The organism is Salinicola socius (assembly GCF_001937195.1).
Taxonomy (GTDB): Bacteria; Pseudomonadota; Gammaproteobacteria; order Pseudomonadales; family Halomonadaceae; genus Salinicola; species Salinicola socius.
In genome coordinates this window covers 57,166-172,508 of record NZ_MSDO01000017.1, presented here as the reverse complement: position 1 = coordinate 172,508, position 115,343 = coordinate 57,166, and the positions used below count along the sequence as shown (strand labels likewise).

Annotated in this window: 93 protein-coding genes and 4 tRNA genes (2 of these 97 only partly in view); 42 read left to right on the top strand and 55 right to left on the bottom strand. The window is 63.5% G+C overall.

The features are described 5' to 3' along the window. The 4 genes from BTW07_RS11870 to BTW07_RS11855 form a co-directional block, all read left to right on the top strand. Positions 1-462, top strand: partial view of a sarcosine oxidase subunit alpha family protein gene (locus tag BTW07_RS11870; protein WP_075570380.1) — the 3' end only. The gene continues 2,628 nt to the left of window position 1, outside the view; the window shows 462 of its 3,090 coding nt (coding positions 2,629-3,090); the start codon falls outside the window, past its left edge; the stop codon is at positions 460-462. Between the two features lie 13 nt (positions 463-475). Next, positions 476-1,150: a sarcosine oxidase subunit gamma gene (locus BTW07_RS11865; protein WP_075570379.1), complete on the top strand. Its 675-nt coding sequence runs from the start codon at positions 476-478 to the stop codon at positions 1,148-1,150. After that, on the top strand, positions 1,147-2,013 hold the full coding sequence (purU, locus tag BTW07_RS11860) for a formyltetrahydrofolate deformylase (protein WP_075570378.1): 867 nt from the start codon (positions 1,147-1,149) through the stop codon (positions 2,011-2,013). Before BTW07_RS11865 ends, purU begins: the two co-directional genes overlap by 4 nt. A gap of 261 nt (positions 2,014-2,274) precedes the next feature. Next, positions 2,275-3,276 carry a TerC family protein gene (locus BTW07_RS11855; protein ID WP_075570377.1) on the top strand — a complete coding sequence of 334 codons (1,002 nt, stop codon included), beginning with the start codon at positions 2,275-2,277 and terminating at the stop codon, positions 3,274-3,276. Here the strand turns inward: BTW07_RS11855 and BTW07_RS11850 are convergent. Further along, positions 3,233-4,984: an LTA synthase family protein gene (locus tag BTW07_RS11850; RefSeq protein WP_075570376.1), complete on the bottom strand. Its 1,752-nt coding sequence runs from the start codon at positions 4,982-4,984 to the stop codon at positions 3,233-3,235. The genes BTW07_RS11855 and BTW07_RS11850 overlap by 44 nt on opposite strands. Before the next feature lie 198 nt (positions 4,985-5,182). Between BTW07_RS11850 and BTW07_RS11845 the strand changes: the two genes are divergently transcribed. The 3 genes from BTW07_RS11845 (at position 5,183) to BTW07_RS11835 (ending at position 6,884) form a co-directional block, all read left to right on the top strand. After that, positions 5,183-5,848 (top strand): alpha/beta hydrolase, encoded by a 666-nt coding sequence (locus tag BTW07_RS11845; protein ID WP_075570375.1) that lies wholly within the window; start codon positions 5,183-5,185, stop codon positions 5,846-5,848. Positions 5,849-5,860: 12 nt separating this feature from the next. Next, a complete protein-coding gene (locus BTW07_RS11840; RefSeq protein WP_075570374.1) occupies positions 5,861-6,490 on the top strand; it encodes a DUF938 domain-containing protein in 630 nt (209 codons plus the stop codon). Between the two features lie 151 nt (positions 6,491-6,641). Then, positions 6,642-6,884 carry a hypothetical protein gene (locus BTW07_RS11835; protein WP_075570373.1) on the top strand — a complete coding sequence of 81 codons (243 nt, stop codon included), beginning with the start codon at positions 6,642-6,644 and terminating at the stop codon, positions 6,882-6,884. A 76-nt stretch (positions 6,885-6,960) separates the two neighbouring features. On the opposite strand, the gene BTW07_RS11830 is transcribed toward BTW07_RS11835, so the two are convergent. Together BTW07_RS11830 and BTW07_RS11825 are read right to left on the bottom strand one after the other, a co-directional pair. Continuing rightward, positions 6,961-8,376, bottom strand: coding sequence for a PhoH family protein (locus BTW07_RS11830; RefSeq protein ID WP_075570372.1), 1,416 nt, complete (start codon positions 8,374-8,376; stop codon positions 6,961-6,963). A 314-nt stretch (positions 8,377-8,690) separates the two neighbouring features. Next, positions 8,691-10,145, bottom strand: coding sequence for a peptidoglycan DD-metalloendopeptidase family protein (locus BTW07_RS11825; protein ID WP_341864699.1), 1,455 nt, complete (start codon positions 10,143-10,145; stop codon positions 8,691-8,693). 677 nt (positions 10,146-10,822) lie between these two features. Here BTW07_RS11825 and BTW07_RS11820 point away from each other — a divergent pair. Then, positions 10,823-11,761, top strand: a complete 939-nt coding sequence (locus BTW07_RS11820; RefSeq protein ID WP_075570370.1) for a LysR family transcriptional regulator — start codon at positions 10,823-10,825, stop codon at positions 11,759-11,761. A gap of 179 nt (positions 11,762-11,940) precedes the next feature. Further along, complete coding sequence (locus BTW07_RS11815; RefSeq protein WP_075570369.1) at positions 11,941-12,945, top strand: glutathione S-transferase family protein; 1,005 nt, start codon at positions 11,941-11,943, stop codon at positions 12,943-12,945. A 51-nt stretch (positions 12,946-12,996) separates the two neighbouring features. Here BTW07_RS11815 and BTW07_RS11810 read toward each other — a convergent pair whose 3' ends face one another. Further along, the gene (locus tag BTW07_RS11810; protein ID WP_075570368.1) at positions 12,997-13,464 is read right to left on the bottom strand and encodes a YaiI/YqxD family protein; all 468 of its coding nucleotides are present in this window, start codon (positions 13,462-13,464) and stop codon (positions 12,997-12,999) included. A gap of 631 nt (positions 13,465-14,095) precedes the next feature. On the opposite strand from BTW07_RS11810, the gene BTW07_RS11805 reads away from it, so the two are divergent. Both BTW07_RS11805 and BTW07_RS11800 read left to right on the top strand, forming a co-directional pair. Further along, the gene (locus BTW07_RS11805) at positions 14,096-15,814 is read left to right on the top strand and encodes a DEAD/DEAH box helicase (RefSeq protein ID WP_075570367.1); all 1,719 of its coding nucleotides are present in this window, start codon (positions 14,096-14,098) and stop codon (positions 15,812-15,814) included. 444 nt (positions 15,815-16,258) lie between these two features. After that, complete coding sequence (locus tag BTW07_RS11800) at positions 16,259-17,239, top strand: GntR family transcriptional regulator (RefSeq protein ID WP_075570366.1); 981 nt, start codon at positions 16,259-16,261, stop codon at positions 17,237-17,239. 36 nt (positions 17,240-17,275) lie between these two features. Here BTW07_RS11800 and BTW07_RS11795 read toward each other — a convergent pair whose 3' ends face one another. From BTW07_RS11795 to BTW07_RS11770, 6 genes are all read right to left on the bottom strand, one after another. Next, positions 17,276-18,184: an NAD(P)-dependent oxidoreductase gene (locus BTW07_RS11795; protein ID WP_075570365.1), complete on the bottom strand. Its 909-nt coding sequence runs from the start codon at positions 18,182-18,184 to the stop codon at positions 17,276-17,278. A 49-nt stretch (positions 18,185-18,233) separates the two neighbouring features. Then, positions 18,234-19,661, bottom strand: coding sequence for an FAD-binding oxidoreductase (locus BTW07_RS11790; protein ID WP_075570364.1), 1,428 nt, complete (start codon positions 19,659-19,661; stop codon positions 18,234-18,236). A gap of 69 nt (positions 19,662-19,730) precedes the next feature. Then, a complete protein-coding gene (locus tag BTW07_RS11785) occupies positions 19,731-20,987 on the bottom strand; it encodes a TRAP transporter large permease (protein WP_110661361.1) in 1,257 nt (418 codons plus the stop codon). After that, on the bottom strand, positions 20,984-21,472 hold the full coding sequence (locus BTW07_RS11780) for a TRAP transporter small permease (protein ID WP_075570483.1): 489 nt from the start codon (positions 21,470-21,472) through the stop codon (positions 20,984-20,986). The genes BTW07_RS11785 and BTW07_RS11780 overlap by 4 nt, the downstream gene beginning before the upstream one ends. A 63-nt stretch (positions 21,473-21,535) precedes the next feature. After that, entirely contained in the window at positions 21,536-22,648 is a 1,113-nt protein-coding gene (locus BTW07_RS11775) for a TRAP transporter substrate-binding protein (protein ID WP_083941800.1), read from the bottom strand. A 169-nt stretch (positions 22,649-22,817) separates the two neighbouring features. Further along, positions 22,818-24,116: an L-fuconate dehydratase gene (locus tag BTW07_RS11770; RefSeq protein WP_075570362.1), complete on the bottom strand. Its 1,299-nt coding sequence runs from the start codon at positions 24,114-24,116 to the stop codon at positions 22,818-22,820. 271 nt (positions 24,117-24,387) lie between these two features. Between BTW07_RS11770 and BTW07_RS11765 the strand changes: the two genes are divergently transcribed. Further along, a complete protein-coding gene (locus tag BTW07_RS11765) occupies positions 24,388-25,317 on the top strand; it encodes a LysR substrate-binding domain-containing protein (protein ID WP_075570482.1) in 930 nt (309 codons plus the stop codon). Between the two features lie 85 nt (positions 25,318-25,402). Here BTW07_RS11765 and BTW07_RS11760 read toward each other — a convergent pair whose 3' ends face one another. From BTW07_RS11760 to BTW07_RS11740, 5 genes are read right to left on the bottom strand one after another with little or no spacing between them, the layout of a single operon-like run. After that, positions 25,403-26,572 carry a fumarylacetoacetate hydrolase family protein gene (locus BTW07_RS11760; protein ID WP_075570361.1) on the bottom strand — a complete coding sequence of 390 codons (1,170 nt, stop codon included), beginning with the start codon at positions 26,570-26,572 and terminating at the stop codon, positions 25,403-25,405. A 47-nt stretch (positions 26,573-26,619) separates the two neighbouring features. Next, entirely contained in the window at positions 26,620-27,675 is a 1,056-nt protein-coding gene (locus BTW07_RS11755; protein ID WP_075570360.1) for an Ldh family oxidoreductase, read from the bottom strand. Then, positions 27,672-29,189 (bottom strand): tripartite tricarboxylate transporter permease, encoded by a 1,518-nt coding sequence (locus BTW07_RS11750; RefSeq protein ID WP_075570359.1) that lies wholly within the window; start codon positions 29,187-29,189, stop codon positions 27,672-27,674. Before BTW07_RS11750 ends, BTW07_RS11755 begins: the two co-directional genes overlap by 4 nt. Before the next feature lie 6 nt (positions 29,190-29,195). Then, positions 29,196-29,675 carry a tripartite tricarboxylate transporter TctB family protein gene (locus BTW07_RS11745; protein ID WP_075570358.1) on the bottom strand — a complete coding sequence of 160 codons (480 nt, stop codon included), beginning with the start codon at positions 29,673-29,675 and terminating at the stop codon, positions 29,196-29,198. Between the two features lie 28 nt (positions 29,676-29,703). Further along, positions 29,704-30,681, bottom strand: a complete 978-nt coding sequence (locus tag BTW07_RS11740) for a tripartite tricarboxylate transporter substrate binding protein (RefSeq protein WP_075570357.1) — start codon at positions 30,679-30,681, stop codon at positions 29,704-29,706. A gap of 555 nt (positions 30,682-31,236) precedes the next feature. On the opposite strand from BTW07_RS11740, the gene araD1 reads away from it, so the two are divergent. Continuing rightward, positions 31,237-32,229, top strand: coding sequence for an AraD1 family protein (gene araD1 / locus BTW07_RS11735; RefSeq protein WP_075570356.1), 993 nt, complete (start codon positions 31,237-31,239; stop codon positions 32,227-32,229). Positions 32,230-32,347: 118 nt separating this feature from the next. Next, entirely contained in the window at positions 32,348-34,147 is a 1,800-nt protein-coding gene (locus BTW07_RS11730) for an IlvD/Edd family dehydratase (protein ID WP_075570355.1), read from the top strand. Positions 34,148-34,229: 82 nt separating this feature from the next. Here BTW07_RS11730 and BTW07_RS11725 read toward each other — a convergent pair whose 3' ends face one another. From BTW07_RS11725 to BTW07_RS11680, 10 genes are all read right to left on the bottom strand, one after another. After that, on the bottom strand, positions 34,230-35,018 hold the full coding sequence (locus tag BTW07_RS11725) for an SDR family oxidoreductase (protein WP_075570354.1): 789 nt from the start codon (positions 35,016-35,018) through the stop codon (positions 34,230-34,232). Between the two features lie 88 nt (positions 35,019-35,106). Beyond that, positions 35,107-35,874, bottom strand: coding sequence for a FadR/GntR family transcriptional regulator (locus BTW07_RS11720; protein ID WP_075570353.1), 768 nt, complete (start codon positions 35,872-35,874; stop codon positions 35,107-35,109). Positions 35,875-36,036: 162 nt separating this feature from the next. After that, positions 36,037-37,320 (bottom strand): TRAP transporter large permease, encoded by a 1,284-nt coding sequence (locus BTW07_RS11715; RefSeq protein WP_075570352.1) that lies wholly within the window; start codon positions 37,318-37,320, stop codon positions 36,037-36,039. 5 nt (positions 37,321-37,325) lie between these two features. After that, complete coding sequence (locus tag BTW07_RS11710) at positions 37,326-37,862, bottom strand: TRAP transporter small permease (protein WP_075570351.1); 537 nt, start codon at positions 37,860-37,862, stop codon at positions 37,326-37,328. Positions 37,863-37,929: 67 nt separating this feature from the next. Further along, positions 37,930-38,925, bottom strand: coding sequence for a C4-dicarboxylate TRAP transporter substrate-binding protein (locus BTW07_RS11705; protein ID WP_075570350.1), 996 nt, complete (start codon positions 38,923-38,925; stop codon positions 37,930-37,932). A 47-nt stretch (positions 38,926-38,972) separates the two neighbouring features. Continuing rightward, the gene (locus BTW07_RS11700) at positions 38,973-40,103 is read right to left on the bottom strand and encodes a mannitol dehydrogenase family protein (RefSeq protein ID WP_075570349.1); all 1,131 of its coding nucleotides are present in this window, start codon (positions 40,101-40,103) and stop codon (positions 38,973-38,975) included. After that, the gene (locus BTW07_RS11695) at positions 40,100-41,773 is read right to left on the bottom strand and encodes a UxaA family hydrolase (RefSeq protein WP_075570348.1); all 1,674 of its coding nucleotides are present in this window, start codon (positions 41,771-41,773) and stop codon (positions 40,100-40,102) included. Before BTW07_RS11695 ends, BTW07_RS11700 begins: the two co-directional genes overlap by 4 nt. Further along, on the bottom strand, positions 41,770-42,813 hold the full coding sequence (locus BTW07_RS11690) for a zinc-binding alcohol dehydrogenase family protein (RefSeq protein WP_075570347.1): 1,044 nt from the start codon (positions 42,811-42,813) through the stop codon (positions 41,770-41,772). Before BTW07_RS11690 ends, BTW07_RS11695 begins: the two co-directional genes overlap by 4 nt. Before the next feature lie 115 nt (positions 42,814-42,928). Then, positions 42,929-43,771, bottom strand: a complete 843-nt coding sequence (locus BTW07_RS11685; RefSeq protein ID WP_075570346.1) for a fumarylacetoacetate hydrolase family protein — start codon at positions 43,769-43,771, stop codon at positions 42,929-42,931. Positions 43,772-43,847: 76 nt separating this feature from the next. After that, positions 43,848-44,588: an SDR family oxidoreductase gene (locus BTW07_RS11680; protein WP_075570345.1), complete on the bottom strand. Its 741-nt coding sequence runs from the start codon at positions 44,586-44,588 to the stop codon at positions 43,848-43,850. A 220-nt stretch (positions 44,589-44,808) separates the two neighbouring features. Between BTW07_RS11680 and BTW07_RS11675 the strand changes: the two genes are divergently transcribed. Beyond that, the gene (locus BTW07_RS11675) at positions 44,809-45,564 is read left to right on the top strand and encodes a FadR/GntR family transcriptional regulator (RefSeq protein WP_075570344.1); all 756 of its coding nucleotides are present in this window, start codon (positions 44,809-44,811) and stop codon (positions 45,562-45,564) included. A 73-nt stretch (positions 45,565-45,637) separates the two neighbouring features. Here the strand turns inward: BTW07_RS11675 and BTW07_RS11670 are convergent, their stop codons facing one another. Both BTW07_RS11670 and BTW07_RS11665 read right to left on the bottom strand, forming a co-directional pair. Further along, positions 45,638-46,825, bottom strand: coding sequence for an amino acid permease (locus BTW07_RS11670; RefSeq protein WP_075570343.1), 1,188 nt, complete (start codon positions 46,823-46,825; stop codon positions 45,638-45,640). Between the two features lie 55 nt (positions 46,826-46,880). Beyond that, positions 46,881-48,191: an aspartate aminotransferase family protein gene (locus BTW07_RS11665; RefSeq protein ID WP_075570342.1), complete on the bottom strand. Its 1,311-nt coding sequence runs from the start codon at positions 48,189-48,191 to the stop codon at positions 46,881-46,883. A 259-nt stretch (positions 48,192-48,450) separates the two neighbouring features. Between BTW07_RS11665 and BTW07_RS11660 the strand changes: the two genes are divergently transcribed. Next, positions 48,451-49,494 carry a phosphotransferase enzyme family protein gene (locus BTW07_RS11660; RefSeq protein WP_075570341.1) on the top strand — a complete coding sequence of 348 codons (1,044 nt, stop codon included), beginning with the start codon at positions 48,451-48,453 and terminating at the stop codon, positions 49,492-49,494. 186 nt (positions 49,495-49,680) lie between these two features. Continuing rightward, a complete protein-coding gene (gene qhpR, locus BTW07_RS11655) occupies positions 49,681-50,742 on the top strand; it encodes an AraC-like transcriptional regulator QhpR (protein ID WP_075570340.1) in 1,062 nt (353 codons plus the stop codon). A 185-nt stretch (positions 50,743-50,927) separates the two neighbouring features. Here the strand turns inward: qhpR and BTW07_RS11650 are convergent, their stop codons facing one another. Beyond that, positions 50,928-51,320 carry a gamma-glutamylcyclotransferase family protein gene (locus tag BTW07_RS11650; RefSeq protein WP_075570339.1) on the bottom strand — a complete coding sequence of 131 codons (393 nt, stop codon included), beginning with the start codon at positions 51,318-51,320 and terminating at the stop codon, positions 50,928-50,930. An 88-nt stretch (positions 51,321-51,408) separates the two neighbouring features. Beyond that, positions 51,409-52,569, bottom strand: coding sequence for an acetylornithine deacetylase (gene argE / locus BTW07_RS11645; RefSeq protein ID WP_075570338.1), 1,161 nt, complete (start codon positions 52,567-52,569; stop codon positions 51,409-51,411). 253 nt (positions 52,570-52,822) lie between these two features. Here argE and wrbA point away from each other — a divergent pair, with 253 nt between their 5' ends. Continuing rightward, on the top strand, positions 52,823-53,428 hold the full coding sequence (wrbA, locus tag BTW07_RS11640) for an NAD(P)H:quinone oxidoreductase (RefSeq protein ID WP_075570337.1): 606 nt from the start codon (positions 52,823-52,825) through the stop codon (positions 53,426-53,428). Between the two features lie 150 nt (positions 53,429-53,578). Here the strand turns inward: wrbA and BTW07_RS11635 are convergent, their stop codons facing one another. Together BTW07_RS11635 and xylB are read right to left on the bottom strand one after the other, a co-directional pair. Continuing rightward, on the bottom strand, positions 53,579-54,985 hold the full coding sequence (locus BTW07_RS11635) for a sugar porter family MFS transporter (RefSeq protein ID WP_208605403.1): 1,407 nt from the start codon (positions 54,983-54,985) through the stop codon (positions 53,579-53,581). A gap of 42 nt (positions 54,986-55,027) precedes the next feature. Then, positions 55,028-55,762 carry a D-xylose 1-dehydrogenase gene (gene xylB, locus BTW07_RS11630; protein WP_075570336.1) on the bottom strand — a complete coding sequence of 245 codons (735 nt, stop codon included), beginning with the start codon at positions 55,760-55,762 and terminating at the stop codon, positions 55,028-55,030. Between the two features lie 189 nt (positions 55,763-55,951). Between xylB and BTW07_RS11625 the strand changes: the two genes are divergently transcribed. Further along, positions 55,952-57,142: an ROK family transcriptional regulator gene (locus BTW07_RS11625; RefSeq protein WP_075570335.1), complete on the top strand. Its 1,191-nt coding sequence runs from the start codon at positions 55,952-55,954 to the stop codon at positions 57,140-57,142. Positions 57,143-57,175: 33 nt separating this feature from the next. On the opposite strand, the gene BTW07_RS11620 is transcribed toward BTW07_RS11625, so the two are convergent. Further along, on the bottom strand, positions 57,176-60,484 hold the full coding sequence (locus BTW07_RS11620) for an AAA family ATPase (RefSeq protein WP_075570334.1): 3,309 nt from the start codon (positions 60,482-60,484) through the stop codon (positions 57,176-57,178). Then, the gene (locus BTW07_RS11615; RefSeq protein WP_075570333.1) at positions 60,481-61,728 is read right to left on the bottom strand and encodes an exonuclease SbcCD subunit D C-terminal domain-containing protein; all 1,248 of its coding nucleotides are present in this window, start codon (positions 61,726-61,728) and stop codon (positions 60,481-60,483) included. The genes BTW07_RS11620 and BTW07_RS11615 overlap by 4 nt, the downstream gene beginning before the upstream one ends. A 170-nt stretch (positions 61,729-61,898) precedes the next feature. Here BTW07_RS11615 and nfi point away from each other — a divergent pair, with 170 nt between their 5' ends. Further along, complete coding sequence (gene nfi / locus BTW07_RS11610; protein WP_075570332.1) at positions 61,899-62,630, top strand: deoxyribonuclease V; 732 nt, start codon at positions 61,899-61,901, stop codon at positions 62,628-62,630. A gap of 29 nt (positions 62,631-62,659) precedes the next feature. Here nfi and BTW07_RS11605 read toward each other — a convergent pair whose 3' ends face one another. Beyond that, positions 62,660-63,748 carry an alpha/beta fold hydrolase gene (locus BTW07_RS11605; RefSeq protein ID WP_083941796.1) on the bottom strand — a complete coding sequence of 363 codons (1,089 nt, stop codon included), beginning with the start codon at positions 63,746-63,748 and terminating at the stop codon, positions 62,660-62,662. Positions 63,749-63,863: 115 nt separating this feature from the next. Further along, a complete protein-coding gene (locus BTW07_RS11600; RefSeq protein ID WP_075570331.1) occupies positions 63,864-64,763 on the bottom strand; it encodes an aldo/keto reductase in 900 nt (299 codons plus the stop codon). A gap of 140 nt (positions 64,764-64,903) precedes the next feature. Here BTW07_RS11600 and BTW07_RS11595 point away from each other — a divergent pair, with 140 nt between their 5' ends. The 5 genes from BTW07_RS11595 to BTW07_RS11575 all read left to right on the top strand — a co-directional run bounded on the left by BTW07_RS11595 (position 64,904) and on the right by BTW07_RS11575 (position 69,679). After that, positions 64,904-65,524, top strand: a complete 621-nt coding sequence (locus BTW07_RS11595) for a DUF1415 domain-containing protein (protein WP_341864698.1) — start codon at positions 64,904-64,906, stop codon at positions 65,522-65,524. A gap of 94 nt (positions 65,525-65,618) precedes the next feature. Further along, positions 65,619-66,122, top strand: a complete 504-nt coding sequence (tpx, locus tag BTW07_RS11590; protein WP_075570330.1) for a thiol peroxidase — start codon at positions 65,619-65,621, stop codon at positions 66,120-66,122. Between the two features lie 154 nt (positions 66,123-66,276). Further along, positions 66,277-66,708 (top strand): OsmC family protein, encoded by a 432-nt coding sequence (locus BTW07_RS11585; RefSeq protein ID WP_075570329.1) that lies wholly within the window; start codon positions 66,277-66,279, stop codon positions 66,706-66,708. Positions 66,709-66,956: 248 nt separating this feature from the next. After that, a complete protein-coding gene (locus BTW07_RS11580; protein WP_075570328.1) occupies positions 66,957-68,264 on the top strand; it encodes an MFS transporter in 1,308 nt (435 codons plus the stop codon). 107 nt (positions 68,265-68,371) lie between these two features. Continuing rightward, a complete protein-coding gene (locus BTW07_RS11575; RefSeq protein ID WP_075570327.1) occupies positions 68,372-69,679 on the top strand; it encodes an MFS transporter in 1,308 nt (435 codons plus the stop codon). A gap of 19 nt (positions 69,680-69,698) precedes the next feature. On the opposite strand, the gene BTW07_RS11570 is transcribed toward BTW07_RS11575, so the two are convergent. From BTW07_RS11570 to BTW07_RS11560, 3 genes are all read right to left on the bottom strand, one after another. Further along, on the bottom strand, positions 69,699-70,457 hold the full coding sequence (locus BTW07_RS11570; RefSeq protein ID WP_075570326.1) for a gamma-glutamyl-gamma-aminobutyrate hydrolase family protein: 759 nt from the start codon (positions 70,455-70,457) through the stop codon (positions 69,699-69,701). After that, complete coding sequence (locus BTW07_RS11565) at positions 70,457-71,461, bottom strand: amidoligase family protein (RefSeq protein ID WP_075570478.1); 1,005 nt, start codon at positions 71,459-71,461, stop codon at positions 70,457-70,459. The genes BTW07_RS11570 and BTW07_RS11565 overlap by 1 nt, the downstream gene beginning before the upstream one ends. A 341-nt stretch (positions 71,462-71,802) precedes the next feature. Then, positions 71,803-72,645: an EamA family transporter gene (locus BTW07_RS11560; protein WP_075570325.1), complete on the bottom strand. Its 843-nt coding sequence runs from the start codon at positions 72,643-72,645 to the stop codon at positions 71,803-71,805. A gap of 172 nt (positions 72,646-72,817) precedes the next feature. Here BTW07_RS11560 and recC point away from each other — a divergent pair, with 172 nt between their 5' ends. The 4 genes from recC to BTW07_RS11540 are packed head-to-tail and all read left to right on the top strand — an operon-like array spanning position 72,818 to position 83,398. Next, positions 72,818-76,612, top strand: coding sequence for an exodeoxyribonuclease V subunit gamma (recC, locus tag BTW07_RS11555; RefSeq protein WP_075570324.1), 3,795 nt, complete (start codon positions 72,818-72,820; stop codon positions 76,610-76,612). After that, positions 76,609-80,502 (top strand): exodeoxyribonuclease V subunit beta, encoded by a 3,894-nt coding sequence (recB, locus tag BTW07_RS11550; protein WP_075570323.1) that lies wholly within the window; start codon positions 76,609-76,611, stop codon positions 80,500-80,502. The genes recC and recB overlap by 4 nt, the downstream gene beginning before the upstream one ends. After that, entirely contained in the window at positions 80,499-82,592 is a 2,094-nt protein-coding gene (gene recD / locus BTW07_RS11545) for an exodeoxyribonuclease V subunit alpha (RefSeq protein ID WP_083941792.1), read from the top strand. Before recB ends, recD begins: the two co-directional genes overlap by 4 nt. After that, on the top strand, positions 82,589-83,398 hold the full coding sequence (locus BTW07_RS11540; protein WP_075570322.1) for a creatininase family protein: 810 nt from the start codon (positions 82,589-82,591) through the stop codon (positions 83,396-83,398). The genes recD and BTW07_RS11540 overlap by 4 nt, the downstream gene beginning before the upstream one ends. Before the next feature lie 66 nt (positions 83,399-83,464). On the opposite strand, the gene ribA is transcribed toward BTW07_RS11540, so the two are convergent. Next, positions 83,465-84,604, bottom strand: coding sequence for a GTP cyclohydrolase II RibA (gene ribA / locus BTW07_RS11535; RefSeq protein WP_075570321.1), 1,140 nt, complete (start codon positions 84,602-84,604; stop codon positions 83,465-83,467). Between the two features lie 161 nt (positions 84,605-84,765). Between ribA and BTW07_RS11530 the strand changes: the two genes are divergently transcribed. Beyond that, the gene (locus BTW07_RS11530; protein WP_244158356.1) at positions 84,766-85,659 is read left to right on the top strand and encodes a RibD family protein; all 894 of its coding nucleotides are present in this window, start codon (positions 84,766-84,768) and stop codon (positions 85,657-85,659) included. Between the two features lie 2 nt (positions 85,660-85,661). Here the strand turns inward: BTW07_RS11530 and BTW07_RS11525 are convergent, their stop codons facing one another. From BTW07_RS11525 to BTW07_RS11505, 5 genes are all read right to left on the bottom strand, one after another. Beyond that, positions 85,662-86,675: a lysylphosphatidylglycerol synthase transmembrane domain-containing protein gene (locus BTW07_RS11525; RefSeq protein WP_075570319.1), complete on the bottom strand. Its 1,014-nt coding sequence runs from the start codon at positions 86,673-86,675 to the stop codon at positions 85,662-85,664. Next, complete coding sequence (locus BTW07_RS11520; RefSeq protein WP_083941790.1) at positions 86,672-87,577, bottom strand: class I SAM-dependent methyltransferase; 906 nt, start codon at positions 87,575-87,577, stop codon at positions 86,672-86,674. Before BTW07_RS11520 ends, BTW07_RS11525 begins: the two co-directional genes overlap by 4 nt. Further along, positions 87,577-88,641 (bottom strand): glycosyltransferase family 4 protein, encoded by a 1,065-nt coding sequence (locus BTW07_RS11515; protein ID WP_075570318.1) that lies wholly within the window; start codon positions 88,639-88,641, stop codon positions 87,577-87,579. The genes BTW07_RS11520 and BTW07_RS11515 overlap by 1 nt, the downstream gene beginning before the upstream one ends. After that, positions 88,638-89,036, bottom strand: coding sequence for a 6-pyruvoyl trahydropterin synthase family protein (locus tag BTW07_RS11510; RefSeq protein WP_075570317.1), 399 nt, complete (start codon positions 89,034-89,036; stop codon positions 88,638-88,640). The genes BTW07_RS11515 and BTW07_RS11510 overlap by 4 nt, the downstream gene beginning before the upstream one ends. A 104-nt stretch (positions 89,037-89,140) precedes the next feature. Further along, on the bottom strand, positions 89,141-90,112 hold the full coding sequence (locus BTW07_RS11505) for a zinc-dependent alcohol dehydrogenase (RefSeq protein WP_075570316.1): 972 nt from the start codon (positions 90,110-90,112) through the stop codon (positions 89,141-89,143). A 439-nt stretch (positions 90,113-90,551) separates the two neighbouring features. On the opposite strand from BTW07_RS11505, the gene BTW07_RS11500 reads away from it, so the two are divergent. From BTW07_RS11500 to BTW07_RS11490, 3 genes are all read left to right on the top strand, one after another. Then, entirely contained in the window at positions 90,552-91,313 is a 762-nt protein-coding gene (locus BTW07_RS11500) for a CDP-alcohol phosphatidyltransferase family protein (protein WP_158025878.1), read from the top strand. Between the two features lie 72 nt (positions 91,314-91,385). After that, positions 91,386-91,997, top strand: a complete 612-nt coding sequence (locus BTW07_RS11495) for a YceI family protein (protein WP_075570315.1) — start codon at positions 91,386-91,388, stop codon at positions 91,995-91,997. A gap of 63 nt (positions 91,998-92,060) precedes the next feature. Beyond that, positions 92,061-93,083 carry a succinylglutamate desuccinylase/aspartoacylase family protein gene (locus tag BTW07_RS11490; protein ID WP_075570314.1) on the top strand — a complete coding sequence of 341 codons (1,023 nt, stop codon included), beginning with the start codon at positions 92,061-92,063 and terminating at the stop codon, positions 93,081-93,083. Positions 93,084-93,149: 66 nt separating this feature from the next. On the opposite strand, the gene dusA is transcribed toward BTW07_RS11490, so the two are convergent. The 7 genes from dusA to BTW07_RS11455 form a co-directional block, all read right to left on the bottom strand. Further along, positions 93,150-94,175 (bottom strand): tRNA dihydrouridine(20/20a) synthase DusA, encoded by a 1,026-nt coding sequence (gene dusA / locus BTW07_RS11485; RefSeq protein WP_075570313.1) that lies wholly within the window; start codon positions 94,173-94,175, stop codon positions 93,150-93,152. Between the two features lie 490 nt (positions 94,176-94,665). After that, positions 94,666-94,752, bottom strand: a tRNA-Leu gene (locus BTW07_RS11480). Positions 94,753-94,855: 103 nt separating this feature from the next. Next, positions 94,856-94,929: transfer RNA gene (locus BTW07_RS11475), tRNA-Cys, on the bottom strand. Between the two features lie 160 nt (positions 94,930-95,089). Further along, positions 95,090-95,164, bottom strand: a tRNA-Gly gene (locus tag BTW07_RS11470). Positions 95,165-95,227: 63 nt separating this feature from the next. Continuing rightward, on the bottom strand, positions 95,228-95,776 hold the full coding sequence (gene pgsA / locus BTW07_RS11465; RefSeq protein ID WP_075570312.1) for a CDP-diacylglycerol--glycerol-3-phosphate 3-phosphatidyltransferase: 549 nt from the start codon (positions 95,774-95,776) through the stop codon (positions 95,228-95,230). 61 nt (positions 95,777-95,837) lie between these two features. Continuing rightward, positions 95,838-97,679: an excinuclease ABC subunit UvrC gene (uvrC, locus tag BTW07_RS11460; RefSeq protein WP_075570311.1), complete on the bottom strand. Its 1,842-nt coding sequence runs from the start codon at positions 97,677-97,679 to the stop codon at positions 95,838-95,840. A 68-nt stretch (positions 97,680-97,747) separates the two neighbouring features. Beyond that, positions 97,748-98,503, bottom strand: coding sequence for a response regulator (locus BTW07_RS11455; protein ID WP_341864697.1), 756 nt, complete (start codon positions 98,501-98,503; stop codon positions 97,748-97,750). 325 nt (positions 98,504-98,828) lie between these two features. Here BTW07_RS11455 and BTW07_RS11450 point away from each other — a divergent pair. From BTW07_RS11450 to trpC, 5 genes are all read left to right on the top strand, one after another. Next, positions 98,829-98,904 (top strand) — tRNA-Ala (locus BTW07_RS11450). Between the two features lie 759 nt (positions 98,905-99,663). Beyond that, entirely contained in the window at positions 99,664-100,422 is a 759-nt protein-coding gene (locus BTW07_RS11440) for a Crp/Fnr family transcriptional regulator (protein ID WP_232823774.1), read from the top strand. A 364-nt stretch (positions 100,423-100,786) separates the two neighbouring features. Next, the gene (locus tag BTW07_RS11435; RefSeq protein ID WP_075570308.1) at positions 100,787-101,374 is read left to right on the top strand and encodes an anthranilate synthase component II; all 588 of its coding nucleotides are present in this window, start codon (positions 100,787-100,789) and stop codon (positions 101,372-101,374) included. Between the two features lie 21 nt (positions 101,375-101,395). Then, on the top strand, positions 101,396-102,415 hold the full coding sequence (gene trpD, locus BTW07_RS11430; protein WP_075570307.1) for an anthranilate phosphoribosyltransferase: 1,020 nt from the start codon (positions 101,396-101,398) through the stop codon (positions 102,413-102,415). 38 nt (positions 102,416-102,453) lie between these two features. Next, entirely contained in the window at positions 102,454-103,266 is an 813-nt protein-coding gene (gene trpC / locus BTW07_RS11425; RefSeq protein ID WP_075570306.1) for an indole-3-glycerol phosphate synthase TrpC, read from the top strand. 167 nt (positions 103,267-103,433) lie between these two features. Here the strand turns inward: trpC and BTW07_RS11420 are convergent, their stop codons facing one another. The 3 genes from BTW07_RS11420 to BTW07_RS11410 form a co-directional block, all read right to left on the bottom strand. Further along, on the bottom strand, positions 103,434-105,233 hold the full coding sequence (locus BTW07_RS11420; protein ID WP_075570305.1) for a cation:proton antiporter: 1,800 nt from the start codon (positions 105,231-105,233) through the stop codon (positions 103,434-103,436). 89 nt (positions 105,234-105,322) lie between these two features. After that, a complete protein-coding gene (gene trxC / locus BTW07_RS11415) occupies positions 105,323-105,766 on the bottom strand; it encodes a thioredoxin TrxC (RefSeq protein WP_075570304.1) in 444 nt (147 codons plus the stop codon). 86 nt (positions 105,767-105,852) lie between these two features. Next, on the bottom strand, positions 105,853-109,116 hold the full coding sequence (locus tag BTW07_RS11410) for an FAD-binding and (Fe-S)-binding domain-containing protein (protein ID WP_075570303.1): 3,264 nt from the start codon (positions 109,114-109,116) through the stop codon (positions 105,853-105,855). Between the two features lie 297 nt (positions 109,117-109,413). Here BTW07_RS11410 and serS point away from each other — a divergent pair, with 297 nt between their 5' ends. From serS to BTW07_RS11390, 4 genes are all read left to right on the top strand, one after another. Next, complete coding sequence (serS, locus tag BTW07_RS11405; protein WP_075570302.1) at positions 109,414-110,691, top strand: serine--tRNA ligase; 1,278 nt, start codon at positions 109,414-109,416, stop codon at positions 110,689-110,691. A 545-nt stretch (positions 110,692-111,236) separates the two neighbouring features. After that, positions 111,237-112,088, top strand: coding sequence for a uroporphyrinogen-III C-methyltransferase (gene cobA / locus BTW07_RS11400; RefSeq protein WP_075570473.1), 852 nt, complete (start codon positions 111,237-111,239; stop codon positions 112,086-112,088). A 196-nt stretch (positions 112,089-112,284) separates the two neighbouring features. After that, positions 112,285-114,228 carry a DUF294 nucleotidyltransferase-like domain-containing protein gene (locus tag BTW07_RS11395; RefSeq protein ID WP_075570301.1) on the top strand — a complete coding sequence of 648 codons (1,944 nt, stop codon included), beginning with the start codon at positions 112,285-112,287 and terminating at the stop codon, positions 114,226-114,228. A gap of 14 nt (positions 114,229-114,242) precedes the next feature. Further along, entirely contained in the window at positions 114,243-114,950 is a 708-nt protein-coding gene (locus tag BTW07_RS11390) for a 3'-5' exonuclease (RefSeq protein WP_232823773.1), read from the top strand. Positions 114,951-115,053: 103 nt separating this feature from the next. Here BTW07_RS11390 and BTW07_RS11385 read toward each other — a convergent pair whose 3' ends face one another. Then, positions 115,054-115,343, bottom strand: the end of a protein-coding gene (locus tag BTW07_RS11385; RefSeq protein WP_075570299.1) for a BCCT family transporter. 1,342 nt of this gene lie beyond the right edge of the window; 290 of the gene's 1,632 nt are visible here — the last part of the coding sequence; its start codon lies off the right edge, out of view; the stop codon is at positions 115,054-115,056.

Below are 115,343 nucleotides of genomic sequence, written 5' to 3'. Positions count from 1 at the left end.
GAGACCATGCATGTGCTGCGGGCGGAAAAGGGCTTCATCATCGTGGGCCAGGACACCGACGGTTCGATGACGCCGGAGGATCTCGGCATGCACTGGTGCGTCGGCTACAACAAGCCGTACCCATGGATCGGCAAGCGGGCGCTGACACGGTCCGACACTCGGCGGGAAGATCGCAAGCAGCTGGTCGGCCTCAAGCCGCTGGATGCCGGCGTGGTGCTGGAGGAGGGCGCCCAGATCGTGCTCGATCCCAGGCAGGCCATCCCGATGCGCATGGTGGGCCACGTGACCTCCAGCTACTACAGCCCGACGCTGGAGCACGGCTTCGCGCTGGCCGTGGTCAAGGGCGGGCACAAGCGATTGGGCGAGAAGGTCTATCTGCCGATGCCGGATGGCGTGACCCACGTGGCCGAAGTGGTCAGCTCGATCTTCTATGACCCGAAAGGGCAACGTCAGAATATTTGAGGAAAACGCCAACATGCCCAGGTTCGCCTATTTCGACCCGCATCCCGCACGGGCGGTCACCACGCAGTCGCCGTTGCATCAGTTCGCAGCCACGGCCTCGGGCGGTGAATCCTCCGTCGTGCTACGCGAGAATGCATTTCTCGATCATCTGATCCTGCGCGGCGAGTCCGAGGTGCTGATCGCGTCGGTCCAGGCCGTGCTCGGCCTGGCGTTGCCCACCGAGCCGCAGCGGTTGGTCATGGGTGAGGCAGGATCCCTGCAGTGGCTATCACCTGATGAGTGGTTGCTGATCGTCGCCGCTGGCGAGGGTTTTCGGCTGCAGCGTGAACTGCGCGAAGCCCTCGGCAGTGCCCATTTCAGCATCGTCGATGTCAGCGGCGGTCAGACGCTGCTCGAGCTCGATGGCGCCTGCGCCGTCGATGTCCTGATGAAGTCCACCGCCTACGACGTCGATCCCCGGGCTTTCCCGGTAGGCAGAGGTGTCACGAGCGTCTTCGCCAAGGCGACGGCGGTGATTCGACGTGTCGACGAGCAGCGCTGGGAGCTGGTGATACGACGTAGTTTTGCCGACTACTGTTTGCGCTGGTTGCTGGATGCCGGCGAGGAGTATGGCATCGACTATCGTCCCGCCGAGCTGGGGGCGACGATATCCCGGGCCGCGGTAGTCGACACGGAGACGATGTCGTGAGCGGCGCCCGTGACGTATGGGTGCTGGCGGCCCAGTGTCCCAGCCGGCTGGGGACGGTGGATGTCGTCACCCGATTCCTGAAGGAGCAAAGCTGCTACATCACCGAGTTGCACTCCTTCGACGATTATCAGGGCGGGCAGTTCTTCATCCGCGCGGCGTTTCGCCCGGAACTCGCCGGGTTCTCCGAGGCGAGCTTTCGGGATCGCTTCGAGACGCGTGCGACCGAGTTCGGCATGTCGTTCGAGCTGATGGCGCCGGATTATCGATTGCCGGTGGTGATCATGGTCTCGAAGGCGGATCACTGCCTGAACGACCTGCTGTATCGCTATCGCACCGGGCAACTCTCGATCGACGTGCGCGCGGTGGTCTCCAATCATCCGGACCTGGAGCCATTGGCCCGATGGCATGATCTGCCTTACCACCACCTGCCGATCACGGCCGAGACCAAACCGCAGCAGGAAGCACAGGTGCGCCAGGTGATCGAGGAGAGCGGCGCCGAGCTGGTGATCCTGGCACGCTACATGCAGGTGTTGTCTCCCGAACTATGTCGCCACTTCGCCGGGCGTGCGATCAATATCCACCATTCGCTGCTGCCCGGTTTCAAGGGGGCGAAACCCTATCACCAGGCCTACGACAAGGGTGTCAAGCTGGTCGGTGCGACCGCGCACTACATCAATGACGATCTCGACGAAGGGCCGATCATCGCTCAGGGGGTCGAGTCGGTGGATCACAGTCATTACCCGGAGGACCTGGTGGCGCGGGGGCGCGATATCGAGTGTCTGACCCTGTCCCGAGCCGTTCGCTTCCATCAGGAAAAGCGGGTATTCCTGCATGGCAGGCGTACCGTGGTGCTGGCGGGCTGACCGACGCACGCCAGACCCTCTTGGAGACTGGCTTGCGCGCTTGCTTACATCAGGGCTTCAAGACACAATGCGACCAGCACGGAAGGGGAGTATCCCACGGGCAGGATCGATCGATCCTCCCCGACGATAGCGTCGTCAGCACGGGCCATATGCCCCGGCACTATCGGTCGCTCTGTCAGTCATGTCTTGAATTGAGACATGGGCAATCAGAGCGGCGGGAGAGACTTTCGGTGACGTTCACCGTCTACCGGAGGTTTCTCTATGCACGTACCCGTCTGGGTGTGGCTGGCGACTGTCGCTGGCATTGCCGCGCTGTTCATTTTCGATTTCTACGCCCATGTGCGTAAACCCCATGATCCCACGTTCAAGGAAGCGGCCTGGTGGTCGGTCTTCTTCATTGCCCTGGCCGCCATTTTCGGTGGCGGGCTGTGGTGGGTCTGGGGTGCACAGCATGGCGCCGAGTATTTTGCAGGTTTCATCACCGAGAAGAGCCTCTCGGTTGACAACCTGTTCGTCTTCCTGATCATCATGTCGAAGTTTGCGGTGCCGCGCGCTTATCAACAGAAAGCGCTGCTGATCGGGATCGTGATCGCGCTGATCCTGCGCGGACTCTTCATCGCCGTCGGTGCGGCGGCCATCGCGCAATTCAGTTGGGTGTTCTACCTGTTCGGGTTGTTCCTGCTCTATACCGCGTTCCAACTGGTGCGTGAGGGGGCGGGCGGTCATGACGAAAACGAAGAGTACGAGCCCAATGCCATCGTGCGCTGGATTCAGAAACGGCTGCCGGCAACCGATGAATTCGACAGCGATCGCCTGCTGACGGTCCAGAACGGCAAGCGTCTGGTGACACCGCTGTTCATGGTGGTGGTGGCGCTGGGCATGACCGACGTGCTGTTCGCGCTGGACTCGATCCCTGCGATCTATGGGCTGACCAAAGAGCCCTACATCGTGTTCACCACCAACGCCTTCGCGTTGCTGGGTTTGCTGCAGCTCTACTTCCTGCTCGGCGGCTTGCTGACGCGCCTGGTCTACCTCAGTCTGGGGCTGTCGTTCATCCTGGCCTTCATCGGCGTCAAACTGATCATCGAGGCGATGCATACCAACAGCCTGCCGTTCATCAATGACGGTCAGCCACTGCATCTGGTGCCGGAAATCCCGATCTGGCTGTCGATGACGATCATCCTGGGAACGCTGGTCATCACCACCGTTGCCAGCCTGATCAAGAGCCGGAACCTGAAGTCGTCACCTTCTCACCAGGAGTGACGTCGGCGTAAATCTGATGCAGCAGGCCGCGCATCGCCTGCATGGGAATTGCCGCATCCGGTCCGGGTGGAAACATGCCGGGCCGGAAACCGTGATCGAGGAACCCTGTCAGCAGTTGCGGGTCGTCGCTGATGATATGCAGCGGAACATCCTTGCCCGGGCTGGCGCCGATGATCGCCGGCGCGGCCTGGTGATCGCCGAGGATCATCATCAAGGTATGTTCGGTCGTTCGGTCTTCGCCTGATCCATCGTCGCCAAGCCTCTCCTTGCCAAACCCCTCGTTGCCACTCCCCTCGTTGCCCAGCTCATGGTTGCCCAGGTAGCGTTCGGCGAAGCCGAAGGCGGCCTGTAGCGAATAGTCGATGGCGGGTCCGTAGTTTCGACGCATCGCTTCGGTGTCATGCCACAGCGAGGCGTAATCTTTGCCCGCACCTTGCCAATGATCGAAGATTTCACCATCGGCGATCGTCGACCAGTCGTCGACCATGTCGATGACCGGCGACCACGGGGCGTGACTCGATAGCGTGGCCAGCTCGGTGAAAGTGGGGCCGTCATGGCGCGCGCGTACGTAGTCCTCGACCCGTTGCCAGGTGAACTGGTCCGGCATGCTGGCCCAACCCATCGAAGGGCCCCGGTAGCCCATGCTGTCGGCAGTATGAATTTCGTCGTAACCGTAGAGACTGCCTTCCGGCCAGTCCCGGGTAATGCCCGGCATGATGGCGATCGTATCGTGACCGGAGGCCTTGAAGTCGTCGATCAGGGTCGAATGCGGGCTGTTGATCATCAGCTCGAAGCGCAGCTGCGACGTAATGGGCAGGCCGCTGGCGAAAGTGGCATGGTTGAGCCACGACTGTCCGCCCAAGGTGGCAGCGGTGACGCGTCCGGTGACAACCGATAGGCCGGCAGCGGCGAGCTGGTTTTGTATCACCTCGAGGCGTGGCTGGATCTCGGTCTTGAACGGCGCGCGCTCGATGGCCGCTACGCCGTAGGATTCGATGAAGCCCAGAATCACATCGGTATTCGCCAGTCCCGGTAGCGACTGGCCGCCGGGTTTCGCATACGCGTGATCATCCTGATAAAGCCGGCGCCCGAACGTCGCCATGGCTTCGCGTGTCTGCAGGGCGCGCTGCCACTCGAACGTGATGAAGCTGACGGCAGGATGGCCGATCTTGGCCATCCATCCCGAGGCGTCGTCGTCCTGCAGGGTGTCGATGCGAGCGAGGCCGACACCGCCCACCACGATCAACAGCAGCGCGAGCCCGCGCGGCGTATTGCGAGCATGGAACCCTTGTAGCAGACCGGTCAGTACGAGGCCCAGGGCGAACAGGGCAAGGCCGACGATCAATAATCCGCCGATCGCCAGCGGCAGGCCGAGATTGGCAACGATCAGCTCGATCAGGATCGGAACCAGTTTGATGTCGACATAGAGGTTCAGGGAGCGACCCTGCATGGTCTGCATCAAGGCGTCTCCGGCCGCGCCGAAGACGATCGTCAGCGCGAAAAGCGCTACCAGGCCCGCTAGCCAGCGTCGCCAGGGCGCGGGCGGCAACAGCGCCAGTAAGCCGATGATTAGCGGCGCTTCGAGCGCGACCCAGTGTGTTGGCGGGAACCCGGCCCACGGCAGCTCCGGCGTCAGCAACAGGATGTCGAGTGACAGCAGGGCCAGTACCAGGTACCCGCGAGGTGCCTGGTTGAGAGAGAACATCATGGCTCGTCCTTGAGTCGTATCGGGCGATTCGAGGTCAGCATAGCACCGGTTCCAGATCGTCCCATGAGAAGCGTCGAGCCGTTGATCCAGCTAATGGGTTCTAGCTACGCAGCAGGCAAGCTTTCGGATGACACGTTAAACTGGGCGACGAAAATTTCGAACGCATACCGGGCTGACCGGTGAAGAGGGCAATCCAAGATGGCATCTGTGCAAGAACTGATCATTGAACCGACGGATGGGCGAACAGCCGATGCCTGTGTCATTCTGCTTCACGGACTGGGCGCCGACGGCCACGATTTCGAGCCGCTGGTACCGGCGCTGGGGCTGCCGGACTCGTTGGCCGTGCGCTTCGTGCTACCCCATGCGCCGCAGCTACCGGTGACCGTCAACGGTGGCATGACGATGTCGGCATGGTACGACATTCTGGAGATGAATCTTGGGCGTCGGGTCGATGTCGATCAGTTGCGCGCCTCCGCCGAGCGCATCCATTCATTGATCGATGATCAGATCGCTGCCGGCATCGATAGCCGTCGTATCGTGATCGCCGGCTTCTCCCAGGGCGGCGCGGTAGCCTATGAAGCGGCGCTCTCCTGTGCGCATCCCCTGGCCGGGCTGCTGGCGCTCTCGACCTATTTCGCGACCGCGGATAGCATCGACCTGGCCGGCGCCAACCGCCGTCTGCCCATCGAGGTTCATCATGGCTCGGCCGATCCGGTGGTCCCTGAAACGCTTGGCCGCGAAGGAGCCGAGCGCGTCGAGTCGCTTGGCTATCCGGTCAATTATCGCACCTATGAGATGGGGCATAGCCTGTGTCCGGAACAGGCGCAGGATATCGCCGCGTGGCTGACCGCGACGCTCGTTTGAACGGAGCCTGCCATGAACAGCATGGATAACCTCGAGGGCGGGCGCTCGGATCGTCGTCTTTCCAGTCCGGCCGCGCAGCGCAACCGGCGGCCGATTCTGGAGGTGTTGCAATCGGTGTTGCCGCAGACGGGGCGGGTGCTGGAAATCGCCAGCGGCAGTGGTGAGCACGCGGTCTATTTCGCTCGGCACCTGGCTCCGCTCTGCTGGCAGCCGACGGACCCGAGCGAGCGCGCGTTGGCATCGATCGATGCCTGGCGCGATACCGAAATGCTCGAAAATCTTGCCGCGCCGGTGCGCCTGGATGTCACCGGGCAGTGGCCGTCATTGCCCGATCTGGCAGCCATCGTCTGCATCAATCTGCTGCATATCTCGCCCTGGGGCGCGAGCGAGGCGCTGTTGGCCGAGGCGGGGCGGCAGCTACCCGCTGGCGGCTTGCTGATCGTCTATGGTCCTTTTCGAAGTAATGGCGAGCATACCGCGCCCAGTAACGAGGTGTTCGATGCGGATCTTCGCTCGCGCGACGCTCGCTGGGGAATACGCGATCTCGAAGCGGTCTTGGCGCTGGCCAACGACAACGGGTTCGCCTGCGAGGCGATTCACGAGTTACCGGCCAACAACCTGTGCGTGGTCTGGCGGCGCTGAACACCTCCTGGAGCAAGAGTCGTCCACGAGAGGGCGTCGCGGCGATTCGCGACTGACGCCGCAGCGATCCACAACTCGACTACACTCAACGCAGACGTTCGACGGTCCGCATTCAAGGGGCCGCGTTCAATGGTCAACAAGGAGCGATACCGTGTCAGACTTTTCCGAAGAGTTTCGTATGCCCAAGGGTTGCCCCAACTGCGGCAATCACATGATGAAAGTCTCTCAGGCCAAATCACCGGACGATCACGTCTATTGCACATCCTGCAACACGGAAGTCTGCGCGTGGGAAGAGGCCGAACGGATCATGGCCGAGACGCCTCGCAGCGAATCCGAGCAGTTGATCGAAGACGTCATGAACAACAAGAAGTCGTCCGAGGATGACGATCGATAGCAGGAGCCCGTGGCCCGACGAAAACGCCCTGGCTTGGCCAGGGCGTTTTGCGTCCGGTGGCAGGTCGTGGAGAAAGCTACAGCAGCTCTTCTGCGGCAAGCGCCAGTCTTGAACGCTCGACGCTTTTCAGCGTGATGTGACCGGCATGCGGCCAGTCACGGAAACGTTCCACGACCGCTGCCATGCCGCAGGTGTTGGCCGTGAGATAGGGGGTGTCGATCTGCCCCACGTTTCCCAGACAGACGATCTTGGTGTTACGCCCGGCCCGCGTCACCAGCGACTTGAGCTGCTTGGGCGTGAAGTTCTGTGCCTCGTCGATGATCAGGAAAGTATCGTTGAGCGTGCGTCCGCGCATGAAGGTGGGTGAGCGGATCTGCACGCGAGAACCAATCAGCTGTCGGGTGGCGCCATCGTTCCAGCTCGACGAGCCTTCACGCTCGTCGCGTAGCAGGTTATCCATGTTGTCGTGGAACGCGCCCATCCACGGCGACATCTTCTCCTCCTCGGTGCCCGGCAGAAAGCCGATATCCTCTCCCATCGGGATCGGCGCCCGGGTGAAGACGATACGTTCGAACCGCTTGCCGTCCAGCGTCTGCTGCAGCGCCGCTGCCAGGGTCATGAAGGTCTTGCCGGTACCGGCGCTGCCGGCGAGGGTGAGAAAGTCGATGGTGGGATCCATCAACAGGTTGAGGGCGAAGTTCTGACGGCTGTCATGCGCATGTACGCCCCAGACCCCGCCATGATGGCGATAGTTGACCAGCAGTTGCAGGGTGGCTCTGCTGGGCCCATGACTGCGTACGATCGCTTCGAATTCCGCACCGTTGTCGCTATCGGACACGAGCATTCCCACGTGCCAGTCCTCGGGAATACATCCCTCCAGATGATAGAACGTGTGGCCATCGGTCCGTTCGACCATGACCTCGACGTCCAGCGATTCCCACAGACTGCGACCGTCACGACCGGCATCGGCGTAGACTTTCGCCCCCTCGATCATGGCGTCGAGATCATCGAACGCCTTGTCGTTGAGATAGTCTTCGACCGGCACGTTGAGCGCCGCCGCCTTGACTCGCAGGTTGATGTCTTTGGTTACCAGCGTGACCGAGGCGTCCGGGCGTTCATCGCGAAGCCGGCAGGTTTCGGCGAGAATGCGATTATCTGGGGAGTTTTCCAAAGACTCCAGTGGGGCTAGGTCCGGATAACAGAGAAAGCGCAGCCGCCCGGCCGGGTCACCGGTGACGCGGGGAATGGGAATGCCTTGCTGTATTTCTTGCGGGGTAACGTGGGCAGTGAGGTCGGAGAGGGTACGGCTGATCTGGCGTGCCGTTCGCGCGATCTCGCGCATACCATTCTTGTGTTTATCGAGCTCCTCGAGCACGGTCATCGGGATGACGACGTCATGCTCTTCGAAGTGGTAGAGGGCTGCTGGGTCGTGGATCAGGACATTGGTGTCCAGTACGTAGAGCCTGTTAGCTTTCTTGTCGATTCGTACCATCGGCAAAAGCACTCCTGTGAGTTCAAGGCTTCTCGACCCTGACAGAGTGCGGTGACAGCTCGATGTCGCGCGATTCACTCCGTCAGTGCCACTGTCGTGGGAACGTAAAGACTGTGTCGGCGTTACCTCGCTGACGGATGAAGTCAGTACCAGAATGATCCGATACGCGCGAAAGTGCTACCCCCCTCTTGCACATTGATAACAAGCGCGGGCATCTGATCAACGGTTTGTTACGACTGGCCGGCGAGGACAAGACCGGCAGGCATGAAAAAGCCCTGCCATGGCAGGGCTCGAAAACCGGCGGACGAGGCGGCTCAGGTGTTGTCGTCGGTATCGCTGCTCTTCTTGACGTTGACCTGCGCGATGGCCGGTTCGTTGTCGCCATTCTGATCCAGCTTGGCCAGCAGATTTTCCGATTGGCGCTTGAACGCGGCCAAGGCATCGCCTCTGAGGCGCTGGGACTCCGGCAGCTTGACGCGCATGGCGTCGACCTGATGATTGTTGACCATTACCTCGTAGTGCAGGTGCGGGCCGGTAACGCGTCCGGTGCTGCCCGATAGTGCGATCTCCTCGCCCATCTTGACGTGTTCGCCCGGCTTGACCAGGGCCTTGCTCAAGTGGAGGTAGCGCGTCACGTAGCCGTTGTTGTGCCGAATGACGACGTAGCGCCCGGCGATCGGGTGATTGACCACCCGTTCGACCACGCCATCCGCCGGGGCATCGATGGGGGTGCCGCTGCGCATCGCGAAGTCGGTACCTTTGTGCGGGCTGATACGTCCGGTGACCGGGTGGTGGCGGCGCAGGTTGAACGGTGAGCTGATGCGGTAGTGGCCCTGGAACGGGTAGCGGTCGAAAGCGGGATCGAGGCTGTTGCCGTCCGGGGTATAGAAGTGATCGTCGGCGTCGTTACGCAGTACCGTCAGATTCATGCGCTGGCCCTCGTACTCGGCGGCCAGAACCTTGGAATCCATGGAGTGTCCGTCGATCATGTCGGACTCCACCAGGACTCGAAACTGATCGCCGGCGCGTGCATCGCGGCGAAAATCGAGTTTCTTCGACAGCACGCTGGTCAGTTCGGAGACTTCCGCATTGGAAAGGCCGGTCGACTGAGCTGACAGCGCGAACGAGCCATTGACGGTGCCGCTGAACATGCGCTGAGATGATTCACCGGTCTTTTCGATCGGTGAATAGGCAAAATCGGCGGTTTCGTCGTCGCGCTGAATCAGGTAGCCCTCGCGGGGATCCTTCATCAAACGCAGGGCGAGAAGCTGACCATGCTCATCGAGTTTATAGTCGAAGCTGTGACCGACGCGCCAGCGAGTCAGCACTTTCTTGTCGGGTACGGTGTTGAGAATCTGCATCACATCGCTGTAAGCCAGACCCAACGTTCTCTCGGCGGTCAGCGCGAAAGAATCACCGTTCTGAATGGTGTAACTTTGCCACTCCGGTACATAGGTTTCGCGAGAAGCGATCTCGTCGCCCAACTCCGTATCGCCGGAAGGGTCCAGCGAGTTGTCGAAAGACCAATCTTCATAAGACGTACCACCGATGCTGTCATCGTCTTCATCGGTCGCAGACTGGATGTCTTCTGCAGGCAGCTGTCTCGCCAATTGTTTGACGCCGGGCGTGATTGCCGGCTTGACGATGGGAGAGACGGCCTGATTCGGCATCGATGCCGAAGAGCCTTCATCGGCCTGCGCTTCAGGGATGAGGTCGAGGCGCATCACTTCCAACGGCTTGAGTTGCGCCAGCGGGATATCTTTCGCCAAATCGCCGAAAGAAAATGTGGTAGAGGCCGGCTCATCTGACGCGGCCGAATTGACGATCGACTGAGAAATGGTGGTCGTCGTCGCAACGGGAATCTGATTTTGTGCGCTTTCGGTGTCCCCGAAAACGCCGATAATTTTCTGCGTACCCAGCACGGTGACCATGGTGGCAACCGGTAGCAATAACACTTTATGCGTGCGGGGTAGCGAATGAAATATTCGCAACATGAAGTTGAAGGCCCGGATAAAAAGGATGACAAATTTAAATAAAGGCCGGAGAACCATACCCCAAGCGGGTGTTAATTGCCTAGTCTGTATTTAAATACAGTATCTGTGCCCGCGTCATTCGGGCGATGACGCAGTCGTGAGGAATGCGTTCAGGGGCTGAGTTTGAAGGGCCGGGGTAAGAGGATGTAACGCAGTAGTGCACGATGTTGCACTGATATGGTGCTAAACAAATGGCTGTTTTCGGGTTCGAACCATTCCCGTAAAAGTTCTGTAGAACTTTTATTGCGTATCGAGATTGCGTCATTCTGGACGATTCTGTCGGCACCGTGACAATGAGTCATTCACAATCGGAACGGTAGTGCTCGATCTGTGGGTAGAATGTCAAAAGAAAAGACATCGGGATTTTTACCCCTTCTTCTGCAGATCCGGTTTCGCGCTAACAGGAGAGAGATGTGCCGAAAGTGACATTGCTGCAGTGGCAAATGTTGGCGGCGGTGGCGGATAACGGTGGATTTGCCAAGGCCGCCGAAGTGATTCATCGGAGTCCGTCGACGCTCAATCATGCGATTCACAAGATCGAGGAACAGCTGGGCGTGACGCTCTTCGAACCTAAAGGACGTCAGGTCGTGCTGACCGAGGCGGGAGCTCTGCTGCTGCGTCGCGCACGCCAGTTGATCGAAAATGCGGCGTCACTGGAAGATGTGGCCGAGCGTCTTGCCGGCGGGCTCGAAGCGGAAGTGACGCTGGCGGTGGATCAGGTCTTTCCCGCCGATGCGTTGGCCGAGGCACTGACACAGTTTTCCGATGCCTTTCCGCACGTGCGTATCCAATTGCACGAGACGGTACTCAACGGTGCTGTCGAGATGTTGTACGAGGGGCGCGCCGATCTGATCATCTCCGGTGTCAGCGCGCAGGGATTTTTGGGGCAACCCATCGTGGACGTTCCCTTTATCGCCGTTGCGCATCCCCGACATCCTCTGCATCAATTGCAACGCGAGCTCGATCTGCGGGACCTGGAGCGGTATCGGCAACTGGTCGTGCGCGATTCCGCGATTCGCCATCGGCTCGATGCCGGCTGGCTGAAGGCCGAACAACGCTGGACGCTTGGCCATCTGTCGACCTCGATCGATATGCTGGAACGGGGTCTGGGCTTTGCGTGGGTGCCGGAAACTCGCATTCGTACGGCGCTGGATCAGGGGCGGTTGAAGGCGCTGCCGCTGCGTGCCGGTGGCGTGCGCCGGGTTTCGCTCCAGGTCGTCTACCGGGACGTCGATGGTGCCGGCCCGGCAACGCTGGCGCTGGCCCGAACGCTGATGGCGAGCGTAGTGACAACCTGCCCCCGAGAGGCGCTGCCTCAGGAACGGGACCCGTCGAGGCAGCCGAACGAATGAGTCGAGTCATTGCGCTCGACCTCTCGGCAACTATGCCTATGCTGTCTTCGATACAGCTTCCGCTGTTGGTGGCTCGCCGATGACGACCGGGAATCGGGCGTCGTCTGCAGTGGCGTGCATTTGGCTGCGCGACAACCATCGTCGAACGGCATGAACCGTCGAATGAACAGGAGAGCGTCATGGGATTGCTTGTCGAGGGAGAATGGCGAGATCAGTGGTACGACACCAAGAGCCATGGCGGCGAATTCGTACGCGAATCCGCCAAGCTGCGCGACTGGATCACCCCAGCCGGCGCAGCGGGGCCGGATGGCCAGCCTGGGCTAGCGGCAGAACCCGGTCGCTACCATCTATACGTATCGCTGGCTTGTCCTTGGGCCCACCGCACGCTGATCATGCGCAAGCTCAAGGGCCTGGAAGGATTGATCGGCGTTTCTCATACCAGCCCGCTGATGCTCGATCAGGGCTGGTCCTATCGGATCGATGAGGGATCGAGTGGCGATGACCTCAATCACGTCGATTATCATCGCCAGCTCTACACCCTGAGCGATCCTCACTACACGGGCCGAGTGACGGTGCCGGCGCTGTGGGACCGACACCAGCGGCGTATCGTCAACAATGAATCGGCAGAGATTCTGCGCATGTTGAATTCGGCCTTCGATGAGTTGACCGGCAATCGTCTGGATTTCTATCCTGCCGATCTGCGCGATGTCATCGACGCGGTCAATGCGGATGTCTACGACAACATCAATAATGGAGTCTACAAGACCGGCTTCGCGACCGAGCAGGCGGTCTACGAAAAGCATTTCGAGGCGTTGTTCGCGTGTCTCGATCGTATGGAGGCGCGCCTCGATGGCCAGCGCTACCTCGCAGGTGCATGGCTGACGGAAGCCGATATCCGTCTATTCACCACGCTGGTGCGTTTCGATGCCGTCTATTACGGCCACTTCAAGTGCAACCGGCAGCCCATTGCGGATTTCCCGAACCTCTCGAATTACCTGCGGGAACTCTATCAGTGGCCGGGCATGACGGAGACGGTCGACTTCGATCACATCAAGCGCCATTACTATTACAGCCATCCGACGATCAATCCGACCCGGATCGTTCCGGTGGGCCCTTCTCTGGCGCTGGATGCGCCCCATGATCGCGAGCGGTTGCCGGGGCAGGGGATTCGCGGCGCCGACTGACAGTCCACGCTGTTCCCGGCGCGGGTATGGCTCGTGCCGGGATTGGCTGCGTCAGGCGCGAACATGGCGCTGCAACCAGCGATCCAGCGCATTGGCGAACTCTCGTCGATCGCCGTCGGTATAGGCGTTGGGCCCCCGGGTATGTTCACCGCTGGCGCGCAGGGTCTCCATGAAGTCACGCATCTGCACCCGTGCCTTGATGTTGTCGAGCGTCAGGCTTTCACCGCGGGTGGTCATGACCTCGGCTCCTCGTTCGATGACTTCCTGCGCCAACGGCAGGTCGCTGGTGATGACGAGATCGCCAGCGGTAGCCGCCTCGACGATGGCGTTGTCCGCGGCGTCGAATCCCTGCGCCACCATGCGTGACTTGACCCACGCCGACGGCGGCAGCGACAGCGCATGATTGGCGACCATCCAGGCCTGGGTGCGGGTGCGCTCGGCGGCGCGGATGATGATGTCGCGAGCGACGCGAGGGCAGGCGTCGGCGTCGATCCACAGCGTGGGTTTGGGTATCGGCATGGCGAAGGGGCTCGGCGTCCAGAGAAAAGAAGTAAGGTGGCAAGGAATCGGATCAAAAGGGGTGCGGTTAGAAGAGATCCGGTTAGAAGAAACCGGATTGCCGGCAACCGCTTTGCAAAAAACGGGAGAAGCGAGGAAAACCCGCAGTCTACGGGGTTCGGCGGTGAGTATCATCCCGTGCCGGGTAGGCCGGCGGAAGGGTGCCTGGAGCTCGTTCAGACGTGCCTCTCTGAACGGGCCGCCCAGCGTCCCGCGGGTAGGATTTTTACGTTCCGGTGGTGAAGCGCCTACATCGATGGTATAGTAGCGCCTCCTCGCATGTGTTGACCCCACCATCCTGCCGATATGTCTGTAATCGACGCCATCGACCTGTGAGTCGATGCCCAGCACCGGACGTATCTCGTACATGACGCACGGCTCTGCCGTTTTCGCGTCCGGATGCAACGATGGAGCGCCTAGATCGGTTGATGTTTCAAGCAACCGGGCGCATCAAGGTCGCCACATACGCTATCGCTTTCGTGAATCACGGAGTGATAAGCGCAATGCCTGGTGCGACCGGCATTCAGTGGTGATCACGCCATTAATGCCATGACATTTTCGCCGGTGCCTACCGGCAACTCCAAGGTGTGAAATGACCTCGACTGTTACTGCTTCGCCTAGCTTTGGCGATCTGGCTCTATTGCCGGAAGTACTGACTGCCCTCGAAACCCTGGGCTATGAAACTCCTTCGCCGATCCAGACGCAGACCATCCCTGCGCTGCTGGAAGGGCGTGACATGCTGGGCCAGGCGCAGACCGGTACCGGCAAGACCGCAGCGTTCGCGCTGCCGCTGCTGAGCCGTCTCGATCTCGGCCGGCGTGAACCGCAAGTATTGGTGCTGGCGCCGACTCGGGAACTGGCGCAGCAGGTTGCCGTTTCGTTCTCGAAGTACGGTCAGAATCTGAAAGGCCTGGAAATCGCGACTCTCTGTGGCGGCCAGGATTATCGCGAGCAGCTGTCGGCGCTGAAGCGTGGCGCTCAGGTCGTCGTCGGCACGCCCGGTCGCATCATCGATCACCTGGATCGCAAAAGCCTCAAGCTCGACGGTCTGTCAGCCCTGGTGCTCGACGAAGCCGACGAGATGCTGCGCATGGGCTTCATCGATGACGTCAAGCGCGTCGTGGCAGACACGCCGAAAGACGCCCAGCGGGTTTTCTTCTCGGCCACGTTGCCGAGCGAGATCGAGCGTATCGTCAATCGTTATCTGGTCGATCCGGTCAAGGTCGCGATCGATTCCAAGATCAGCACCGGCGAGAACATCAAGCAGCGGGTAGTCCGTGTCGAAGGCCCCAGCAAGCTGGAGGCGCTGGCCCGTATCCTGGAAATCGAAGCGGTCGACGCGGCCATCGTGTTCGTCCGTACTCGTGCCGCCTGTACCACGTTGGTCGAGCAGCTTACCGCGCGCGGCGTCAACGCAGCCGGGCTGTCGGGCGATCTCGATCAGAGCCTGCGCGAGCGTACCGTGACGCGTCTCAAGCGTGGCAAGGTCGACGTGCTGGTGGCAACCGATGTCGCGGCTCGTGGCCTCGATGTGCCGCGGATCACGCACGTGGTCAACTATGACCTGCCGCAGGATTCCGAAGCCTACATTCACCGTATCGGTCGTACCGGCCGTGCGGGCCGAGACGGCATCGCCATTACCTTCGCCGGTGGCCGCGAGTCCCGCAAAGTGCGTTGGGTCGAGCAGGCGACCGGCCAGTCCATGACCGAGATGCCGCTACCCGACGACGCGGCCATTCGCGCGCACCGGGATGATCGCTTCAGTGCGCGTCTGCGCGAAATGCTCGAAGCTGGCGCGGATCATCAGCGTGGACTGATCGAGAAGCTGGTCGAAGAGGGTCATGACCCGATCGATCTGGCAGCGGCGCTGGCGACGTTGGCACGTGGTGGCGAAGCCCCGATCGGTCGCATCACCAACTCGCCGGCTCGCCGCGAGACGGGACGCGAGAGTGGTGGTCGTGACAGCAGCCGCGAGCGCGCACCGCGTCGTCGCGAAAGCACGCCGCGTGAAGGCATGACGCGTTATCGCGTCTCGGTAGGCCACAAAGACGGCGTCAAGCCGGGCCAACTGGTCGGCGCGCTGGCCAATGAAGGCGGTATCGAAGGCGGTCGAATCGGTCGTATCGATATTCGCAACGCCTTCTCCGTGGTCGAGCTGCCGAGCGGTCTGCCCGCCTCGATTCTGACCAAGATGGCTCGTGCTCGTGTTGGTGGGCGGCCGTTGGAAATCTCCGAGGATGACGGTGCGCCCGAACGCGCGCCGCGTCGCCGCACCGATGGCGATGCCCCGGTTCGTCGCTCTCGCGCCTGAAACCAAGCGGGTCTGACCCGAGTTGGACAGACGCAAACGAGTGATATCCGATAGCGATGCCTGCTATCGTCAAAGCGCCGCCCACTGATGTGGGCGGCGCTTTTCTGGTGGTCACCCCGCGTATCAGGTGCTAGGCGCTGTCTGAAAACTGCCTGCGCTCGGCCATGCGGCGTTAAAAATCGGCTGGTGCGCCAGCCCGGTCAAGAGGCTCATTGACACCGCGTAAACGGGTACGCCAGCCCGGTCCGTCTTCATCGATTCTTGCCTTGGCTACGCGCCCCGGTCTTGCCGTCGCTCCTCGACTTTTCAGACAGCGCCTAGTCCCTAGGTCGGACAGTCAGTGACGATCTTTGTATGCAATACTCGTTATCGCTGAATCGTGGCACGTGCCGGTTCACGCGCTCCCGATACACTTGCTCCCGATACGTGGCGGAAACGAGGTCGATGGCCAAGACGCTCAAGGATCAGTTATACGAAGCGCTGCTGCGCAGCATGGCCAGCGGTCATCTGGAGCCCGGGCTGGTACTGCTCGAGGGAAACATCGCCGACATTTTCGGCATGAGTCGCTCGCCGGTACGCCAGACCCTGGGTCGGCTGCACCAGGAAGGCGCCATCAGTCGCTTCGAGGGGCGGGGGTTTCTGGTGGGGCGCGAGCCTCGCGCGGTCGTACGTCGTTCGCTGACCGCCGCGGATTTTCGCGCGGCGGGCGGCAGGGCTTCGGTCAAACGCACGGATTCCTGGCGCGCCTTGGCGGAAAAGGTCGAGCACGACATCGTGCTCTGCTCGATGAAGGGTCGTCTCGAGCTCAATGAGCTGCAACTGGCCAAGTCGCTGGACGTCAGTCGTGCCACGACCTACCGTATCCTGTTGCAGCTGCAGTCGCTCGGTGTCGTCGAGAAGATCAAGTACAGCAGCTGGAATGTGGTGCCGCTGGATAACGAGCGATTGCATCAGCTGTATGATGCCCGCCGCCAGTTGGAGCCGTTCATGATCGCGCGCGCCTGCGAGCGGATCTCCGATGCTGCCATCCAGCGCTATCTGGATAGACTGGATCGCGCCCAGGCTCGTTACCCCAGGGTTCAGGCCAGCCAGCTCGATGCGCTGGAAAACGATCTGCATCATGAAGCGCTGGAGCATGGTGGCAATTCCGAGATCCTGATCATGCTCCAACGGACGCGACCGATCCTGTTGATCAGTAAACATCTGCTGGGTGGGGAGATCGAATTGCCGCCCGGCGACCCATTCTTCGCCGCGCATCGGCAGGTCTTCGAAGACATGCTGGCGCGTCGTCCGGCGTCGGCCAGCGCGGCGCTGTATCGGCATCTTCAAACGTCGGAGTCACTGGTTCAGGAGCGGTTGGCCAATTTCAGGCACGCCGGCGAACTACGGGCGCCGGGATATCTGCGCTGGTTGAGCCAGCGCTAACCGGACAGATCGCCGGCTGCCCGTCGTGTCGTGAGCTCAGTCGACCGGCATGCCGTTGCGCCGGCGCAACTCCCGGATCAGCGCGCTGTGGTCCAGCTCGCCATCGCCATGGCTCAGCATGTCGCCAAACAGCGCATCGGCCTGACGGCTCATGGGCAGATCCAGCGCCAGCTGCGACATCTGGGCCATTGCCGTCTGGGTATCCTTGTACTGCCACTTGGCCGCGCCGCCCGGGGCGAAGTCCTCCTCGAGCATGCGCTGACCGTGCATCTTGAGGATCGTCGAGTCCGCGAACCCGCCCATCAACGCCATCCGCACCTGCGCGGGATCGGCACCGCCGCGTTCCACCAGCAGCAAGGCTTCCGCCACGGTGGCGATGGTATTCGCCACGATCATCTGGTTGGCGAGCTTGGCCAACTGACCGCTTCCCGCGGGCCCGACATGCGTCGGGCGGCCAAGAATTCCCAGCAAGGCCCGGCAACGATCGAAGACCTCTACCTCGCCACCGGCCATGATCGCCAGTGTGCCGTCGATGGCGCCGCGTTCGCCCCCCGAGACCGGCGCATCCAGGTAGCCGACGTCGTGGCGATTGGCGATGTCGGCCTGATGGCGAGCCGTCTCCACGGGGATCGAGCTCATCACGATCAGAATGCTGCCGGGTGACATCGTGGCGATGACGCCGTCGTCTCCCAGCAGGATCTCGTCGCAGACGGGCCCCGCGCTCAGCATGACGATGACCACATCGGCGCCGCGTGCAGCGGCCTCGGGCGAACTGGCCGTTTCGACACCGGCTTGCTGTAAGGGTGTCAGCTTGTCGAGCGTGCGATTCCAGGCGCGAACGCGATGCCTGGCCGCGGCCAGGCGACCGGCCATGGGCGCCCCCATGATGCCGGTGCCGATGAAACCAACGATCTGGCTGTCCTGAACCGCGTTAGGGTCGTGCATGGCGAGGCTTCCTGAGCAAAATCGAGCGCGCCGGGCGAACCCGGGCGCATCAATCGATGGGGCGGGGGAGAATGCGACCTGGCGACATCAGGCACCTCGGATCCAGTAGATGCTTGAGGCCTCGCATGATGTCGTACTCCGGCTCCGATAGCGTCTCCAGGAAAGCGCTCTGCTTGAAGCGACCGATACCGTGCTCGGCGCTGATGCTGCCGTCGAAGTCGTCGACGATACCGAACAGTCTTTCCTCCAGCTCATGCAGCAGTGCAGCACGTTCGTCGGCTTCGAGGCCGGGTGGCGGCAGAATGTTGAAATGAAGATTGCCATCGCCGATGTGACCATAGGCGATGACCGTCGCCTGGGGGTACAGATCCTGAATCTCGTGGGAGGCGCGTTCATGAAACGCGCTCAGCGAGGAGATCGGTATCGAAATATCCGTACGTAGGTGCTCGCCGCGATTGCGCTGACCTTCGAGCATCGCCTCGCGAATGTGCCACAGGTTGCGGGCCTGCGTTTCGCTGCTGGCGAGCACGCCATCGGTGAGTGCGCCGGCTTCGAAACCGCGCTCGAACAGGTTCTCGATCATCGCGTCGAGATCTGCCGGCCCGCTCGCCGCCGCTTCCATCAGTACGTAGACCGGCGACGGCGTCTCCAGTGGATCGCGCAACTCGGGTAACGCCTCCATGGCGAGCTCGAGACAGGTGCGCGGGACCAGTTCGAAAGCGGTCAACAGATCGCAACAGCTACGGCGTGCTAGCGCATAGAGTTTGAGCACCGCGTCGATATCCGGGCAAGCCAGCAGCGCTGTCCGGCTGACCTGGGGGCGGGGGAAAAGCTTGAGCACTGCGCCGGTGACGATGCCGAGCGTGCCTTCCGCGCCGATGAACAGCTGCTTCAGGTCGTAGCCGGTGTTGTTCTTGTGCAGCGCCTTCATGCCGTTGTAGATACGCCCGTCCGGCAGCACTACCTCCAGCCCCAGAACCAGCTGACGCATCATGCCGTAGCGCAGCACGTTGAGCCCGCCGGCGTTGGTCGAGACGTTGCCGCCTATCTGACAGCTTCCCTGAGCCCCCAACGAGAGGGGAAAATCACAGTCGGCGGCGGCGGCGGCATCCTTGATCGACTGCAGCACGCAGCCGCCGTCGACACTCATGGTGAAATTGATGGGGTCGACATGGCGGATCGCGGTCATCCGCTCGAGACTGAGGACCAGCTCGGGATAATCCGCATCAGGCAGCGCGCCGCCAACCAGCCCGCTGTGACCGCCCTGCGGCACCAGCGGGATATCATGACGATGGCAGTAGCTGACCACGTCTGCTACCTGGCGCGTCGTCGAGGGACGGGCGACGGCCAGCGGCGCGGCGCCGCGATAGCCCGGCCAGTCGACACGATAGCGCTCCATGTCGCCGCCATCGGTCAGCAGCCCGCGCTTGCCCAGCAGCGCCGACAGGTCGTCGAACAGCGCTTCACGCGTGGTCATGGGTCACCTCTCGAAACATCGTCAAAAACCGCTTCGTCGAAACACTCGATCTCATCGGAACCCCTCACGTCAGCGATACCACAGCACGATTTGAGGGAAGATCAGGAACAGTGCCAGCAGGGCGACCAGCGTGAAATAGAACGGCAGCAGGCTCTTGACCAGACTCTCCATGCCGACCTTGCCCACGCCGCAGCCGACATAGAGCACCGTTCCCACTGGCGGGGTGATCAAGCCGATCCCCAGAACGAACGACATCAGCACGCCGAAATAGACCGGATCGACGCCCAGTTTGACCACGACCGGGGTCATCAGCGGTGCCAGGATGACCATCGCCGGCGTGAGGTCCATGAAAAAGCCGACCACCAGCAGGAAGCCCGTCAGTATCAGCAGCAACAGGAACTGGTTCTCGGTGATGGTCGAGAGAGTGACCACCAGTTGCTGTGGAATCATGTTGGCCGTCAGCAGCCAGGCCAGGACGCTGGCAAAAGCGAGCAGCAACATCACGACGCCGGTGAGTTTTCCAGTGGCGATACACAGTTCGAAGAAGCGTTTCAGCGTCAGGCTACGGTAGATGAAAAACGATACCGCGAAGGCATAGACCAGCGCGATCGCCGCGCTTTCGGTCGGTGTGAACACGCCCGACAGGATGCCGCCGACGATGATGACTGGCAGCAGCAGGGCCAGCAGCGATTCCTTCAGCGCCGCGAACAGCTCAGGCACGGAAAACGGCTGGCCGCGGCCGTTCTTGCGAGACTGTACGTAAGTCGTGATCGCCAGCCCCAGCGTGATCAGGATGCCGGGCACGATTCCCGCCATGAACAGCTGCGAGATCGAGGTATTGGTGACAACGCCGAACAGAATCATCGGTATCGATGGCGGGATGATGATGCCGACGACCGATGCCGCCACCACGATCGCGGTCGCCAGCGGCGCGCTGTAGCGATGCTGCTTCATGGGTTCGATCATCATGCTGCCCACGGCGGAGGCATCGGCGACGGCGGAGCCGCTGATGCCGCCGAAGAACATCGAGGTCAACACTGCGACCTGACCCAGACCGCCGGCGACGAAGCCCACCAGCGCACTGGCGAGGCGAACCAGACGTGTCGCGATCCCCCCGGCGCTCATCACTTCCCCGACCAGGATGAACAGCGGTATCGCCAACAGCGGGAAGGAGTCCAGCCCGTTGACCGCCTGGGAGACGATCGGCGACAGCGAGTAGCCGGATTCGAAGAAAATAAACAGGCTGATGGCCGCCAGACCGAACGAGATCGGCATGCCAATGACGATACAGACCGCCAGCCCTATCAGGATGCTCCACAGGATCATGGCGTCTTGCTCCGAAACAGGCCAACCAGGGCGATGGTGTTGGCGATTATGGTGAGGATCGCCATTACCGGCATGGCGCTATAGAGAAAGGTCTGCGGAATGCCCAGCATCGGGGTGGCGCTGGTGTAGCCCGAGATGACTTCGTTGAACCCGAGCAGGATGCAGATGCAGACGACGTAGACGATGGCGATGCTCAGCAACGCCGCAGCCTTGCGCAGCCCGGCAGGGGCCTTGTCGCGGAAGAAGGTGACCGCCACGTGCTCGTTGCCGAGACTGCCGACGCCGGCACCCAGCAGCACCAGCCAGATGAACAATACCCGGGAGAGTTCCTCGGCCCAGGTATAGGAATAGTTGAGAACGAAGCGGCCAAAGACGTTGGCCGTGACGCAGAAAACGACGCCCAGCACGAGCAGCCCGGCAGCGATTTCCAGCGTTTGACGCAGCCAGCCCAGGAGACCCCGGGTAGCAGGGGTGTCGGCACTCATCATGATCTCCGTAATCCTTCAAGGTTCGCCGCCCGCGCCCATGCGCCGACGGCGAAGCGACACTTACTTCGAGTCGACCTTCGACTCGGCGCGGATGCGGTCGATCAAGTCGCCGCCGATCTTGTCACGCCAGTCGTCGTAGACCGGGGCCAGGTCTTGCTGGAAGACGGCGACCTGTTCCGGCGTCAGCTCGGTGATCTTCATGCCATCGTCCTTCAGTTCCTGTTTGATCTGATCGTTCATGACACGGCTGACGTGGCGTTCGTAGTCGCCCATCTGCTTGGCGGCATCACGCAGCAGCTGCTGATAGCTTTCCGGCAGCCGGTTCCAGGTGCGCTCGGAGACCAGCGTGATGAACGGCGTGTAGACGTGGTTTGTCTCGGTGGCGTATGGCTGGACCTCGTTGAACTTGGAGGACTCGATGGTGATCCACGGGTTTTCCTGGCCGTCGACCACGCCCTGCTCGAGCGCCGTGAACAGCTCGGCGAACGACATCGGGGTGGGGTTGGCGCCGAGCGTTCGCCAGATATCCAGATGGATCGGGTTCTGCATGGTGCGGACTTTCAGGCCATCGAGATCGGCGGGAGAGGTCACGGCATGTTCGCTGTTGGTCAGCTGACGATAGCCATTCTCGGACCAGCCGATAGCCACCAGTCCTTTGGTCGAGGCGTCCTTGAGCATCTGCTGTCCGATATCGCCGTCGAGCACCTTGTCGGCGATCTCGGGTGTCGGAAACAGGAAGGGAAGGTCGAACACCGCGAACTGCGGGAACATGCTGACCATGGGTGAAGTGGAAGGCGCCGTCATGTCCAGCGTGCCGGCCTGGAGGGCGCTGACCGACTGGAGATCGTCGCCGAGCTGGGCACTATGGAACGTCTGCACCTTGATATGATCGTCGCTGCGCTGCTCGACGATCTTCTTGAAATACTCCAGGCCACGATACTGCGCGCTGGACTGAGTCAGCCCGATGTTGAACTTGAGGTTGTAGTCGTTGCCATCGCCCTTGACGACATCACCGGTGACGTCCGGCAAAGGAGGCATTTCGGTGGCAGCCACCGCCGACAGGCTGGTCAAGCTCAGCAGCGCGGCTGCCATCAGCGTTGTCAGCGAGGAACGTGTGCGGGCGGGGCGCGTGTTTGGATGAGTCGTGCGATGGGAAGGTGTGATTGTTGTCATTTTCAACTCCAGAACGTTAGTGAAGTGAATAGCGTGAATGGCGTGAAAAGCCTGTGTGGCCTGCGAAACGGCGCCGCCGGGTGTCGGCGGTGCCCGAATGCTCGGGGTGGCGGCATGAGCGACGCCATGGGTTGATCTTCAGGTGCCCGTGTCAGCGGTTCCTGAACCACTATTGCCAGGCACTGCCGCCGGGAAACTGGTGTGCGCTCAGCGAGTCCGCCTTCATGGTGACGCTGTAGCCGGGCGCTTCCGGTACGAGATAATGTCCCCGACGCATCTGTACCGGATCGACGAAATGCTCGTGAAGATGGTCGACGTATTCGAGCAGTCGGCCTTCCAGCGAGCCGGACACCGCGATGTAATCGAACATCGAGATATGCTGGGTGTATTCGCACAGACCCACGCCCCCGCCGTGCGGGCAAACCGGAATGTCGTATTTGGCAGCGAGGAGCAGTACCACGATCACCTCGTTGAGCCCGCCCAGGCGAGCGGCATCGAGCTGGCAGAAGTCGATCGCATCGGCCTGAAACAGCTGCTTGAACATCACCCGGTTATGGCAGTGTTCGCCGGTCGCGACACCGATCGGTGCCAGGCGATGACGAATCTCGGCATGACCCAGCACGTCGTCGGGGCTGGTCGGCTCCTCGATCCAGTGGGGGCGGAACTCGGCCAGCCTTCGCATGTTGACGATCGCCTCGTCGACATCCCACATCTGGTTGGCATCCATCATCAGCAGGCGTTCCTCGCCGATCTCCTCGCGCAGAATGCGGGCACGTCGCCGATCTTCCTCGATGTCGCCACCGACCTTCTGCTTGAAGTGCTCCCAGCCGTCGGCGATGGCCTCGCGACAGAGCGCGCGCATCTTGTCCTCGGAATAACCCAGCCAGCCGGCGGATGTGGTGTAGGCGGGGTAGCCATGCTCGCGCATGGCGGCCTCGCGTTCGGCCTTGCCCGCTTCACGGCGCTTGAGCAGGCCGATTGCCTCTTCCGGCGTCAACGCATCGGTGACGAAGCGGAAATCGAGGCAGCGGACCAGCGCTTCAGGCGTCATGTCGGCCAGAAGCTTCCAGACCGGCTTGCCTTCGCGTTTGGCCCACAGATCCCAGATGGCATTGATCATCGCGGCGCTGGCCAGATGGATGACACCTTTTTCCGGCCCCAGCCAGCGCAGTTGGCTATCGCCGCTGGTCAGCTCGCGCCAGTAGGCGCCCATGTCGGCCGTGATATCCGAAAGCGATCGTCCTTCCAGGCGAGAGGCCAGCGATTCGACAGCGGCCACGCAGACCTCGTTGCCGCGGCCGATGGTGAAAGTCAGACCGTGGCCGGTGAGGCCATCGTCGGCATCGGTATGCAGGATGACGTAGGTGGCCGAATAGTCCGGTGCCGCGTTCATGGCGTCCGAGCCATCCAGCTCGCGAGAAGTCGGAAAACGGATGTCTTGAACCTCGACCCGCTGGATCTTGGGCATGTTGAGATAATTCCTTGAAAAATCGCTATTGAATCGTTGAAAAGCAGGAGGGCGTGTTGGATACCGTGGTAATGAAATTACGCCTCCTATTTATGAATGACTTTCTGGTTTTCTAGCGTCGATACGTCGATTTATCGTTAGTCATCGGCGCCTCTTTTTCGATGTTTCGATAGCGTAATTGGCGGTATAGTCCGGTGGCTAATCTTTTTTTATGTTACCCCGATAACCGGGGGTTATTGTTATAGACCAAAGGCTTATTCGGATGACCACGATGTCCGACGATAGTCGTATTCACGTCAAGGGCTGGTTGCGTATCAAGCACCTTGCGCTACTTGTCACGTTGGACGACAGTCGCAATCTCCATGCCACGGCGCGTCACATGAACATGAGTCAGCCGGCGGCGAGCAAGATGCTCAAGGATATCGAGACGTTCTTCGGCATGACGCTGTTCTACCGACAGCCCCGGACGATGGAGATCACCGATGCCGGCCGTCTCCTGGTGCGCTATGCCCGCAGTATCCTCAATGACACCGACCGACTGATCGATGACCTTGTATCGCTGCGCGAGGGCGGATACGGCAAGCTGGTCATCGGCTCGGTGCCGGGCGCCGCGCCGCTGCTGTTGCCCAAGGCGATCAATACGATCAAGTCACGGCGCCCGCAGTTGGCGGTCACTCTGTTCGAGAACTCCAGCGACCGGTTGCTGGCCGAACTGGAGTACAAGCGTCTGGATGTGATGATCGGTCGTGTCACCGAGCATGCTCAGCACCATCTGTTCGACTTCCTTCCGCTGCAGGCGGAGCCGGTCTCGATCGTGGTGAGAGCGGGCCATCCGCTCTGCGAGCGTCCACCCAGCCTTGGCGAGGTCGTGCGCTGGCCCTGGGTGCTGCACCCCATGAGCAGCCCGATGCGAGGGCTGTTCGAGGTGGCATTGGCGGAGGCAGGTGTCTCGACGCCGCGCAATGTGGTGGAGACGACATCGACACAGACCACACTGCAGTTGGTCAGCGCATCGGATGCCATCGCCTTGCTGCCGACGTCGATACTCAAGACGGCCGTGTCTGCCGGCCAGTTCACGGCGTTGCCGCTGGTGATCGGCGAGCCGCTGGGCTATTACGGCGTATTGACGCGCAAGGGCGAGGAGATTTCCGACGTGGTCGCCGAGTTCATCGATACCTTGCTGATGCGCGATGCTCTCTGAGCGCGACTACCGTCGCCAGCGGCCCTTGACGGGCTGACGACGGCAACGGATGACCGGTGGGTTCGAACGTCGTCGTGGACCGATCTCAACGCGAGTTGAGGTGGGCCATCAACGCGCGAATACCGAAGGTCCACGGCGGCAGCCGGTCGCTGCGGTCGACGACATTGCTCAGCGCACCCAGCTTGGGTGTCGAGATGGTGACCCGGTCACCGATATGGTGAGTGAAGCCTTGGCCTTCGCCGTCACGATCCTGAATCGGCGAGAACATGGTGCCGAGAAACAGCATGAAACCGTCGGGATACTGGTGATGGGCGCCGTAGGTCTGCGCCACCAGATCCAGCGGGTCGCGACTGATCTCGCGCATGTCGCTCCGTCCTTCCAGCACGAAGTCGTCATCGTTCCCTTCGATGCGTAGCGATACCTGGGCATTGCGCACGTCGTCGATACCGAAATGGTCGTCGAACAGGCGTATGAACGGACCGATCGAGCAGGAAGCGTTGTTGTCCTTGGCCTTGCCTAGCAGCAGCGCGCTGCGGCCCTCGACGTCGCGCAGATTGACGTCGTTGCCGAGCGTTGCGCCCCGCACACGCCCCTCGGCATCCACCGCCAGCACGATCTCCGGTTCCGGATTGTTCCACTCCGAGGCAGGGTGCAATCCGACACGTGCGCCGTGACCGACGGCCGACAGCGGCTGCGCCTTGGAGAACACCTCGGCGTCGGGACCGATCCCCACTTCCATGTACTGCGACCAGCCGCCGCGCGCCTGCAGTTCTGTCTTGAGTGCCATCGCCTCGTTCGAACCCGGCTTGATCCGTGACAGATCGCCGCCAATCAACGACTGGATCTCCTGGCGCAGCTCCGCGGCGCGCTTGAGATCCCCGCCGGCCTGCTCCTCGATGACTCGCTCCAGCAGGCTGACCGCAAAGGTCACGCCGCACGCCTTGATCGCCTGTACGTCGCAGGGGGCCAGCAGATAGGGCGCCTGCGGTGTATCCGCATGGCTATTGGCGAGCACTTCGGTCAGCGTGCCGATGGCATCGGCTGGCGCTTCGCGAACGACCCAGGCGGCATCGTCGCGCTCCAGCAGGTCGGCCATGGTCGAGACATGGGCCGACAGATCGACCAGTACCTCTCCGCGCAGCGCTACCAGCGCCGGGCCTTCGCGACCCGCATTGTCAGCGAGCCATGCCCTGCCGGCCAGCAGTGCGCGCTCGGCATCGTCGGGGAGACAGTGATCTTGGTAGGTTGGGGCCATGGAAAAGCGAACTCCTCGGGGAAATAGAAGGTTTTGAGGCTGTGTATTCAACCGAACGGGGTCGTTCCTGCCAAGGATGAGTCTGCCACGGCTTCGCGCATGGCATCGACCACATCCGTCGGCAGTGGGATGCCGTTCTCGAGATAGTCTCGTCGCCGGGCCAAGCCGGATTGGCCGGGCAACCGAACCGGCTTTTCGGGGTCGCGCGGCCGGCTGGAGAGGCAGCGTTTGGCCACGTGGTCCGTTTCGTCGAGGAAGGATTCCGTGCCACCGAAACGGGCCGGATCGATCACCATGACCATGACCGAAGCGCCCCAGCCCTCGGGGGAATCCTTGCGGCCAAAGCCCGAAAGAGCGGAGGTCAGGGCTTCGACCATCAACCCCAGGGCGAAGCCCTTGTGACCGAAGGCCAACTCTCCCAGCGGCAGAATGCTGCCCGGGGGTTCGGCAAAATAGTCCTCCGGGTCATCGCTGACTTCGCCGTGGCCGGTAAGCCTCGCCGGGTGATCCAGCTTTTCGCCAGCGGTGCGGGTCTTGCCGACGGTGCCGTTGGTAATGGTCGACATGCTGACATCGATCAGCAGCGGCTGCTCTCGACCCGGAATGCCGATCGCCAGGGGATTTGGCGTGTAGACACGATCCAGGCCCCCGAACGGCGCGACCGAAGCGACCGCGGGGTCCGAGGTCAGAATCAGCGGAATCAGATTGGCCTCGACCAGCGGTTGCAGATACGCGGCCAGGCAAGCGATGTGATGCGAGCGCTTGAGGCTGACCATCCCGATGCCGAACGCGCCTGCCGCCTCGCGACTGTGGTCCAGGGCGCGCTGGACCAGATAAGGGCCTAGCAGGTAGTGGCCGTCGAACAGTGCCGCGACAGGGCTGTTTTGATGGATCTCGAGTCGCTCGTGGTCGCCGCAGGCATGGCCGGCCTTGAGATCCTTGAGATAGCCGTTGGCCAGTTTCACCCCGTGGGTGTGATGGCCGAGGAGATCTCCTTCGACCAGAATGCGGGCGGTGGTTTCGGCCACCTCCGGACTTGCCCCGTTTTCTGCAAACAGCGTGGTCAGCGTCGAACGCAGACTGGCGGCATCGTATCGGGTCATGAGGACCTCGGCTTGTGACTGGGTTGTGGCGCGCTGCGCCTGCGACGGAACAGACGGATCAGTGAAGGCAGCAGCCAGATCAGGATGACCAGTGCGCCCAGTCCGGCGCTGATCGGGCGTTCGAAGAAGGCCAGCAGATCGCCGTTGGACTTCAGCATCGAGCTCATGAAGCTATTCTCCAGCGTGCTGCCGAGTACCAGCCCGAGGATCGCGGGCGCCATCGGGAAGTCGTTGCGAGCGAGCACGAACGCCACCATCCCGATGACCAGCATGATCCAGATATCGGTAATCGAGTTGTTGATGGCGAAGGCGCCGACGATGCAGAAGCTCAGGATCACCGGCATCAGCATCTTGCGCGGGGTCAGAATGAACACCTTCGAGGCGCGAATGGCGAGGTAGCCGATGGGCAGCATGATCAGGTTGGCGACGAAGAACACGGTGAACAGGGCGTAGACCTGACCGCCACCGTTCATGAATATCGTCGGTCCCGGATTCATGCCTTTCATGTAGAGCACGCCGATCACGATGGCGGTGATGGTGTCGCCGGGAATGCCGAATACCAGGGCCGGGACCCAGGCGCCGCTGATGCCTGAATTGTTGGCAGAGCTGGCGTCGACGATACCCTCGATATGGCCGGTGCCATATTTTTCCTTCTCCTTGGAGCGGCTCTTGCCGAGGGCATAGGCGATCCAGGCGGCGATGTCCGCGCCGGCACCGGGAAGCGCGCCGATCAGGGTGCCGAGCGAGCTGCCTCGGAGCATGTTGCGCCAGTAGGTCTTGAGATGCCCCGGCGCCTTGCGGAACACGCTGTCCGTCGAGGCTATCGGGACCTGACGTGCTTCGGCGCGAGAGCCATAGAACATCATGATTTCGTTGAGCGCGAACATGCCGATCATCACCGGGATGAAATTGACCCCGGCCATCAGATCGGGAACGCCGAAAGTGAAGCGTGGCGCGCCGCTCATCATGTCCAGCCCGACGGTCGACAGCAGCAGACCCACCGTCAATGACAGGAAGGCTTTCACCCGGGATCCGATGGCGATGAAGATCGAGCTGCTCAGGCCCAGCAGGGCGAGCCAGAAGTATTCGAAAGAGCTGAAGTTGAGCGCCATCTCGGCCAGCGAGGGTGACACGAATACCAGCACCAGCGTGCCGAACAGCCCCCCGAAGACCGAGCACAGCAGGTTGGTGCCAAGGGTCTCGCGAGCCCGACCCTTCTGGGCGAGCCGATAGGATTCCCCGACATAGGCCGCCGAGGCCGGCGTGCCCGGAATGTTGAGGTAGGTACCGGGTATGTCACCGGCGAAGATCGCCATCGCCGAGGTGGCCACGATCGCGGCAATGGCTGGGGTTGCGTCCATGTAGAACGTGATCGGCACCAGAAGCGCCACTGCCATGGTGGCGGTCAGGCCGGGTATGGCACCGACGAAGAGCCCGAACACCGATGCCGCAACGATGACCAGCATCGTCTGCACGTTGAACACCATTGCCAGGCCTTGCAGAAAAGCGTCCATGGGCAGTCACCAGGCTAAGAGATTTTGAGGAGGCAGAATGCCTTCCGGCAGCGGGATCAGCAGATAGCGTGAAAACAGCAGATAGATCGCCGCAGCAACGATGATCGAAACCATCACGGCCAGCCAAGGCTTGGCGCCACGGATCAGCATCAGGATCAGCATGCCCAATGCCATACACGGCAATGCGCCCAGAAACTCGCTGGTCAGGATGTAGAACACGATCAGCGCGCAGGGCAGCAGCGAGATCAGCAGACCGCGATAGTCGTAGCTTGCCGCTTGGGAGCGGGGACCGGCGAGCGCGCTTCTGAGCTGACCCACCCGGGTCAGCGCCAGTACCAGGCCACCGATCACCATTCCCCCGCCGATCAGCGAAGGGAACAGTGACGGCCCGAACTGCAGCGAGGGCATGGTCGGGTAGGTCTGGGCGACGGCGATGACCACACCGCCGCCGATCAGAAACGCCAGTCCGAGCAGGAAATCTCTCATGAATTCATCTCCCGGTCGGGTCGTTGAATCACTTGGCCAGTCCTACCTGTTCGACGATCTTGCCGAAGCGCTCATCCTGCTCGGCCATGAACTTGCCGAAATCGTCCGCACCGCGCCACTCGGTGCCAAACCCCTGCTTCGACATGAAGTTCTGGTAGGTGTCGCTTTGGTAGGCCGTTTCGATCGCTGTCTCGAGCTTGTCGACGATGGCCGGGTCCATTCCTTTCGGGCCGGCGATGCCGCGCCACTCACCGATGGCGTAGTCACTGCCGATCGCTTCTTTCAAGGTCGGCACATCCGGGAAGCTGTCCAGCCGCTCCGGCGCCATGATCGCCAGACTCCGCGCCTTGCCGGCTTCGACCATCGAGCGCCCTTCGGGGACCGAGCTGGGAACGATATCGATACTGCCCGCGGCCATCTCGGTCATGGCCGGTGCCGCACCCTGGCTGGGAATCCACGATACGCGATCGGCTTCCATCCCCTGGTCCAGCAGGAACCCGGCGAATGCCAGGTGCCAGACGCCGCCCTGACCGGTACCGGACGCGGTATAGGTTCGCGCGGGCTCGCTCTTGATCTGGTCGACCAGCGATTGAACCGAGTCGAACGGCCCGTCCGCGGCCACCTGAATGCCGGCGTAGTCGTAGTTGATCTGGGCGATGGGGGTGTAGTCCTGGTAGGTGAGCTGCGTCAGTCCCTGCCAGTGCATCATGTTGATCTCGCCGGTGATCAGGCCAAGCGTGTAGCCATCCGGTTTGGCCATGGCCATGGCGGTGTGTCCGACCACGCCACTTCCGCCGGTTCGATTGACCACGTTGACCGTCTGACCGAGCTCTTCTTCCAGTGCGGCAGCGATGGTTCGGGCGGTCGCATCGGTGCCCCCGCCGGCAGCCCAGGGCACGATCAACGTGATCGGCTTTTCGGGATAGTCGGCCAGCGCCGGCAGCGGCAACAACAACGACAATCCCAGCAATCCTGCGAGATGGCTTCGGGTTATTGATGTCTTCATGGCGTGTTTCCTCGGCGGGAGTCATTTTATGTGGTTATGGACAAGCATTTCGCCCAATGAAGCTATGATTTATGACCATTGAGTGCAATAAGCGTATTGGCTAGACATTGGTATAACTGCCGCACCTGGATCACGAACGGCTATCGAAAAACAGTGCTTAACGGCGCAGGGATGCGTTCTATTTTACTGAGGTTTATCAAGATCATTGCGCTGAAATCTCGATCGATCCTGACAGTGTCGGACGACTGCGCTACCTAGATTACGCCGGTTCGCGACGGGCGTATTTGCTCCGAAAGTCTATGTTGTACTTATTTTCTATATGTTCAACATAGGCGTGGGGTGGTAAAGGGTGGTCGCTGCGCCGCCAGTCTATCTGGTTTCACGGAGCGCCCAGCTCAACTCTCTGCCAGCGCGTCGCTCGGGTGCGGCGGATGAGGTGGATCTTGAGCCGCGTGATACGAGCGGCGCAGCAGCAATAAGTTTTCGAGGCGTCCCGCCATGGTGGTCGAGGCGTCGTGACTGGCAATGACCGATTATCGATGGAAGGAGAACACGATGCGCTTGATACAGTGCCTGAACGACGACCGACTGACCGTGGCGATGGTCATCAATGATCGGGAGGTCCAGGTCATCGAGACTGACGAGGGCGTCTACGGTCTGGCCAGGCGCGCCATCGACGAGGGCAGGTCGCTGGCCTCGGTAGTCGAGTCGGCGCTGACCGAGACACGTCTCGATTACGCACAGATCGTCGCCGAGCGTCGCTTGCTGCCGCCACTGACGCACCCCGATCCCGCGCATTGCCTGGTCACCGGGACGGGGCTGACGCATCTCGGCAGTGCCGACACTCGCTCGGCGATGCATTCGGCCGACAAGGTCGATGAGAGTGAACTCACCGATTCCATGCGCATGTTCCGCATGGGCGTGGAAGCCGGCAAGCCCGAGGCGGGCGCGGTCGGGCCGCAGCCGGAGTGGTTCTACAAGGGAGACGGCGACTGCGTGGTGGCGCCGGAAACCGAAATCCCGTCCCCGGCGTTCGCGCAGGACGCCGGAGAGGAGCCTGAGCTGGCCGGTCTCTACGTGGTGGGCAAGGATGGTCAACCCTGGCGAGTCGGCTACGCCATCGGCAACGAGTTTTCCGATCACGTCACCGAGCGTTTCAACTACCTGTGGCTGGCGCATTCCAAGTTGCGTGCCTGCAGCTTCGGCCCGGAGCTCTTCATCGGTGAACTGCCGGATAATCTGGAAGGCACCAGTCGCATCGTGCGCGACGGCCGCACACTATGGGAAAAGCCATTCCTGACCGGCGAAGGCAACATGGCCCACAGCCTGGCCAACCTCGAACATCACCACTTCAAGTACCGGAACTTCCGTCGTCCAGGTGACGTTCACGTCCACTTCTTCGGCACTGCCACGTTGAGCTTTGCCGACAAGATCGTGGTCGAGCCGGGTGATCGCTACGAGATCGATCTGCCGGCGCTGGGCAGGCCCTTGCGCAACCCCCTGGGTGGCGAAGCGGACTTCGGCTATTCAGCGGCGAAAGCGCTGTAACCCCCAACCGATCGTCGCCCCTGGCTGGCAGCTTCCACCGTTGCATTCACGTACAGCGGGCCAGGCGGCGACTCTGCAGCTGCCAAGCCCCTTCAATTTGCTTGCGAGAGTTCCGAACATGCCCCAACGTCCCCGCCGAACCTCCGACCAGCTGCGGTCGCGCTGGTGGTTCGACAATCCCGACCACGCTGGCACCACGGCGCTGTGTCTCGAGCGTTACATGAACTACGGCATCACCCTGGAAGAGCTCTCTTCCGGCAAGCCGATCATCGGTATCGCCCAGTCCGGTTCCGACCTGACGCCGTGCAACCGTCATCACATCCAACTGGTGGAGCGGGTCAAGGCCGGTATTCGAGCGGCGGGCGGCGTGCCGTTCGAATTTCCGCTGCATCCGATTCACGAGAACGTGCGCCGGCCCACCGCCGCGCTGGATCGCAATCTGGCCTATCTGGGGCTGGTCGAAGTGCTCCACGGCTATCCGCTCGATGGCGTGCTGTTGACCACCGGCTGCGACAAGACCACGCCGGCCTGTCTGATGGCCGCCGCCACCGCCGATATTCCGGCGATCGTGTTGTCCGGCGGGCCGATGCTCAACGGCTGGCGCGGCAAGGATCGTGTCGGCTCCGGCACCATCGTGTGGGAGCTGCGCAAGCGCCTCGCCACCGGCGAGATCGACTACCCCGAATTCCTGGCCCGGATCGCCGATTCCGCGCCCTCGGTCGGCCACTGCAACACCATGGGCACGGCATCGACCATGAACTCGATGGCCGAGGCGCTGGGCATGAGTCTGCCGGGTTCGGCGATGATCCCCGCACCCTACAAGGAGCGGCCAATGGTCGCCTACGCCACCGGCGCGCGCATCGTCGAGATGGTGTGGGAGGATCTGCGTCCGAGCGACATCCTGACGCGTGAGGCTTTCGAGAACGCCATCGTCGTCTGCTCGGCGCTGGGGGGCTCGAGCAATGCCCCCGTCCATATCAACGCTATCGCCCGTCATGCCGGAATCGAGCTGACCAACGATGACTGGCAGCGACTCGGCCACGATATCCCGCTGCTGGCCAACGTGATGCCGGCGGGCGCCTATCTGGGCGAGGAGTTCTTCCGGGCGGGCGGCGTTCCGGCCGTGGTGCATGAGTTGCTGACGGCGGGGCGGCTCCACGGCGATGCGCTGACCGTCAACGGCCAGACGTTGCAAGCCAACTGCTTCGGCCAGGAGACCCAGGATGAGGACGTCATCCTGCGCTACGACCACCCGCTGGTGGAGTCGGCGGGCTTTCTCAACTTGAAAGGCAATCTGTTCGACTCGGCACTGATGAAGACGAGCGTGATCTCGGAAGATTTTCGCCGCCGCTTTCTTTCCAACCCTGGCGATCTCGACGCATTCGAGGGCAAGGTCGCCGTCTTCGACGGCTCCGAGGATTATCATGCGCGCATCGACGACCCGGCACTCGAGATCGACGAACACACCATTCTGGTGATGCGCGGTGCCGGTCCGGTGGGGCATCCCGGGGGGGCCGAGGTGGTCAACATGCAACCGCCGGAAGCACTGATCAAGCGGGGCATCGAATCGCTGCCATGTCTGGGCGACGGGCGCCAGTCGGGGACTTCCGGTTCACCCTCGATTCTCAACGCCTCGCCGGAAGCGGCAACGGGCGGTGGTCTGGCATTGCTGGAGAGTGGCGACCGGATTCGTATCGACCTCAAGCGGGGCGAGGCCAATCTGCTGATCAGCGTCGACGAGCTGGCGGCACGCCGCGCCAGGCTCGAGGCCGAAGGCGGTTATCCCTATCGCGATCATCAGACGCCGTGGCAGGAGATCCAGCGCTCGATGGTCGAACCGCTCGATCGCGGCATGACGCTTGCGCCGGCGACCAAATATCGCGCCATCGCCTGGGATCTACCGCGAGACAATCACTGACGCGGTTGATATCAGACAGCTGCAAACCAGACGCCGGGCGAGTCGCCCGGCGTTTTTGATTCAACGTATTGCGTGCTGGAGATTAAAAAGTGCCGGGATAGGCGCCGCCGTCCAGCAGCACGTTCTGCCCGATCAGGTAGGCGGCCTGCTGGCTGCAGAGAAAGGCGCAGACTTCACCGAATTCTCCCGGGGTGCCGAAGCGGCCGGCAGGAATCGCCGCCAGGCGCGACTGCGCGACCTCGTCATGCGTGCGACCACTGTTGGTGGCGGCCTTGTCGATACCGCCCCGCAACCGCTGGGTATCGAAGGCGCCGGGGAGCAGATTGTTGATGGTGACGTTGCGACTGGCCAGGCTCGATTGACGCGAGGTGCCGGCGACGAAGCCGGTCAGGCCGCTGCGTGCGCCGTTGGACAGCCCCAGAACATCGATCGGCGCTTTCACCGCCGAAGAGGTGATATTGACGATTCGGCCGAAGCTGCGCTCTGCCATGCCATCGACACAGGCCTGAATCAGTGCGATGGGTGCCAGCATGTTGGCATCCAGTGCCGCCATCCAATCATCCCGGTTCCAGTCGCGAAAATCGCCCGGCGGCGGCCCGCCGTTGTTGTTGATCAGGATATCGACCTGGGGGCAGGCGGAGAGCACGGCTTCCCGTATGGCGGGGTCGCCGATATCACCGGCAACCGACCGCACTTCGATCGCCGGATCGAGTGCGCGTAGCTCCCGTGCGACCGCGTCCAGCGTTTCCTGCCGGCGAGAGTTGATGACCAGATTGACGCCTTCCCTGGCCAGGGCGATGGCGCAACCCTTGCCCAGGCCCTGACTGGCAGCACAGACGACGGCCCAGCGGCCGCGAATACCGAAATCCATACACTTGTCCTCTTGTGGAAACGGGGGGCATCGCAGAGGTGATGCTCGATTTGACGAATCGTTCCGTGTCGATAAACGGCAACGCCGCTCAGGTCTCGAGGGCTGCCGGCACCTCTCCCAGCAGGATTTCCGGCATCTCCATCCCCAGCGCGTCGGCCGTCCCCTGCAGGACCGCCACCGAGGCGAAAAAGGCGTCTCGGGGGCGCCGGGTCCGAATGCATTCCATCAGCAGCCGATGACGTTCCAGGCTCTGCTCGGGATCGCTGGCACTGACGTTGGACGTCTCGACCAGTAGATGGATCGAGGGTTTCAGAATGTGCGACAGCTGGGTCCAGACGATGTTGTGCGTCGCCTTGAAGATGGCGACATGAAACGCGACGTCGTGGTCGCTTTGCAGGCGTCCCCGGTTGGCCGACGCCGGATTGTGGAAATCGTGGCCCATGCCTTCGAAAGCCTCTTCGATCGCCACCAGGTCCCGCGCCGTGGCGCGCTTGGCCGCCGTCATCGCCACATAGGGTTCGACATCGAGTCGAAAGGTCAGGATCTCGCGCTGAATGCCGGCGTTGGGCGTCGCGAAACGCACCATCCACTCGGTGACCCGGGGATCGAGTATGTTCCATTCGGAATAGGTCCGAACACGGGAACCGTAGCCGGAGATGCGCTCGATGATGCCGGCATCCACCAGCCGACGCAGATCGCTGCGCACCGCCGAGCGGTTGAGCGCGAACTGTTCGCACAGATCGATCTCCTTGGGCACGAAGTCGCCGGGCTGGTAATGCCCGGCGAAGATCTCCTTGGCCAGCGCTTCAGCGACGCTGAGGCGCTGGGGGGAGCGGGTTGTCGGCGCATCCTTCACGAAGATCGGTTCTCGGCAGTCGAAGTCGGTTGAGCCGTATGGTCAACATTGGCTCGTTCAACTTCATCTTACCTGTCCCGTCGCACGGGTTGCGACCGGCAAAGGTCGACATACGCCCATGGTCGTATCCGCAGGCGTTCACACCAAAACGGTGTTGCAAGCTCAAAACACCCAGCTGGGCAGCGTCAACGAGATCGCCGGAATGAAGGTCACGACCAGCAGCAGGGCGACCAGCAGCAGCCAGTAGGGCACGATAGCGCGAATGAAGGCGCCTATCGAAACACCGGTAATGCTGCAGGTGGTGAACATCACCGTTCCCAGCGGGGGCGTGATCGTGCCGATCGACGCGTTGAGAATGAACACGATGCCGAAATGCACCGGGTCGATGCCGAACTGCGCCGCCACGGGTGCCAGCAGCGGCGAGAGCACGATCAGGATCGCATTGCCCTCCAGAAACATGCCGAGAATCAGCAGCAGCGCGTTGGCGATCAACAAAAATCCCACTGCGCTGCCGACCTCCGACGAGAGCATCAGCGCGATCTGCTGGGGGATCTGCTCCCAGGTCAACACGCGGGCAAAGCCCGAGGCGACCGCGATGATGAACAGCACGTTGACCGAGGCCATCAGCGATTCCCGGGTTGCCAGGGCAACACTTCCGAGGCCCATCTGGCGATACACGAATAGCCCGACGATCAGGGCATAGAGCACGGCCATGGCACCCGCTTCGGTCGGGGTGAAGACGCCGACGCGGATGCCGCCGATCACCACCACCGGCAGCAGCAGGGCGATGATCCCGGCTCGCGTGACGCTGATCCATTCGTGCCGGGACACCCGCTCCCGCCGCGGTTTCTGATAACCCAGCCGGCGGCACTGGATCGATACCAGCACCATCATGGCGACCGCCATCAGTACCCCTGGCACGACGCCGGCCAGAAACAGCCGTCCGATGGAGACATTGTTGACGTAGCCGTAGACGATCAGCGCGATGCCCGGCGGAATGGTCGAGGTGATCAGCGACGATGACGCCGTGATCGCACTCGAAAACGCCTTGGGATAGCCGGCGGCCGTCATGCTCGGCACCAGCAGCTTGGCGTTCATGGCCGCATCGGCGATGTTGGAACCGGACAGCCCGCCCATGAACGTGCTCAACAGCACGTTGGCCTGAGCCAGTCCGCCGTGCATGCGACGGGTCAGCAGCTCGGCCAGCGTCAGCAGGCGCTCGGTGATACCGGAGTGGTTCATGAACACCCCGGCCATGATGAAGAACGGGATGGCCAGCAGCGAGATCGATTCGAGCCCGCCGGCGAGGCGCTGGATCAGCGTCACCATGGGCTGGTCGGCGCCGACCAGGAAATAGGCCAGGCTGGACGCGAACAGCGCAAAGGCCACCGGCGTACCCAGGCAGAACAGAACGAAGAGCGCGACGAGCGCGATTCCAACGGCCATTGATATCACTCCTTGGTGGCGGCGACCTCGGGAATCGCTGCCGGCGACGCCATGTTTTGGTCACTGGTAACCAGCCGATCATTGGTGATCAGGCGTACCAGACTGTGGTAGAGCATCATGGCGGCACTGATCGGGATGGCGACGTGAATCCAGTAGTAGGGAATTCTCAGCATCGGCGTGCTGCGAAAGCTCGAGAACGGCAGCAGTTCCAGCCCCCAGAACAGCATGGCCAGGGCGCAGAGCATGACGATGCCGACATTGAAGATACGAATGTTCCAGCGCACCAGTGACGGGGGAAGCTTGTCGTTGAGCAGGCCGATCAGCACGTGCTCGTTGCGTCTCACCAGCGCGCTGGCGCCGAGAAACGTCGCCCACACCATCAGCAGTTGCAGGATCTCCTCGCTCCAGGCCAGCGGCGACGAGAACAGATAACGCATGAAGACATTGGCGATGGCCACCACGAACAGCCCGAACAGTGCCAGGCTGGCGATGACCTCATCGAGCCGCATCACGCGGTCGATCGCCTTGAAAAGCGTTTGCATGGTCAACTCCATGGCGCCCCCGCTCGGCGTGGAGCGGGGGCGCTGTCATGCGAGGTTGGAGGCTCGATCAGCCGTTGATGATGTCGCTGACCTCTTGATAAAGCCCCTCGCTCCACTGCGGGAACTCCGCCGGGATCTCCTTCTGGGCACGTTCGCGGAACGGGGCGGTGTCGACCTCGTGGACCTGGACGCCGGCATCCTTCAACTGCTGCAGTGACTTCTCGGTCTCTTTCTCGACCAGCCCGCGCAGGTTCTTGGCCATCTCCTGGCCGGTCTCGGTGAGGATCTGCTGATCTTCCGGACTCAGTTGCTGCCAGAACGCTTCACCGGTGACGAACGGCGCGACGGTATGCATGTGCGCGGTCAGGTTCAGATTCTTCACCACTTCATAGAACTTGCCGCCGTACAGCACCGGCAGCGGGTTCTCGACACCGTCCACCAGCCCCTGGGCCAGCGCCGGATAGACGTCGCCCAACGACATCGGGGTCGGCACCGCACCCATCGCCTTGATGGCGGCGACGTACATCGGCGAGTTCTGCACCCGGATCTTGACCCCGGCCAGATCTTCCGGCGTCGAGACCGCTTCCCGCGAGAGCAGGTGGCGGACGCCGTAGACGCTGTTGGGAATCACGATGTGATAGCCGGCGGACTCTACCTTTGTCTCCTGGTCGGCGAACCAGTCGGAATCGAAGACCTTGAGCTTGCTGTCGAAATCGTCGGCCAGGTAGGGTGCATCCAGCACCGCCAGATCCGGCACCGAGCTCATGAAGTTGGAGTAGGCAGTGATGGTAATCAGCGGCGAGCCGAAACGGGCCTGCTCCATCACCTCGGTCTCGCCGCCGAGCTGGCTGGCGGGAAATGCCTTGAGCGTCAGCTCGCCGTCGCTGGCTTTCTCGACGCTTTTCGCCCACGCCTTGACCGCGACATCGACCGGCTCTCCCGGCTGGTTGCCATAGGCGACGCGAATCTCGGTGGCGGCCTGGGCCATGCCCGTCAGCGCAAGGGTGCTCAGACCCGCCAGGGTAAGCGAGGCGGTCAAGCGGAAGAATCGTTGGGTGATCATTGGCGTGCTCCGGATGTTGTCGTCTTGGATGCTTCGTGTTGTCGCCATCAGCTCAACGCCTCGTCGAGCCTGGGCGTGGCGCGCCCCTGGAGGCGTGCTTTATCCACCACCGGTTGCAGGCGTCGCTGTCGCTTGGCGGTGTGATTCTGGGCAATATCGCTGAGGCGATGATCGAGAAAAGGGTTGGCGAAGCGCTCCAGCGTCACCCCCAGATAGTTCTGCAATCGGGCCATCGGCAGCTCGGCGGACAGTGTCGGCAGGACTTCTTCCTCGAGTACCGTACGTAGCGGATCGATCAGCGCGGCGGTCTCCATCGCCTCACGCACGAACTCGACCGGCTGGCCCTCGCGCTGCCATCGATCGACCAGATAGGTGTGGGCCAGGTTGAGAATGTGCAATTTGCACATCGCCTGCGGGCCCAGGTCATCGACGATCTCGACATCCGGGTGGACGCAGGGGATCGCCATGCCCGGCTGGCGGACAATCGCCCACAGCGCATAGGGTTCGGCGATGGCACCGAGTGGCTCGATCGGGGCCGAGACGATGCGGTCGACCAGCGTGTCGGCCCACACGCAGCGGTTGGCCAGCCAATCGAGAAACGCCGCGTTATCGGCCATCGCCTCACCGTCGCGACGGGCCATCGTGGTCACCAGCGATTTAAGCTGTCGGGCGTTCTGCTCGATCAGCTCGCAGGGCAGGATCGTCAGACCCTCGTTGCCGGCCTCGAAGCGCGCGCGCAGCAGTTGCGTCAATTTGCCGGGAAAGCTCGCCGGCACCGCCGCGAGACTCGAGTCGTCGCCAATCTCGTAGCCGTTGTCGGCGGTATTGGAAACGATGATGCGGGCGTGCTCGACCACGTGGCGCTTGAGTGCCTCCCACTGTTCGGCGGCGATCAGGCAGCCGGCGATGCTGTCGACGGTCTGCTCGCGATCGATCGTCTGGCCGTCGCGCCGGCCGCAAATCCGCACGGGGTAGCGGCGCTGCTCGGCCAGCAGCCGCGCCTTGCGCTTGCCCTCTTCGCGAGTCGAACTCTGGACCACCAGAATGCGCTCGTCGCTGTCGCCATTTGCCAGCGATTCGGACACCAGCGCGTCGACATGGGCGAGCAGAAAACGTCCGGTGCCGAACTGGACGATCCCGGCATCGCGGAAGTCGTTCGTGGGCTTCGAGAAACTCATAACGACACCCCGCGCTTCCACGGAATGAAGTCGTGCTGGGAGAGGCGCTGGGCGTGTGACCGATGACGTCCTGAGGCGACCTCGATGCACAGCGCCAGCAGTTCCTCGGCCAGCTCGTCGATGCTGCGCTCGCCGCGCACGATGGGACCGGCATCGAAATCGATGATGTCGCGCATGCGCGTGGCCAGTTCGCTGTTGCTGGCGATCTTGAGCACCGGCGTCACCGGGTTGCCGGTGGGCGTGCCGAGCCCGGTGGTGAACACGATCAGGTTGGCGCCGGATCCGGCCAGGGCGGTGGTCGATTCCACATCGTTGCCCGGGGTGCAGAGCAGGCTCAGGCCGGGGCGACGATGAGGCTCGGTGTAGTCGAGCACGTCGACCACCGGGCCATCGCCGCCTTTCTTGGCCGCGCCGGCGGATTTCATCGCGTCGGTGATCAGGCCGTCGCGGATATTGCCCGGCGAGGGGTTCATGGAGAAATCGGCCCCCACCGCGGCGGCGTGGCGCTGGTAGGCCTGCATCAGATCGCGGAAGCGTCCGGCGATGTCCGCGTCGGTGCAGCGGGCGACCAGCTCGTGCTCGACCCCGCACAGCTCCGGGAACTCGGCGAGAATGCCGCTGCCGCCGAGGGCGACCAGGCGATCGACCACGCCGCCCACCAGCGGATTGGCGGAGATGCCGGAGAAACCGTCGGAGCCGCCGCACTCGACGCCGAGGGTGAGCTTGGCCAGCGGCGCCGGCTGGCGCTGAATGCGATCGGCGGCCGCCAGACCGTCGAAGATCGACTGCAGCGCATTGCGGATCAGGGCTTCTTCGCTGGGTGAAGACTGCTGGTCGAAGTAGTCCACCGTGCGCCGCTGCTGCGGGTCGCGCGCGGCCACCGCCGCCTTGAGCATCTGGATCTGCGCCTTCTGGCAGCCGAGGCTCAGCACCGTCGCGCCGGCCACGTTGGGGTGGCAGATGTAGCCGGCGAGCAGCTGGCACAGTGCCTCGGCATCGTCGTCGGTGCCGCCGCAGCCCAGGGTATGGGTCAGAAAGCGCACGCCGTCGACATTGGGGAAGCGTGTTGGCGCGGCGGCGGCGAGCGGATCGCTCGCGTCGCTCTGGTCAGTATTTCCGGACACTCCTGCCAGCATCTGCCGGGCCATGCGCTTGTAGTCGCGATAGGGGTCATCGCCCAGCGCATCGGCAACGCACTGACGCAGCACCTCGATATTGCGGTTCTCGCAGAACACCAGCGGAATCACCAGCCAGAGATTGGCGGTACCAACGCTGCCATCCGGACGATGGAAGCCGTCGAAGGTCGTACCCCGGAAGCGCGTCACATCCGGCGGCGTCCACGGTTTGCTGCCGGGCTGGACGTCACCGCTCTCCGTGGCATGGGCGACATTGTCCACGGTAATGACGCCGCCCGCGGGGATGGCTTGCGTTGCCTTGCCCACGGTGACGCCGTACATGGTGACGATCTCCCCCGGCGACAGCGCCTCGAGCGTGAACTTGTGCTTGTGGCGAACATTGTCGGCAAGGGCGATATCGCGGTCGTCGATCGCGACTCGGCGGCCGGCCGGCAGGTCGGTCAATGCCACCGCTACGTTGTCGCGCGGATGGATTCGCAGCGTGATGCGAGCCGGGCTGTCGGTACCGATGGTCTCGAGGCGTGTATCACTCATGATTCGACCTCCCCGGATTCGCCATCCAGCGTGACCATCGCCTTGATCACGCCACTGCCGGGCGCGCACCACTGGGGCATCAACGTCGGTAGCTCCTCGAGCCGGCCCCGGTGGGTAATCAGCGGCTCGGTCAGGATGTCGCCACTGGCCATCAGCCGGGTGACGGTCTCGAAATCTTCCCGCGTGGCGTTGCGGCTGCCCATCAGCGTCAGTTCCTTCTTGTGGAAATCCGGATCGCTGAAGGTGATGTCGGCCTTGACCACGCTCACCAACACGTAGCGCCCGCCATGCCCGGCGAAGTCGAAGCCGCGATTCATCGCCTGGGGGTTGCCGGTGGCATCGAACACCACATCGGCCAGCGCACCGTCGTTGATCGCTTCGATCTCGGCGATGATGTCGTCGTCGATGGCGTGCCAGACAGCTTCTGCGCCGAGTTCGTCGCGGCAAAGCGCCAGCCGGTCGCGATTGGTATCGACCATGGCCACCCGCGCGCCGCGGCTCCTGGCCACCTGCAGCACACCGATACCGATCGGCCCGGCACCGACCACGACGACCAGCTCGTCTCTCTCGACCTGGCCGCGCCGGACAGCGTGCGCGCCGATGGCCTGACACTCGACCAGCGCCAGCGCTTCCGCCGAGAGATCGGGCACCGGCACGAGATGCGAAGCCGGCACGTTGAGCAGCTCCGCCATCCCCCCATCGCGGTGTACGCCGATCACCTCGAGCTTCTGGCAGCAGTTGGTACGACCCTGACGGCACGCCCGACACTCGCCGCAGTGCAGGTAGGGAATGACGTAGACCGCCTGGCCGACGAGAGTGGCTTCGACATCGTCGGCTGCGGCGACCACCTCGCCACTGAGCTCATGGCCGAGCACGCGGGGGTAGACGAAGTAGGGCTGATTGCCACCGAAGGCGTGGATGTCGGTCCCGCAGATACCGATGCGACGAATCGCAACCAGCGCCTCGCCAGGCGCGCAATCGGGCGCCTGGCGCTCAGTGACGGACATCTCGTTCGGTTTCGAACAGACGACGACTTGCATGTATACGCTCCAGAGAATGGCGATATCGAAAGTGGATCTACAGGCCCAATGGTCAGGCCAATTTTGTCGCACCACCCCCGTCCGACACGGTCGGCAGCGGGTGGTGTGCTGTCCGTCAGCTCTCGATACAGCGCTGCTGCTGTTCCCCAAGACCGTCGATCCCCAGACGCATTACCTGGCCCGGCTTGAGGAAGACTTTCGGGTTTTGACCCATGCCGACGCCCGGCGGTGTGCCGGTGGAGATCACGTCGCCCGGCTGCAGGCTCATGAACTGGCTGAGATAAGCGACCAGGTGAGGGACCTGAAAAACCATGGTCCGGGTCGAACCGTCCTGATAGCGCTTGCCATCGACCTCGAGCCACATGTCCAGATTCTGGGGGTCGGCGATTTCGTCGCGAGTGACCAGCCACGGGCCAAGCGGACCGAAGGTGTCGCAGCCCTTGCCCTTGTCCCAGGTGCCGGAGCGCTCGAGCTGGTACTCGCGCTCGGAGACGTCGTTGACCACGCAGAAGCCGGCGACGTGACTCATGGCATCGGCTTCGTCGATGTAGCGGCCGCCCTTGCCGATGATCACACCCAGTTCCACCTCCCAGTCGGTCTTCTTGGAACCGCGAGGAATCTCCACATCGTCGTTGGGGCCACAGATGGCACTGGTCCACTTGTTGAAGATCACCGGCTCGGCGGGCACTTCGGCACCGGTTTCGGCGGCATGATCGGAATAATTGAGCCCGATGCAGATGAACTTGCCGACGCGGCCGACGCAGGGGCCAAGCCGCGTATCGGCCGGGACTTGCGGCAGGCTGGCGATATCGATCTTCGCCAGCGCGGCGAGGCCGGCATCGGATAGCGTCTCGCCGGCAATGTCATCGATCTGGCCGGAGAGATCACGAACAACCCCATTGGCATCGACGATGCCGGGCTTTTCCTGGCCCTTGGGGCCGTGGCGTAGCAATTTCATGCGATTTCCTTTTCTGTATCTATTAGCAAAGTGAGTCCAGTTTCGAGCTACGAGCTACGAGAACCCGGTAGGGCGATCAATTGGACCAGCCGCCATCGATCATCTGCACCGTGCCGGTTATGAACGAGGCTTCGTCGCTGGCCAGATGCGTCGCCAGCGCGGCGATCTCTTCGACCTTGCCCAGGCGGCCCATGGGTTGGCGGGCGATGAATTCGGCGAAGACCTCGTCGGTCGTGCGGCCCTGCTGGCGAGCCTGCTCGGCGACGCGCTCGCGCAGCGAAGGGGAGTCGACCGTGCCCGGGCAGATCGCGTTGCAGCGAATGCCGCGAGTCATGTAGTCGGCGGCGACGGATTTGGTCAGTCCGACCACGGCCGCCTTGGTGGTGCCGTAGGCGAAGCGATTGACCACGCCCTTGGCACTGGAGGCGAGCGAGGACATGTTGATGATGCTGCCGCCGCCGTTCTCGAGCATCGCTGGCAGCGCGGCGCGAATGGTGTAGAACATCGAGTCGACGTTGAGTCGCAGGGCGAACGACCACTGGGCATCGTCGCATTCGAGAATCGAGCCGCTAGGCACCGTTCCCGCGCAGTTGAACAGCACGTCCAGCGGCGGCAACGACTCGATCAGCGTTTGCACGGCTTGCCTATCGGTGACGTCGAGCGGATGGCATTCGGCACCGTCCAGTCCTTCCAGTTTGGTCGCGTCGATGTCGGTGGCAATCACGCGGGCGCCTTCGGCCAGAAAGCGCTCGACGGTGGCGCGGCCAATGCCCTGACCGGCGGCGGTAATCAAGGCAGTTTTATTGACGAGTCGCATGACCGGTGGCTCCTGAAGGCGATTGTGATTCTGGTTTTTTGCTTCTCAAGACAGGGTTGGTTCTAATGTCTAAAGGCCTGACCTTTGGTCCGAGTATTATCCTTTGTGGAAACGGCCCGCAAATCGCCAAACGTCTAATAGCCGCGGCCAGGCCGGTGAAAACGTTTGAATTTGCGACCAATGTCTAATACGTCATGTACCTGAAACCGGAGATCGATGGATGCCGATCCAGACCATTCGCGCGCAGCGGCTCTATCGCCAGATCGCGGATCAACTGCTGGTGCTCATCCAGCAGGGAGAATTCCCCCCCGGCAGCCTGCTTCCGCCGGAACGGGATTTGGCGCAGCAGTTGGGGGTGAGCCGAGCCTCAGTGCGAGAAGCCTTGATCGCGTTGGAGGTGGTCGGTCAGGTCGAGGTCCGGGTCGGCCACGGCGTGCTGGTACTGGAACGAGACGAAGAGGTGGGAAGCTCGGTCATGAGTGCGGCGCGGCGTCAGGAAGGATGGGCGCTGGACCCCGAGTTCGCCAGCGAGATCGAACTCGACCTGGACCAGGAGATTCCGCCGTTTTCGTTGCTCCAGGCAAGGCGCTACCTGGAACCCGAGACGGCGGCGCTGGCCGCAATCAACGCGAGCGATGAGGATCTCGCCGCGATGCGCGCTGCCTACGCGCGCAACGTCGAGGACAACCGCCAAGGGGGCCGCAATCAGGCCGGCGATCGACTGCTGCACATTCGGATTGCCGAGGCGTCGGGCAATGCCGCCTACGCCATGACCATCAAGCATCTGCTCGGCCACCAGTACGGCAAGATGTTTCGTCGTCTTCAGGAGTTGTTCATGGAAACCGACATGCCGCGCCAGTCACAGAACGACCATCAACGCATCCTGGCGGCTATCGAGAGTCGGGACCCCGACGCGGCCAGAAAGGCGATGGAAGTGCACATGGATCACGTCCTGAGAGTGTTCTTCGACGCGTGAAGCGCAGAACGACAGATGCCAGCCAGGCGCCCCGGAGCGCCTCGCCGGCGTCGCGATGGGGATCTCGCGTCGTTCAGGATATCGGATCGAGGGCGTCTTCCGCTTCCCGGCGCTGTGTCCTGGTCAGCGCGAAATAGAGCCCGCCCAGCAGCATCAGGCCGACGAAGAGCAGCGCGATCGTCGGTTTGAACCAGAGCATGGCGACGAGACAGACCAGCGCCATGATTAGTGCGACGAGCGGCACGGCCGGGTAGCCGGGCGCGCGATACCAGCGCTCGAGTTCCGGCTCGATGCGGCGCAGCCGGAACAGGCTTAGCATGCTCATGACATACATCACGATGGCCCCGAACACCGCCATGGTGATCATCGCGGCGGTCAGACTCATGCCCTGCAGGTCGAAGCGCCCGTCGCTGAGAATCGCGGCGACGCCGATGACACCGCCGGCGAGAATCGCCCGGTGGGGCGTCCGGAAGCGGGAGAGCCTGGCCAGGCCGCGCGGCAGGTAGCCGGCGCGGGCCAGGGCGAAGAACTGGCGCGAATAGCCGAGGATGATGCCGCTGACGTAGGCCTTGGGAATGGTGCGGCGAGGGTCACGGGTCTCTTCGGCGGCCATCGCCGCGCCCTCGATGGCGAGGAAGAACCAGATCGCGAACGGGATCGCGGCGAAGATGCCGGAGATGGCCGTCGCGCTGAACGCGTCGCTTCCCGCCCAGCCATTGGCGACGAAGTTCGCCAGACTGAACCCCGGCGCGACCACCCCCATGAACACGAGCAGTTCGATCACCGCCAGCGAGGTGACCAGCAGCTCGAACATCGCCGCCAGCTTCACGCCCAGGATATTGAGCGTCATGAAGATGACGTAGGCGCCGATGGCCGCCAGTTGCGGGTCCAGCGCCGGATACTGGACATTGAGATAGGCGCCGATGGCGAGCGCGATGGCCGGCGGGGCGAACACGAATTCGATCAGCGTGGCCATCCCGGCGATCATGCCGCCGAACTCCCCGAAGGCGCGGCGGCTGAACGCAAAGGGGCCGCCGGCGTGGGGAATGGCGGTGGTCAGCTCGGTGTAGCTGAAGATGAAGCAGCTATACATGGTGGCGATCATGAGCGTTGTCACCAAAAAGCCCAGGGTGCCGGCGACGCCCCAGCCATAGCTCCAGCCGAAGTACTCGCCTGAAATCACCAGCCCGACGGCGATCCCCCATAGTTGTATCGGGCCCAGTGTCGGCTTCAGCATATTTGTTGTTGTCGGCAATGACATGTCGTTCTCCGTCATGAGTGGCTGATAAAGCACTTTTGATGGGGAGCCGGCCCTTTCACAGGCGCGAGAGTACCGTCTCCAGTCCTGTCACCAGCATCCGGCTGTGTTCTGTCTTGAATACTAGCGGCGGGCGAATCTTCAGGATGTTCGAGTGCGGCCCGATGGCGCCGATCAGCACGCCCTCGTCACGCAGGCCGTTGACGATCGAGAGCGCCATCGCGGCATCCGGCTGGCCCTCGGCATCGACGATCTCGACGCTCGCGTAGAGGCCCACGCCACGCACGTTGGCAAGAACGGGATAGCGCATCGCGAGCGCGGCGATCCCGTCGACGATGGCCTTGCCGGCCTGTCGGATCGACGGCAGCAGGTTCTCTTGCTCGATCACTTCCAGAACCGCCAGGCCAACCGCGGCGGAGACGGTGTTGCCGCCAAAGGTGTTGAAGTAGCTCGATTCGCCGCCGAAGCGCTCGAGGATCTGCGGCTTGACCACGGTCGCGGCCATTGGGTGGCCGTTGCCCATCGGTTTGCCCAGTGTCACCAGATCCGGCACCAGGCCGTGGCGCTGGAAGCCCCACATGTGCTCGCCGCTGCGGCCGTAGCCGGGCTGTACCTCGTCGGCGATGTAGAGTCCGTCGGCATCGCGGATCGCCTCGACCGCCTCCTGCAGGAAGCCCGGCGGGTCGAAGAAGCCGCCATCGCTGGTGAAGAAAGTATCGATGAGCAGGGCAGCGGGCTTGATGCCGTGGCGCTGCATGTCGGCGATCGCCGCCCTGACATCGGCGGCGAAGCGCTTGCCGACCGCTGCCGGGTGGGCGGGATCGTGGATCGGCGCCGGGATGGCGCGGGCGTCGCGATCGAGCTTGACGTAAGGGCCCATCGACGCCGAGAGGGCGGCGATCGACTTGGTCATGCCGTGATAGCTGTACTCGGTGACGATCACGCCGGTGCCGCCGGTATAGTCCTCGGCGATACGCAGGGCCAGATCGTTGGCCTCGCTGCCGGTACAGGTGAACATCACCTGGCTGAGTTCGTCCGGCATGGTACCGACCAGCTTCTCGGCGAAATCCAGCACATTGTCGTGCAGGTAGCGAGTGTGGGTGTTGAGCAGCCCCGCCTGGTGGGTCAGTGCCGCCAGCACGTGCGGATGGCAGTGTCCCACCGAGGGCACGTTGTTGTAGACGTCGAGATAGCGCCGACCGTCGGCGTCGAAAACCCACACCCCTTCGCCGCGGACCAGATGCAGCGGGTCCTTGTAGAACAGCTGGTAGGCCGGGCCGAGCAGGCGCCGGCGGCGCTCGATCATCTCCAGTTTCTCCGCGGCGACGATATCGCCGGCGCTGGCGTCGAAGGCGTTGGTCTTGAGCATCGGTCTCTCCTGGGCAGTGATGTCTTGAGCGTCGCACTGGCTCGATGACTCGCATGATGCCTCGGCTGGCTCGATCAGGACTTGACCGCGGAGCATCGCTGGCCGCGTCTTACGGTCAAGCCGGGCCCGTCTGGTGGCTAACTGTTCTCCTGGGTCAAAGGTTCGCCATCCAGGGTCAAGCCGTATCCGTCCGAGCCTCTCATGCTGTGGGCATCGACAACGCCTCGCTCGCAGGCGGATGACTGACAGGAGATCTCCCATGGCTGACTTGGTTTCGCTCTCGACCGTGCCCCAGGCCGATTCCCTCGACGACGACACCCTGATGCGCCTGGCCGTGGCGGCCAGCCAGCGCTATCCCGACGACGTGCGCGGCGAGGTGCGGCTGCTGTGCCGCTCCGAGAACGCCACCTTCGTGATGCAGGGGCCGGCGGGGCGGCGTTATGCGATGCGCCTGCACCGGGGCGGTTACCATCGGCGCGAGGATATCGTCAGCGAGCTGGCCTGGCTGGCCGCGCTGCGTGACGCCGGCTACCAAGTGCCGGAGCCGGTCGCGACCCGCGATGGCGAGACGGTGCTGACGCTGTCTCTGGAGGAGGAGAGCGGTGACGAAGAGGGCCAGCGCCATGCGGTGCTGTTCGGCTGGATCGCCGGAGACATGCCCACCAATGCCGTCGATCCTCAGGCGTTTCGCCGCCTCGGCGGGATCACGGCCCACCTGCATCGCCACAGCCGCCACTGGAAGCGGCCGCCGGGATTCCAGCGCATCGTCTGGAATCACCAGACCATGGTCGGCGAGCGCGGCCACTGGGGACGCTGGCAGGATGCGCCCAACCTGAAGGCTGGCGATCACCCGGTGATCGCGGCGGCGATCGAGCGTATCGGCGCCGAACTGGAAGCCTACGGCCGATCGCCCCGGCGCTATGGACTGATTCATGCCGATCTGCGCCTGACCAACCTGCTCATCGAGGGCAACGCCACCCGTATCATCGATTTCGACGACTGCGGTTTCGGCTGGTATCTGCACGATCTCGCGGCGGCGCTGAGTTTCGAGGAGCATCATCCGCGTGCGGGCCGGTGGGTCGAGGAGTGGCTCGCGGGATATCGCGAGGTCGAACCGCTCGAGCAGGCCGACCTCGCTATCGTGCCGACGATGATCGCCCAGCGACGCATCCAGCTGCTCGCTTGGTCGGGGTCCCATGCTCAGACCCGGCAGGCCGCGGATCTCGGTCCAGACTGGGCAGACCACTCGGTTCGATTGGTGAGGCGCTATCTGGAGGGCAATCTGCCGGTCGGTGCCGAATGATCCGAACGGGTGCAGCCGGCATGCAGCCTGCCCCATGGGCGAGCGACCGGGCACGGCCTTTCCGAAGCGAACCCGTCACGTTGCCGTCCTTGAAGGCGACGTTGGCAGGGCGCGCCGGGCCCTGCCCGGCAGTTGGTATGAAACTTGCTGATCAACAACGACAATCGCTCCAGCAGGTAAAGGTTCATGGATCTATCGCGATTCTCGCTTGAGCCCGGGGCCATCGTGGGTGCGGGAGCCGGCAACCGTGGCGTGCTGTCGGCGGCGGCCAGCGGGCTCTGCGATTTCATCGCTCGTCACGGTGGCGACGCCGACCGGATTCTCGGTATCAGTGGCGTCGACCCCGAGTTGCTGGTCCAGCCGACGCTCAGCCTGAGCCTCGACAACTACTGTCGGGTGATGGAGACCGCCGCGCGGGACTCCCGGTGCGACAACTTCGGCCTCTACTACGGTCAGCAGTTCAAGCCGCAGGCGCTGGGACTGATCGGCTATATCGGGCTCTGCTCCTCGACGCTCGAATCCGCCCTGCACAACTGGGTGAGCGCCTTTCCCTACCATCAGCATGACACCTTGATCCGCTTGGTGGATGTCGACGACTGCTGGCGGCTCGACTACCAGGTGCGCCATGGTCGAATCCTGTGTCGGCGCCAGGATGCCGAACTGACCATGGGCATGGCGCTCAATCTGATCCGTTACGCTGCCGGGGCGAACTGGGCCCCGCGGGCGGTCATGTTCGAACACCCGCGCCCGGAGCAGTGGCACGACCACTGCAAGTCATTCGATGCCCAGGTCTATTTCGATCAACCGCTCAATTCGATGCTGATCCCCAAGCGCGACCTGACTCGGTCGATGCCCGATAGCGATCCGTTGCTGCTGGGCGTGATCGTCGACGCAATTCGTCGCCTCGATGGACAGAGAACGCCGCAGGGGCTGGTCGATCGGGTGCGGGACCAGATTCGCCAGTTGCTCTCGATAGGGGAACCGACGCTGGAAGGCACGGCCCACCGTCTCGACCTGTCGAGCTGGTCGCTGCAGCGGCGTCTCAACCGCGAGGGCGTCAGCTTCAGTGGATTGCTGGACGCCGTGCGCCGGGAAATGGCCGATCACTACCTTTGTCAGCCACACCTGTCGATTTCGGAGATAGCGCTACTGCTGGGTTTTTCCGAGGCGAGCGCGTTTTCGAGAGCGTTCCGACGTTGGCATGGTGCAAGCCCACGACAGTGGCGAAGCCGGAAGCGCAACCAGTAAGCTCTGTCTGAACAATCGGCGAGCGATGGCAAGACCGGGGCGCGTAGCTACGGCAAAAATTGACGAAAAAGCGGAGTTTACGAGGTGTAAATGAGCATTTTGATCGGGCTGGCGCACCAGTCAATTTTTAACGCCGGATGGGCGAGCGCAGGCATTTTTCAGACAGAGCGTAGCACCAGCGTCCGTCACGCCCCCGCCGGCCAGCCGCCCTCACGAATCACCGGGCAGCCCGCCACGTCCCGGTTGTAGAGATAGAGCCAGGCAAGGCCATGAGCGGTCGTATAGATCGCGCGATCGTAGTCACCGGCGGTCGGCTGCGCCACGCGGTAATCCTCCAGCCGGTCCAGACCTTCCAGGCAGTCAGCGTCGACGCGGAACACTTCGATTTCCACACCGCGTGAGGTTTCGGCCCGGGCTCCCGGATAGGGACCAAGATCGTAGAGCGTGACGCTGGTGAGGATGTCTTCGCCGACGAATTCGGCGCCGTCGAGCCAGTGATGATTGCGAAGGCCACGCTTCAAGGTTCCGTAGACAGCGACCAGCGGGGTTCGGCGAATGGCGAGAGCCGGTATGGGCATGATTCAGGATTTCCGGTGACGGAGGTGGCGTTGACGGAGGTGGCGTTGACGGAGAGCGCACTGATGGTGAGAGCGTTGACGTCGATGGTTACCTGGCCAGTCGCTCCCCCAGTCGTCGCATAAAGCGGTCCCCGGCTTCGAGCTGGCCGATCTCGATGTACTCGTCTGGCTGATGCGCCTGCTCGATGCTGCCCGGGCCGCAGACGATGGTCGGCAGGCCGACGCGCTGGAACTGGCCGCCCTCGGTGGCGTAGGCAACACCGCCGGTCTCGACACCGGGGACGTCGAGCAGTTCGCGACAGAGAGCCAGAGCCGGCGCGTTGTCACGATCGGCAAGCGCCGGCACGGTATCGATCAGCTGCTCGGTGACGATGCACATCTCCGGTGCCCGCCGTTGCAGCTCGGCTTCGAGTGTCCTGGCGTAGCGCTCGAAGCGCGCGAACACGGCATCGAAGCCGTCACTGGGCAGGTGACGAATCTCCCAGTCGAACTGGCAGTGGCGCGCCATGATATTGATTGCGGTACCGCCTTCGATCAGACCGACGTGCAGGCTCGAGTGCTGCACGTTGAAGACATGCTCCAACGCGCCCTCGTCGACCAGCTCCTGCATGATCGCCTCGATTCGCGTCACCAGTTTGGCCGCGACGTGAATCGCCGAGACGCCTTGATGGATCTGGCTGGAGTGCGACTCCTTGCCGGTCACCTTGGTGCGCATCGTGGTGATCCCTTTCTGCGCGACCACCGGCTGCATCGAGGTGGGTTCGCCGATAAAGACGGCGCCGGGTAGTGGCTCGTCGGCCATCAGCCGCTCGATCATCAACGGCGCGCCGAGACAGCCGATCTCCTCATCGAACGAAAAGGCGAGGTAGATCGGTCGCTCGAGGTCCAGTGCCTGCCACTCGGGAACCCGCGCCAGGGCGCAGGCGAGAAACCCCTTCATGTCGCAGCTTCCACGACCGTACAGACGGCCGTCGCCCTTGTCGGTCAGGGTGAACGGATCGCTGCTCCATGGCTGGCCGTCGACCGGCACCACGTCGGTATGACCGGAGAGCACCACGCCGCCTTCGACGGCCGGGCCGATACGAGCCAGCAGATTGGCCTTGTCGCCATCGGCATTGGTCAGGCGCTGGGCCGGGACGCCGTGCGAGGCCAGATAACGCTCGACGAAATCGATCAGCTCGAGATTGGAATGGCGGGAGACGGTGTCGAAGCCGATCAGGCGGGTCAGCAGCTCGCGGGAAGTCGTCATCACTGGCTCCGATCCATCAGCGTGGATCCTGTTCGGTGAGTGAGCCGACAGAATAGCGGCTAAGCCTTCGTGGCAACAAATTGCCGGCCTGGCTGGTGTCCGGATGTTGCAGCCTGCTTGGACGGAAGCATTCGATCCTTTCGCGTCTTCCGGCTCAAAAAATGCAGTGTCGTGTCCATGGCGTTGAAACATCGGGCGGGCTAGCCTGAAAGGCGTTTCGTGTTGAAACCTGTCTCCCCCAAGGAGTATTTCCATGAGCAAAGTGCTGGTGTTGTATTACTCGAGCTACGGTCACATCGAGACCATGGCCAAGGCGGTCGCGGAGGGCGCCGAGGGCGTCGACGGTACGCAGGTCGATATCCGCCGAGTGCCGGAGCTGGTGCCGGAATCGGTGGCGGTGAAATCCGGTTACAAGACCGACCAGGTCGCGCCGCTGATCGAGGGGCCGGAGGCGCTGGAGAACTACGATGCCATCATCGTCGGCACACCGACCCGTTTCGGCAACATGGCCTCCCAGATGCGCAACTTCTGGGACATGACCGGCGGCCCGTGGGCGCAGGGCAAGTTGATCGGCAAGATCGGCAGCGCGTTTGCCTCGACGGCGACCCAGCACGGCGGTCAGGAAACCACGCTGACCTCGATCCACACCACTTTGCTGCATCACGGCATGGTGATCGTCGGTGTGCCGTACAGCTGCCCGGAGCTCTCCAACATGAACGAGATCACCGGCGGTACGCCCTACGGGGCGACGACGCTTGCCAATGCCGACGGTAGCCGCACGCCAAGCGGAAACGAACTGGCGATCGCGCGTTTTCAGGGCAGGCACGTGGCCGAACTGGCGGCGAAACTGGCTGGCTGATCTCACCGAACGGATTTGCCGCAATGCCCATCGGCCAGGATCGGCCAGGATCAGTAAGGGCAACGAACGAGGCCCGCGCCATCTGGCGCGGGCCTCGTTCGTTGCGTACCACGGTACTGCGTGGCGTTCGGCCCCCTGTTGGCTGAGCACTTACTCGTAAACCATCTCCTCGAGCTCCTGACCGTTGGTCTCCCGTACGAAGCGGGCAACGAAGAAGACCGAGATCAGCGCACAGATGGCGTAGAAACCGTAGGCGCCGGTAAGACCGATCGAGGCCAGCATGATCGGGAAGGTCATGGTAATGGCGAAGTTGGCGACCCACTGGAACAGGCCGGCGACGGCGAGCCCCGAACCGCGGACCTGATTGGGGAACATTTCGCCGAGCATGACCCACATCACCGGACCCCAGGAGACATTGAAGAAGAAGACGTAGACGTTGGCCGCGATCAGCGCGAGAACCCCGTTGGCGGAGGAAAGCGCCAGACGGCCATCGACGATGTCAGCGGTCGAGAAAGCGTAGACCAGCATCGCCAGGGTAATCGTCATGCCTACCGAACCGGCCCACAGCAGAGGCTTGCGACCGATGCGGTCGATCAGGCCGATCGTCACCAGGCAGGCGGCGATGCTGACCGCGCCACTGATGACGTTGATCATCAGCGCATCGTTCTCGGAGAAGCCGATCGCCTGCCACAGCACGGCACCGTAGTAGAACACCACGTTGATACCGACCAGCTGCTGGAACACGGCCAGGCCGATCCCGATCCAGACCAGCTTCAGCAACTTGCCGGTGGCGGGGTTGATCAGATCCGAGAGGCGCGGCTTGTGGCGGTTGGAGAGCGATGCGTGAATGTCCTCCAGACGCTTGCGGGTTCCGGCTTCGTCATAGACCAGACGCAGCACCCGCTCGGCCTTGGCATCTTGGCCGGCACTGACCAGAAAGCGCGGGCTTTCCGGAATGAACATCAGTGCGACGAGAAAGATCCCGGCAGGAATCAGCTCCATCCAGAACATGCAGCGCCAGGCTTCGAAACCGAACCACAGCGGGGCCGTCGAGCCACCGGCAACATTGGCCAGAGCGTAGTTGTTGAGGAACGAGAAGAATAGCCCGCCGATGATCGCTACCTGCTGGATGGTCGCCAGTCGACCGCGCAGATGAGAGGGGGCGATCTCGCTGATATAGGCCGGGGACATGACACTGGCCGCGCCCACCGCCAGGCCGCCCAGCACGCGATAGATCACGAATTCGAGCGAACTGCCGGCAATGCCGGAGCCCCAGGCGCTGATGATGAAGAACACCGCAGCGGCCAGCAACAGCGTGCGTCGACCGAATTTGTCCGCCAGCCGGCCGGCGAAGAAGGCGCCTACCGCGCAGCCCAACAGCATCGAAGCGACGTTGAAACCGGTGCCGACGCTTTCCGACTGAAAGGCCTGCTGAAGGCCGTCGACGGTGCCGTTGATGACACCGCTATCGAAGCCGAATAGAAAGCCGCCGATGGCGGCGACGCAGCAGATGAGCAGAACCACGAAGGGATGTTGTGAAGTACTTGATATTGGCATTGTTGAACTCCGATGGCGTGTCGACGAGGGTCCTGAGGCGGCTCACAGCCAGCCGGCATCGACCCAGTAGTTATGAGCGGTACAGGCGGCTGCCGCGTCCGAGGCAAGAAAAAGCACCATGCCCGCCACATGGTGAGGATGAATGCGCACCTTGAGCTTCTGTTCGGCGACGATCTGCGCCTCGTCTCCGGCGCTGTACCAGCGCGACTGGCGGGGCGTCTTGACGTTCCCGGGGATCACGCAATTGACGCGGATCCCGTCGCTGCCAAGCTCGCTCGCCAGCGCCCGGGTCAGCCCCTCGATCCCCGCCTTGGCGGTTTCGTACAGGACCATGCCGGGCTGGCCGAGATGCCAGCTGATCGACCCGAGGTTGATGATCACGCCCTCGCCTCGACGGCGCATGGCTGGGGCGGCCTCGCGAGCGGCCAGCACCAGATGGCGCAGATTGACGGCCATCCGGTTCTCCCAGTACGCCGGGGTGACATCCTCGAGCCGGTGGCGGTCGTCGTTCGCGGCGTTGTTGACCAGCACATCGATGTCGCCGACCGCGCCAAGCGTCGCGATCAACGCCTCGGCGTCGGTGAGATCGCAGTGATGAAAGTGCACGTTGTCTCCCAGCTCTTCGGCCAGGGCGGTGGCGCCATCGAGGATGTCGAGAAAATGCACTTCCGCGCCCTGCTCGGCGAAAGCGCGAACCAGACCCTCGCCAATTCCGGAACCGCCGCCGGTAACGACGACACGCTTGCGCTCTAGACTGGGGTATATGGCTAGTGGCATGACGACTCCCGATAATTAGTAAAATGTATTAACTAAATAATGGGCGAAGCATGCGCGGTTGTTGAGCAGGCCGCTATTGGTCATTGGTGTTAAGACTTAGGTCGCGCGATCTTGGTGCTTTCCGGTCGCTGGCGTCGGGCTTTGGTATAGTCGCGACACCCGCTGCCACTCGAGGTTGCCATCGCCGCTATGCCCAACGCCTTCACGCCGCAGACGTCCGGCGATCTCAACTATCTGAAAAGTCTCAATCGCAGCACGATTCTGAGCACGGTACGGCGCAGTCCGGGTCTATCCCGTGCGGATATCGCGCTCGAGACGGGCCTGACCAAGGCCACGGTAGGCAGTGTGGTGCAGGCGCTCGTCGAGCGGGGTTGGCTGCGTGAAGGAGAGTTGCATGCGCGCGGCGGCGGGCGACCGGGCCGGGCGCTTTATCTGGATGGTGACCGCCATTACATGCTGGGCGCCGAAGTCGGGGTCAAGGGGCTGCGGCTGGTTGCCTGCAATCTCGTCGGGGAGATTCTGGCAAGCTGCCATCGGGAAGAACCACCGACCGATCCCCAAACCACAGCGGCCCGGCTGGCGGGGCTGCTGAACCGGTTGCGCCAGGCCCCAGCCATCGTCGAGCGTCACTGTCTCGGGCTAGGAGTCGCGGTGCCCGGCCCCGTTTCGCCCAGCGCGCCGATCCTCAGCCTGGCGCCCAACCTGGGTTGGGTCGACGTCGATTTCCTGGCGTTGCTGCGAGCCGAACCCGATCTGCCGGACGGGCTGTGGCTACTGGACAACGAGGCAAATGCCGCCGCCTTCGGCGAGTTCTATTTCTTCGAGGGCGTGCCGCCGGAGTCGATCGCCTACATCAGCGCCGGCAGCGGTATCGGTTGTGGTGTGGTCAGTGGCGAACATTTTCCGGTCGTGCCCCGAGGGCATCAGGGCCTGGTCGGGGAGATCGGACATACCGTGATTCAGCCGGGCGGGGCGCTTTGCCATTGCGGCAATCGCGGCTGCGCGGAAACCCTGGTGAGCGGGTGGGCGCTGCGCGAAGCGCTGAACGTCGAGACGGATGCCAGTCTCAGTGCGGCGGTGCAGGCTCGGGCCGACGAGGCGAATGTCCAAGCCTTGATCCAGCGCGCTGGCGAAGCGCTGGGGCTGCTGATGCTCAATCTGCACCACACGCTCAATCCGTCGATGCTGATTCTGGGCGGGTCGCTGATGCGGTTGAAAGGACGCTTGATCGAACCTGCGCTGGCCTACTTCCAGGCGCATCAGAACGATCTGCTGCGACAGTCCCAATCCGTTCCGATCAAGATCATCGAAGACAGCACGTTCACCGCCGCCAGAGGCGCCGCGGCCCAGGTCATGGCCAGGGCCGCGATCGAGGTGTGACCCGGCGAGCGTCGGCGTTGCTGACGCCGGGTATCAGCGGCGCTGAACCACGAGCTGGCTCGCACCGTTGCCGCTGGGTTCGACGCGTATCTGTAGCGGAATCCGCTCGTGCATCTCCTGGACGTGGGAGATCACGCCGACGCGACGCCCCTGCGCCTGCAGGCCATCGAGGGCGTCCATGGCCAGCGCCAGCGACTCGGGATCGAGACTGCCGAATCCCTCGTCGATAAACAGCGATTCGATCGCCAGTTGATGAGAGGCCATCGAGGCCAGACCCAGCGCAAGCGCCAGTGAAACCAGAAACGTCTCGCCGCCGGAGAGCGAGTGGACCGAACGGCGTTCGTCGGCCATGTCGCCATCGATCACCAGAATGCCGAGTTCGCTGCCGCCGCGAGTCAGTCGGTAGCGTGGCGTCAGTGCCCGCAGATGTTGATTGGCGTGGGTCAGCAGATGATCCAGGTTATAGGCTTGGGCGATTCTGCGGAAACGCTTGCCGTCGGCGCTGCCGATCAGCCCGTTGAGCCGCTCCCAGCGATTGACCTCGAGCTGTGCCGCTTCACGTTCCCGGGCACCTTCGCGCTGTGCCTGGCGGCGGCGGTCGTCTTCGCGCAGCTGATGCTGGGCGGCATCGCGGCTCTCCTGGCGATGGTCGCGCTGACGTTCCAGCGCCTGCAGCGTCTCGCGCTGGCGAGTCAGTCGCGCCGACAGCTCGCGCGTACTCGACTCGTCGAGCAGGTCGCCTTCGTCCACGGCCGGGAGCAGCGTGCGGCGCTGCTCGCGTAGCGCCTGCTGGCGTTCGTCGCGCTTGACGGTCGCGGCGGCAAGGTCGCGCTCCTGCTGGGCCAGCGCCTCTCGCCGTCGGCGATGATCCGCCTCGTCGATCGCCAGCAGGGCGTCGACCGTCTGGTTGTCGAGGTCGGGTCGTTCGCGACGCCACGCTTGCCAGGCGCCGTCGAGTTGATCGAATTCCGCCTGGGCGTCTTGCTGGCGCTGCTCGAGATCCGCGAGTCTTTGCGTCAACTGGGCATGACTCTGGGCCAGTGTCTGCCAACGAGCCCGATGCGACTCGTGCGTGGTTTCCGCCTGTTGGCGACGCTGTGCCAGCGCGGACTGCCAGGCCGGGACGGATTGATGGCCGCCGAGTCGGTCCGCCAGTTGCTTGGCGGTGTCGTCCCGCTGTCGCTGCAGTGAAGGCAGCGCGGTCTCGAGCGCTTGCAGGCGCTCCCGGTTGAGGGACTGGCGCTCCTCCAGCTTGCCCAGTTCGAGCGACAGCTGCTGCCATTCGGCTTCCAGCGGTTGCAGAATGCGCTCCGCTTCGTCGAGCGCGGAGAGGCGATCGCTGGCCTGCCGCCACTGCTGCGTCAATTGTTCCCGTCGAGTGTCGAACCAGACGTCGGCCTCGCTGCTGCGACGCAGATCAGATGTCAGCGCATGCGCATCGAGGGTCGCCCTGGCCTGATCGAGCTGGCGTGACAGCGTCTCGAGCTGGCGCTCCCGTTCCAGCAGGCCCTGGCGACAGGCGCGATAGTCGGCGCTGCACTGGTGATAAGTCAGGTGGGCGTTTTCGACCTGCTGTCGCTGGCTTTCGAGCTGTTGCCGTTCCTGTTGTTCGATCGCTTCTATCATGGCGGCACCGGGATGGGCCGGCGGCGCGTATCGGTAGGGGTGGTCCGTCCCTCCGCAAACCGGGCAGGGTTCGTTATCGCCGAGGTGATGACGCAGCTGTGCAACGCTGTCGCTTCGGGCGGCCCTGGCACCTTCGATCTGCTGGCGGATCAGCGCCTCTTCGGATTCCGCGTCCTTGAGCTGCCGTGCGGCTCGTTTGCCCTGCGCTTCCAGATCCTGCAGCCGGTGCCGTTCGGCCTCGAGCTGCTGGCGCGTCTCGATCTGCTCCCGGCGCAGGCGTTCACCCTCGCGCCAGTCCTGCTGCAGGCTCTGCAGCGCCTGGAGATCGCGTTGGGCCAGATCGCGTTGGTGATTGAATTCCGCGCGCAGCTCGTGGGCGCTGCGGCGTTCATCCGTTTCGTCACCGGTTTGCAGCAGATGCTCGAGCGTCGTTCGCTGTTCGCGCAGACGTCTCTCGAGGGGTTGGCGCGCGCTCGTCAGTTGCTGTCGGCGCTGATCGTCGGCCTTGACGGTCTCGGCGAGCTGGCGATGTTCCTGCTGCTGCCGGCCGAGCTGCTGCTGTTGATGCTCGAGATCGGCCGCCAGCCGCCGTGCCTCGTCGAGCAGGGGCTGGGCTTCCTGTTCGTCGTGTCGGGCTTGTTCCTGGGCCTGCTGCGCGGCGCTCAGCTGCGGTTCCAGGGTTTCGCGTTCGCGATCGCAGGCCTCCGACTGGCGACGTTGTTCCGCAAGGGCCTGGCGCTGGGCGGCAAGCGTGTGTTCGAGCGCCTGACGCCGCTGAGCGCGTTCTCGCCACGGCGCCAGCTCGTCGAGCTGCGCGAGTTGCTCGCGTTGCGCCCGATTTTGTTGCCATTGGTGGTCGGCCTGGCGCCAGCCGGCGTCGGCCAGCTGCCAGGCCTGGAGAAGTTGAGCCTCACGTTCGAGTTCGGTGCCTTGAGCGTGATGACGGGTCAGTTCGGCCTGCAGCTCGGCCAGCGCCTGTTCCTCGACTTCGGCCTGCTGCTCATAGGTCGCGCGGATATCGGCATCCACCGGCAGCGCGTCGGCGAGCCGGGTTTCGATGGCCTCCAGCAGGGTCCTGGCCTCTCGAACGCGCTGATAGGCGGCTTTGGAAATCGCGGAGTAGTGCTGGGTATCGGTCAGGCGCTCGAGCAGTTCGCTGCGCTCGTTGTCATCGGCCTTGAGGAAGGCGGCAAACTCGCTCTGGGCCAGCAGCACGGCGCGGGTGAACTGGTCGAACTTCAGCCCCAGACGCTCGGGCAGCAGCTTGTCGAACTCGCGGGTCTGGGCGGTGAGCAGTTGATTGGCATCCAGGTCGGTCAACGACTGTTCGGCTTTCTGCAGGCTGCCGTCGACCCTGTTGCGAGCGCGGCGCACCGACCAGCGAGCGCGGTAGCGACGGCCATCGCGGCCGACGAAATCGACTTCGGCAAATCCGCCGATACAGCCGCGGCGCAGCAGCGTGCGCGCGTCTGCGGTGGTCAGCGTGTCGTCGTTGACGTCGGCGATCTGGGAATCCCGCCGGGGTGCCTGGCGCAGACGCGGCGTGCTGCCAAAGAGCGCCAGACAAAGCGCATCGAGCAGCGTGCTCTTGCCGGCGCCGGTGGGGCCGGTGATGGCGAACAGCCCCTGATCGGCCAGCGGTGAGGCGGTGAAATCGATTTCGTGACGGCCGGCCAGCGAGGCGAGGTTTTCCAGTCGAATGGCAAGGATCTTCATGCGTCGACCTCGCTGTCCTGAACCTGCTGCAGCAGGCTGGCGAAATCCGTCATGACCTCGTCCGGTGGTGCTTCGCCGTAACGGCTTTGCCAGGTGCGGGAGAAAATCTCCTGCGGTGTCAGGCTATCGAGATCGACGGTGGCGCCCGCGTCGTCCAGCGAGCTGGCGTTGGGGTAGCGGCTGTGGATGCGCAGCAAACGCAGTGGCTTACCCGCCATCGCGGCTTCGATGCGGGCGCGCAGATCGGGGCGTGGCGCGTCGAGATCGACCCGGATCTCCAGCCACGGCCAGCGATCCCGGGGAAAATCGGCGTCGACATCGGCGAACTCGGCGTCTGGCTCGAGTTCGCCCAGTGCTTGCTCGATCTCCTCGACGCTGCCCGGGCCCAGCCGTTTCAATGCCACATGACGCGGAATCGGCAACGTCTCGATCTCGCCGAGCGCTTCGCCATCGAGCGTGAATTCGAGCACCTGATGCGGATAGTGACTTTCGCTGAAATCGAGCGGCAGGGGTGAGCCGCTGTAGCGAATACGGGCTTCGCCGACCTGCTGCGGCCGGTGCAGATGGCCGAGCGCGACATAGGCGATCGATGCGGGAAATAGCGTCGCCGGGACGGACTCCTCGCCGCCGATGACGATGGGGCGCTCGCTCGCCTCGGAAACGGCGGCACCCTGGAGATGGGCATGACTCATCGCCACCAGCGCCTGGCCCGGCCCGCGCCGGGCCTCGGCGGCTTCGACCAGTTCGCCATGAACCCGGGCAATTCCCTCGCGATAGTCGTCGACATCGCCACCGGTGACCTCGGCCGGGCGCAGGAAGGGGAGCGCCAGGCACCACGCCTTGAGCGTGCCGTCGGCGTCGTGCAGCGGGACCAGCAGGTGATCGCTGTCGAGCCGGCCATCGTCGAGCCAGTGCACGCGTCCCAGGGCGTGGGTCTTGAGACTTTTCATCAGTGGCGCGGGTAGCTCGATGCGCGAACCGCTGTCGTGATTGCCGGCGATCATCACGATTTCCAGCGTCGGAAGGGCGGCATGGGCGGCAACGATGAAGTCGTAGAGCAGCTCCTGAGCGCGCAGCGACGGATTGACCACATCGAAGATATCACCGGCGATCAACAAGGCATCGGGTTGACGCTCGATCAGCGTCGCCAGAAGCCAGTCGAGAAAGGCGCGATGTTCGACATGGCGGTCCTGACCATGGAAGGACTGGCCCAGATGCCAGTCGGCGGTGTGGAGTAGTTTCACGGCGCGCCCTGTTGCGACAGAAGAGAGTGAAGACAGAAGAGAGTGAATCGGCAAAAGCGTCGCCAAGTGTAACGCGACGCCGCGCCCGTTGAAGGGGCGAATCGCGATTGGAGGTCGATGCTTTCCGCGGCTAGGCTGGAGTCCTCAACCTGGACCACGGGAGGCGCAGGATGGCGCTACACGAATGGAATCTGACGCCCGAGGCGGCGATCGCGCTGCAGAAGCGGCTGGCGCCGACCATCATGCGCGAGGATACGCTGGGGCAAGTTGGCCTGATCGCGGGGATGGATATCGGCTTCGAAAATGGCGGCGAGACGACGCGGGCGGCGCTGGTGCTGCTCGAATGGCCGTCGCTCACGCTGGTCGAGCAGGTGGTGCACCGCGAGCCGACGCGCATGCCCTATGTGCCGGGTCTACTGTCGTTTCGCGAGATTCCGGCGGCGCTGGGGGCGTTCGAGCAGTTGTCGCAGCGCCCGGATCTGATCATGGTCGATGGCCAGGGTATTGCGCACCCGCGCCGCCTGGGGATCGCCTCGCATCTGGGGCTGTGGCTCGACCTGCCTACCATTGGCGTGGGCAAGAGCCGGCTATGCGGTCAGTTCGGCGAAGTACCGGCGCTCAAAGGGGAGTGGACGCCGCTGACCGATCGCAAGCGCGAGGAGGACCCTGACGATATCGCACTCGACCAACGTGGCCGCGTCACCATTGGCGCCGTGCTGCGCTCGAGAGAAAGCGTCAAACCGTTGTTTGTGTCACCGGGGCATCGAATGTCCCTCGATAGCGCCGTTACCTGGGTCGTCCAGTGCCTGGGCAAGACCAAGTTGCCGGAGCCGACCCGGCTGGCGGATCGGCTGGCATCGCGAAGGGGGGAAGTGGCGATCAGCGGGCAGCTGTCGCTGTAGCGTTCGGTTCGGAGGATCGTCCGCCGAGCTCAGGAGTGGTCGAGGCGCTTCAGGCCGTCGAACAGCGCCTCGTGAAATCGCTCGGGCTGCTGGATATGCGGCGAGTGACCCAGCTCGGGGAATTCGACCAGCTCGGCGTCAGGGATACGTTCGGCGGCGCGTTCGCCCAGCACGTCGTAGTGGCCCAGGGTTTTCTTGACCTCGTCGGAGGCGAGCCCCTTGCCGATCGCGGTATTGTCCTTCTCCCCGATCAGCAGCAGCGTCGGTACCTGAATCTCGTCGAACTCATGGATGACCGGCTGGGTGAAGACCATGTCGGAGGTGAGGGTCTGATCCCAGGCGACGAGATCGCCACCCGGCCCCGCGTACATGCCGGCCAGCATATCGACCCAGCGGTCGTAGCGCGGCTCCCACTCGCCGACGTAGTAGGTCGACTGCTGATAGCGGCGTATCCCCTCGGCGTCTTTCTTCTGCTCGCTGGCATAGGCCTCGTCGATCGGCTGATAGGGCACGCCCATGGCCTTCCAGTCTTCGAGCCCGATCGGGTTGACCAGCACCAGCTTCTCGGTCTGCTCGGGGTACATCAGCGCATAGCGGCTCGCCAGCATGCCGCCCATGGAATGGCCCATGATCGTGACGCCGTCGAGATCGAGGCTTTCGAGCAGGGCATGCGTGTTGGTCGCCAGCTGGTGAAAGCTGAACTGGTACGCTTCAGGCTTGCTCGACTTGCAGAAACCGATCTGATCCGGTGCGATCACGCGGTAGCCCGCATCGTTGAGGCGCTTGATGGAATCCTCCCAGGTGGCGGCACAGAAGTTCTTGCCGTGGAGCAGCACGATGGTGTGGCCGTTGGGATCGTCGGCAGGGACGTCCAGGTATGCCATCTGCATCTCCTGACGCTGGGAGGTGAAGCGAAAGCGCTCTACCGGGTATGGATAGTCGAAGCCTTCCAGTTCGGCGCCGTAGCGTGGCGTTGTCTTGCGATCTGGCTCGGCGGCGTCGGCTTCCTGGGCCTCGGCGCTCACCGATACGCCAGCCAGCGTGGTGCCAAGGGCGAGGCTCAAGGCCGGTAGCCAATGGCGGTAGGGAGAGGCCGGGGTCGCTGACATCGCTTGCATGCATCGCTCCTGCTGGGGCTGAGTGGGAATGTGCTGATTGGGAAAGTGCTGATTGGGAAAGTGCTGGTTCAGAAAGTGCGTTGACACGGGTTTAGACGACGGCGTCGCCGATAGTTCAGACGATATCCAGCGATACCGGCTCCCTGGGCGCCGGAAACGCGTCATCGAGCTGAGTGAGATCATCGCTGTCGAGTTCGATCTCGAGCGCCTTCGCATTGGCCTCGACATGGGCGGGACTCGACGCCTTGGGAATCGCGATGACCCCACGCGCCCCGTCCTGACTGACGCCGGTGGGGCGAATGACCCAGGCCAGCAGGATCTGCGCGGCGCTGGCAGCGTGCTTGGCGGCGATCTCGTTGACCACGCTCGACGAGAGCAGCTTGGATCGCAGCCGGCCGCCCTGTGCCAGCGGGCAGTAGGCCATCACCGGGATGTGGTGATCCTGCATCCACGGGATGATGTCGACTTCGATACCGCGGGAGCCGAGATGGTAGAGCACCTGATCGGTCGCGCATTCGGCGGCGGCGGGAATGGCGTCCAGGGCTCTGAGATTGTCGGCATCGAAATTGGAGACGCCGAAGCGCCGGATCTTGCCCTGATCGCGTAACCGCTCGAACGCCTCGAGCGTCTCCTCGAGGGGAATATTGCCCGGCCAGTGCAACAGGTAGAGATCCAGGCAATCGATCCCCAGGCGCTCGAGGCTGCGTTCGCAGGCGGCGATGGCGCTGTCCCGGCCGGCGTTCCAGGGGTAGACCTTGGAGACGACGAAGGCGTCGTCGCGGCGTCCGCGTAGCGCCTCGCCGACGACTTCCTCGGCACCGCCGTCGCCATACATCTCGGCAGTGTCGATGAGCCGGAGACCGAGATCCAGGCCGTGCCGAAGCGCTGCAACTTCCTGCTGGCGGGGCACCAGGTTCTCACCCATGTACCAGGTGCCCTGGCCAATGGCGGGGAGAGTGATCGAGGGTGCTTCCCGGCTCTCGGGTAGCACGATCCGCGGTAAGGTCCGTGGCATGCAAGACTCCCTGTCCGTTGAGGCGTTACTGTCATGCTGGTCGTCGCTCGCGGGTTTCGCAAATGACTTTCTTGGCAACCGTGTAACGTCGCTCGACGTATGTGACTCTTCCGTTCACTTTGTGTGAAACCTTTCTCGATTTGGGTGAAAATACGCTGGCTACGTCCACCGGGTCAGGCAAACCGTTCAGGAGCTCCGTCATCGAACCGTCTTCCATCACTCTCACTCGAGCCTGGCTCGAGTCCTTCGTCGTGGCGCATGACATCTGCCCCTTTGCCGGACGTGAAGTGCAGCGAGGCGCCATCCGTTATGCGCTGGCCGAATCCCGCGATCTGGAAGGACTGCTCCACGAACTGGTGGCAGAGTGCCGTCGCCTGGATGCGGAACCCGACATCGCCACCACGCTGTTGATCGCGTCGGCGGGCATGGACGATTTCGGCGATTATCTGGATTGGCTCGAGCTGGCGGAGCGACTGCTGGAGGATCTGGAATACGTCGGCGTCTATCAACTGGCCAGCTTCCACCCGGATTATCTGTTCGACGGCGTCGAGAGAACCGACCCGGCCAATGCGACCAATCGTTCGCCTTATCCGATGCTGCACATTCTGCGGGAAGCCGAGCTCGAGAGAGTGCTGGCGAGCTACCCGGATCCGGAGGCCATACCGGAACGCAACATGGCGAGGTTGCGAGCGCCGGACTCCCGTGCGCTGGCTGCATCGCGGCGACTATTGGCGCAATCGACCGGCGAAGCGAAAGGATAGGCTATGCTCATCAGTGGCGTCCCTGTCCTCTGGTACGCCGCGATGCGCTTTTCCATCGTTTCGCCCTTCAATCGTTCCTTTCGGAGAGACAATCATGCAGAGCGTGACGCGAGGCGGCGTGCCCGTCGAAGTCGGTGGCGAGTTCCCCACGGCCGGCAATACGGCGCCGGCCTTCACCCTGACCGATAGCGAGCTCAAGGAGCTGTCGCTGTCGGACTTCAGCGGCCGGCGCAAGGTGCTCAACATCATTCCCAGCGTCGATACCAGGACCTGTGCGATGTCCACGCGCAAGTTCAACGAGTACGCCAGCGGTCTCGACAATACCGCGGTCCTGATCGTGTCCGCGGATCTGCCGTTCGCCCAGAGTCGCTTCTGCGGCGCCGAAGGGCTGGATCGGGTCGTCACGCTGTCGTGCTTTCGCCATCCGGAATTTCGTGAAAGCTACGGGGTCGCCTTGCAGAGTGGCGTCATGGCCGGGCTCTGTGCCCGCGCGGTCATCGTGATCGACGAACAGGACAGGATCGTGCACGCCGAGCTGGTCAGCGAGATCAAGAACGAGCCGGATTACGAGGCGGCGATCGAGGCGCTCAAATCCTGACAGCGTCCCGCGCGGGCGGGATATCGAGCGCGGTAAGCCATTCAGGGGGCGGGTCGGGATGACGTGTCGTCCATGTGGTCTACACTGATTCCGTCCCATCCACTGCGAGGGTCGATGATGTCGACACGTCGCAGCCAATCAGAAGGAGTTGATGATGACGATCAAGAAATCCGGATCCGCCGAATGGAAAGGCAGCCTGAAGAAAGGCAAGGGGGTGGTATCCACCGAGAGCGGCGCGCTCAAGGACAATCCCTACGGCTTCAATACCCGCTTCGAGGGTGAGCCCGGTACCAACCCGGAAGAGCTGATTGCTTCCGCTCACGCCAGCTGCTTCTCGATGGCACTGTCCATGATGCTGGGTGAAGAGGGTATCGAGCCGGATAGCATCAAGACCGACGCTACCGTCATCATGGAAAAGGACGATAGCGGCTTCACCATCACCGAAGTGCAGCTCAAGACCGTGGCCAAGATCCCCGGTGCCGATCAGGCGACGTTCGACAGCGCCGCCCAGAAGGCCAAGGAGGGCTGCCCGATCTCCAAGCTGCTCAACGCCAAGATTTCGCTGGATGCCAAGCTGGAAAGCTGAGCGTGCGGTGGCGATCATGGAACCGGCCTACGCGGCCGGTTTTTTTATGCAGATCGCGAAAAGCATCGTCTTCTTGACACCGGACCCGGCAGGCCTCGCCTCTTGACGGCGCTGCACTGACGGAACTTTCAAAGTCTGGTAATGTCATGGCCCCTCGTGCGGCGATCGGCATCCTCTGTCGGGCACCCGCGACGCGCGTGGGCTATCGACACACGCACGTTTCAACGCCTCAGAAAAAGAACACGGCCATGGCTAACGCACCCCAATACGATGCGGCTCCGTCGCGTCCGCTGTCACGCGGTGACATCAAGATCCTGTCGCTATCCGCCCTGGGCGGTGCGCTCGAGTTCTACGATTTCATCATCTTCGTCTATTTCGCCACGGTGATCGGGCATCTGTTCTTCCCGCCGGACATGCCTGAATGGCTGCGGATGGTACAGACTTACGGCATTTTTGCGGCAGGGTATCTGGCGCGTCCGCTGGGCGGCATCATCATGGCGCATTTCGGTGATCTGCTGGGCCGCAAGCGCATGTTCACGCTGTCGATCTTCCTGATGTCGGTACCGACGCTACTGATCGGCTGTCTGCCGACCTATGAGACCATCGGTTATCTAGCGCCGCTGCTGCTGGTGTTGATGCGCATCCTGCAGGGCGCGGCGGTCGGCGGCGAAGTCCCGGGTGCCTGGGTCTTCGTCACCGAGCACGTTTCACGCAAGGACGTCGGTCTGGCCTGTGGCACGCTGGCTTCGGGACTGGTCGCCGGCATCCTGATCGGCTCGATCATCTCGGCGTTTCTGAAGTCCTACTACACCCCTGAAGAGATGAGCGCCTACGGTTGGCGCGTACCGTTCCTGATCGGCGGCGTCTTCGGATTCCTGGCGGTCTATCTGCGTCGTTACCTGGAAGAGACCCCGGTATTCGCCGAGATGCGCGCCAAGAAAGCGCTTTCCGAAGGGCTGCCGGTCAAGCGTGTGCTCAGCCGACACATGGACAGCGTCGTGCTGTCGATGGCGGTGACCTGGATTCTTACCGGGGCGGTGGTGGTGGTCGTCCTGATGACGCCGAGCCTGCTGCAGACGCTGTACGGTATCGATGCGTCGCTGGCCAACGTGTGGGCGATCGTCTGCGTGATCATCGGCTGCGTGGTGTCGGGATGGTGCTGTGACCGTATCGGCAGCGGAATCACGATCATCCTGTGGAGTCTGCTGCTGGGGATCACCTACTGGATCATGATGCACACCGTGCCATCTCACCCGGATCAGCTGATGTTGCTCTACTGCCTGGCCGGATTCGGCGTGGGCATCGTTGGCGTCGTGCCCACCATCGCCGTCAAATCGTTCCCGGCGGCGGTGCGCTTCTCAGGCCTTTCGTTCTCCTACAATGTCGCCTATGCCATCTTCGGCGGCTTCACGCCCGTCGTCGTTTCGACGCTGATGGTCAGCCATCCCGCGGCGCCGGCCTACTATATCGCCGCACTGGGTGGACTCGGCGTCGTGATCGGCATCTTTCTGCTGCGCGCGCCGAACGGCCAGCGTCTGGCATTGATGCAGCACTGAACCGCGTCCCGAGCCCCGAACCCGCTGACCGGCCGGTTCGGAACTCGGCCGCTCCGCTCCGGAATGATCGATGGCGCCCGCGGGCGCCGTTCGCCTGGAACATCGACATGTCCCACGACCCTACCTTGTCCGAGTCGCCGCGTCCGCTCTCCCGCGGCGACGTCAGGACGCTGTCGCTATCGGCTCTCGGCGGCGCGCTGGAATTCTACGACTTCATCATCTTCGTCTACTTTGCCACGGTCATCGGTCAGCTGTTCTTTCCACCTGACATACCGGAATGGTTGCGTCAGATCCAGACGTTCGGCATCTTCGCCGCCGGCTATCTGGTGCGTCCGCTGGGTGGCATCGTGATGGCGCACTTCGGCGATCTGCTGGGACGCAAGCGCATGTTCACGCTGTCGATCCTGCTGATGGCGCTGCCGACATTGGCGATCGGCTGTCTGCCGACCTACCAAGCCATCGGCTACCTGGCGCCGCTGGCGCTGGTGCTGCTGCGCATGCTGCAGGGGGCGGCCGTCGGAGGCGAGGTGCCGGGCGCCTGGGTGTTCGTCACCGAGCATGTCCAGCGGCGCCATGTCGGGCTCGCCTGCGGCACGCTGTCGGCCGGACTGGCAGCCGGGATTCTGATCGGTTCGCTGGTCGCCGCCGTGATGAAGTCCCACTTCTCTGCCGCGGAACTGGCTGGCGGCGCGTGGCGCATCCCTTTCCTGCTTGGCGGTATCTTCGGGCTGGTGGCGGTCTATCTGCGCCGCTGGCTGAGCGAAACGCCGGTCTTCGCCGAGATGCGCGAGCGCCGGACCCTGGCGGCCGAACTTCCGGTCAAGACGGTGCTGCGCGATCACCTGGGCGGGGTGCTGCTGGCCATGGCGGTCAGCTGGATGCTGACCGCGGCGATCGTCGTGGTGATGCTGATGACGCCGCCGCTGCTGGCGGCGCAGTACGCCGGGCTCGACGCATCGCTGGCCAACGTGGTGGCGATACTGTGTCTGATCGTAGGCTGCGTGATCGCCGGCTGGTGTGCCGATCGATTCGGCAGCGGGGCAACGCTGGTCGGCTGGAGCGTGCTGCTGGGGGCGAGCTACTGGTTGATGATGAGCGTCGTCGGGCAGCGTCCCGAGCAGTTGATGCCGCTCTACGCGCTGGCAGGCTTTGCCGTCGGTATCACCGGCGCGATCCCGGCCATTGCGGTCAAGGCTTTTCCGCCAGCCGTGCGGTTCAGCGGACTCTCGTTCTCCTACAACGTCGCCTATGCACTCTTCGGTGGCTTCACGCCGATCATCGTCACCGCGACGATGCGCTGGTACCCGATGTCGCCGGCCATCTACGTCGCCGCGCTGTCGGTGATGGGTGTCGCCATCGGGTTGTTCCTGCTACGCTCGCCGGCGGGTCGGCGGCTGGCGGCGATGCCTTCCTGAGGCTGGGTCCTGGCGGGGCTCAGCCGCGACGCTCTCGCTCTTCATCTTGCGGTGGGCGCTGTCGCCGGGCGGCATCCACCAACGCGCGAATCAGCCGCTGCTGGGAGCGGCTGAAGAGCAGAAATTCCGGGTGCCACTGCACGCCGATGAGAAACGGGTGGCGTTCGCTCTCGATCGCCTGCACCAGATCGTCGCGATCGTGCGCGACCACCTTGAGCCCATCCCCCGGGCGGTCTACGGCCTGATGATGCAGGCTGTTCACGTTGCAGTAACGGCGGTTGAGAATGTCGGCCAGCTGGCTGAACGGGGCGATCTCGATTCGCTTGCGCGGCAGGACCATGCGCCGATTCTTGATGTGACGGTAGGTCGTCTGGATGTCTTCGATCAGACTACCGCCGCAATGAATGTTGATCATCTGGGCGCCACGGCAGATGCCCAGAATCGGTACGCGCGCCGGCAGGTATTCGGCCAGCAAGGCGAGCTCGAGTTCGTCGCGGGCCGGGTCGATGCGAACGTCCAGCTGCACTTCGCCACCGTAGCGCTGGGCGCCGATATCGTCGCCGCCGCCGATGATCAGACCTTCCACCGCCTGCTCCAGCGGACGGGCGGGCGAGATTCGCACCGGCCGCCCGCCCGCGCGCCAGACCGAGAGCCAATCGCACCACCAGGCCAGCAGACTCTTGTGATCCGAGGTGGTGATTCCGATTCGCGGGCGCGCCGGGTTCGGATTCGGGCCGGTTTTCGTGTTCGTCTCTGTCCTTGTGCTCGACGCCTTCATCAGTGACGCATCCAGTGACGCAGCGAGTCGAGCCAGCGACTCAGGGTCGGCTGGGCGAGATGATTGCGGTAGGCGGCGCTGCGTTCTGCCAGACGATCCGGGTCGGCGGCGAGACGCTCTACCTCGGCCCAGCGATTCCATTCCACGCTCACGCCCCACTCCGGGTCGGACAGTGCGGCGTTGGGCAGGCGGTAATGGTAGGTCGGCCGGGGCTTGACCAGCGTCTCTCGCAGCAGCGCGTTGGGATGGTCCGGCATCACCCACGCGAACAGCGGCAGCAGATCCAGCTCCCGGTTGCGGGTGGGATTGGCGAGCAGATAGTCGTCGATCAGCGACTGGAGCGTGGGGCGATAGTCCGCCGCCAATACCCGGCAGGTGTAGTCGCTGTGAAACGGGCGCGTGTGGGGCAGCATGTCCCGGGTCACATCGACCACGATCTCGTCCCGTAGCCAGTCGGCCAGAATCAGATACGCCCGCAGATAGGCCAGTACGCTCTCAACCTCGGCAGACGGAATCTCCGGGTTGAGATGCAGGCCGAAGCCGTAGAGCAGGCTGGCATCGGTGCCTTCCGCGCCGTGGCTGCGCAGTGCCGTGAACAGTTCGTCCAGGCGCGCCAGCTCGTCCCAGGGGAGCGGCGGGCAGACGATCTCCGTCGGCACCAGGCCCGCGACCATGTCGCCCAGCCATTCGCGGGTGCGGCTGTGCACGCTGGCGCGCAGGTGCTCGCCGAATCCCGGCGGCTGTCCATCAGTGGTACGAGCGCGATCGAGCAGCTGCTCGTCCGGATGGACGTACTTGCTGTCCAGCTCGATGTGAAAGACGCCCCAAGGGGTCCCGGTAACCTGCAGTCGATGCGCACTATGTTTTTCGACGTGGCCACCGAAGGTCATCTCGACCAGACGCGCAGCCTGAATGGGCCCGATGCCGGCGAACTCGAGCTCGACGCCGACCCGGCGCGGCTGGCCGTCGGCATTGGTGGCGTGCGGTGGAGCGATGAGTGACACAATGGGCTCCTTGCCGATAGCTGACGCCGGAATGGCTGTCGCCTTGATGGCTTGGGTCTGGATAAGCGTCGAATGCATGCCGGCAGACTTACGCTCTGTCTGAAAAATGCCTGCGCTCGCCCATACGGCGTTAAAAATTGACTCAAAATGCTCATTTACACCTCGTAAACTCCGCTTTTTCGTCAATTTTTGCCTTAGCTACGCGCCCCGGTCTTGCCATCGCTCGCCGATTTTTCAGACAGAGCTTAGGCCATGAGACAGGGGCCAAAAGACAATGGAACGGCGTTGGCAGAGCGATGATTCAGTGTCCTAATCCTAGCAGTCCTTGCGCGGGATGACAGTCATCCCCAGTGCGTCAGGATGACACCGCCAAGAATCAGCCCGCCTGCCAGCACGCGTTCGCGACGCAGCGGCTCCTTCAACCAGATCACGCCGATGGCAATGGCGAACAGCACGCTGGTTTCCCGCAGCGCCGCCACCAGCGCGATCGGTGCCTGGGTCATGGCCCAGATCGTGATGCCGTAAGCGCCGATGGAGAGCGCACCGCCGATCAGACCGATCCGCCAGTAGCGGGTCAGTTCGGGTAGGGCTCGTACCCCGCGCATGGCGATCAATACCAGCAGCATTCCGACACCATCGAGCAGAAACAGCCAGATCACGTAGCTGATCGCATCGCCATTGGCGCGGGCCCCGCTGCCATCGGCCAGGGTGTAGCCGGCGATGAAGGCAGACGTCGTCAGTGCATTGATCAGGGAGGCGCGCTCCAGGCGCGGCCCCCGGCCGCTGCGAAAGGCCATGCAGAGAATGCCGAGCACCAGCACCGCGATGCCCAGATAGCCGATCCAGGAGGGATGCTCGCTGAGCGCGAACACGCTGATCAACGTGACCAGCAACGGCGCGCAGCCCCGGGCGATCGGGTAGATCTGACCGAGATCGCCGACCCGGTAGGCGCGGGCCAGAAACACGTTGTAGCCGATGTGCAGCAGCGCCGACACCCCCAGCCACGGCCAGGCGGCCGGTTGCGGCAGCGGTACGAAGGCCACGCCAGCGAGAGCAATGAGCGCGCAGGCTGCCTGGATCAACGAGATGCCGAGGAGCCGATCCAGCCCCACCTTGACCAGGGCATTCCAACTGGCATGCATCAGGGCACCGGCCAGGACGGCGAGAAAGACGGGCGTGGTCAACGGGAATCCTTGTGGCAACGGATGTTGTCATGGCGGAAACGATGTGGCTGTCATGACATCGTCACATCTTGCCACAGGCGGCAAGTGATCGTCGCACCGTGCCACGGTAGGATGGCACCATCGTGATCGACGTGTCGTCGATCGTCGTCGATCCATGAATCCGGGAGAGCGGATGTTCAGCGTCCTGCATGCCAATCACCTCGAAGACCTGCACGATCTGGCATTGGCGTTGATCAAACGCCATCGATTGCCGCCGCTGACACCGGAAACGTTCCTGGTGCAGTCCAACGGCATGGCCCAGTGGCTGCGTCTGTCGCTGGCCGAAGCGGACGGGATTGCGGCGTCGGTGGACTTCCCGCTGCCCTCGAGTTTCGTCTGGCGGGCTTATCGTGCGGTGCTCGAGCAGGTTGGGGAGGCAGGCGAGCGGCAGTCGATTCCGCTGCACTCGCCATTCGACAAACGGCCGTTGGCGTGGCGTATCCTGCGGCTACTGGATGACGAGATCACCCGTGACCCTGTCACCTTCGCGCCGCTGGCCCACTATCTGAGCGCCGGGCTCGAGGCCGCAACGGACGAGCGATCGCCGGAAGTGGCGCGGCGCCGTACCGCCGATCAGGCCGAGCGCAAGCGCTGGCAACTGGCGGTGCGTCTGGCGGATCTGTTCGACCAGTATCTCAACTACCGCCCGGACTGGCTGTCGGCGTGGGAAGCGGGGGAGGACGCCCCGGACGATCTGCCCGCCGATCAGCGTTGGCAGCCGGCGCTATGGCGGGCCCTGATCGCCGATGCCGCCCCGGCCGAACGGTCGTTTCACCGCGCCAACCTGCACGGGCGCTTCCTCCGTGCTGCCCGACGACTGGAGAGCTGCCCCAAGGCGTTGCCGCCGCGACTGTTCGTGTTCGGCATTTCGGCGCTGCCTACCCAGACGCTGGAAGCGCTGCACGCACTCTCGGGCGTCATCGATGTCTTTTTGATGATCACCAACCCCTGTCGGCATTACTGGGGCGACATCGTCTCCGATCGTGAGGCGATCAAGCGTGCCGGTCGGCTTTCCGCCGAAGCGGTGGCACGCCAGCAGTCCCGCCATCCAGAGGCACCCTGGCTCGAGACGCTGGACGAGGAAGCGCTGCATCTTCAGGCCAATCCGCTGCTGGCCGCGTGGGGTGCCCAGGGCCGGGACTTCATCGTCGGGCTCTACGAATTCGAGAGCCAGGACGGCGGCTTCGACGTCGAGACCGACCTGTTTCGCGATCCGGCGCCAGCCGATGACGCGGATCCTGAGCGTGCGCCGCTGCTCAACCAGTTGCAGCAGGACATTCTGGATCTGCGACATCCCGGGGAGCGAACCCGCGAGGCCGGCAAGCGGCTGATCGACCCCGACGACGTCTCGCTGTCGCTCTACAGCGTGCACTCGCCGCTGCGCGAGGTGGAGGTGCTTCACGATCGGCTGCTGGCAGCGTTCGAGGAGGCCAGCCATCAGGGCACGCCGCTGCGCCCGCGAGACATCCTGATCATGGTGCCGGAGATCGACGTTTACGCCCCCTACATCGAGGCGGTCTTCGGTCAGCTGGCGCCGAACGATCCCCGCCATATTCCGTTTACCATCGCCGATCAGGTCGCCAGTGAGGCGCATCCGATGATGGTGCTGATCCTGGCGTTGCTGGAACTTCCCGAGCGTCGGCTGGGCGTGAGCGAGCTGCTCGACGCGCTGGATGTGCCGGCGTTCCGGGCGCGCTTCGCCATCGAGGAGTCGGAATTGCCGCGCCTGCGCCAATGGCTGGCGGAAAGCGGCGTGCGCTGGGGGCTTTCCGGCGCACATCGCCAATCTCTCGGCTTTCCGGCGCTGCATGAAAACAGCTGGGCGTTCGGGCTCGAGCGCATGCTGCTGGGGTACTCTACCGGCCCGCTGCCGCCGGGAGGAGGGTCTACAGGCCCGCAGGCATCGGATAGACCCTCCGCCCCGTCAACCGGTGACGCGGCCTGGCAGTTCGACGATATCGTGCCCTATGACGAGGTGGGCGGGCTGGAAGCGGATCTCGCCGGACGACTGGCCGAGCTGATGCAGGTGCTGGCCGCCCAGTGCGAGGCGTTGAGCGACGCCGGCACGCCGGCGGCTTGGCTGACCCGCTTGCGGATGCTGCTGGATACGCTGTTCGCGCCCACTGCGCTGGACGAGCACGACGTGCTGGCGCGGGTGGATGAGTCGCTGAATCGCTGGCAGCAGAGCTGCGAGCTGGCCTCGTTCAGCCAGCCGATCGGCCTTGCGGTGGTGCGCGATGCGCTCAAGGCAGAACTCGATGAGGGCGGTCTGGCCCAGCGTTTCCTCGCCGGCAAGGTCAACTTCGCCACGCTGATGCCGATGCGCGCCATTCCGTTTCGGCAGGTCTACCTGCTGGGGATGAACGACGGTGCCTACCCGCGAACGCGCCAGCCTCAGGATTTCGACCTGATGGCGCAGCGTCCGCGCCCCGGGGATCGTTCGCGCCGCGACGACGACCGCTATCTGCTGCTCGAGGCGCTGCTTTCCGCCCGCGAACGGTTGACGCTCTCCTGGGTCGGCTTCGACCAGCGCGACAACACGCCGCGACCGCCATCGGTGCTGGTCGGTGAGCTGCTCGACACGCTCGAGCAGGGCTGGCGGCCCGCCGCGACGTCGGGCGAGCTTGGCGACGAAGCCGCGCTGGTGGCGAGGCTGGTCGAGGCACATCCCTTGCAGCCGTTCTCGCGGCGCTACTTCCAGGCCGACGATTCGCGTTACACCTTCGATACCAGCTGGCAGCCGCTGCATCTGCCAGCGCCGACATCGCCAGCGGATACCGCGGTCGATGGCGGAAAGACCGGCGCCGAGGTCCTGCCGCGCACCACGTCGGAGACCGCGCCGCTGCCGGCAGAAGCGCTCGGCCTTGTCGATCTGCAGCGGTTGCTGCGTCGACCGTGGAGCGTCTATCTCGGTCGGCTGGGCGTCCGCTTTCAGGATCCGGCGGTGCCCGACGAGGACAGCGAGCCGTTCATCCTCGACGCGCTGGAAGACCATACGCTCAAGCGCGAGCTGCTTGACGCCGGCCGCCGTCACGAGCCGTTGGTGCAGGTTGCCGATCGGCTAAGGCTGGCCGGTCGCTTGCCCGCGGCGGGGTTCGGTCTGGCGATGATCGAGCCGCCGCTCAAGCGCCTCCAGACCCAGCTGGAAAGCTGGCATCGTCGGATCGATAGCGCTGAACCGCTGACGCCGCCGATGCTCCGATTGGCGATAGAGGAAACGCCCGACTGCCCGGCGTTGGCGCTGGAGGCGCGTGTCGACGGCCTCTACCGGGAGGCGGACGACAGCCTGAGTCTGGTAACGCTGGAAACCAGCCATTTCGGCCACTTCAAGCCGGAAGGTCAGAACTCGGGCGAAGGCCCGTGGAAAAAACTGGGTAAACCGCACCGGCTTTTTGCCGGTTATGCCCGCTGGCTGCTGGCCAACGCGAGCGCCGACGCGCCGTGCCGCTGGACGGCGATTTTCGAAGACCGCTGGTTGGAGTTTCCGGCGCTGGAGAGGGCGGAAGCGCAGGCGAGTCTAGGTCACTGGCTTCGCACCTGGTGGCGGGCCTGGTGCGCGCCGCTGCCGGCCAGCGGCGCGCTGGCCAGGACGCTATGGAGCCTGGCCGACAGCTCGGCGCTGGCAGGGCTGACAGCGGGTGAAACGCTCGACTCCGGTTGGCGCGATCGGCTCGCGCAGGAGTACGACGAGGGCGGCTTCGGGACGCCATCGCTGGTTCAGCGGGAGGGTAGCCTCGGCCAGCTGTGGCCGGATTTCGAGACGTTCGAGGCGGCAGGTGGCGTCGGCGAGAGCGTGGCGCACTATCAACCGATACTGGAGACCTTGTTGCGCGCGTCCCAGCAGATTCACTCCCGCGCGGTGGCAGTTCCATCAACATCGACATCGACATCGACATCGACTCGATCTCGGGGGGGGGCAGCAGGATGAACGATGCCACCGATGGAAACACGGCTGAAGAAACCGTTCCGCTCGAACTCGTCGGCCTGCCGCTGACTGGACCTCACCTGATCGAAGCCAGTGCCGGCACCGGCAAGACATTCACCCTGGCCGCCCTGTACGTCCGACTGGTGCTGGGCCCGCTGCCGGGGCGCGAAGCGGTGGACTTCCCCCGTCCGCTGACGCCGCCGGAGATTCTGGTGGTGACCTTCACCGAAGCCGCCACCGCCGAGCTGCGCGGGCGCATCCGGGCGCGCCTCAAGCAGGCCCGTGACTGGCTGCTGTCAGGCGTCGCGGATCGCCACGATCCGGTGCTGGCCGACCTGCTGGCGCCGCTGGCCACGGCTGGGGAGACCGCCTGTCGCAGCGGTGCCCGCCGCCTGGATCAGGCGGCCCGGCTGATGGACGAGGCGGCGATTTTCACCATCCACGGTTTCTGCCAGCGCATGTTGACCCGCCACGCTTTCGATGCCGGCGCGCGGTTCTCCGCCGAGCTGCTGCAGGACGGCCAGACCCTGCTGACCCAAGCGGTCGAGGATTACTGGCGGTGCGAGTTCTATCCGCTCGACGAGCGCTGGCAGCGCCAGATCCGCGCGCAGTGGAGCGGGCCTGAAGCGCTGGCGTCCGCGCTTCGACCGCTGTTGAAGGACGGCGAACCGCAGCCCCTTTGGGTCGCCGGTGAGGCGGTGGAGTCGCCGCCGTCGCTGACCGCGCTGTTCGCCGAGCTGGAAAGCGGATTGGACCAACGGGAGTCCATCGAGGCGGCGCTGGTCGAAACCTGGGATCGCGACGTCGTCGCCTCGCTGATGGCCGAGGCGTTTCGCAACGGCGTCCTCAACAAGAGTCGGTTCAAGGCGGAAGAGCTGGAGGAGCGGCTGGCCGGATTCGAGAACTGGTTGGCCCAGGGCGAGTTCGATGCCGCCGAGGAGATTACCGACAGCAGCGGTCGCTTCTGGCTGAGTCAGGAGAAGCTCGAAGGCGCGGTGGTCAAAACCGCCGCTCAGAAAGGGCATGCCGCGCCGGCGCATCCCTTCTTTGGCTATCTCGACCGTCTCGAGGCCCACGGCCGGCCGTTCGATGCGATCGCCAGGCAGGTACTGGTGCATGCGCGTGATCGGATCGCGGTGAGCTTCGCCGCCGACAAGCGGCGTCAGGGGCTGTGGGAGTTCTCGGATCTGCTCAACGATCTCGATGCGGCGCTGGCACGGCCGGCGGCATTGGTGCAGCCGCCGGGCGGCGGGGAGGCCGCGAAGAGAGACGACAGTGCGCCGCTGCGGCTGGCGGCGCGCATCCGCCATGAGCTGCCGGTTGCGCTGATCGACGAGTTCCAGGACACCGATCCGGTCCAGTATCGGATCTTCTCGAACCTCTACCGCGCGCCCGAGAGCGATCCTGCAACGACGGCGTTTTTGATGATCGGGGATCCCAAGCAGGCGATCTATGCCTTTCGCGGTGCCGATATCCATACCTATCTTCGGGCGCGCCGTGCGACCCCGAGCCGCTTCACGCTGATGCGCAACTTTCGCTCGACCCAGGCCATGGTCGAGGCCACCAACGCGCTGTTTCAACGCCATCCGCGACCTTTCGGCAGCGACGAGATCCGGTTCGTCGCCGTCGAATCGAATCCCAAGTCGACGCAGCTGGTCGATCGCGACGGGCGGCCGGTCGAGGCGCTGGGCGTGTGGTGGCCGGATACCGAGCGTCATACCCGCAACGACTACCAGAACGTGATGGCGTCGACGACGCGGGCCGAAGTGCAGCGGTTGCTGGAAGGGCAATGGCGATTCGAAGGCGCGCACGGCGAGCGGCCGGTACAGCCCGCCGATATCGCCATTCTGGTTCGGCACGGGGGCGAGGCACTCAAGGTTCGCAGCGCCCTCGCCGAGGGCGGGATTCGCAGCGTCTACCTGAGCGAACGCTCGAGCGTGTTCGACACGCCGCAGGCGTTCGAGCTGCTGCAGCTGTTCGAGGCCGTGGCCCAGCCGCGTCAGGACGCCAGGCTCAAGGCCGCGCTGGCAACCAAGCTGCTCAACGAGTCGCCACAGGCACTGGAACCGCTGCTGGCCGACGAGCTGGCGTGGGAGCGCGAGGTCGAGCGCTTCAGCGACTACCATCGCCAGTGGCAGCGGCGCGGCGTGCTGCCCATGCTGCGCACGGTGATGCGGGACTTTCGTATCGCCGAGCGTCTTGCCCTGCGTGTCGATGGCGAGCGGGCCCTGACCGATCTGCTCCATCTCGGCGAGCTGGCGCAGAATGCCCAGCAGCGACTCGACGGCGAACAGGCGCTGCTGCGCTGGTGGCATCGGGCGCTGCAGGAGGGCGTCGAGACGCTGGACAGTCAGGCGCTCAGTCAACGCCTGGAAAGCGACGAGGATCTGGTTCGGGTGATCACGGTGCACAAGTCCAAGGGGCTCGAATATCCCATCGTGCTGCTGCCGTTCATCTGCTCGCACCGCCCGGCGGAGCCCGACCGACAGACCGGGTTGCTGGCGCTGAGGCCACCGAAAGGCGAGGGCAGTGTTCTGGTGGCCTCGCCTGACGATGCCCAGAAACGCGAAGCCGATCTGGCCCGTCTCGACGAGGACGTGCGTCTGCTCTATGTCGCGCTGACTCGCGCCGCATTCGCCTGCCGACTGGGTGTCGCCCAGGTCGGCCGGGGACGAGGCAAGAGCGGCTGTCTGCACGAGACGGCGCTGGGGCGACTGCTCGGCAGCGACAAGGCGGACGACGGCGCGGCGCTGCTGGAACGGCTGCGGGAAGGCCAGCGCGCGGGCTGGCTGGCGATCGAGCCGCTGCCCGAAATGCCGGATCACCGGCTGCGGATGGCGGCGATCGCCCCGCCAACCAAACCGGCGCGAATCTTCGACGGCCAGATCGACGATGACTGGTGGATTGCCTCCTATACCTCGCTGATCGCCGATGCCCGCCGCGCCACGGGCGATGCGGACCGGGGCGATGAGGACGCCGCTGCCGCCGGTGAGGATCTGCCGGCGACGCTGGACATCGAGGTCAGTCGCGAGCGAGACCCGATACCGCGCCCCAGTATTCGCACGTTGCTGGATTTTCCGCGAGGCCCGCGACCGGGTACCTTTCTGCACGGACTGCTCGAGATGCTCGATTTCGATCGGCTGGGGGATCCCGATTATGCGGCAACGGTGCGCCGCGACATCGAGCGACGCCTGGCGATGAGCGGTTTCGACGCGGATTGGGCGCCGCTGCTGCAGGCGTGGCTGCTGGAGCGGCTGCGACTGCCGCTGGTGAGCGTCGATGGTCACACCGTTCGTCTCGACCGGCTCGAGGCGTGGCGCACGGAGCTCGAGTTCTGGCTGCCGGCGACGGCCGCCTGGAGCGAACCGCTGGATCGGCTCGTCACCCGGCTCGAGCCGTTGCCGGGACAGCGACCTCGATTGGCGCCGCGCAAGCTCAATGGCATGCTCAAGGGCTATATCGATCTGGTCTTCGAAGCCAACGGACGCTGGTACGTGCTCGACTGGAAGTCCAATCATCTGGGCGACGATCCGGCGGATTATCAGGGCGAGCGGTTGGCGGCGGCGATGGTGGATCACCGTTACGACCTGCAGTACGTGCTTTACGTGCTGGCACTGCACCGTCTGCTCAAGTCCCGCCTCGAAGACTACGACTATGAGCGGCATATGGGCGGCGCTTGCTATGTCTTTCTGCGGGGGCTTTCCGAGCCGGCGCTCTTTACGGCGCCCGAAGCTGCGCCGAGGGTTTCCATGGCGCCCGAAGTCTTTGCCGCGAACGGCGTGTTTCATCGTCGCCCGGATCGTGCGCTGATCGAGGCGCTGGATGCGTGGCTGGAAGGTAACCCCGAGCCGGCGAGAGCCTTGTTGCGCCAGCCAAAGGAGATTGATCGATGAGCCGCCGGCCAACGTCGCACCAGCCCGATCGGAAGCCAGATTCGAGCGCCGGGGAGGCGGATCAGTTCTCGTTGGCGCTCGATGCCGACGAACCCGCGCTGACGCGGGAGGGCGTAGCGAGGACAGCCCTCACCCGCGCAACGCTGTTCGAGACGTTGGCGTTGTGGGTGGAACTCGGCTGGTTGCGCCAGCTCGATCGCCATTTCGCGATCTTTCTGGCCGACCGCGACCCCCAGGCCGATCCGCTGGTGTGGCTGGCCGCAGCTCTGGCCAGCCATCAGCTGGGCCGAGGCCATGTCTGCCTGTCGCTGTCACGCGTGCTGGCTACGCCGCGCTCGGCGCTGTCGCTGCCGCCGCTGGAGGGTGGCGGCGAGCCGGCACAAGCGGTCGTGCTGCCGGAGTCGCTGCTCGACGGCATCACGCTGGCGGGCTGGACCGCCGCTCTGACTGCCTCTTTCACTGTCGCCATGGCGCGGGAGGCCTCGGGGTCCGCGACACCGCTGGTGCTCGACGGCGAACGTCTCTACCTGCGCCGCTACTGGCAGGCCGAGAGCGCGGTCGCGGGACACCTGCGTCGGCGTCTGGGCCAACCGCTGGCCGTGGCCGACGCCCTGGCCGAACGGTTGCAGGCGCTATTCGCTGGCAACGCGCGCCAGGGCGACGAGCCCGACTGGCAGCGTGTGGCGTGCGCGCTGGCGCTTCGCCAGCGGCTGACGATCATCTCCGGTGGTCCCGGTACCGGCAAGACCACCACCGTGACGCGACTGCTGGCGCTATTGCAGCAGCAATCGCTGACGCGTGATGGCGAGGCGCTGCGTATCCGGTTGGCGGCACCTACCGGCAAGGCGGCCGCCCGACTCTCCGAGTCGATCGCCAGCGCCGTCGGCCGGCTCGATGTCACGGAGGTCGTGCGCGACGCGATTCCGCAGCAGGCGCAGACGCTCCACCGGTTACTGGGGGCGCGACCGGACACGCGCCATTTCCGTCACCATGCCGACGCGCCGCTGAGTCTCGATCTGCTGGTGGTGGACGAAGCCTCGATGGTCGATCTGGAGATGATGGCCGCGCTGCTCGAGGCGATGCCGACGGATGCCCGTCTGATTCTGCTCGGTGACAAGGATCAGCTGGCTTCGGTCGAGGCGGGCTCGGTGCTGGGAGATCTGTGCACCGGGGCCAATGTTGCCGACGGTGCGGGCTATTCCGAGCCGACTCGACGCTACCTTCAGTCGATGGCCGGTGAGAATCTGCCCGTTGCCGCCGAGACCAACCCGCTGGCAGATCATGTCGCCATGCTGCGCAAGAGCTTTCGATTTCACGAGGACAGCGGTATCGGCGCCCTCGCCAGGGCGGCCAACGGCGGTGACGGACGCGGCTTTGTCCAGGTGCTGAAAGAGGGCTTCAAGGACCTGGCGACGCTGGATATCGATGCTGCCGCTTTCGAGCGAGCCGTCGTAGCGGGCTATCGGGATCTGTTCGAGGCGGTGCGGGCCGGCGACGATTCGTCATCGATACTGGCGCTGCAGAGCCGTTTTCAGGTGCTGTGCGCGCTACGTCGGGGCCCCTGGGGCGTCGAGGGATTGAACGAGCGGATCGCGCAGGCGTTATGGCACCAAGGCTGGATTGCGCGTACCGAAGGCTGGTTCGCCGGGCGCCCGGTGATGGTGACGCACAACGATCCGCAACTGGGCCTCTACAACGGCGACCTGGGGCTGACGCTGGCCGACGAGGCCGGGCGGCTGCGCGTCTGCTTCCCTCACGGCGATGGCGTGCGCCAGGTGCTGCCATCGCGACTGGATGCCGCAGTGACCGCCTTCGCCATGACCGTGCACAAGTCCCAGGGGTCGGAGTTCGAGCACGTACTGTTCGCGCTGCCGGCGCGGAGCAATCCCATCGTCACGCGGGAGCTGATCTACACTGGCATCACCCGAGCCCGCTTGCGGCTGACGCTGGCGCTGGCGCAAGGCGGCGACGAGCGGATGCTGCGCGACGCCGTGGCGCGGCAGGTGGTTCGAGACAGTGCGATCGCGGCGCGGTTGCTGAAGGATTCCAGGGCATTAAACCGAACCGATTCGTCTGGGAGCGAAGTATGAGCGTCCACCAATGGCAGGATCTGACCAGCACGGAGATTGCCCGACTGGCCGGCGGCGCGACGGTGGCGGTGTTGCCGCTGGCGGCGATCGAGCAGCATGGGTCTCATCTGCCACTGTCAACCGATCTGGATATCGGGCTGGGGCTGCTCGAGGCGGCCATGGCGCAGCTCGGGTCGACGCAGGACGTGATCGTGCTGCCGCCGCTGGCGCTGGGTTCGAGTCTCGAGCACACCGACTTCCCGGGTACGCTGAGCTTGATGCCGGAGACGGCAATGCGCGTGATCGAAGCGCTGGGCGAGGCCGTCAATCGTGCCGGCATTCGGCGTCTGGTGCTGTTCAACAGTCACGGGGGCAACAAGGCGGTCATCGATCTGGTAGCACTCAAGCTGCGTGCGGCCCACGCCATGCTGGTGGTCAAGGCCAACTACTTTCGCTTCGCGCCGCCGCCGCAGGCGCTGCCCGCCAAGGAGTTGCGGCACGGCTTGCACGGCGGTGCCCTGGAAACCTCGATGATGCTGCATCTTGCGCCGGCCAAAGTCCGGATCGAACAGCTGGCCGATGCCGTCTCCGAGGGAAGCCTTCGCGAACAGTCGGGTGCGACGCTGGGCCCTGAAGGCGACGCCGGCTATGCCTGGATGGCACAGGACCTGCATCCCAGCGGCGTCACCGGCAATGCCGCGCTGGCCAACGCCGATATCGGACGTCGTTTGGTCGAGCATTTCAGCGCGCGGCTGGCGACGGTGATTGAAGAGGCGGGGCGCTTCGATCTGGCCACGTTGCGCGGCCCGACCCCGGACGGGATCTGACGAACCGGCGTCTTCGGACGCCGGGGGTCTGTCGCGACGAGATAGCAGGTGACCGGTTAGCGTCCGTCAGCGTGCCACGGGTCTCCTGAGCGAGGTTGCCGGGCCGCTTTCGCCGTCATTCAGCACCTCTTCCAGCCAGTGGCCGGCGCGCTTGGCCTTGGCATCCAGATAGCGCCGGTTCTGCTTGGTCAGCTTGCCGTAGACGCCGCGACGGTTGACAACTTCGACGCCGCCCTGGTCCATGGCGGCGATCTTCTCTGGGTTGTTGGTCAGCAGTTCGATGCGGGTAACCTTGAGCTGCTCGAGCATCTCCAACGCCACTTCGTAGGTGCGCTCGTCCTCGCCGAAGCCGAGTACCTGATCGGCATCCACCGTGTCCAGCCCGCCATCCTGCAAGGTGTAGGCGCGCAGCTTGTTGGCCAGGCCGATACCGCGGCCTTCCTGGGCGAGATAGAGCAGTACGCCACCGCCGCGTTCATCGATGGTACGCACGCTCTCGCGCAGCTGTTCACCGCAGTCGCAGCGCAGACTGCCGAAGAGGTCACCGGTCAGACAGGCCGAATGCAGGCGCACCGGGACGGCATCGTTCCACTCGCCGGGCTCGCCGATGACGATGGCGATGTGTTCGCGCATGCCGTCCGCCTCCCGGAACATCACGAACTTGGCGCGTTCGGCGTGAGACAGCGGGATTTCCGCATCGCTGGTGCGTTTGAGAAAACGCGAGCGGGTTTCCGAGTAGGCATCGATCTGCCCGGCGGCAACCGCCAGCACGGTGCCGTCGGCGATCAATGCCTCTACCCTGGCGCGCTGGATCTCGCTGACCTCGGCGACGATCGCGGCCGGAATGAGCAGGCCGATGCGCATCAGATCCAGCGCCGCCTCGCTGCCGCTGGTGGCGGCGAGCGGCCGGCTTTCCCGCGGCAAGCGTTGCTGCTCGGCGCTGGCCCAGGCGACGACCTGTTGCGCCCGGTCGGCAGGCGTGATCGGCACCAGCCCGACCCTCGGCTCGAACTCGATGTCGAGCCGTGAAAGACGATGGCGGGTCAACGCAAGGGTAGGCGGGTTGCCACTGATAGCGTGCAGCGCCGCCAGAGCCTCGTCGTCGCAACCCTCCAGCGGGTGAACCATCACGTCGCCGCTGGCAGCGCGTACGAGAACCGGGAGGCCGCGTCGCAGATCGAAAATCGCGCGTTCTACCTGTCGCATGCTCTTCTCCTTATCCTGTCATCCATGATCGATCTCATCCGAGATGCCCATCCATAACCTTGATTGGGTGTCGCCGGCGGTGGCTTCGCTGATCGTCGAACTGCCTCCGCCCAAGGGCCGATTTTTGCTACGCTAGGCTGCCGTCTGGCCAAGGAATGACCATGACTTCTACTCGCACTTCCTCTGCTCGTCCGCCTCCCGTAAAGACTCCGCAGGTCTGGAACTGGATTCGCCGCGTCGCCGGCATGACCCGCCATGGGGTTTTTGACGGCACCCTCATCGACGCAGGATTTCGGCTCGATGTCGATGCCCGAGGTGCCTGGCGCTGCAGTCATGAGGTCGACGAGGAGGCTGCGCAACTGCTGTCGATCTGGCTGCCATGGTGCATTGCGGACGTCACCCAGGGCGCGCGCGTCATCGCGCAGATCGGCCAGAGTCTGGATGGCCGGATCGCGACGGCCAGCGGTGCTTCCCATTACGTCACAGGAGCACAGAGCCTGGTTCATCTTCACCGGCTGCGGGCGCTGGTCGATGCGGTAGTGGTGGGCGTCGGCACGGTCGTTGCCGACGACCCGCAGTTGACCGTGCGTCATGTCGAGGGCGACAACCCGCTGCGGGTGGTGCTCGATCCCCGAGGCCGGGTGCCGGTAGAACGTGGTGTCTTCCGCCAGCCGGCGGCACCGACCTGGCATCTCGTCAACGAGGGCGTTGCCGGTCACGGCAGTGCGGATCACGTCAGCGTCCATTCGCTGAGGCCGCGGCCGGAGGGGTTCGATCCCGTGCAGGTCATCTCGCTGCTGGCCGAACAAGGGCATCGCCGGATTCTGATCGAGGGCGGCGGGCTCACGATTTCGCGCTTTCTGCAGGCGGGCTGTCTCGACCGCCTGCACAGCGTTGTCGCGCCGATGCTGATCGGTTCCGGTCGGCCGTCGCTGACGCTGCCGGAGATCGACACGCTGGATGGCGCGCTGCGACCGGCCTGTCGCTATTTCCGACTGGGCGACGACATGCTGTTCGATCTGGATCTGCTCGATCGCGACACGACGGAGGCGTGATTTCATCCGCAATGCCCTCCCGTGGCGGCTTTTTCTCGAGCCGGGGTCGGCATTGTCGCTGACCCGGGCGCTCCTCGACGGATCCGGGTCTCCCGCAGAAGCACCGCCAATCCCGGAAGGCTGGCGGCAAGGATCAGCAGGCCATAAGTCACGGACAGCGCCACGCCCTCTTGCGCGGGAAGGCCGGCCAGCGGCCAGATCAGGGCGGCGGCGCCTTCGCGCAGTCCCCAGCCGGCGATCGTCAGTGGAACCGCCATCGCCATCAGCAGCGGCGGAATCAGTGGCAGCAACTCCGGGAGCGGTCGTTGCAGTCCCAGCGCCTGGGCGGCGCAGAGAAAGACCGCGACATAGGTGGCGATGACCAGCAGCGAGCTGAACAACTGTGCCGGCCACACCGAAACCGCCAGCAGGGCGCGCTTGACGTCATGGCCGAACGTGGCCAGGGCCGGCCAGGGCCGCCGTTTCAGCCCTGTCAGGATGCCGCCGCCCAGCAGCAGCGCCGCCAGCAGGATCCATGGCCCGGTCGTGCCATGCGCCTGCCACGAGTCGATGATGGCCCTGCGTAGCGCCGGCGAGAGAACGACGGCGACAGCTGCAACCAGCAGCAGCGCGATCTGGCCGGAGGCGCGTTCGATGATGACGGCACGGATCGCCGGGCCGGACGTCGATGAGGTCGCGGTTTCGGACGGCGTTTGCGTGTTGCCGTGGCGCCAGGCCCGGGCGGCATCGCCCACGACGCCACCCGGCAGGATCTGATTCAGGAATGTCGCCAGGTAGTATTCGCGGATGGCGGTGGGCCACGGCAACCCGATGCCGACCTGATGCGCCGTCATCCGCCAGCGCCAGGCCGAGAGTACGACCTGGGGAACGCCGATCAGTACGGCCACGACGACCCAGCCCGGCGACAGGTCGCCGAGCCGATCCAGCAGCTGTCGAGTATCCAGCTGCCAGGCGAGTACGCCCAATAGCGCCAGCGTGAACGCCAGGCGCAGGGCGGGCAAGAGCCAGCGGTTCACGCTGGCGCTCCCACGCCGTCGCTTTCCGGCGGTGTGGCGAACAGGTCGCGGTGTCCGACGGTCAATGTCAGCTGTTCGCGCATCAGCCCCTCGAGACGCTGGGTATGCCAGCGCTCGATGCGACGGCTCTGCTGCGGCAACTGTTCGTCCAGCGCGCTGCGCCAGCCGGCCAGCAGGGCTTCAGCCAGCGGCAGGGATTCAGGCCCGAGACGCCAGGGCGAAGTGGCTTCACGGACGTGATAGCCGCGGCGGTGAAGACTCTCGCGAAGATGGCGTGGCGCTTGCGTGCCCATGGCCGAGCCACTGCCCTTGTCGCGGCGTTGATGCGCTTCCAGCGCGGCCAGCATGAACTGGTCGTCATCACTGAACAACGGGGCACCGCTGGCGTCATGAAAGCGAATATGGCCATCGACGCTGAGCGCGAACAGCACCGCGCAATTGTTGATATGGCAAGTCTCGGCCAACGCGTCGGCGTCCGCGGTCGTCAGCAGATCGAACAGTGCCGAGGCCGTGACCAGATCGGCGCCCTGAAGACCGTGTTTCCAGGCATCCACCAGACTCAGTTCCCGGGTCTCGAGGTGGATCGGCTGACCGTCGGCGCTGACGAGCGGCTCGCAGCGCAGCCTCGCGTGAGCCAGCAGTTCAGCGTCGTGATCGATCAGGCGCCAATGCTGGGCGCCGTGGAGCCGCGGCGCCAGATAGCGCAGATTCGAGCCGCTGCCGCATCCCAGGTCCACCAGCGTGCGCTGGATCTCCAGCGCGCGGACCGGCGTGGCACGTCGCGAGAGCCAGCGATCGGCGGCATGGGTGAGCTGGGCATCCCTGGCCCGATGGTCGGCGGGCTCGCGCAAGGTCAGCCATTGATCGCTGAACAGGGCGTCGGCGGACGGCGGCATCGACATCAGCGCATCGCTCCCGTCGACCTGGCACGTTTCATTGCCTCGCCGAACGCCTCGGCGGCGGTTTGCCAGTTGCCGAGCCTATCGCGAATCTCTCGGGCACCCTGGCAATAGCGTTGGCGGGTTTCCGGTTCCTCCAGCATCCGCTTCAGGGCGTCGCGAAGCGCCGTCACATCCCCCGGGGGCACCTTGATACCGGCAGCATCCGGCAAGGTGTGAGCCAGGGCGCCGCCGGACGTGGTCACGACAGGGAGACCGTGGGCGAGGGCTTCGGTAATCACCATGCCGTAACCCTCGTAATGCGAGGGCAGCACGAACAGATCGGCCTGTCGATAATGGGCGGCCAGGCTTTCACGGGTTTGGGCGCCGAGCAGATGGATGCGCTCGCCCAACTGATGCCCGTCGATCGCCTCTCGCACCTTGTCGACATAAGCCTCGGCACGATCGAGCGCGCCGATCAGATCGCACTGCCATGACAGCGCAGTCAGGCCGGCCAGCGCTTCGACCAGCAGATCCTGGCCCTTGCGCGGCGTGACCGTGGCGATACACAGAAGCCGTGGAGTTCCGCTGCCGTCGCCGCTCGCCAGCTCTCCGGTTTCCACCCCCGGTTCGATGACGGCTATCTTTTCCGCCGGCACATCGAAATCGGCCAGTCGGCGGGCGGTGTAGACACTGGTGACGATGACGTTGCCGGCGGCAGCCAGAGCGCGGGTTTCGCTGATCCGAAAGCGCTGCTGCTCGGGCGCACCCAGGCCGGTTTCGTCGGCGAGCGGATGATGTATCAGCGCCGTGATCGACAGTCGCGAGGCGTGACGCTCGACGATCGCCGGCAGTCCGCCCATCGCGAGCCCGTCGATCACCGCCTGACTGCCATCCGGCAGCGCGGTCAGGGCGCTATCCAGGGCGTGCGATGCGACGGCATCCGGCTCGGGGAAGCGGCCGTCGACTCCGACGACATCGATCTTCCAGCCGCCGTTGCGCAGCGTCTCGACGATACGGGCGTCGTAGACGTAGCCGCCGGTCAGCTGACCAGGATCGCCGGCGACGATCAGGGTGAAATCGCTCATAGGCCCCCTTCATAGCTTGCCCAGGCGACGTGCGACTCATGCAACGTGACGGCCAGCGCGGTGAGATGGCGAGCGCCATCGCCCAGCTCGCCATCGCGGATGGCATGGGACAGACGGTCGAACACGACCCTGGCCATGAATTCGGTCGTGGTGTTGCGACCCTTGAACTCGTCGATCTCGTCGAGATTGTTCAAGGTGAACTCGCCGAGAATGCGTTTCAGAACCTCGCTCGCCAGACCGATATCGACCACCAGATCGTCGGGGTCCAGCTCGGGACGCTTGAAAGTGACGTCGACGACGTAGGTGGCACCGTGCAGTTTCTGCGCCGGGCCGAAGGTTTCGCTGTTGAAACTGTGGGCGATCATCATGTGATCGCGGACGGTCAAACTGAACATTGTTGTCGCTCCTTGACGAGTGCGTCCTCGTTGCATGATTCGTTCGATCCAGCCACTGAATCGCTGATGCACTACGGCGACGAGTTCAATGGCTTTACGCGGTATCAGCCATAGTGGATGCGTTGGCACAGGGTATCGTCTTCGCGCTGACTCAGTCGCTTCAGCGTTTCGGGCAAGTCTCTGAAATGGCTTTCACCGCTGATCAGCACGTCCAGGCAGTCGTGATTGAGCAGCGATAGCGCCAGAGAAAGACGCCGCTTGTGATCCCAGCGGGGGCGATGACCGGGAGAGACGCTGCCGACCTGGCTCGACCGCAACGTCAGGCGACGCGCGTGAAATGCTTCACCGAGCGGCAGATTGACCTCGCGACTGCCGTACCAGCTCATCTCGAGAACGGTCGCTTCGAATCCCGCCAGCGAGAGGGCGGTCTGCAGGCCATCATTCGAGGCGCTGGCGTGGATGACCAGATCCTGCTCGTCTGCGGCGGTCTGCGGGGTATGGAAGTCGACGCCCAGCGCGTCGCCGAGGAAGCGCTTGCGCTCGTCGATATCGATCAGCTGAACGTGGGCGCCGGGTAGCCGGGCACAGAGCCATGCGACCAGGGCCCCGACCACGCCGGCCCCGACCACGCTGATACGGTCGCCGATGCCGGGGGCGGCGTCCCAAAGCGCGTTGAGCGCCGTTTCCATGTTGGCCCCGAGAACGGCGCGCTGCGGTGGTACATCCGGCGGGAGTGGAACGACGTCGTCGACGGTCACGCGATAATGGGTCTGATGCGGATGAAGGCAGTAGACGTATCGGCCGTGCCAGTCATGTGCGCCCTGTTCGACGACGCCCACGTTGGAGTAGCCGTACTTGACCGGGCCCGGGAAGTCGCCGCTCTGAAACGGCGCGCGCATTCGCTGATATTCGCTGATCGGTACCTGACCATTGAAGACCAGAGTTTCGCTGCCACGACTGATGGCGGAATAGCAGGTTCGCACCCTGAGATCGCCGCTGACACTCAACTCGGCCTGGCGAATTTCGCCGGTGCCGTCGCCGAGAGACCAGAAAGCGTGGGCGTAAGGCGTCGTCATTGAGATATCCGCTCCTCGATTGCAGATCTGGATGGCCGGCTCGCTGTTGCGGCGAATGGAGAGGTTGCGCCGAATCGAAGTGCTGCCGTGAGAGGAAGTATGGCAGAGTATGATGATCTAGCATTGTACAGATCATGTACAGGTCAAGATCGAAAAACAGGAATCAGTCAGCTCGAGACGTGCCGCGGACCGGTGACGACTTCGGGAAGGCCGAAGGTCTTGGCCGAGGTCCAACGTCAGAGGACCGAAGCTCGCCAGCCACGTGACGGGGGTCGTCATCGGTGGCACTGAACGTTGAGCGCTGACGAGTGAACGGTTCTCGCAAACTGGCCAGCGTGCATCCAGACTTGTACGAGATGCGTAATGGACTTTGACCATCGCAGCCCGAGCGACAGGCGGACGGCGGATGGGACGACGACCATGGTGGGAGGATTCGACGATGCGACATTCATCGGCGCGTATGCCGGCCGCGCCTTCCCGGCGATCCCGATCCATTCGCGGCTGGGCAGAACTGGCAGCGGGGCTGGCGCTGGTGGCTCTGCTGGCCGAGTGGGTACAGTGGGCGTTTTCCGCACCTTCGGGTCTGCGTTTCACGGCTGGCGGGGTCTATGTGGCGATCGCCACGGCCGTGCTCTGGGCGTGGCCCGCGTCGCGCCAGGGCCTGGGCTGGGCCAATCGCATCACGCTGCTGCGCGCCACGCTGATTGCGATCGTCGCCGGCGTGGCGGTCTATCCGGATTTCATTCAGCGTCACGCCGAGGGCATCGCTGCGCTATCGCTGTTGGCGCTGTCGCTGGACGGAATCGACGGATGGGTGGCACGTCGGACCGGCTCCGCGAGCGCTTTCGGGGCGCGCTTCGACATGGAGCTGGATGCGTTTTTTATCGTCGTGCTGTGCACCGCGCTGATCGCCCTGGACAAGGTTGGCGCCTGGATACTGGCTCTCGGGCTGGTTCGCTATGCGTTCGTGATCGCAGGGATGTACTCGCCCTGGCTCAATCGAACCCTGCCCGAGAGCTACTTCCGCAAGACGGTGTGCGTCTGGCAGGTCGCGACGTTGATGGTCTGCCTGCTGCCCTTCGTCTCATCGGCTTGGGCGACCGGTTTTGCGTTGCTCGCGGCGGCGCTGTTGCTGCTCTCCTTCGGGCGGGACATCGTCTGGCTCTGGCGTCGTCGCCCGGTCGACGACACCGGGTTCTGACCCTTCTCGGCTTTGACATCTCTGCCACCCGCGATCCGTTCTCGAATTGGCGCCCAACACAAGGAGGTCTTCATGAGACCAGTACGCTTGCCTGTATTCGCCGCCACTCTGGCACTGATCGTGTCGGGGGCGATATCGACGGCACAAGCCGAACCGAAACGCTTCGAGATCGATCCCGACCATTTCACCATCGCTTTCATGGTGGATCATATGGGTTACGAAAATCTGCTGGGGCAGTTTCTGAAAGGCGAGGGCAGTTTCGTTTACGACCGCGAGACGCAGACGCTGAGCGAGGCCGATGTCACGATTCAGGCCGCTAGCGTCTTCACCAACCTCGATGCCCGTGATCACCACGTTCGCGGTGGCGATTTTCTGGATGCCGAGGATCATCCACGGCTGCATTTCGTGGCAACCGACTTCGAACCGTCCTCCTCGACTACCGGTACGCTGAACGGGGAACTCACCATGCTGGGGCGCACCGAGCCGGTAACGCTGGATGTCACGCTGAACAAGGACGAGGTCTATCCGTTCGGGCATGGACGCCCCACCTTGGGTCTGTCGGTGCGTGGGGCACTCGACCGCAGCGACTGGGGAATGGATTACGGCGTCGGCAACGGCATGGTCGGCGATCACGTCACCCTGATCTTCGAACTGGAAGCCTTGGAGCAAGATGGCTCGCCTTGATGGCGTGATGGCTTTACGATCTCAGGATCTTCTTTACCGATCCATTCATTATCAAGGGCACTCATGGCGCAGGACGCTTTCACGCTCGTCGGCGAGCGAATCGAGCCCGGCACTCGTCGCCAGGTCGATGTTCCGGTCGCCAAACTCTACACCCACGCGCCAATGCACATACCGGTCGAGGTGGTTCATGGGCGCCAGCCTGGCCCGGTGCTGCTGGTCTGCGGCGCGATCCACGGGGACGAGCTCAACGGGGTCGAGATCGTCCGTCGACTGCTGAGGTTGCCCAACCTCTCGCGGCTTCGGGGAACGCTCATCGCCGTTCCTGTCGTCAATGTCTTCGGTTTCGTGCAGCAGTCCCGCTACCTGCCTGACCGGCGTGATCTCAACCGCTGCTTTCCGGGCAGCGAGGGCGGGTCGCTCGGCTCGCGAATCGCCGCGCTGATGCGCGAGGAGATGGTCGATCGGGCCACGCACATCATCGATCTGCACACGGGGGCGATTCATCGTACCAATCTGCCGCAGATCCGCTCTCAACTGCGCCAGAATCTCGAAACCCAGGCCATGGCGGAAGCGTTCGGGGTGCCGGTAATTCTGAATGCCGAGTTGCGTGAAGGCAGCCTGCGCGAATACGCCCAGAATCGCGGCGTGCCGGTGCTGACCTACGAGGCAGGCGAGGCGCTGAGGTTCGACGAATGGGCGATCGCGCCGGGGGTGAGAGGAATTCGGCGTGTGATGCGCCTGATCGGCATGCTGCCGGCCGACAGCCGAAGACGGTCCCCGCCGCCGGCGGAAATCGCCAACGGTTCCAGCTGGGCGCGGGCACCGATCGACGGCATTCTGAGACCACGCGTCAGACTGGGCGCGCGGGTCGCCAAGCATCAGTCGCTGGGCGTGGTCGCCGATCCGTTCGGCAACGCCGAGGCGCCGGTGGTCGCGAGTGCCGACGGTATCGTCATCGGCATGAGCAATCTGCCGCTGGTCAACGAGGGCGAGGCGCTATTTCATGTCGCTCGCTATCAGGAGATCGACGATGTCGAGAATGCCGTGGAGAGCTTTCAGTCCCGCTACGAGACTACTGGTTTCTAGCACATGGTTTCCAGTACATGGTTTCCAGTACATGGCTTCCAGAATGCAGTATCCGGGATGCGACTTCTAGATCGCTTCCATCGATTCGCGCTCTTCCACCAGGCCCACGGCGTCATCGTAGATTCTGATCCCGGCGCCGTCCCGGTGAGCGTGCTCCGACAGATGACGCCGGAAACGGCGACCTCCCTTGCACCCCTGAAACAGCCCCAGCAGATGCCGCGTCACATGGTTGAGCTTGGCGCCCTCGGCGAGACGTTCGATCACGTAGGGTCGATAGGCGCGAGCCACGTCATGCCGTGTCAGGGCCGGCGAATTCTCGCCATAGAGTGCGCTGTCGACACCGGCCAGTAGCCAAGGGTTCTGATAGGCTTCGCGGCCGACCATCACGCTATCGACTCCCTTGACCAGATGCGTCTGGCACGCTTCCAGCGTCTTTACGCCACCGTTGATGCCGATATGCAGTGTCGGATGGCTGGCCTTGAGCCGGTAGACCCGTTCGTAGTTGAGCGGCGGCACGTCGCGATTCTGCTTGGGGGAGAGCCCCTGCAGCCAGGCCTTGCGCGCATGCACGATGAAGGTCTCGCAGCCGGCCGCCGCCACCTGTTCGACGAAGCGTTCGAGATCGGCGTCCTCGTCCTGGTCATCGATGCCGATACGGCATTTCACCGTGACCGGGATCGAGACCGCGCGGCGCATCGCTGTCACGGCCTTGGCGACCTTGTCGGGATATCCCATCAGACAGGCGCCGATCATGTTGTTCTGCACCCGATCACTGGGGCAACCGACGTTCAGGTTGACCTCGTCGTAGCCCCACGCTTCGGCGATGGCCGCGCACTCGGCCAGTTCCACCGGGTCGCTACCGCCCAGTTGCAGCGCCAGTGGATGCTCGACCCCGCTGTAGCCCAGGAAGCGCTCTCGCGGTGCGCCGTGCAGTATCGCGCCGGTCGTGACCATCTCGGTATACAGCAGCGCTCGCCGCGTGAGACATCTCGCCAGCGCGCGATAGTCCCTCGTCGTCCATTCCATCATGGGGGCAACGGAGAAGGTGCGATCAAGCTTTGGCGCGGCAGCGCTGGATAGAAGGTCAGTCATGGCATCGAGGTCATGTTGGATAGCTTGGCCGCCGGATTCTGAATATCGGGATAGTCACTGCTGAATATCGCGATGGAGACGTCAGTAACGTCGGCGCATTACGGGGCGCGGGAGTGTCGCATATTTTTGCAGGTTCTGCATGGCACGCTCCCGAACTCAAGTCGCTCGGGAGCGTGCCGATAAAGCAATCACCAGATGGTCTGCGGTGCGGGTCAAGCAACAGTAACCGGGCCGGTATCCGGCATCGATGAGCCGGATCTCTATCGCTTCGTGTCGCTTCCCCGCGACGGCTTCGACCCGTTGTACATGGCGGCTTTCACTGTGTGCGATCGGGTCGCTTTTTCTCGATGATTCTCAACTCTATTCAAACCGAATGCTTCAGAGCCTGCATCTCGGATTCAGGCCTTCGTCAACGGTGACCACCGGGCGGGATTGGATATTCACTGGAGTGTCGCAAGGTAGGCATGACTGCGTCGACTGAAGACCGAAATGGTGCCCGGAGTCGGACTTGAACCGACACGACCTAAAGGTCGAGGGATTTTAAATCCCTTGCGTCTACCGATTTCGCCATCCGGGCCGACAGTATCCGGTCAATCTATCCGATAACCTTTTTGATCAACAAGGCGCCGGTTGACCTGAAAGAAGCGACCGAATCACGGGGATTCGATGCAAAGAAGAAGTGGAGGCTGGAGTCGGAATCGAACCGGCGTACACGGAGTTGCAGTCCGCTGCATAACCACTCTGCCATCCAGCCTTTCATCGATTGGCCAAAACTGCCGCTGGACCTGGTTTTGCCAGTGCCATCTGCGTCAATTCAGTAAAATCGAAATTTGTGTTCCTGAGCAGGAAAGAAGATCGACCGGGCTGGCGTTCCAGCTCACGACCCTCGTGACCAATTCATTACACTGTGTGTCTGGAGCGGGAAAGGAGATTCGAACTCCCGACCCTCGCCTTGGCAAGGCGATGCTCTACCACTGAGCTATTCCCGCTGAACACGCCGTCGCATTATAAGGATAAGTTGGTAAGTGTCAAACGCTTATGCCACTTTTCGGTCACAACGAACGGGTCAGTTCCGGCCAGGCGGCCTTCAGATACTGAATCATCGACCACAGCGTCAAGCCGGCCGCCGCATAGAGAAGAACGATACCGAGATTGGCGATGAGAGTGTCGGGGGGAAAGCCCAGCAGCAGCAGCAGGGAAATCATCTGTAGCGTGGTCTTGGACTTGCCGATCCAGGAAACCGCCACCCGCTTGCGTTGGCCGATCTCGGCCATCCACTCTCGTAGCGCGGAAATCACGATCTCTCGACCGATGATGACCAGCGCGGGCAGCGTCAGCCACCAGGCCTCGTAGCGTTCGATCAGTAGTGCCAACGCGACGGCGACCATGACCTTGTCCGCGACCGGATCGAGAAAGGCGCCGAACGGCGTGCTTTGATTCCAGCGCCTGGCCAGGTAGCCGTCCAGCCAATCGGTAATGGCGGCCAGCCCGAACAGGGCTGCCGTCACCAGCAGGCTCCAGGAATAGGGTAGGTAGAACAGCACCACCATGAGTGGGATGAACACGATTCTTGCCATGGTGAGCATATTGGGGATGTTCATCGTGCCGCTAGCGTCCTTACTGGGGAGTGAAAGTCGGGCATTTTACGCCTGCCGCGTGCGCTCATCCATGGAGCGCCTGATGAATGGTAGCTGCCATCTGTTCATTGATCCCGGGAACGCGTGATAGATCGTCTCTGGTTGCCTTGCGCACGCCCTGGAGACCACCGAAGAAGCGTAACAGTTCTCGCCGACGTTTCGGTCCGACGCCAGGAATATCCTGGAGCGTGGAGGTGCGACGTTGTTTGTCCCGCCGTTGACGGTGGCCGGTGATCGCGAAGCGGTGGGCTTCGTCGCGGATGTGCTGGATCAGATGCAGCGCCGGCGAACCGGTATCGAGATTGAGGGTGCGATCCACGGTCTCGATGAACAGCGTTTCCAGGCCGGCCTTGCGCGTAGTGCCTTTGGCGACGCCGATAAGCGCGACACCGACGACCTCCAGTTCGACGAGGACTTCCCGGGCCATGTTCAACTGACCCTTGCCGCCATCGACGATCAGAATGTCAGGTAGTTTGCCTTCACCCTTCTGAAGTCGCTTGAAACGTCGTGTCAAGGCTTGGCGCATCGCCGCGTAGTCATCGCCCGCCGCGACGCCCTCGATATTGAAACGCCGATAGTCGGATTTGGCCGGGCCATTGTGGTCGAACACGACACAGGAGGCCACCGTGGCTTCGCCGTGGCTGTGGCTGATGTCGAAACACTCGAGCCGGGCAGGGGGAGCCGACATGTCCAGAGCGTCTCGCAGCGATTCGAAACGCTTGCCCAGCTGACTGCGATTGGCGAGCTGGGTGGCCAGATGCTGCTCGGCATTGGTGATGGCCAGACGGCGCCATTGAGCGCGATGCCCCCGCACCTGAGAGGCCACCCGGATCCGGCGGCCGGCATGTTCGCTCAACGCCTCCTGCAGCAATTCTCTGTCGGTCAGCGAATGCGAGGCGATGATCTCGAGCGGGATCTCCTGGGACTGGCCGAGGTAGAACTGGCTGACGAACTCGCCGAGCAGTTCTTCGGCGGCAAGATCCAGGCCGTTGTCAGGCTGATGGTGCCGTGCGCCCAGCATGCGACCCTGGCGAATGGCCAGCACGCTGATGCAGAGCCCGCCCGGCTGCTCTGCCAGTGCGAAGATATCGGCATCGCCATCGGCATTGTCGACGTACTGCCTCTCCTGCAAGCGCCGCAACTGCTGGACCTGGTCGCGCAGTCGGGCGGCTTCCTCGAAGTCGAGCGCATCGCTTGCCTGCTCCATGCTGGCCGTGAGCTGCTGCGTGACCTGCTCGCTGCGGCCCTCCAGACACATCACGGCGTGCTCGATATCCTGCCGGTAATCGGCTTCGCTGATGTAGTCGACGCAGGGCGCGCTGCAGCGCTTGATCTGGTACTGCAGGCATGGACGATGGCGATGCGCGAACACGCTGTCTTCGCAGTTGCGGATGCGAAAGATCTTCTGCATCAACGAGAGGCTTTCGCGAACCGCGGTAGAGCTCGGGTAGGGGCCAAGATATCGACCATCTCGCCGCTTCTGTCGAACGCGCTTGAACTCGAGCGCCGGATACGAATGGCGATCGGTGACGAAGACATAGGGATAGGATTTGTCGTCGCGCAGCAGGATGTTGTAAGGCGGTCGCAGCTCCTTGATCAAGGTCTGCTCGAGAAGCAGGGCCTCGGTTTCGCTGCGCGTGATCGTGACCTGGATATCCTGAATGCGGGCAACCAGTGCCTGGGTCTTGGTGTTCAGCGCGCCACGAAAGTAGCTGGCCAGTCGCGGCTTGAGGCGTTTCGCCTTGCCGACGTAGAGAACGTTGGCGTGCTGATCGAGCATGCGGTACACGCCCGGCGACTCCGAGACCGACTTCAGGAAGTGCTTGGCGTCGAAACGTAGTGGGGTATCGATCGAGGGTTCGCTCATCCCCGCAGTATATCAAAATCCCGCCCGGGCACCGCGGGGATTCTCCCTTTCGTTTGCGCCGGTCCTGGCTATGTCTGAGGTTCAAAGCCGTCCAGCAGACCATGCCGCAGACCGAGGTGCGTCAGCTCCACGTCGGACTGCACCTGCAGTTTGTCGAATATCCGGTAACGATAGGTATTTACTGTCTTGGGGCTGAGGTTGAGTTGTTCCGATATGTGACTCACCTTGTGGCAGTGAATGATCATCGTCGCGATCTGCAGCTCGCGGTGCGAGAGCTGATCGAATGGACTGCATCGGCCTTCGCTGCGTGCCAGAACGACGCGTTGCGCGATATCGGGGCTGATGAACCGCTTGCCACTTGCTACCTGTCGCACCGCGTCTATCATCAGATCCAGCTCGGTCCCCTTGCTGATGAACCCGGTCACGCCGGAATCGATCAGCCGTTGTGCGGTGCCTTCCTCGACCTGCCCCGTAAGCACGATGATTCGGACGGCAGGTTGGTTCTTGAGCAGCTTGAAAATCGTCTCGAGGCCCCCGATACCCGGCATGCGGATATCGATCATCGCGATGTCCGGCACGTGATCGCGGCAGCCCTGAAGCGCCATTTCTCCGCTCTCGGCTTCGGCAACGACCTCGATATCAGGCTCATTGGCCAATACGCGAGCAATGCTCGTGCGCACCAGATGGTGATCGTCGGCTACTAATACCCTGATCAAGATAACTCCTGGATTCCTGCTGCCCTTGAAACTTCGACGACAACCGATGGACCGGTAAAAGGGTGCGATATAACGCTCCGGCCGCTCTACGTATCGGCCGTACGCCATGGGTCGGGCTGCGCGCCTGTTCAGTGGCTCAACTCACCGATATCCACATCAACGTCCTTGCGTCCATACCAATAGCCTACATCGATAACGACATCTTATATCTATATCAATGATGATCTGGCTCGAGTCTGCTAGTGCAACTACTAGCCATCATGAAGTGTGCCATGTTCCCCGGCCAAATACTCCCTGTTCGAAGGCCAAATTTGCACGTGGCAACTGCGCGAGTCGAGGGATTGCGGCGGGTTTGGTGAAGCGGCGATCCGGGGTTGACCTCGACCTGGATGGCCCTTATAGTGCCTCGCGTCCTTCGGGGCAGCAGTGGTATGGGGCCTTAGCTCAGCTGGGAGAGCGCAACACTGGCAGTGTTGAGGTCAGCGGTTCGATCCCGCTAGGCTCCACCAAGAATACTTTTCGAAAAGCCGCTGGTGCGCAATGCACCCAGCGGCTTTTTCGTATCCGCGCACTGACTGCTTTTTCGTCATTCGATCAAATCGGATCATTGGAATGGCCGGAATTCTGGCGCCTGGGTCATGTGCAGGTCGAGGCATTGCGGTTGTGGAAACGAATTAGCCTGTCTATCGATGGATCTTCTTCCAATCGCTAGGTCGAGCGTCTCGCAAAATGCGATGGGGCGCCGCCATCAATCTGCGGTGAGTCCCGACCACCCGGAGGCGTTGCGAACCCGTATGCAAGAGTTCTTTTTCGATGTGGTAATCAGACCGGCGGGATCGTCTCGAAAGCACTGGGAAGCGTTGGTGCCGGCTTTGCCGGGGTTGAGGGTAGAGGCCCCGAGCGATATGGAGGTCTTCGAGCGACTCCAGGAACTCATTGTCCCGTTCCTGGCTCGACAGCTCGCGAATGGCGAAAGTGTTCCACGGCAGTCGAGAGTCGGTCACTATATGGGGCGTTATGGTCTGGTTTTCTGGCAGTTCCTGTGGGTTCGTCTCGGGCCACTGAGATCCGGTCAGTCCGTCATCGAGCCATTCTTTCCAGATATCGACGAGCTTTTGATGCATCTCGATGGCGACGTCGTCGAGGAGTAGTCATTGCTTGATGCGTGAGCCATAATTTTTGCGCGAGATAAGCAAGAAGAGTTCAACCAAACGCGCAGCGGCCTTGGGGCCAGCATCTTCATTTCTGTTACAGCAAGGCGAGAAAACATGATGCCGGGTGTTCGTTCTCTCAATCGTCACTCCCCGAATACATTGATGATTCGCAAGCTGGAAAGCATCTTCAAGCTGACCGATGGCGAGAAACGTGTGCTTCAGGATTTGCCGGTGCAGGTCGAATCGCTCAGGGCCGAGCAGGACATCATCCGAATTGGCGAACGGGCGTCTCGAAGCTGTCTCCTTCTGGAAGGCTTTACCTGCGTCTACAAGCTGACCTCCGAAGGCAAACGGCAGATCATGGCGGTTCACGTGCCCGGCGATATGCCGGACCTGCAGAGTCTGCACCTCAAGGTCATGGATATCAGCATCGCGTCGATCGGCCCCAGTGTGGTCGGATTCATCCAGCATGACGACCTGCGTGAAGCCTGCGAGCAGTATCCTCGTCTTACCGCAGCGCTATGGCGCGAAACGCTGGTAGATGCCTCGATCTATCGAGACTGGATCCTCAACATCGGCCAGCGCAGTGCCTACCCGCGAGTGGCGCATCTGCTATGCGAACTGTTGATACGCCTGAAAGCCGTGGGGTTCGCTGAGGATGACTCTTTTCACCTGCCAATCACCCAGGCCGAATTGGCAGACGCGATAGGCATTACCCCGGTACACATGAATCGCGTCTTCCAGGCCTTGCGTGCCGACGAGCTGATCGAGGCATCGAGGGGAAAGGTGGCCATTCTCGATGAAAGACGATTGAGGGAAGAGGGCGATTTCGATCCGCTTTATCTTCATCTCATCAACAGCGTATCGGCCTGAGCGGGTGGTTAACGCGCTGGTGGCGATCGACATTCACGGGGCGCACTCTCGCCGGGCGGCCGAAGGCACGCGTTGACACGCCGCGTTGCGTCGCGGCACTATATCGCCATGATGACGAACCGATCACACTCACAGCACCAGTGGTGGTGGCGCCTTTGATCAAGGGCGGCACGCCGACGTCTGTGGACTGACGTTCGAAAACAATGCCGCCCCTCGGGGCGGCATTTTTTGTGTGGTCGTTTCGCTCCGTGAGGCCGGCATGGATAGGGACACCGACTTGGACGATCCCGTGACCTGAGCAACATCCGGGACAGCGAAGTCGGATTCGACGAGAAAAATTGAACAGAGACAGGGATTGATATCTATGCCAGTGCTCATGATCGATAATTACGACAGCTTTACCTTCAATATCGTCCAGTATCTGGGCGAGCTTGGGGCGGAGGTCGTCACCGTGCGCAACGATGAGGTGGATCTGGCCGCTCTCGAGCGTTACAAGCCGACCCACCTGGTGGTCTCGCCCGGGCCGTGTACGCCCAACGAAGCGGGCATATCGATGGACGCGATCCGCCATTTTGCCGGCCGGATCCCGATACTCGGGGTCTGTCTCGGGCACCAGGCCATCGGCCAGGTCTATGGCGGCGAGGTGATCCGCGCGCCGCAGGTGATGCATGGCAAGACGTCGCCCATTCGCCATCGCGGGGAAGGGGTTTTCGAAGGCCTCGAGGATCCGCTCGAGGTCACGCGCTACCACTCGCTGGTGGTCGACGCCGACAGTCTGCCGGACTGTCTCGATGTCACCGCCTGGGTCGACGACAACGACCCGACGCCGGGCTTGATCATGGGCTTGAAGCACAAGACGCTGGATATCGAAGGGGTCCAGTTTCACCCCGAATCGATCCTGTCCCGCCAGGGGCACGAGCTGCTGGCGAATTTCCTGAAGCGGCGCGGCTAACTGAACAGGTGAGGAGTCAACATGCAAATGCGGGATGCCATTGGTGCGGTCATGCGCCGGCAGGATCTCAGTTTCGACGAGACTCACGCCGTGATGCAGGCGATCATGACGGGTGAGGCGACCGAGGCCCAGATCGGCGGCTTTTTGATCGGGCTGGCGATGAAAGGGGAGACCGCGGACGAGATCACGGCGGCGGCGCAGGTGATGCGTGAACTGATGCATCCGGTGTCGATCGATTGCGACAACATCGTCGATATCGTCGGCACCGGCGGCGATGGCGCCAACCTTTTCAATGTCTCCACGGCGTCGAGTTTCGTCGTCGCGGCCGCCGGCGGCCATGTCGCCAAGCACGGCAATCGGGGCGTCTCGTCCTCTGCCGGCAGTGCGGATCTGTTCGACGTGGCCGGCATCTATCTCGATCTCGACGCGGCAACCATCGCACGCTGCATCGAACAGGTCGGCGTCGGGTTCATGTTCGCCCCGCGGCACCACCAGGCGATGCGCCATGCCATCGGCCCGCGGCGGGACATGGGGGTTCGCACGGTGTTCAATATCCTCGGCCCGCTGACCAATCCGGCCGGCGCCCCCAATCAGCTGCTGGGTGTCTACGCACCGCATCTGGTACCGCTGGTGGCGGAGTCGCTGCGCAAACTGGGCAGCGAGCATGTGCTGGTGGTTCATGCCGAGGATGGTCTGGACGAAATCTCGGTGGCGGCGCCGACGCGGGTTGCCGAGCTTCGCGATGGCGAGATTCGGGAGTACACCATCACGCCCGAGTCGCTGGGCGTCGAGCGACAGTCGCTCGAGCCGCTAAAGGTCGTGACTGCCGAAGACAGTCTGAAGCTGGTCAAGGAGTCCCTGGTCGGCAAGGGTGTCGCGGGAGATATCGTCGCGCTCAACGCCGGTGCGGCACTGTTCGCGGCCGGTATCGCCGATTCCCTCAAGGAGGGCGTGCTGATGGCTCAGGACGCGCAGGCTTCCAAGCTGCCGCTGGAGAAGCTCAAGGAGCTTTCCGACTTTACTCGTGTCTTTGCCCCATAAGTTCTCCTCGCTGAACAAGCCCAACAGGATTCTCTACGATGACCGATGCCGCCGATAGTGCACTGCCGACCATTCTGGCCAAGATTCTGACGCGCAAGCGTGAGGAGATCGCCGAACGGCGCCCGGCCGTCAGCGAACAGGCCTGGCTCGAGCGGGCGAAAGCGCAGAGCGCACCGCGCGATTTCGTCGCGGCAATCAATGCCTGTATCGAGGGTGGCGATCCCGCGGTGATTGCCGAGATCAAGAAGGCGTCACCCTCCAGGGGCGTCATTCGCGAGGACTTTCGGCCCGCCGAGATCGCGGTCGACTACGCGGCGGCAGGCGCCAGCTGTCTCTCGGTATTGACGGACGCCGACTATTTTCAAGGCCACGAGGACTACCTGATCGCCGTGCGGGAAGCGTGCGAGCTGCCGGTGATCCGCAAGGATTTCATCATCGACGGCTATCAGGTCGCCGAAGCCAGAGGGATCGGCGCGGACTGTATCCTGCTGATCGTGGCAGCACTCAGCGACGAGCAGCTCAAGGATCTCCATCAACAGGCCACGGCCCTGGGCATGGACGTGCTGGTCGAGGTGCATGACATCTTCGAGCTCGAACGCGCATTGACGCTGGATCTGCCGCTGGTAGGCATCAACAATCGTGATCTGCGAACCTTCGAGACCTCGCTGGACACGACCTTCGAGCTGCTCAAGCGTATCCCTCGGGGAGTGACGGTCGTCACCGAGTCCGGGATTCACAACCGTGACGACGTCGAGCGCATGCGCGAGTTCGACGTCAACGCCTTCCTGGTCGGCGAGGCATTCATGCGCGAGGAAGAGCCCGGCAGTGCGCTACGCCGAATGTTCTTCTAGCGCCGGATTTCGATAATCCCGCCAGAGTCGCCGTGAACGGGTTCACGGCATTCAGCCAGACGCCGCGCCCCGAGATCGTCTCGAGGCGCGGCGTCTGTCATTGCACGAGCGGATATGCGCACAGACAGTCGGGCTGCGTCGCACCCGCAGGTGACGGCAAGGCCCGGTCAGAACTCCGGCGAATCCGGAAAGATGAGGCTGATCAAGGTGTCGCCGGCTTTCGGGTTGAGCGGCTTGCCGGCCGTGGCGATGCGAATCCGGCCGCTGGTCGAGAGCGTGAACAGCGTCAACAGACGGTCGTGATGGATGCGTCGATAGTCATCGATATCGAAATTGTCACTGATGTTGGCATGGCGAACCACGGCGCCCTGGCCGATCAGACTGGAGAGCCGAGTGAAGGTCGTATGACCGTCGAACAGCAGCGGCAGATGCGCCAGCGCCTGCTGATGATGGCGGCGAGCGTTGCGGGAAGACTCTACCGCCAGCCGGAAGACCTTGCCGTGACCCAGGATGTGCTCGAAATGCAGTGCGGCGAGGTTGTTGAGTTCGCGATAGGGCGACAGCGGCAGCAGATGGCCGATACCGGCCAGACCCAGATGCTGAGCGGCGTGCTCCGACAGCGGGTTGCCGTAGTAGGTCGGAAGGCTCGCCATGCGCGCTTCCTGAATCGCGTCCCAGTTGTGATCGCAGAGCCTCACCGCGAAGCCGGCTTCCTGCAGGGCGGCGCCGAAGGCCCGGGCGACCGGGTTGGCGCCGATGATCAGAAAGCCTGACGCCGTCGGCGCATTGACTTTCAGAAACCGGGCCAGCGGTCGCGAAAACAGGCTCTGGACGACGACCGTGCTGATGATCACCAGGAACGTGATCGGTACCAGCAGCTCGGCGCCGGGCACTTCCAGCGCTTCCAGGCGAATCGCGAACAGCGAGGCCACCGCCGCGGCGACGATGCCACGCGGAGAGAGCCACGCCAGCAGTGCCTTTTCCCGCCAGCTGAGCGAGCTTCCCCAGGTACACAGCCAAACCGCCAGCGGTCGCGCCACCCATACCAGAATGGCCAGAAACGCCCACGCCTCCCAGGACAGCAGACTCAACTGGGCGAGGCTCAGCCTGGCGGCCAGCAGAATGAACAGCCCCGAGATGAGCAGGATCGACAGCGTCTCCTTGAACTCCAGGATCGGCTGTGTCGGCACGCCGCGCATGTTGGCCATCCACACCCCCATGACGGTGACGGTCAGCAGGCCGGACTCATGGAACAGCAGGTTCGAAACGGTGAACAGCGTCAGCATGATCATCAGGGTGCCGAAGCTGTGCAGTCGCTGGGGTAGCCAGTAGTGACGCAGCACGCTGCCCCATAGATAGCCACCGGCCGTGCCCAGGCCGAAGCCGATCACCGCGGTCTGGGCGAAACTCAGCAGGGTGTGCGCTGCCGCACCGTTGGAGAGCCCGAGCGCGACGAACTCGTAGACCAGCACCGCGCCGATGGCGCCGATCGGATCGATCAGGATGCCTTCCCAGCGCAGTATCTGGCTGACGTGCTCGCGGGCACGCAGCGTCTGCAGCAGCGGCAGCACCACCGTGGGGCCGGTCACCACCAGTAGCGCCCCCAGCACGCTGGCCATCTCCCAGGAGAGCCCCAGCACCCGATGCGCAGCGGCGATACCGATCAGTGCGGTGATCAGCGCGCCCCAGGTCACAAGACGGCTGACCGTGCGGCCGTGGCCGCGGAGTTCACGGAAATCGAGCGTCAATGCGCCTTCGAACAGGATCACCGCCACGGCCAGAGACACCAGCGGAAACAGCAGTTCACCGAGCACGGCATCGGGGTCGAGGATGCCGGTGACCGGGCCGGCGGCAATGCCGGCGATCAGCAGTGGCAGAATGGCCGGCACCCGGAGCTGCCAGGCGAGCCATTGGCAGGCCAGCGCCAGCAGGCCGATGCCACTGAGGGCAAGGGCGGCATTTTCCATGGCGGTCTCTCCGGAGCGTGACAAAAGCCGCGCAGACTAGCCGCGGCAACGCGGCGATGCAATGTCGAATCCGGGAAGCGGCCGGGATTTCAGGGTGTGACGAGTTGTCGCCGGGTCCAGTCGACGATATCCGATTGGCCCATGGCGCCGGCCTGGCGCGCTATCTCTCGCCCATCCCGAAACAGGATCAGCGTCGGAATGCTGCGGATGCCGAAGCGCGAGGCGATGTCCGTGGCGGCTTCGGTGTCCAGTTTGGCCAGGATGATGTTCGGCTCCAGCGTTTTGGCGGCCTGAGCGAATCCGGGCGCCATTGCCTTGCAGGGGCCACACCAGTCGGCCCAGAAGTCGACCAGGATCGGCAGACCGCTGCGTGACACGAATCGATCGAAATTGGCCGAATCCAGCGCCAGCGGCGCCCCGCTGAACAGAGCGTTATGGCAGCGTCCGCAGTTGGGGTTTTCGTTCAGGCGCGCGCTGGCGACCCGGTTGACGGCATGGCAGTGGGGGCATACGAGGTGCATCGGATCGGACATGGGGTTCGCTCCTGATTGGCGAAAACCGAGGGTCGTCAATGATGTCGGCGGGCAGCGCGGTCATCGTCCAGGCTGCCCTCGTCAGTTCAATGGCGGGATACCTCGGCGATCTTGAGTCTTTTTAGCAGCGCCTGCAGCGGGTGAGGCAAGGTCTGCGCCGAGAGTCGCTTGACCTGGCTGCGACACGAGTAGCCCGTCGCCAGCAGGCGGCCGGCGTTGGCGTCGTCCTCCACCGGGTCGCGCCAGGAGAGATCGTAGATCGTCTCCGAGGTCTGGCGGTGGCGCGCCTCGTGACCGTAGGTGCCGGACATGCCGCAGCAGCCGGTCGCGACCAGATCCAGGGTCAGGCCGAAGCGCTCGAACAGCTGCTGCCAGCCCTTGGGGCTGCCCGGAGCGTTGGTCTTCTCGGTGCAGTGGCTCAACAACCGATAGCCCGGGTCGGGCTGCCCGATCGCCTCGGCGGTCCAGCCACGTGGCAGGATCGATGGCCCCAGCGACAGCAGCCACTCCTGCAGCAACAGTACCTCCGGCACCGCCTGCGGCCCCAGCGTCTTGACGTACTCCTGGCGGTAGGTGAGCGTCATCGCCGGATCGATGCCCACCAGCGGGACGCCGAAGCGGGAAAGCGCCTTGAGCCCGAGCGCCTGCTTGTCGGCCACGCGTTCGAAACGACCGAGAAAACCCTGCACCTGGAGCGGCTTGCCGTTGGGCTGGAAAGGCGCCACCAAGACATGGATATCCAGGCGCGACAGCAGCTCGACCACATCCAGGACCAGCCGCGATTCGAAGTGGCTGGTGAAGGCGTCCTGCACCAGCACCACGCTGCGGCGCTTCTGTGCGTCGGTCAGTCTGCCCAGCGTCAGCGGCGTGGCTTCGGCAACGCCCCAGGCGTCGAGTACCTTGCGGAGGCTGGCGCGTGAGAGTTTGGGACTGTCGACGATACCCAGACGTTTCGCCATGAAACGGTCGACCAGGCGGTTGTCGAGCAGTGCGTTGTAGAGTGGCGCCACCGGTTGCAGGTGCGGTACGACGAACTCGAGTCCGCCAATCAGATAGTCTCGCAGCGGCCGGGCATAGCGGCTGTGGTAGCTCTCCAGAAAGCGCGAGCGGAAGTCCGGCACGTCGACCTTGATCGGGCACTGACCGGCGCAGGACTTGCACGCCAGGCAACCCGCCATGGCGTCGTAGACTTCATGCGAGAAGTCCGCCTCGCCGCGCCGTCGGGCGACGGCACGCTGCAGTTTGCCCGGTTGGGCTCGCAGCCAGCTGGCCAATCCGCCGCGTCGCTGCTCCCGCGCTACCTCGAGCACGTCGACACCGGCGTTGCCCTGACGGCGCAGCCACTCGCGCATCAGGCTGGCACGCCCCTTGGGAGAGTGCACGCGATCGCGCGTCGCTTTCCAGGAGGGGCACATGGCGTCGGAAGGATCGTAGTTGTAGCAGGCGCCGTTGCCGTTGCAGTAGACCGCGCTGGCGTGCTCCTGCCACACCCGCTCGTCGATCTGACGGTCCAGCTCGCCGCGAGTGGTCACGCCGTCGATCGCCAGCAGCCCGGGATCATGACCGTCGACGATACCGATCTCGCCTGACCTCTCTCCCGGCGCTGCGGAGTGCGTGATGGTATCTTCCGCCTTGCCCACGGCTTCGGTCGGGCTGGGAAAAGACGTCTTTCCCGCATCATCGGGCGGGATAAAAAGCGGCGTCGCGATCTTGCCCGGGTTGAACTGGTTGTAGGGATCGAATGCGGCTTTCACCCGCTGCAGGGCCGGGTAGAGCTCGCCGAAGAAACGCGGCGAGTATTCGGAGCGTACCCCCTTGCCGTGCTCGCCCCACAGCAGGCCGCCGTAGCGCTGGGTCAGCGCCGCCACCTCATCGGATATCTCGCGAATCAGGCACGCCTGGGCCGGATCCTTCATGTCGATGGCGGGGCGCACGTGAAGCACGCCGGCATCGACGTGGCCGAACATGCCGTATTCGAGGCCGCGGGCGTCCAGCAACTGGCGGAACTCGGCGATATAGTCGGCCAGGCTTTCGGGCGGCACCGCCGTGTCCTCGACGAACGGGATCGGACGTTTCTCGCCCTTGGCATCGACCTTGGCGTTGCCGAGCAGCCCCACGGCGCGTTTGCGCATGGCATACACCCGGGCGATCTGCGGGCGACCCTCGGCCAGGGTATAACCGAGCCGCTCGACGCTGGCATCCGAGCCCAGATGATCGGTAAAAGCGTTGACGCGTTCGGCCAAGCGTTGCGGATCGTCGTCGTTGAACTCGACCAGATTGATGCCGCGAATCGGCGCGCCTCGATCACCATTGTCATTGACGGCGGCAGGGAAGAACTCCGCCACGCTGTCCCAGACGAAATCCTCCATCGCCAGCGTCAGCACGCGATCGTCGATCGTCTCGATCGAGGTCGGACTGCCCTCGGCCATCAGCGCCTTGGCATCGCGCAGCGCCTCCATGAAACCCGCATAGCGCACGTTGACCAGCGTCGAATGCCTGGGCAGCGGCAGCACGTTGAGCGTGGCTTCGTTGAGCAGCGCCAGCGAACCCTCGGAGCCGCACAAGACGCTGTTGAGATCGAAGCGACCCTGCTCGTCGCTCAGGTGGGCCAGGTCGTAACCGGTCAGGCAGCGGTTGAGCGGCGGAAAGACGGCAGCGATCCGCTCGCGCTCGGTGGTCGCGATATCGCTGACCGTGCGATGGATCTCGCCGACCCGGTCATCGCGCTGGCACATGGCGGTTAGTGCCGCATCGTCCAGCGGTTCGCTCTCGAGTCGCTCGCCGCCGGGCAGTACGACATCGAGTGCCAGCACGTGATCACGCGTCTTGCCGTACTCGCAGCTGCCCTGGCCGCTGGCATCGGTGGAGATCATGCCGCCGATCGTGGCGCGGTTGGAGGTCGAGAGCTCCGGCGCGAAGAACAGGCCGTGCGGCTTGAGCGCGGCATTGAGCTGATCCTTGACCACGCCCGCCTGTACCCGCACGCGGCGGTTCTCGACATCGATCTCGACAATCCGGTTCATGTAGCGGGAGACATCGACCACCAGGCCGTCGGTCAGCGACTGGCCGTTGGTCCCGGTGCCGCCGCCACGTGGCGCGAGCACGATCTGGCGATAGGACTTTCGTTCGATCAGTCGGGCGATCAGCGCGAGATCGGCGGCGTCGCGCGGATAGAGCACGGCCGCTGGCAAGCGCTGGTAGATCGAGTTGTCGGTGGCCAGCACGGTGCGGTTGGCGGCGTCATCGGCGATATCGCCACGAAAGCCGGCGGCGGCCAGCTCGGCGAGGAATCGGCGATAGCACTCGGATAGCGTCAGTTCGGCGCTGGCCGGGTCAAGGCGTGTCATCATTGTCATGCATCAAGCCATCACGTCGGGCCGGTCAGGCGGCCGTCGCCGGGTGTGATTCACCAGGCAGGTTGTCGGTTCACAGCGCTTTCGGCGCTCGAGGGCGAACAGTTTAGCGCGCCCGATGGCGGTGTGGCACGAATCCCCGCTCGCGCATGGTGCCGGGGTGGGGTTTTCCCTACAATATTACCCTTGCAAAGAATGGCCATCAGGACGTCCACCGGCTTTTGTAGGTGGTCGGCCTCCTGTCGCCACGGTTTTCCATTTCAAACTGTCTATTTCAATCAACGGAACCCAGTCATGCTCGATCCGAAGCTGTTGCGTAGCGATCCGCAGTTCGTCGCCCAACGCCTGGCCCTGCGGGGCTTTACTCTCGACACGGCCAGGCTCGAGTCGCTCGAGTCCCGGCGTCGTGAGCTGCAGACGCGGACCGAGCAGCTGCAGAACGAGCGTAACGTGCGCTCCAAATCGATCGGCAAGGCCAAGGCGGCAGGGGAAGACATCCAGCCGCTGCTGGCGGAAGTGGGTCAGCTCGGCGACGATCTCGACAATGCCAAGCGCGAGCTGGCCGAGGTGCAGCAGGCCTGGGACGATCTGGTGGCCGGCTTGCCCAATCTGCCGCATGCAGACGTGCCCGAAGGTTCGGATGAAAGCGACAACGTCGAGCTGCATCGCTGGGGAGCGCCGCGTGAGTTCGATTTCACGGTGCGCGACCATGTCGATCTGGGCGCTCGATTCGGCTATCTCGACTTCGAGATGGCGACCAAGCTGACCGGCTCGCGTTTCGCCGTGATGCGCGGGCCGATCGCCCGCCTGCACCGGGCGCTGGCCCAGTTCATGCTCGACACCCAGACCCGGGATCACGGTTACGACGAGTGCTACGTGCCCTACATGGTCAACGCCGACACGCTGACCGGTACCGGCCAGTTGCCAAAGTTCGGCGAGGATCTGTTCAAGCTCGCCGACAGCGACTACTACCTGATCCCGACGGCCGAAGTGCCGCTGACCAACTTCGTGCGCGACGAGATTCTCGACCACGCCGCACTGCCGCTGAAACTGACCGCCCACACGCCGTGCTTTCGCAGCGAGGCCGGTGCCTACGGTCGTGACACGCGCGGCATGATCCGTCAGCACCAGTTCGACAAGGTCGAGATGGTGCAGGTGGTCGACCCGGCGACCAGCTACGACGTGCTCGAGGAGATGCGCGGTCACGCCGAGGCGATTCTGCAGGCGCTGGAGCTGCCGTATCGGGTGGTGACGCTGTGCACCGGTGACATGGGTGCCGGTGCCACCAAGACCTACGATCTGGAAGTGTGGCTGCCGAGCCAGGAAACCTACCGGGAAATCTCTTCTGTCTCCAACTGCGAGGACTTCCAGGCGCGACGGATGCAGGCGCGTTTTCGCAGCGCCGAGCAGAAAAAGCCGCAGCTGGTCCATACCTTGAACGGCTCCGGGCTGGCGGTAGGTCGCTGCCTGCTGGCGGTGCTGGAAAACTACCAGAACGCCGATGGCAGCGTGGACGTGCCGGCGGCTCTGGCGCCGTACATGGGCGGCCTGACACGGCTGAACGTCGACTGACGCCGGCGGGTGTCATCGACTTCAGCTAGGCGACCGCTCCCTCATAGCCAATCGGCATGAGGGAGCGTTTGGTTATAACCCTACAAAAAAGCGTTACTTTGTCCTGTTGGCCCCGCGGCATTAGACTTTGTCGAGACGTGCTGCGAGTACCCAGTGGCGCAGACGCGATGGCTCGAAACGCTTTTCAACCTGGCAGCTTCCCCGTGATCGACTCGCTCACCCTCCAATACGACCCGGCTTGTCTCGACGTGCATCTGATCGGTGGCGGCAGCGAGGCGCTGGCCCTGGCGCAGCGAATCGCCGGGTTGATGCCGGGCGTGACCGTACACGCGACGTCGATGATGCCTGCCCTGGCATCCTTGTGCCGGGACCGGGAGTGGCAATCGCGCGACGCCGATCCGGTCCCCGCAGCGGGGCAGCTGTGGCTGGTCGCCAGTGGCGACGGCGAATGTGATCGGCATCTCGCCAGCGTTGCGCGACAGGCCGATGTGCCGGTTTTCGTACCGTCGCATCCGGCGCTTTGCAGCGTGCGGTTGCCACCGCGAGTGACCGTTCAGGATGTTGCGGAACCCGCTGGCGGTCACTGGCAGCGAGGGCACGTCTCGCTTGTCGGCGCCGGCCCGGGCGACCCGGAGCTTTTGACACTGAAGGCGCTCAAGCAGCTACAACGCGCGGACGTGGTGGTTCACGACCGGCTGGTCAGCCAGGAAATCCTGGCGCTGGCCAACCCCGAGGCGAAGCGTTTCTACGTCGGCAAGGCGCGTTCTCGGCACAGTGTGCCCCAGGAGGGGATCAATCAGGCGCTGGTCGATTGGGCCAGGGCGGGCAACCGGGTGGTTCGGCTCAAAGGCGGTGATCCGTTCATCTTCGGTCGCGGTGGTGAAGAGCTCGAAGCGCTGGTCGCGGCCAACGTCGACTTCGATGTGGTGCCGGGCATTACCGCGGCCGCCGGCTGCGCGGCCTATGCGGGCATCCCGTTGACCCATCGCGATCACGCCCAGTCGGTGCGATTCGTCACCGGCCATCTCAAGAACGGCAGCTGCGATCTCGACTGGCCGGCGTTGACACGCGGCGGCCAGACGCTGGTCTTCTACATGGGGCTGGGGGCGCTGGACCTGATCCGTGAGCGTCTGGTTCAACACGGGATGGATGCCGCCACGCCACTGGCGCTGATCGAGCAGGGGACGACTGCCAATCAGCGTGTGCACCTGGGCACGTTGGCGCAGTTGCCTGGCAGTCTCGCCGATCATCAGCCCAGACCGCCGACGCTGATCGTCGTCGGCAGCGTGGTCGAGCTGGCAAGCCGCCTGGAGTGGTTCCAGCCGAGCGCCAGCGGCAGCCTGGGCTGGGTCGAAGGCAAGCATCCGACGCCACTCTCCCAGGCCGACAGCGCCTGACCGTCGTCTCCAACCCTGCTGGTTCTACCTCCCTCACGAGGGTGATCTCGACGCCGCCAACCGTGGCGGATGTCTCGACACAAGGCATCTTCGAAGCGGCCTCGGCTGCGAAGGCCATCGCGCGAATGTAGCCGGGCCGTCGTTGACGCCATCTGCTGGCCCTTCGACAATGAGAGCTCGCCACGGGGAGGGACGCATGAACGTTGAGCAACTGGATATTCGAGGTCACCTGGCGCAGTTCGCGCCATTTGATAATCTCCCCGATGCGCTGCTCGATCGCATCGCCGGCGAGGTCGAGATTCGCTATTTTCAAGCCGGCAGCGAGCTGCTGGTCAAGGATCAAACGATCGAATCGCTCTGGTACATCCGCAGTGGTGCGGTGGAGATGTATCAACGCAGCGGTCGGCTGTTCAACCGCCTCAGCGAAGGGGACATCTTCGGTTACTCGGATCTACTGCGCAGCAATCGACGCGTGCGCTATCCGATCAGCGCGATCGAGGACACGCTGATCTATTTCATACCCGGCGATGTCTTCGAAGCGGTGTGCGAAGAGGACGACGACTTTGCCGAGTTCGTGGAAACCGGCGGCCAGCGTCTCAAGGTCACGGTCGAGCAGCAGCGCGACGACAGCGGTCTGATGACGACCCGGGTGCGCAAGCTGATCAATCGGCAACCGCAGATGGTGGAGGCCGCTACCTCGTTGCAGCAGGCCGCCCAGCAGATGCGCGATGCCAACGCGACCTGCGTGCTGGTGATCGATGTCACCGAGACACAGTCGGCTTATACGTTCACGGGGCCCGATGGCCGGCACTGGCAGCTCAACGGCATTCTGACCGATCGTGATTTCTGTACCCGCGTGCTGGCGGAAGGCAAGTCGTCACAGACGCCGGTGGGCGAGGTGATGTCGCGTAAGGTCATCGTGATCCAGTCCGACGAATCGGTCTACGAAGCGATGTTGAGCATGCTGCGCAACCAGGTGCACCATCTGCCGGTGCTGCATCGACGCCAGCCGGTGGGCGTGCTGCATCTCTCCGATATCGTGCGACACGAGACCCACAGCAGCCTGTTTCTGGTCAACAATATCTTCGTCCAGAACAGCCCGGAGCAGCTCGCGCGATTGTCGCCCGAGGTACGCACGGGATTCGTGCGGATGGTCGCCGACGGTGCCAATTCCGAAATGGTCTGCCGGGCGCTGGCGACGATCGGCCGCGCCTTTACGCAGCGCCTGATCGAACTCGCGGAGCACGAGCTGGGGCCGGCACCGGTACCCTACTGCTTCATGGTGCTGGGTTCGATGGCACGGGAAGAACCTACCATCAATGCCGATCAGGACAACGCGCTGGTCATCGATGACAGCTATGACCCGGCTCGGCACGGCAAGTATTTCGAAGCCTTGGCCACGTTCGTCTGCGACGGGCTCGCCGCCTGTGGCTATCCCTATTGCAAGGGCGACATCATGGCGACCAATCCGCGCTGGCGACAGCCGTTGCAGGTCTGGAAAGCGTATTTCACCGAGTGGATGGACGAACCCAACGGCGAGCGCCTGCTGCACAGTTCCATCTTCTTTGATCTGGCCTCGGTGCATGGCGAGGCGCCCATGGTCGAAGTCCTGCAGGATCTGATCGCCGACTTGGCGCCGCAGCGGCCGATCTTCCTGGCGGCGCTGGCGCGCAATGCCAAGAATCGCACGCCCCCGCTGGGGTTCTTCCGCCAGTTCGTCATGGATCAGGATGGCGAGCACCGCAAATCGATCAATCTCAAGCGCCGAGGCACCGCGCCGCTGACCGATCTGGTCCGCGTACATGCGCTGGCGTGCGGTTCGAAAGCCCAGAACTCCTTCGCCCGCCTCGACGATATCGCCGAGACCAAACTGCTGGCGGACGGCGTCACCGAACGCCTGCGCTACGCCTTCGAATTCATGTCGATCGTGCGCATTCGCCATCAGGCCGACGCGATCGAGCAGGGCGCCGAACCCGACAACAGCGTCGATCCGGAGAATATCGACAGCCGAGAACGACATCATCTCAAGGATGCCTTCGAGGCGATCAGCAACGCCCAGAAGTTCCTCTCCTTCCGCTATATCATGCCAACCAAGCAGGGCGCTGCCTCTGCCGGTGATAACGCCCGGGGCCGTCGATGATTCCGCGATTCGCGATGAAATCGAAGGTCGAGCCAAACTGGCCGGATTATCTCGCCGCCCGCGCTCAGCGGACGAGTGAATCGCGCCTGGCGAGCTTCTTCGCCCAGGGCACGCTGGATCCCGAGACGCCCATCGGCGAGGCGCCGCTGGTCGCGATGGACTTCGAGACCACCGGGCTGGACGGCAGCCGTCATGACATCGTCAGCGTCGGCGTGATGCCGTTCACCCTGTCGCGGATCCGTCCTGCCGACGGGAGGTACTGGGTGTTGTCACCGCGGCGCCAGCTAAGCGATGAATCGGTCGCCTTCCATCACATTACCCACGCCGAGGTGGCGGATGCGCCCGACTTCGCCACGATCATCGACGATCTCCTGGGCCTGCTGGCCGGGCGGCTGGTCGTCGTGCACTATCGCCAGCTGGAACGAACCTTCCTCGATGCGGCCATTCGCGAGCGGCTGGGCGAAGGGCTGCTGATGCCGATGATCGACACCATGTCGCTGGAAGCGCGACTCCATCGCCAGTCCTTGTGGGCGAGGTTGCGGCGCTGGGCGGGAAGGCCGATGGCGTCGATCCGTTTGCACGAGAGCCGCCAGCGTTACCATCTTCCTGCCTATACCGGGCACCACGCCCTGGTCGATTCACTGGCGACGGCGGAGCTGCTGCAAGCGCAGATTCTTCATCACTACGATTGGCAGACGCCGGTCAGCGCGCTTTGGCGTTGAGGACGTCGGCGTCGGGGTAGAACAGGGCAAATCGAATCTGCCAACGAAAAGCGGGCGGCTCATTGAGCCGCCCGCCTTGTCGATACATCCTCTGCAACGACGCCTATCCGCGAGGCTCGGACCGCAGCCCTTGAACGATCGCGTAGCACGCCGCCAGTAGCACGATGGTGAACGGCAGACCGGTCGTGATGACCGCCGCTTGCAGTGCCCCCAGGCCACCCCCCAGCAGCAGCGCAATGGCGATGGCGCCTTCGATCAGGGCCCAGAACACGCGCTGGGGCGTCGGCGCATCGACCTTGCCGCCCGCGGTGATCGAGTCGATCACCAGCGAACCGGAGTCGGATGAGGTGATGAAGAACACCATGACCAGAACGATACCGACGAAGGATGTGA

Coding starts and splice junctions, on each gene's coding strand:
- BTW07_RS11865 (WP_075570379.1), top strand. CDS start 476: ATGCCCAGGTTCGCCTATTTCGACCCGCATCCCGCACGGGCGGTCACC.
- BTW07_RS11855 (WP_075570377.1), top strand. CDS start 2,275: ATGCACGTACCCGTCTGGGTGTGGCTGGCGACTGTCGCTGGCATTGCC.
- BTW07_RS11850 (WP_075570376.1), bottom strand. CDS start 4,984: ATGATGTTCTCTCTCAACCAGGCACCTCGCGGGTACCTGGTACTGGCC.
- BTW07_RS11845 (WP_075570375.1), top strand. CDS start 5,183: ATGGCATCTGTGCAAGAACTGATCATTGAACCGACGGATGGGCGAACA.
- BTW07_RS11840 (WP_075570374.1), top strand. CDS start 5,861: ATGAACAGCATGGATAACCTCGAGGGCGGGCGCTCGGATCGTCGTCTT.
- BTW07_RS11830 (WP_075570372.1), bottom strand. CDS start 8,376: ATGGTACGAATCGACAAGAAAGCTAACAGGCTCTACGTACTGGACACC.
- BTW07_RS11815 (WP_075570369.1), top strand. CDS start 11,941: ATGGGATTGCTTGTCGAGGGAGAATGGCGAGATCAGTGGTACGACACC.
- BTW07_RS11810 (WP_075570368.1), bottom strand. CDS start 13,464: ATGCCGATACCCAAACCCACGCTGTGGATCGACGCCGACGCCTGCCCT.
- BTW07_RS11805 (WP_075570367.1), top strand. CDS start 14,096: ATGACCTCGACTGTTACTGCTTCGCCTAGCTTTGGCGATCTGGCTCTA.
- BTW07_RS11800 (WP_075570366.1), top strand. CDS start 16,259: ATGGCCAAGACGCTCAAGGATCAGTTATACGAAGCGCTGCTGCGCAGC.
- BTW07_RS11795 (WP_075570365.1), bottom strand. CDS start 18,184: ATGCACGACCCTAACGCGGTTCAGGACAGCCAGATCGTTGGTTTCATC.
- BTW07_RS11790 (WP_075570364.1), bottom strand. CDS start 19,661: ATGACCACGCGTGAAGCGCTGTTCGACGACCTGTCGGCGCTGCTGGGC.
- BTW07_RS11785 (WP_110661361.1), bottom strand. CDS start 20,987: ATGATCCTGTGGAGCATCCTGATAGGGCTGGCGGTCTGTATCGTCATT.
- BTW07_RS11780 (WP_075570483.1), bottom strand. CDS start 21,472: ATGAGTGCCGACACCCCTGCTACCCGGGGTCTCCTGGGCTGGCTGCGT.
- BTW07_RS11775 (WP_083941800.1), bottom strand. CDS start 22,648: ATGACAACAATCACACCTTCCCATCGCACGACTCATCCAAACACGCGC.
- BTW07_RS11770 (WP_075570362.1), bottom strand. CDS start 24,116: ATGCCCAAGATCCAGCGGGTCGAGGTTCAAGACATCCGTTTTCCGACT.
- BTW07_RS11765 (WP_075570482.1), top strand. CDS start 24,388: ATGTCCGACGATAGTCGTATTCACGTCAAGGGCTGGTTGCGTATCAAG.
- BTW07_RS11760 (WP_075570361.1), bottom strand. CDS start 26,572: ATGGCCCCAACCTACCAAGATCACTGTCTCCCCGACGATGCCGAGCGC.
- BTW07_RS11755 (WP_075570360.1), bottom strand. CDS start 27,675: ATGACCCGATACGATGCCGCCAGTCTGCGTTCGACGCTGACCACGCTG.
- BTW07_RS11750 (WP_075570359.1), bottom strand. CDS start 29,189: ATGGACGCTTTTCTGCAAGGCCTGGCAATGGTGTTCAACGTGCAGACG.
- BTW07_RS11745 (WP_075570358.1), bottom strand. CDS start 29,675: ATGAGAGATTTCCTGCTCGGACTGGCGTTTCTGATCGGCGGCGGTGTG.
- BTW07_RS11740 (WP_075570357.1), bottom strand. CDS start 30,681: ATGAAGACATCAATAACCCGAAGCCATCTCGCAGGATTGCTGGGATTG.
- araD1 (WP_075570356.1), top strand. CDS start 31,237: ATGCGCTTGATACAGTGCCTGAACGACGACCGACTGACCGTGGCGATG.
- BTW07_RS11730 (WP_075570355.1), top strand. CDS start 32,348: ATGCCCCAACGTCCCCGCCGAACCTCCGACCAGCTGCGGTCGCGCTGG.
- BTW07_RS11725 (WP_075570354.1), bottom strand. CDS start 35,018: ATGGATTTCGGTATTCGCGGCCGCTGGGCCGTCGTCTGTGCTGCCAGT.
- BTW07_RS11715 (WP_075570352.1), bottom strand. CDS start 37,320: ATGGCCGTTGGAATCGCGCTCGTCGCGCTCTTCGTTCTGTTCTGCCTG.
- BTW07_RS11710 (WP_075570351.1), bottom strand. CDS start 37,862: ATGCAAACGCTTTTCAAGGCGATCGACCGCGTGATGCGGCTCGATGAG.
- BTW07_RS11705 (WP_075570350.1), bottom strand. CDS start 38,925: ATGATCACCCAACGATTCTTCCGCTTGACCGCCTCGCTTACCCTGGCG.
- BTW07_RS11700 (WP_075570349.1), bottom strand. CDS start 40,103: ATGAGTTTCTCGAAGCCCACGAACGACTTCCGCGATGCCGGGATCGTC.
- BTW07_RS11695 (WP_075570348.1), bottom strand. CDS start 41,773: ATGAGTGATACACGCCTCGAGACCATCGGTACCGACAGCCCGGCTCGC.
- BTW07_RS11690 (WP_075570347.1), bottom strand. CDS start 42,813: ATGCAAGTCGTCGTCTGTTCGAAACCGAACGAGATGTCCGTCACTGAG.
- BTW07_RS11685 (WP_075570346.1), bottom strand. CDS start 43,771: ATGAAATTGCTACGCCACGGCCCCAAGGGCCAGGAAAAGCCCGGCATC.
- BTW07_RS11680 (WP_075570345.1), bottom strand. CDS start 44,588: ATGCGACTCGTCAATAAAACTGCCTTGATTACCGCCGCCGGTCAGGGC.
- BTW07_RS11675 (WP_075570344.1), top strand. CDS start 44,809: ATGCCGATCCAGACCATTCGCGCGCAGCGGCTCTATCGCCAGATCGCG.
- BTW07_RS11670 (WP_075570343.1), bottom strand. CDS start 46,825: ATGTCATTGCCGACAACAACAAATATGCTGAAGCCGACACTGGGCCCG.
- BTW07_RS11665 (WP_075570342.1), bottom strand. CDS start 48,191: ATGCTCAAGACCAACGCCTTCGACGCCAGCGCCGGCGATATCGTCGCC.
- BTW07_RS11660 (WP_075570341.1), top strand. CDS start 48,451: ATGGCTGACTTGGTTTCGCTCTCGACCGTGCCCCAGGCCGATTCCCTC.
- qhpR (WP_075570340.1), top strand. CDS start 49,681: ATGGATCTATCGCGATTCTCGCTTGAGCCCGGGGCCATCGTGGGTGCG.
- BTW07_RS11650 (WP_075570339.1), bottom strand. CDS start 51,320: ATGCCCATACCGGCTCTCGCCATTCGCCGAACCCCGCTGGTCGCTGTC.
- argE (WP_075570338.1), bottom strand. CDS start 52,569: ATGACGACTTCCCGCGAGCTGCTGACCCGCCTGATCGGCTTCGACACC.
- wrbA (WP_075570337.1), top strand. CDS start 52,823: ATGAGCAAAGTGCTGGTGTTGTATTACTCGAGCTACGGTCACATCGAG.
- BTW07_RS11635 (WP_208605403.1), bottom strand. CDS start 54,985: ATGCCAATATCAAGTACTTCACAACATCCCTTCGTGGTTCTGCTCATC.
- xylB (WP_075570336.1), bottom strand. CDS start 55,762: ATGCCACTAGCCATATACCCCAGTCTAGAGCGCAAGCGTGTCGTCGTT.
- BTW07_RS11625 (WP_075570335.1), top strand. CDS start 55,952: ATGCCCAACGCCTTCACGCCGCAGACGTCCGGCGATCTCAACTATCTG.
- BTW07_RS11620 (WP_075570334.1), bottom strand. CDS start 60,484: ATGAAGATCCTTGCCATTCGACTGGAAAACCTCGCCTCGCTGGCCGGC.
- nfi (WP_075570332.1), top strand. CDS start 61,899: ATGGCGCTACACGAATGGAATCTGACGCCCGAGGCGGCGATCGCGCTG.
- BTW07_RS11605 (WP_083941796.1), bottom strand. CDS start 63,748: ATGCAAGCGATGTCAGCGACCCCGGCCTCTCCCTACCGCCATTGGCTA.
- BTW07_RS11600 (WP_075570331.1), bottom strand. CDS start 64,763: ATGCCACGGACCTTACCGCGGATCGTGCTACCCGAGAGCCGGGAAGCA.
- tpx (WP_075570330.1), top strand. CDS start 65,619: ATGCAGAGCGTGACGCGAGGCGGCGTGCCCGTCGAAGTCGGTGGCGAG.
- BTW07_RS11585 (WP_075570329.1), top strand. CDS start 66,277: ATGACGATCAAGAAATCCGGATCCGCCGAATGGAAAGGCAGCCTGAAG.
- BTW07_RS11580 (WP_075570328.1), top strand. CDS start 66,957: ATGGCTAACGCACCCCAATACGATGCGGCTCCGTCGCGTCCGCTGTCA.
- BTW07_RS11575 (WP_075570327.1), top strand. CDS start 68,372: ATGTCCCACGACCCTACCTTGTCCGAGTCGCCGCGTCCGCTCTCCCGC.
- BTW07_RS11570 (WP_075570326.1), bottom strand. CDS start 70,457: ATGAAGGCGTCGAGCACAAGGACAGAGACGAACACGAAAACCGGCCCG.
- recC (WP_075570324.1), top strand. CDS start 72,818: ATGTTCAGCGTCCTGCATGCCAATCACCTCGAAGACCTGCACGATCTG.
- recB (WP_075570323.1), top strand. CDS start 76,609: ATGAACGATGCCACCGATGGAAACACGGCTGAAGAAACCGTTCCGCTC.
- recD (WP_083941792.1), top strand. CDS start 80,499: ATGAGCCGCCGGCCAACGTCGCACCAGCCCGATCGGAAGCCAGATTCG.
- BTW07_RS11540 (WP_075570322.1), top strand. CDS start 82,589: ATGAGCGTCCACCAATGGCAGGATCTGACCAGCACGGAGATTGCCCGA.
- ribA (WP_075570321.1), bottom strand. CDS start 84,604: ATGCGACAGGTAGAACGCGCGATTTTCGATCTGCGACGCGGCCTCCCG.
- BTW07_RS11530 (WP_244158356.1), top strand. CDS start 84,766: ATGACTTCTACTCGCACTTCCTCTGCTCGTCCGCCTCCCGTAAAGACT.
- BTW07_RS11520 (WP_083941790.1), bottom strand. CDS start 87,577: ATGTCGATGCCGCCGTCCGCCGACGCCCTGTTCAGCGATCAATGGCTG.
- BTW07_RS11515 (WP_075570318.1), bottom strand. CDS start 88,641: ATGAGCGATTTCACCCTGATCGTCGCCGGCGATCCTGGTCAGCTGACC.
- BTW07_RS11510 (WP_075570317.1), bottom strand. CDS start 89,036: ATGTTCAGTTTGACCGTCCGCGATCACATGATGATCGCCCACAGTTTC.
- BTW07_RS11505 (WP_075570316.1), bottom strand. CDS start 90,112: ATGACGACGCCTTACGCCCACGCTTTCTGGTCTCTCGGCGACGGCACC.
- BTW07_RS11500 (WP_158025878.1), top strand. CDS start 90,552: ATGCGACATTCATCGGCGCGTATGCCGGCCGCGCCTTCCCGGCGATCC.
- BTW07_RS11495 (WP_075570315.1), top strand. CDS start 91,386: ATGAGACCAGTACGCTTGCCTGTATTCGCCGCCACTCTGGCACTGATC.
- BTW07_RS11490 (WP_075570314.1), top strand. CDS start 92,061: ATGGCGCAGGACGCTTTCACGCTCGTCGGCGAGCGAATCGAGCCCGGC.
- dusA (WP_075570313.1), bottom strand. CDS start 94,175: ATGACTGACCTTCTATCCAGCGCTGCCGCGCCAAAGCTTGATCGCACC.
- pgsA (WP_075570312.1), bottom strand. CDS start 95,776: ATGAACATCCCCAATATGCTCACCATGGCAAGAATCGTGTTCATCCCA.
- uvrC (WP_075570311.1), bottom strand. CDS start 97,679: ATGAGCGAACCCTCGATCGATACCCCACTACGTTTCGACGCCAAGCAC.
- BTW07_RS11455 (WP_341864697.1), bottom strand. CDS start 98,503: ATGGCGTACGGCCGATACGTAGAGCGGCCGGAGCGTTATATCGCACCC.
- BTW07_RS11440 (WP_232823774.1), top strand. CDS start 99,664: ATGATGCCGGGTGTTCGTTCTCTCAATCGTCACTCCCCGAATACATTG.
- BTW07_RS11435 (WP_075570308.1), top strand. CDS start 100,787: ATGCCAGTGCTCATGATCGATAATTACGACAGCTTTACCTTCAATATC.
- trpD (WP_075570307.1), top strand. CDS start 101,396: ATGCAAATGCGGGATGCCATTGGTGCGGTCATGCGCCGGCAGGATCTC.
- trpC (WP_075570306.1), top strand. CDS start 102,454: ATGACCGATGCCGCCGATAGTGCACTGCCGACCATTCTGGCCAAGATT.
- BTW07_RS11420 (WP_075570305.1), bottom strand. CDS start 105,233: ATGGAAAATGCCGCCCTTGCCCTCAGTGGCATCGGCCTGCTGGCGCTG.
- trxC (WP_075570304.1), bottom strand. CDS start 105,766: ATGTCCGATCCGATGCACCTCGTATGCCCCCACTGCCATGCCGTCAAC.
- BTW07_RS11410 (WP_075570303.1), bottom strand. CDS start 109,116: ATGATGACACGCCTTGACCCGGCCAGCGCCGAACTGACGCTATCCGAG.
- serS (WP_075570302.1), top strand. CDS start 109,414: ATGCTCGATCCGAAGCTGTTGCGTAGCGATCCGCAGTTCGTCGCCCAA.
- BTW07_RS11395 (WP_075570301.1), top strand. CDS start 112,285: ATGAACGTTGAGCAACTGGATATTCGAGGTCACCTGGCGCAGTTCGCG.
- BTW07_RS11390 (WP_232823773.1), top strand. CDS start 114,243: ATGAAATCGAAGGTCGAGCCAAACTGGCCGGATTATCTCGCCGCCCGC.